The organism is Paenibacillus polymyxa M1, from assembly GCF_000237325.1.
Taxonomy (GTDB): domain Bacteria; phylum Bacillota; class Bacilli; order Paenibacillales; family Paenibacillaceae; genus Paenibacillus; species Paenibacillus polymyxa_C.
Window position 1 is genome coordinate 4,653,014 of record NC_017542.1, and the last position, 115,343, is coordinate 4,768,356.

The window sequence follows — 115,343 nt, forward strand, 5'->3', positions numbered from 1 at the left end:
GTCGGGTGCCGAGAAATGGCTACTTTTTTTAGCTAAAACCCTTAGCGAGCAATATGAGGTTGTGCTGGTTGTTCCCTGTTGCGGCATGCTGTCAATAGAAGCAGAAACTAAGGGGATACGTATAGCCATTCAAGATTCTCCACTGCTATGGTCTTTGTATGAATCATCGCCAGCTATGCATCAGGAATTTGCAAAACAAGAATCTTCTAATTACTACCAATCCCTATTAACACTTCTGCACGTTCACAGGCCGGATTGGGTGATGGTTAATACATCGGTTAATGCATTGCCTGCGGCTGCGGCAAAAAAAGCAGGCATTCCCGTTGTTTGGATAATAGACGAAATCTTGTATCCAGGTGTGCATCAGATTGATGCAGTACGGATGGTAAATCATTATGCAGATTGGATTATCGGTATATCGGAAGCAGTACTTGCACCTTTTAAGAGTTCAATAGTTAATAATAAAAATAGGCTTATATATCCTTCTTGGAATGATGCTGAATTGCACCCTGAAAGGTGGGAGGAAAATCGTCGTTGTCTGAGGGGAGCCCATAATATCGGCGACCACGAAACGCTAATAGGGCTCATAAGCGGAATGATCTCCGTCCATAAAGGAATTGATCAATTTATCTATATGGCCGGTATGCTAATGTCACACTTTCCTCAAGTAAAATTTCTTATTGCCGGAAGTCCAGAAATAACAGAATACTTCAATAAATGCAAAGCATTGGCGTATTCAACATTAGATCCATCTCGCATTATATTTCATTCGTTCGAAAGCCACATTGAACAATTATACCCTGCGCTTGATATCGTAGTCGTACCTAGCATGATTGATGAAGGATTTGGAATGACTGCTCTTGAGGGGATGATATTCGGCAAACCAGTAGTTGCTTATGACTCAGCAGGACTTGGTGAGCTACTCAAAAATACGGGGAATGAGAAGTTTTTAGTGCCTAAAGGTGATGTGGGCGGACTTTGGCAAATAGTTGTTGACCTCCTTCAAAATAAAGAGCGCATGTTGGAAATAGGAACTAAAAATCGCAAGGCATCCATAGAATCTTTCGGCATAGATATATTCCAAAACCGGTTTAATAACTTGCTTCAGGAAATTGACGCTGCCGTTTATGGTTTGAACCAGCAATAAAAAGTTCAATCCAGGTATTCCGAACGTTCTCTTTTAGGATTTTCACCAATTAGATCATAACGTACATCTGAGCACTCTAATCTAAAAAAGGGGCAGTTACATTAATGAGATGTAAATTGCCTCTTTTTCCTTTAAATAAACTCCCCAAAATGAAGTACCACGGGCAATCGTCCACAATTATGAATTCGTTTTAACATACCGTATGGTGGGGAGAAAGCACATGAAGATTGCGGGGTGAGGAAACGTGGAATCGTTGCCGAAAGTGAGTGTCATCATTCCCTTTTTCAACTGTCCGTACGTAGATCAGGCTGTAGCCAGCGTCTTAAATCAAACTTATCCGAATATCGAAATTATTGTTGTAGATGATGGGTCAACTATGCACCAGGAACGTTTGATCCCTTATATGGATCGCATTTATTATCTAGGAAAGATGAACGGCGGCACGGCAACTGCGCTCAATTATGGTATACAAATGTCCACCGGAAAGTATACTGTTTGGCTTAGTTCAGACGATATGTTTTATTCGACCAAAATTGAACGTCAAGTGAATTTTATGGAGCAACATCAAGCGGAGGTCAGTTTCACTGATTATCATGTCATTAACAAAGCAAACGAGGTAATATGTCGCAATGCAACTGCCAAATTTACGACAGTACGTTCCTTTATTGAGGCATTTTCTTCCTACTGCCCGTTAAATGGCTGTACGGTGATGATGAAAAAGGATTATGTTCGTAACATTGGATACTTCAATGAGAAGCTGTTATACACTCATGATTATGATTTTTGGATTCGTGTAGTATTGAACCATACAGAATTTCACTATTTAGATGAGCCTCTCACTGCCTACCGTCGTCATGAACAAATGGGTACGGTCCAGCATTACCAAGCTATTGTACAGGAATTAGAAACCATCAGACAGACATATCAGAACCAATTACAAGTGGTTCTGAATACTCTTTAAGGAGAGAATTTTATGCTGGTCAGTATCGTTATCCTTACGTTAAACAACTGGAAACTAACAGAACGGTGTCTGGATAGCATCGTGCGCTACACTACCATTCCTTACGAATTGATCTGTATTGACAATGGATCGACAGACGGTACTCAACATCAACTACGTCGTCGGGAGAATGTACGTTTAATTGAGAATGAAACTAACCGTGGATTTGCAGCAGCTTGTAATCAAGGTATTAAGGCATCTATAGGGGATACTATTCTCCTGCTCAATAATGACACGATGGTATCTCACCATTGGCTGGAAAATTTAATTCATGCACTTTTTAGCTCAGCGGATATTGGCATTGTCGGTCCTGTGTCCAACATGGTGATGCCAATGCAACGCCTTCCCATGTCCTATTCAACCACAGAGACATATCATGAATTCAGCAAAAATTTTAATGTCACTAATCCCTCACTTTGGCGGGATACGACGGCTTTAAGCGGATTTTGTATGTTGTTCCGTCGTCAATTGATAAGTCAGATCGGGTATTTAGACGAAGCATTCCCGGGAGGTGGCTATGAAGATATTGATTTCGGGTATCGGACACTAAAAAAGGGATTAAGGCTCCTTATCGCAGGAGACAGTCATGTCCATCATGAGGGTAACGCAAGTTTTACACATAATTCAATCGATATAGTTGAATGGGGACAGAGAAATCGCCGAATATTTCTAAGAAAATGGAATTTTAACCCTGAACGCCTCATTTATACATTAGATGAATACTTTTTCCCCGGACAGTTTGCTGCGGGGCATCCGCACCATCGACCTAAGGATTCTTCCTTACCTAATGGAATACTCATTCGAGATTCCAAAGGAAATATTTATCAAATCGAGAAAGGACTGAAGCGGCCTGTCGAGTCGCTCGATACTTTTCATGCTCTTCATTTTCGTCTTGATCGGGTAATCCAGCTGTCGGATAGCACGGTGACCAGCATCCCCGACGGCAAGCCGTTACTGCATAATGGCCAACTTCGAGAGCATTTCCCAGCGGTTTACATCGCCAGAGATCCCATGAACGGTATGCACCTGATCAGCCATGGTCTGCGCTATCCCTTCCGCGATTTCGAATCGTTCCGTTTGCTGGGCTATGAGGTCAACGAATCGATTCCTCTTTCATTCGCGCAGCTGGAGACTTTCCCTATTGGTCCACCTATTGATACCAATGTTTTCGAAGAGCATGAGCTGATCGATTACCGGTTGTATATGGGCCCGGATCACGGACTATATTATGCAGAGGGCGGATGGTTGCGACCCATTCCCAGTAAAAGAGAGGTCCATGTGTTCAGATGGCATACACAGCCTCCTATTCCCCTTCCGACGGATGTATTTAACCGAAGCCCACAAGGTCCAACGATCGTGGCTTTATGATGATTAAACTACAGGCTGGTTCTTTATAGAACCAGCCTGTAGTTTAATCATCTTTTCACGACATACAGCGGTAATAAAAGCCGATGGGCAATGTTAATTGCGGGTACTGGACAAGCCGGGATTCCTTAATTTGTACTAAACACCTCTATATATTAACACACTCTATTACTACTCTTTCTTCATATATTGGTATTACAAGGAGGTGAAAAATATGGCCGTTTTTTCGTTAGGAGCCGTTGAAAACCTTAATCCAGATGGTAGTTTCCATTCGAGTTCTGTTACACTACGTATCACTAATACAACAGCTCTTCCACTCACTCCCATCGTTGTTACTGCTTATAGCGCACCTGGTAGTGCACCAACAGGTACAGTGGCAGTACCGTATTTTACAACCACATTTGCCTTGGGTGCACCAAGGGCAGTAGTCACACTTACGATTCCTACTGTAGTGCCAGCATATCAGATCAACGTTTCATCTCCAGCCGTAGCCGCCGCAATTATCAGTGATATTTCGATTGCGGCGCAAGGAAGAGACGCTGCTGGCAATTTCGTACCAGAGCATGCCTTCCCGTTCGGCGATTGGGCAGTAATTGCTACTGTATAACGGGTTGAATCATGATAAAGGTATTGTTTTCCTAACTAACATGGTCTCTCTCCCTATCATCATTAGTCATTTGTAATTGGCCTGTGAATCTGCGTGCTCTACACAGGCACTGCAGGTCACAGGCTGAAAATTTTTCAATATTCTGATTTGTACTACATAGCTGCAAATCTGTTCAGCAGCTCAGTTAAGCTGGTTCTGTAGCGTGCCTGGGTAATTAAGTATTCCTGTTCAATGACGTGTCGATGCTTGTTCGTTCCCATCTCATCATGCCAGCGGTAGTTTACCAGCAGTTCGTTTAAAAAAGGAAACTCGTATCCTGCCAGTATAACTCTGTACCACATATCCAAATCGTGGGTATACGTCAACAGCTCATTGAACAACCCTATCTGCGTAAACAGTTCTTTTTTGAACATAACCGTGCATCCGTTTACCGGGTTACCTTTCAGAAAAAAACGGTAAAATTCCTGTATCGACGGAAGTACCGGTCCCGCCTGGTATCTTGTGATTTGGCTGTATTCATTGATTGTGTTGAAGTTGGTGTGAGAAATATGTGCACCTTGCTCCAGCATAAAGGAAACCTGATTGTTAATTTTATCCTTGTGGAAGGTATCATCCGAGCTGAGCCACGCAATGTATTCACCGTTGGCATGTCGGATGCCGTGATTAAGTGCACTGGCCGTCCCACCGTTTAATTTACCTAAATAATAGATATATTTACGGTAAGGATGAAGCATTTCAGTATGTGTGGTTGAACCATCATCGACGACAATGATTTCAAGCGGGCCGTAGGTTTGCTCCAGTGCGCTTTGCACTGCCTGATCGACGTACCTGCAGTTATAAAACGGAATTACGATCGTTACACTCGGTCTCATCTCGTTTCTTCCTTTCTGGCTCGACTGTAGCCAATCATATCCTTCAGTGATTGCCCTAACGGAATGGTTGGCATCCAGCCCAGTTCCTCTAGTTCCTTTGGCTGATATACATCCGTGGACGCCTCTTCTGTCACATCTCCCCATTGTATGGCAACAGGGGTGTCTGCCAACGCAATCATACGTTCTACGATATCCCCCAACTGCATCATCTTGCCTGAGCAAACAGGGTATACACGCCCCGGAACACCTCGCTCCAGTAGCACGCTATACGCTCGGACAGCATCGCGCACGTCCAGAAAATCTCGCAGCGCATGCCGTGAAGAAACCTGAAACGGAGTCGGTGCAGAAACGGAAGCAAGGGCAGGGGGCTCTACATTCTGCACGTCTCGCACGCTCTGCTCGGTCCGTGCGATATAGCCTGCCAACAGTGCACAGAAACCGGTGGAGGGACCCGGGCCGATCAGATTGCAAGGCTCCGCCAGCATGACGGATTGATCGAACAGCGCACCCCACGAAAGCGCGACTGCCTCTTGAAGGCTTTTGCTGAGGCTGTACGGGTGCGGAGGATAATACGGTGCCTGCAAAGCCGTCTTTAGGCGAGAACCCGCCACTACAATTCGGACTTTTGGGAAAGGGCGCAGTACATCCAGCAGATACAATGTGGACAGTACATTGGATTCCATGTACAGCAGTGGACTTTGCCATGATTCAGGCACCGAATTTTTACCGCCCAGATGAAGCACATAATCCGGTGCAATTTGGCGGATTACTTCGCCAAGACGTTTCTTATCAAGCAAATCACATACATAAGGCGTGATACAGACGTGAGTGCCGACATCCGGACTAGGATACTCATCATCTCCAGCCAGTGAGGTCAGCTTTGATGCGGAAGCGGCAGTGCGAGTCAGCGCCGCCACCTCCCAGCCGAGCTGTGCAAAATAGAGGCAGGCGTGCATCCCGGTATAGCCTGCCGCTCCGGTAATGACTATGACAGGCCGACGTTGTTCCGCTGTGCTTCTGTCCATTCCAGCAGCTCCTTCAGCATGATGCTGTAGTGAGGAACATCGTAGAGCAGATCGGCCCGGGTAGAACGAAGCGTCCGATCTTGCACCGGCTCATCTTTCGGCACGATCCGAATATCCTCCCTCTTCCAGATGTCTTTGAACAGCAGTAGCAAATCATGTTTACTGATCGGTTCGGGGTGAACCAGATGAATGAGTCCGTCTAGCGGCTCATTCATAAGCACCTGTATCGCTTTAGCCAATTCCAGTGTCGTGACCCCGTTCCAAAAGACGCGGCGATATCCGTCAACATCTCCGCTCTGCTGTAAAAACCAGTGCAGCAGACCAATGCCTTCCCTCCGAATTTCCGGACCGATAATAGAGGTACGAATAGTCAGATGCCCTGCCGCCTTTACTTCTCCGAGTATTTTCGTCACAGCATAGGCGCTTGTCCCGTCAGGCTGATCCGTCTCCTTGTACAAACCAGGAGCACGCTTTCCCTCGAATACACAATCCGTGCTGATATGAATGAGTCGGGCACCGATGCTGTCCGCCGTCCGCCGGAGAAGATGCGGCAACAGTCCATTGATTTGGTATGCTGTAATCTGATCCTCCCCGGCATACTGATTCAGCACACCCACCGCGTTGATGATGACGTCTGGCCGCACACTGCGAACCAACTGCTCCACCATAAAGCTGTCTCTTACATCCAGCAGCAGACCGCCTTTATTTTCGGGATCACGGGTGGTATAGAAGACGTTATGCCTGCCCTGATTTTGAAAATAATCGACCAGGACATGGCCCGCCATGCCGTTACCACCCAAAATAAGCAGCTTCATTTAATGAACCCCCCGCTCCGGAGGATAGTTCGAATTTCCTCTTTTGACATCAGATTAAACTCCGAGCTAAAGCTGCTGAATGATACCGGAGGACACTGACTATAACGATCTCTTAATTGGGGGATGTTCAGCGTTGGGAGAATGACCAAATATTGCTCGTCATACACAACCGTTGTCAGGCTTTCAAAGTTACTCATCAAAATCTCATGAATTTTTTCGCCGGGACGGACACCTTGCTCTACAATTTCTACGTTTTCCACGCCCGAATCTTCAATGAGCACCTCAGCCAAATCCAAAATGCGACAGGTTGGCATGGTCATGATAAAAATTTCCCCGCCGACACTTTCCACCGAAGCTTTGAACAGGAGACTGATCGCATCACGCAGGGTCAGGAAAAAACGGGTCATTTTCATATCCGTAATAGAAACCTTCCCCTTTTGGCGAATCTGGTTTTGAAACAGATGCACTACGCTTCCGTTTGTGCCCAATACATTACCGCCTCGTACCGTCACGAACCGTGTATCACTATTCAGCAGATTGGCGTAGACAATCAATTTTTCTCCAATCGCCTTGGTCATACCGTAAAAATTGGACGGATTCGCGGCTTTGTCAGTCGATATATATATAACTTTCTTTACCTGATTGGCGACAGCGGCCTCAATCACGTTTTGGGTGCCTACGACATTGGTTTTGAGTGCTTCATAGGGCTGATCCTCACAGACAGGTACGTGCTTGAGAGCCGCCAAATGAAACACATAGTCCACACCCTGACAAGCGGTAACCAGCGCGTCCTTATCCCGGATATCTCCAATACAGAAGCTGAGCCGTTCATCCTCAAACTGCCTGTTCATGGCAACCTGGCTCGATTCTCCACGTGAATAGATAATGACCTCTTTGGGGTTACGCGGCAGTAACTGGGTAACCAGCTCATGCCCCCAAGAGCCGGTACCGCCGGTAACCAAGATACGTTGGTTTTCAAACATGCCGTTTCCCTCCAAGCAAAAATTTGACTACCTTATCCGATACATCTTCCGCCAGATAGCCTGCGGGACACTGCCACTTATGGTTCATCCCGGTCATTATAGCTACCGCGGTTGCTATAACCTCGCCATCAAGACCGGACACGATATTGCTGCCGCAATCTACCGTTTCCGGCCGTTCGGTCGTACGACGCATCGTGACGGTCGGCACCCCCATGACACAGCATTCTTCCTGTACGGTGCCGCTGTCCGTCAAAGCGCAGCGGGCATGCCGCTCCAGCAGAACGAAGTCAAAAAAGCCGAACGGCTCGTGAAATTCTACCAGCGGATCAAGCTGGATCGGCGGGTGGCTTGCGATCCGAGCGGCGGTGCGGGGATGGATACTGCAAATGACCCGCTGCTCGAACTGCCGGGCTACCCGGTTAAGACCATCCAAAATAGCCAGCAAATGTGGCGGATGGTCGACATTTTCAGCTCTGTGGGCAGTGACCAAGAAATATTTCCCCGGCGACAATCCTAACTTTTTCAAAATTTCGCTTCCAGATATCTCTTTCTCATAGTGCTGCATGACTTCATAGATCGGATTTCCAGTCAGTATAATTCGTTGGCTTGGAAAGCCTTCACGTAGTAGGTGCTGCTTGCTTTGCTCTGTATAAGGCATATTAATGGTAGAAATCGCGTCGATGACGCGCCGGTTCTTCTCCTCCGGCACATCCAGATCATAACAGCGGTTCCCAGCCTCCATATGCACAACTGGGTAACCCATACGTTCCGCTAGCAGGGCACATAAGGCGCTGTTCGTATCACCGAGCAATAGTACATGATCTGGGCGTTCCTTGTTTAAAATGTCCTCCATCTGCGAGTACATGGCAGACAGTTGTTTGCCCAGCGTTCCCGCTTTCTCCTGAAGCACATAATCCGGGGCGCGCAAACCCAGCTCGCGGAAGAATTGTCCGCTCAGGCTTTCCGTATAATTTTGGCCCGTATGCACAAGCACATGTTCATCTGCATAGTGGTCCAGCTTCGGAATAATCAGGCTGAGCCGTATAATCTCCGGTCTTGTGCCGAGCACGGTCAATATTTTCATGGTTTTGGAACCCACCTTTGCTGTCGTTGTTTCATTGAATTGTGGAGTTCAATGAATAATAGCCATCCAGCAGACTGGCTGTGCTCCGACTTATCGTTCATCTCAAGCGGTCCGGCGTATTTCACCCGGACCGTTGTTTGGAATGCTGTCTGGCCTTGAGTGTGACTCGCTTCTGCTTGTGCGCTTTGGATCGCCGTGACTGGAGCTTGAATTTCCGCTTGAGCTTCTGTCTGGACTTGGATTTTCGATATAATGGGGACCCGTGAATTTTCTTGAGACGGCTTCTGCCAGCGCTTCTCTTATACCTGCGACTCCGCAGTCTGGTATGCTTGTGGCCCTTTGGGCATCTTGCCCGAATACTACGCTTGCGGCGAGGCAACTCAGATGGTGGCTCAGGCAAAGAGGGGACTGGTTGTGGCAAACCCTGAATGGCTGCATATTCGATTGGCGGCAGACCCAGCACTGGCAGTTGATTAACGACCGATTCGGGAAATTCTCGAACGGTGTTGAGATAAGCCTCCGGTATTGCAGTGACCTGACGCAGGCCTTCGCCTTCCCTCGTCCATACCGGACCACCCGGCTGCTGAATCAACGGGAACCAATGCGGATGATGACATACCCATTGACTGACCATGACGTGCAGACTGCTTCGGTAGGAATCAGGTCCGTAGACACGCGTAGCCGCACTGTTGTTACGCACACCAATTCGTTCCGCTTCCTCGGAATGATCGAGCAGATAGCCTACTTTTTGCGCCAGCATATCGCTGTTGCCTGGCTCTACCAAAAAATCTGCATTTCCGGTCGCCTCCATTAATTCCACAAGTCCGCCCTGCGCAAAGGCTACGACGGGCTTGCCGTACACCAGACCCTCCAGAGCCGTCATACCAAAGCCTTCCTCCACCATACTAGGGATCACCACAATATCCATTGCGCTATAGGCTGTTGAAACGGATTCCTCGAATGAACTGAATTGGAAGCGGCGGCTATAACGAGACTGGCGAATCAAAGAGATACATTTTACGTAATACTCGGAATCCACTGAGCTACCGATGATCCAGAAACGGCACCGCGAATTGGTTTCACACAGCTTTAGAGCCATGTGGACAAAAGGCAATAGCCCTTTGGCTTCGTAGATAAAGGAAGAAATATAACCAATGCAGATATGAAAATCTCGCAGTCCCAGCTTTTCACGTTTCCTTCTCCGTTCCAGCACATACTCTTTGGGAGACGGCATATTCATATCCCGGCAAGGAGGCAACATCGTATGCGGACGTGTCAATCCCCCGCCATGCAAAGGGCGCATAACAGCCTGCGAAATGCCAATGACCCACTGGCTATAACGCTCGATAATCGAAACAGAAATCGGCGTATGCGCATTCTGGTTAATGACCTCGGTTATTTTCCAGATAACCGGGATATTAAGCTCTTGGGCAACCATTGCGGGCATGACGTTCACACAGGTATTGACCAGCACCACATCAGGTCGAGCATGCCGAAGCATCTGGTGCAATGGTGCATACGCCACATGGTTCCGCAAATTCTCCGCATCCTGCGCCAATCCCTCATAGGGGGTATACATGCCATGCAGCATGAACAAATTCTGAGTCTGTACAGCTATCCCGCGCTTGCGGGCCATTGAGGTCAGCCGCCCTTCACCAGGCGTTACGAGAATGCAATCGAAATACGTACGCATGTCTAGACAAAAATGCAGTAGCAGCTTTTCCGCCCCTGTAATGCTGCGGACGTTGCTGACATGGCTGAATAGCATCATTTTCGGCTTGATCGGAGTTCACCTCCTTTAAAATAGCAACCATCGTCATGTGTATCTTATGGGAAGATGATCGATAGCATTTGGTCAATCCGGTGACCATACGTGTGCTCCCGCAGGGTTCGTTCCAGAGCACGCAGAGCAATCTCACGGCGCTCCTTTTCATGCGTCAAATAAAACTCAACCTTCTCCAGCAGTTCCTGCTGAGAACTGTAAGTTTCAATCTCTTCCCCTGGCTTGTAAAAACGAGCCAGATCGTCTCTTGTATCCGTCAGTTGCAACGTTCCGCTGGCGGAAATTTCAAACGTGCGGGGATTTGGCGAAATCCCCGGAATTTTCAGTGAGTTGTTGTTCACCGAATCATCCTGATGGGAACGATGAAGATTAATTACGATTTTGCTGCCGTTATACGTATCATTGGTCTCGCCCGGAGACATCCAGCGGCCCAGCTCAATTTTGTCACCATACGACTGATAATCCGGAAGACGATCCCACCAGATTCCATTGATTTTAATGTTGCGGGCCATGAGCTGCGGCATAATCGGATTGAAGAAATAGATGCGATTCCAGTAGGCTGAGCCTGTAAATCCAATCTCACGTCGCACTGAAGCAGGCGAGCTGAGTGGAAAATAGTGAGTCAAAAATGCCCCGAATGGCAAGTAGTGCACCGACGTGCAGCCCAATTGACGATACAGTTCTATACAGTTCATTTCTAAGGTGAACACATAATCATAATTCGTCACCATTTTGGTCGTCGTATCGGTGTAATAGGGATCGTCCGTCAGCCAGATGGCAGTGGGAATGCCCAACTGGCGTACTGCAGCAACCTGCTCTAACGGTAGATCCATCCCATCCAGTGCCAGCATCAGATTCGGACGAAGCTGAGCAGCAATATCTCCTACCGGCTGGCGCGGGTCTGTTACGGTAACCTGAGCCGTCATGCTCTGCAATGTGGTAATGACCGCCTCATCCAGCGGAGAATACGGAAGGCCTTTGCCCGAGACGACATACAGTACATGGATCTGTCGAAAAGGGAACGTTGCTTTTGTTCGCGAGACAATCGCGTTAGCGCGTCCGCGCAGGTATCCCTCGTCGTATCCGTCATGGATCCCCGCAGCTCTCCCCTTCTCCCAGGAGGCCGCCGCCGTCTGGTGAACAGCTGGGTCATACGGTCCTGTCGTAGATATCGTCATCACTTTCACTCCTCACTGTTTATGGTGTTTACTTTAGGCCATCGCCTTGTCCAGCAATTCTTCCATACGATTCGAGTACCTATGCTTTTGCATGGTGGTGTGCAGTGCGCGCCAAGCTATGCGTTCGCGTTCCCAGTCATGCTTGAGATAATAGTCCAGCTTCACTTTCAGTTCCTCTGCTCCCGAGAAGGTCTCAATGTCATAGCCTGGTTGGTAATAACGGCTCAGATCCTTCCGCACATCCGTCATTTGAAGCGTCCCGCAAGCAGAAATTTCGTATGTCCGAGGATTGATGGACTCCGCTGACAACTGATGTGTATTCCGATTATCCAGTCCGGGGTCTGTCGGGCGGTGCATATTGATGACAATTTTGGAACCGTTATAATATCGAGCGGTCTCTTCCGGCTCCATAAAACCCGGACGGATAAAGCGTTCCAGCACATCCCGCCGGGTCAGCCGATCCCAGTGCCCACCTACGATCAGCACTCTTTTATCCGCCAAGAAGGGAGCAAGGTAGTCAAACAGCTTCACACGGTTCCAGAAGGCATTTCCAATGAAGCAAATATCATGCTGATGTTCACGTTCTACCCGCCGGGGATAAAAGATACGGGCTGACACAGCAAGCGGCATATAGTGGACCCTCGTTACTCCCTGATCACGATAAAACGGCAGACAAGAATTTTCATGCGTAAAAACGACATCGTAGGATTGACAGATCAACGCCGTATCCTCCGTAAAGTAGGGATCATCTACAAACCATATGGCCGTCCGAATGCCCATGGCTCGTATTTGTTGTACCTGCTCCAGATGATCGTCCGGAAACACATGCAGCCCATTCATGACCAGTACGAGATCTGGACGGTGAGCCTTAGCGTCAGCCAGCATCGTGGCAGGAGTACCGATGGCGCACGAGCTGCATATTTGGCTTAATGCCTCTTGCACACCTGTGTCTATAGCTACGAAACCTTGCGGAATATACAACACTTTCAACTGGCGAACAGCAGGTTGTATTGCCACGACCTGTGACAGAGCAGCCGTGCAACCGCCCATTCTGCGTCCTTCCCGATAGCCGCATCGGTATGCTTCGCGTTCATTTCCGCTTCGTTGATCATTCACATCCTTCACCCTGTCCTGTTGTAGGATAAACTTCTGTCACTCCTAAACTATATGCACAGGGGTCAAACGCATCATGGACGACTGCCACTGCCCGGACAAAATTGGCGTTTGCCCGTCCAACTGCCCAAACGCAAATAACCCCGAAGCTGCTAGGCTTCGGGGGGTTAACCGTAATAGATGATTTTCATAGTTTACTGTGCCTTGTAAGCGACCTGGTGGCCATCTTCATAACCTTTGGCAAAGCCTGAATTGAAACCCTCATTGTAAGCAGCATCATATCCCTGCTGGAATGCCTGCGGGTCATGCTCTAATGCAACAGGAATGGGCTGTGGGTTCTCCGCAGAAGGAGCTGCGGCCGGGTTAGCTTGAGGTTTTTTCCGTCGCCGCAGAAGAGAACGTCTTCTACGTACTGAATTAAGCCCCCTTTTACGGCGTCTAAGAGCAAGCAGACGTCTTCTTCTCCGTTTTAATCTACGAATGCTAGAACGCCGGGCATCTTTACGTCTTTTGCGGGCTTTGTCTCGAGCTGTGCGTTCCCACCTTGTACTCATTTTCATTCCTCCTTTGTTTTCTCGTCTTGGTTTCATTTTTTTGAACAGGCACATGGAGCCATGGCTTCGTTGGTTTCCCATATACCTGTCTTCTTAAAGGAATACCCGCCAACATTTTCGTGATTTCTCCCTGGTAGTTGCTGAGTATACGGATGGTCTCTTCCAGACGGGGAGCCGACATATCCGCATGGGGCGTCAAGTCCGCAAGACTGGTCAGCATCCGGGCAACGGCGTGCTGGCTGGCAGCAATAGACTCCATCATATCCAGCTTAATCTCACGTTCACGCCTCATGCTCATTAGTTCATATCCCCCGAGCCCATGCCTCCCATCATCCCTTCCATTCCGCCACCCTGCTGCTCATCCTGGTCCAGCAATGCTTTGAGATTACTGCATAGTCCAGTCTGAAGCCGGGTTAATCCCTCCAGCATTTCCACCATCTGCTCGTGAATTTCCAAAGGCCGTCCCAACTGCTCTTCATCGGTGTCAAATGCGTGAGGCGCCAGATGGTTCAGCGTCCAATTGCGCATTTTTTCTGCTTCGACCGCCTTGGCCTCCAGAATCATAGACACATTCCGCTGCATCTTGGAGGCTGCGTCCAGCATGTGAATCATTGCTTTTTCCCTACTCATGTGTTCACTCCCTCCCCTCGATTGTTACACTACTCCTCTTCCGGGTATGCCGTCTCCTTCACGACACGAACGAGCATTTCAGCCATTGCTTCCTGAAGGTCGGCAATACCGTTCAAATAGGCAACAATGCTTTTGTTTACTTGTCCCGAGCTATCAATAATGCCCGGAATTCCATCAAAACGCGGCTCCTCATCCGGCAGTTCATGTATGATCTGTGCCATGCGCACGACCACCTGCCGTTCCGCATCCAGCAGCCTCGACATCTGCTGCTGCGAGTGCGAAATATGGATCAGCAAATCATCTAACTCGTTATGCATAAGCCCCTCCTTTATGTGTTCCGCCGTGCGGAACGCACGAAATACCTACGGGCTTTCCGCTACTACAGCGTATGCCGCAGCGAGTAGTCGGTTCCGCCTAAAAAAGCCTATTCGATCATCACAAATGTCCTTGTAGCACTGGTGGAGCAATAATAGGTTGCTTCTCCGTCAATGCCGACAATTCTTCGGAGGACAAAAACTGAATTGGATAGTCCTCAGCCCGCCAGCTCATCACAGCGTAGAGGGTCAGAAACGGTCTTTTCCAACCGTTGCCGATTTGGTACAGTTGCCCACCTTCAGCATACAGTAACTCGATCCATCGCTTGCGTTGAGCCGGGATATGAAGTGTGGGCAACATGGACATGTTTCCCAGCTCAGGAGCCGCCAGCACAGGCAAGGGTTCCTCATGCGCCACAGCTACAGGGGGGGCATCAGCGGCGCCGGACACCATCGCCTCCGGCTCATCTGCTAAGGGAAGCGCCAATAAATCAAGCTGAGACACTCTAACGGGATGCACGTATTTACCTCCCGCAGCACTGGCTTCATGCAGCAGCCGCCTACTTCCCGGCTCTATCCGAAATACTGCGCCGGACGGTCCCTGAACAAGCGCTCCGACGGGATAAAAGCTTGCTGCTGATAAGTGTGCTTCCTTACTTGATAATCCTTGGCCGTCTGGCTCTGCTGTTCCAAATTCCGGGTGGTGGAACAGCTTATCCGCGTCCCCCCACTTTTGGACAAAAAAGGATCGGTTCCGGCTTCCTTCCTCCGTTGAACCGATTCTTTCGGTCGTTTGAGGAAAACCATAAACCGTATCCCGATCACTTTCTACAAAATGGATAAACGCATCTCCGGCAATTGTCATACGTATCCCCAACAAGCGTACGCGCAGCAACCAATCTGCATGGGCTTCCTCAATACTGTGGCACCCTTCATCCCAGTATCCCGTCTTTACCAAAGTTTCTCTACGTAGTAGTAGACAAAATGCGGCCAGGCTTTCAGTCTCTCGCCATGCATCCGGGTTGGGAATATTATGGGCCATGGCAAATGGACGCACTTCATTTTTATTCATATCAGGAACCTCAACCTGCTGTTCTCCGAATGGACCATTCGTTACAGGACCGACAACTCCCATACGCGAATCGCTGTATAAACAGCTCATCAACCGGTCCAGCCAGCCAGGAGTCACCATCGAGTTTGGGTCCAGTACGACAATAGTTGTACCTTTTGCCATCATCAGTCCCTGATTCAAACTGCCGATCATCTGAACATCCTTTGTTAACAGCGCATAGCGTACAGCGATGCTTTTACGGAGCAAATAGGTAGGTGTCCCGTCCGTCGAGCCGCAGTCTACCACAATAATTTCGTGAGGATGGCTCGTATTCTCCTCAATATGGTGAATGCAAGCACGGAGCTGTTGAAGCTGATTACAGGACGGAATGATAATACTTACGCCTTCAAAAATCTTGCCGAACGAAGCCTGCCCCAACTTCCTGCCTTGTTCCTGGCCCCTGTTATATCCTGACCAATAGCCCTTCTTTCCGAGCCGTTTGCTGTGTTTCCTTTGCGTACTCAGGCGTTTCATGCCGTTCACTCCTCCGGGTGGCATTATGCCTATACTATATGCCTGGCCCGGCTGAATGGTGTTTCAGTGAAATCAAGGTAGAAGTCCCTTCATTTTCACTCCAGCTTCCTGAAGGGAATCGAAGGTTCCTGCGTCGCTCCAGTAGCGCCGTAAAATATCGTATTCCAGCTTGCCTTCAGCAGCATAACAGTTGTTAACATCGGTGATCTCAAGCTCACCACGTGCCGAAGGCGCTATTTCCCGGATCTTATCAAATACGGCAGTATCGTACATATAGATACCCGTAACGCAATATTTGGACTGGGGATGCTGCGGCTTTTCTTCAATCCGCGTAATACTCTCCGGGCGCTCGGGATCAAACACGGGCACCCCGTAACGACGGGCATCTGCCACCTTTTTCAGCAAGACCCTGGCGCTCCCCGGTGGCTGTTGTTTGAAGCGTTCGATGACAGGTCCCAAGTCTTCCTTGAACAAATTATCACCTAGCAAAACAGTGAACTTCTCTTCTGACTGCATGTAGCTTCTTGCCAATTCGAGTGCTTCCGCAATGCCGCCCGCTTTTTCTTGAATTCGGTATGTCAATTGGACACCATAATTACTGCCGCTGCCTAAAAAATCAGTGTACAGTCCGGCCGATTGTTTACCAATAATAATGAGCATATCGGTAATCCCCGCTTGCCGTAGCCTTTCGATACCATATACGATCATGGGATACTTGCCGACTGGAAGCAGATGCTTGTTGAGTAATGTAGTCAACGGATGAAGACGCGACCCGGTTCCTCCTGCGAGAATAATCCCTTTCATATCTTCCTTCCTCCTTCGACAGCATGTTCAGTGCATGGGATCGCAGCGTTCCCAGTTTCAATGAACATTCTGGGATCTATGCTCCATTTTTCTATAAATAATCGATAGTTCCGCTCGATCAGCTCTTCGAGCCAAGAAGTTTCCGAGCGCGAGAAACTCGCATTTCCCTGGTGATAGACAAAACAGTCGTTGCACATGAGCAGCTTATAGCCATGTACGCGTGCACGCAGACAATAATCGTCATCCTCATAATGTCCGGGGCTGAATCGTTCATCCAACCATCCAATCCGTTCCAGCAGCTCACGCCGGAACAACAGACAAAACCCGACTAGCCGCTTGACCTCTTGCCATCTGGAGGGATTGCTTACATTATTCTGCTCCGCATATCTCAGACAGCTGGCGAAATCTCCTTCTATTCCATGAATCTGCTGAATACCGCTGATGTAATTCGTCACCGGTCCCACCAGTCCCACTGTGCTTTCACTGTGCAAAGCAGCCAACATATTCGATAGCCATCCCCGTGTAACCGTCACATCATTGTTTAAAATGACGAATTGATCGCCCGAAGCCAGACGGAGCCCCATATTACAAGCTGCCGGAAAGCCCCTGTTTTCAGGAAGACGTATGCTGATTAGCCGCTCGGATGCACAAAAATCATCCGTCCCGTCATTCGAAGCGTTGTCCACAACAATAATTTCATACGGTGCATCTATCGTATGTGTTCGAATCGCCTCGATACACGGCTTTAATAAATGAAGGCCATTATAAGTCGGAATAATGATGCTCGTCAGACTCATCGTGCATTCCTCCCTTTGGCAACGTCTACCCGTGTTGGAACAGGCCCGAGCGGAGAATACCCGGCTACCTGAAACACTGTCGTCAGCGCCTCTGCATGATCGCCGATGATTAACTGCTCCATAGCGTTCCCTTTCCCGACATTGAAGGTCCGCTTGCGATTTGTTTTAATCACATCGACAGCATGTACTGCTGCCACGATCATGCCATGCAGAATCGCCATCGCGTGGGCCTTCGGCGGTACCGCAAGCACAGCTGGCCCAAGTTGATTCAGCACACGTCGTGATAATGCATGCGGTACAGCGGTCAATGAGCTTGCTCCAAGATCCGACCTGCGCAGTACTCGGTTCAGAAACCCTTTGCACCGTGTTACGCTGTCCTGCTGGGTATAAGGAGGCAAATGTCTGCCCAGATCATTAAGCGCCACATCCGTTCCCTGATCGACCGCTTGAAGAAAAGGCAGCAAATCAGACGCTGGGATCGGCAAATCTCCGTCCACGAACAGCACAATATCAGCCTGCGTCAGACGTGCGCCTATCGCACGGCCAACATCATGCCCCAGGCGATCCGGTACGTCAACGAGAGTCGCACCAGGATGACGTTTGGCTACGGCGGAGCGCGTACCATCCGTACAGCCGTTCAATACAACAATGATATCCGCAAGCGGAAGTTTCTCCAGCTCGCCCAGTACCCGGTCAATCGTAGCCTCCTCATTACAGACGCTGACCACGGCTGCTGCAGTCCCCTGCAATACTATATCACTGGGGGCTTCACGTTCCTCGGTCAGATTGACTTCGGGTATTTCTTGCGCCCGAGGGGTGGGTTTTCTCACCCGGCGGCTATGCATCGAAGCCGTCGTTTCTCGTTTTCGCTGTACACGTCTTAGCCCCCAGCCCGGGTCTTCACGCTTTCTTCTGCGATACGCTCTAGTCACGTTTTCACCTCATCTCTGATCCGTTTGCGCTCCAAATCCGTATATCCCGCACGTGCTCCCAGACGTGATGTAAGCCAGGCAATGGCATCCAGGTGATCCTGGACAATTACACCTGCCAGCGGGTCCTTGCCGTTCTGTTTTTTACGTGTTGCGTTCATTCTACCGACAGCTATTCCATGTACAGTCACCACTCGCAACCCGGAGACGATGGACATCACTTGAAATAGCGGAGGTTTTTCCAAGGACTTTAGACCTATTTCCTTTAAAGCCTTTTGACTTATGGCATGTGGAATACCAGTCATAGAGGCTCCCCCTAAATCAGCACGATTCGACAAGATATTCAATACATGCTTTGCCTCAACTACAGGATGTATGGGCGTGCGATTCACAGGTCCATGGTAATCATTCAGCACCACATCCGCTCCTGCACATACGGCCTGTATAAATGGCCGAAGTCTGACGCAGGGAATGACGATATCACCATCCAGAAAAAGCAGGATCTGTCCGGATGCTGCCTCCGCTCCAATACGACGGCCAACATCATGTCCGAGCGGTTCCGGGAAGGAAAGTACACGAGCCCCCGCCGCCGCAGCTACCTTCGCCGTTCTATCGTGTGATCCATTCTCAACAACGATAACCTCTGTTTGTGGATGGACATGGCGCGCTTCGCGAATCACAGCTCCGATTGTTCTTTGCTCATTCATGGCCGGAATAATGACAGATACGAGAACCTTTCCCACTGATGGCGGTTCAGATGGCCGCGCTCCGCCGATCTGTGTCCCTCTCTCCGTATCGAGAACCTCGCTCTTATCAGGGGTTATCGGCTTCTTATCCATGTTCGGCATTCGGAATGGCAGCCACATCTTAGAATGATAGTAAGCCCTGGAATGCCTCCTCCGATTGATCTTGAATCCAGCTCTTCCACGCTTTTTCATGCTCCCGTCTCACCCCCCTTGCTGCTGTATAGATGAACAGCATGATTAGGACAGTTCAACATAACCTATGCGGTCCAAACGCCGTGTGTAACGGCAAGCGTGGAGTCTTTTCGACACAGCAATTTTCGACTTTATTTTACAAAACTTATTATTCCTATTAAATAAATGAGTTTTTAGGGTCTAAAGAATCATTTTGGATAAATTTGTTACATAGATCTTCTCGTCCGTCATTCTCTGTGCTAATATCAGAGCCAGATGATGGGAGTTCGAAAAATCAACTTTTGTTTTTTTTGCATAAGGCAACTTTTTTCCATTATCCGCTTTTATTCCACTATCTTTGTATACGACAGGAAGGGAGGAGTTTGTTACCTTTTTAGGCTACTTGCTTCAAATGCAGTACCCTCTTTTCACGCACGCTTCATGAATAACACTTCGGTATTTCTCTTCATGTTCCATTCTTCTACCCCAGACGACAACACGACCTACATAAATGGCGTAATGCCTTATTCAAAACAGGATAATTCATCCTGACATTAATCGAGGAGAGTGAATTTTAATGAAAAAAGTATGGGTTTCGCTTCTTGGAGGAGCTATGTTATTAGGGTCTGTCGCGTCTGGTGCATCTGCGGAGAGTTCCGTTTCGGGGCCAGCTCAGCTTACACCGACCTTCCACGCCGAGCAATGGAAAGCACCTACCTCGGTATCGGGGGATGACATTGTATGGAGCTATTTAAATCGACAAAAGAAATCGTTGCTGGGTGTGGATAGCTCCAGTGTACGTGAACAATTCCGAATCGTTGATCGCACAAGCGACAAATCCGGTGTAAGCCATTATCGACTGAAGCAGTATGTAAACGGAATTCCCGTGTATGGAGCTGAACAAACTATTCATGTGGGCAAATCTGGTGAGGTCACCTCTTACTTAGGAGCGGTGGTTAATGAGGATCAGCAGGCAGAAGCTACGCAAGGTACAACTCCAAAAATCAGCGCTTCTGAAGCGGTCTACACCGCATATAAAGAAGCAGCTGCACGGATTGAAGCCCTCCCTACCTCCGACGATACTATTTCTAAAGACGCTGAGGAGCCAAGCAGTGTAAGTAAAGATACTTACGCCGAAGCAGCTAACAACGAAAAAACGCTTTCTGTTGATAAGGACGAGCTGAGTCTTGATCAGGCATCTGTCCTGAAAGATAGCAAAATTGAAGCAGTGGAACCAGAAAAAAGTTCCATTGCCAAAATCGCTAATCTGCAGCCTGAAGTAGATCCTAAAGCAGAACTCTACTACTACCCTAAGGGGGATGACCTGCTGCTGGTTTATGTAACAGAAGTTAATGTTTTAGAACCTGCCCCACTGCGTACCCGCTACATTATTGATGCCAATGACGGCAGCATCGTATTCCAGTATGACATCATTAATGAAGCGACAGGCACAGGTAAAGGTGTGCTTGGTGATTCCAAATCGTTCACTACTACCGCTTCCGGCAGTAGCTACCAGTTAAAAGATACAACACGCGGTAACGGAATCGTGACTTACACGGCCTCCAACCGTCAAAGCATCCCAGGTACCATTTTGACAGATGCCGATAATGTATGGAATGATCCAGCTGGTGTGGACGCCCATGCGTATGCTGCTAAAACCTATGATTACTATAAAGCCAAATTTGGACGCAACAGCATTGACGGACGCGGTCTGCAACTTCGTTCGACGGTCCATTACGGTAGTCGCTACAACAATGCCTTCTGGAACGGCTCCCAAATGACTTATGGAGATGGAGATGGTAGCACATTTATCGCCTTCAGCGGGGACCCCGATGTAGTAGGACATGAACTTACGCATGGTGTCACAGAGTATACTTCGAATTTGGAATATTACGGAGAGTCCGGCGCATTGAATGAAGCTTTCTCAGACGTTATCGGGAATGACATTCAGCGCAAAAACTGGCTTGTAGGCGATGATATTTACACGCCAAACATTGCAGGCGATGCCCTTCGCTCAATGTCCAATCCAACCCTGTACGATCAACCAGATCACTATTCCAACCTGTACAGAGGCAGCTCCGATAACGGCGGTGTTCACACCAACAGCGGTATTATCAATAAAGCTTACTACTTGTTAGCACAAGGTGGTAATTTCCATGGCGTAACTGTAAATGGAATTGGCCGTGATGCAGCGGTGCAAATTTACTACAGTGCCTTTACGAACTACCTGACTTCTTCTTCCGACTTCTCCAACGCACGTGCTGCTGTGATCCAAGCCGCAAAAGATCTGTACGGGGCGAACTCAGCAGAAGCAACTGCAGCTGCCAAGTCTTTTGACGCTGTAGGCGTAAACTAAATCATATACACTATCCTCTTCACGATTCTCGTCCATAGACCTTTGCCGTTGTGCAACTGTTACTTGGCCCTGCCCATACCATGGACGGAAAATAGGGGTGCAGTGTACAAGTCTGCACCCCTTCCCCCCTTATTTAGGGCGCCCCCTCAAAGGGGCGCCCTTTTCTCTTACAAAAGTAATCCTGTATCTCTTGCTTTTTGCACGGCTTCTTCTCGATTGTTGACTCCCAGCTTGTCATAGAGAGTGGAGGCGTAATTTCTTACTGTGCCGTTGGATAGGTAAAGTTTCTCAGAAATTGTTTTATAACGGTTTCCTTGAGATAAAAGATTCAAAACCTCTAGCTCACGTTTCGTTAAGCCATACTCTTCTCCATCTGACCTCGGTCCGACTGACTCTTCTTCATCATTTCCGTCCCACATTCTATGGAACAAATCTTGGTTAATTACCGTGCCTCCCCGATAGACGAGGCGAATCGTTTCAGCCAGTTCACGCGACTCTATGGATTTCAGCAAATACCCGTCAGCACCGCTTCGCATGATTTCCTTCGCCCTCTCTGTATCCTGAAACGTTGACAGGATGAGGACACGAATGTCAGGCCACGTTTCCTTGATTATTTTGGTCGCACGAATCCCATCCTGATTGGGCATCTCCAAATCCATTAATATCAAATCTGGATTCAGGCTTCTGCACAATTCCACTGCTTGTTCTCCATCTTCAGCCACACCCACTACCTGTAAGTCCTCCTGTCCGTCCAAGATGGTATGGAGACTGTCTCGGATAAACGAATGATCATCGACGATACACAAGCGGATTCGTTCATCGGACAATTGTATCAGTCTGGGTAATACACATGAGATGAACGTCCCTTCACCCTTTTCGGAGTATACAGTGACTCTCCCTTGTAACTGTGTCGCACGTTCTTTCATTGCAGTTAATCCGAAGCCATCCTTCCACTCCTCCACTCCGTCACCATTATCCTGTACATCCAATCTCGTCTGTTGCGGCTCAAAATGCAGTGACACAATGATTTCGGTGGATTGTCCGTGGCGCACAGCATTAGTCAGCGATTCCTGCAAGCACCGATAAAGCGTCATTTTTGCTTGTTTGGAGACTATGTACTCTTCCCCTATTATTCGAGTGCGTACATTTACTTTTGCATGTTTCTGGAACTCCTCTGCTAATTGTTGCAAAGTAACAGTCAAAGGAAGCGATTCTTGTGGTGAATCTATTTGATGCAAATAGGCTCTCACTTCCTCCATACTGTTACGGGCTAATTGCAATAATGAGTCGATTTTCTGCTCTCCATCTTTTGTTGCTAATTCCGTACGCAATATTTCCAACCCCATAATGATAGAGGTATAGGAATGCCCCATCGTATCATGCAAATCTTTGGAAAGTCTGTCGCGCTCCTCTAACAAAGTAATCTGCTCAATCTGAGATAGGTACTGTTCCAGCACAAGCTTCTGATTGCGTATAATTTCATTTTGGCGGTAATTAGAAACTAGTAAGTGGAAGGAAAATCCTATTGCAAAAGCCAGACCGATTTGTGGGATAATCGCCCATAGATCTGTTCCTGGGGAAAATATTGCAACGAGCAATGGAAACAAAACAACTGTGATTGAACCCGACCAACGGAATGATTTATGAGCACTATTTGCCGCGATCATGAAAGTTGGCATTAAAAATGCAAGATATGCCGCCGGAAATAATAAGGTTAAGTAGAAGCACACTCCGCCAAACAAAACCATCTCAGTAAGCAGATAGTAGCGATAACTGAACATTAAACAAATCCAAGGTATTGAAAATGCGGCAATTTCCCAAAGAACGATGATCCAAAGGGGCACCGTTAAATGGTCTTGGTGTTGGATAGTAGTTATCATCAATGAAAACCAGATGACAAAACGTATACAAAGCAATAACCAGTCATACCAGAGCCATTGTTTCCAGGTTGTAAACAAATTATCACCTCTTAATAGCTTTAAACATGGAATGCGTGTACATTCCGACTATTTGAACTAAGCTGTTTCCAATGCGAGTATTGATCCAGACGAGAATACACCCAGCGAGCATGACACATATAGCTTTTTCCCATGAATCTACAGCGAATCCCCATAAGTATATATCAAGATGTTGAAAAAGTATCGGTGTAACGATAAATACGATCGGAGCTATGTACAATATAACGGCACATATAAGGCTGATCACCCCAATAAAAAATTTCTGCATAAGCCAAAAAACCGCCCTCCAATTGCTACTATTAAGAATGGCTTCTCTCGCTTTCATCCATTTATCCCTTCCACTGTTTGTCCTTGTCAGGATTGGCTCTATCGATATATCCGTATAAACCTTCGTCTGAATGCGTTCATATTGGACAAACGTGTGAGTTGTTCGCAACACACACGCCAACAAGGGAATACCCACGAAGATAACCGCCATCCCCAACGCAAATGTAATGCTGACCAAATAGAAGCAAAAATAAAACAGTCCCGATCCGAAGGTAAACAACAAAAAGTAGAAATCTTGCAACCTTTTGCGAGCTGATTCTTTCGTCATTTGATTCTCTCCTACTCTTTATTTTATTTGCTAATACGTTATGAATTGCCCTTCGAATCTAACTTGTTATCTGTCACATACGGTAGTGTCAAAGTGTCATATTTGTAGGTCATGACTATAAAACAAGCTGTACTAAGCTCTTTTTTATGTCATGCATTAGCTCCTTTACCTTCGCTCGATTTAGCTTTTGGCTATTATGCTCTGCCGATTAAAAAGAAGTAAAAAAACGCCATTCTTTCCTTATAATCATAGGAAAGAATGGCGTTTTTTCATTCCTGTTTCAGTGTCTGAGGTTGTTCTAACATTACCATAAACAAAAGCTGTGTATATTTATTATCTATGATGTCCCCATCGCAATCCAGAGAATCCATCCCTCACATATCTGACCCGGTTGTCTGCGTTCCACTGTAAGCACTGCCGAATGCCTCTGTCGTTGTGTGACGGACACTATCACTCCCGGTACGCTCGCATTGGCGGTGATTGCATATTGCGTGTCTATAAAAGGCTTATCAAACACAACGTTCACTTTGCTTGTAACTTCTTGTGCAGAAAGATAAAAAGAAGTGCTGCCAAATTGAGGTAAAGTCACTTCACTGTCAGTAGTCCCGTCATCGGTCACTGAGCCAACATGAATGGCATTCCGACCTAATTCTTTTTCAGTCTGAGAAACTAGATGGGTATCTTGCTCTGGCAAGCGCATTCGCTGCTTTGAACGCTGTCTTCCTTCCGCAATATGAATACTGGTTATAGAGCAATCCAATAACGAGTCTTGCTCGGTCTGACCTTCCGTCTTCATAGACGCCATGTCGTGATCCGTTCCGTATTCGGTATCTGAGTCAGGCACAGACAGCAGCAGCACAGATGCTCGATTCATCTGCATCGCTTCCTCCAGCGTTTTGGGAAGCTTATGCTTTTTCCATGCTGCTTCCTCTATAGCTTGCACCGGGGTATCCTTCTCTACGGGAACAGGTACCTTTGCCGTTCCACGCTGAGTGGGTCTGGGACTGCCAGCAGGCGAAGCCGTTTTTTCCTTGTTTACACGGGGAGAGGGGACTGTATTGGAAAGGTTACGCCGTGCTATTTTTTTATCCTTAGGGCTATGGTTCGTGCGATGGTTCATGATGACCGCTCCTTTGACACAGGAGTGAACCAGCGGTCGCTCCGCTTCATTCACCCAGGTGGGAATCATGGCCTAATGCCTATGAGATAGCCTATGCACGTAACCGCGACCACGTCACTCAGTTGCGCAGTCTGTTATAAATTGAGCCCAGCGTTGGGCGGAGTGCTGCCATAAAAATCGCCTCCGTACCTCGTCCAGCCCGGCTTCTCCCATTTGTCGCCGTAAGTCGTGCTGCTGGAGCAACCTGGTGATGGCGTCGGCCATTTCCTGCTCGCCGCGTGACGGATAAACAAGCCAGCCTGTCTTGCCGTGTTGTATAACCTCCGGAATACCACCGATTCGTGATGCTACCACAGGTACTCCTGCCGCCATGGCTTCCAGATTGACCAGCCCGAAGGCTTCAGCTTCAATAGAAGGAACAACGGCTACATCGGCTAACTGATATAACGAGGCCAATGCCGGATGCGGCACATAGCCGAGGAAGTGCACATGCCTCGCCAACCTTAGTTTACGGATCTGCCGATGCAATGCTGCGGTGTACGGCGTGAGGCGGTCGTGACCGTAATAGGCACTCCCTGCTATGAGCAGCAGCACGTCTGGACAGGTATGGGCGATACGCCGCAGAGCCTTTAGCAGCCGATGAACTCCCTTTCCTGGCATCAGTCTGCCTGCATATAACACGATTCGGCGGCCTGACCAGCCGAAATCGTCCAATCGTGCCGACCTGATCGCTTCTGCTGCAGGAGTCCACCGTGGCAGGAAATCGCCAGGATGAATACCCAACTTGTTGATGACGATGCGTTCTCTGACCGCATCGGGACTGTCAGAGGCCACGATTGCCCCCAAATACGCACTGTTCACAATAATACGATCCATCGACAACAGCAGCCTACCCATGTCCTTCCGTTTGAGGTGAGGCTCCCGGATGAACGTGGTGGAATGCAAAGTCAGCACAATTTTGCTATCGGGCAAAGCCTCGCGAATGGCATACGCAACTGTGGGGCGATTGTGTACATCTATTACCGCAGGTAACCATCTCTTCAAATCAGCGATTACCTCGGGAATATAACCTGCCCCCCGCGTATAGCGCATACAAGGAATTCCGTCAACATCGCCGTGATCCGGTGTTTCTGCTCCTCTTATGCCATAGATCTGTGCCTGAAGCTTATGGCTAGCCAGCGGTACCATACGAGCAATTACCCGCTCCACTGAACTGCTGCGGGGCGAAGGTATAACAAAAGATCCCGGTGTAATGACTGCTACCTTCAGCCTCTGCATCACCTCACCTACTTTCCTTACCTTATTCCCTCACCCTTCAACACTCATCTTGTATCATATCGTTTCTTGCTCTGAAAGGTGCTTGGCTTATTACTTTGGGCATATCGCAAGGCTAGCGTCCATGCCTGGCCGACCTTTGATACATATGATGGACTAGAATCACAATATGGTCAGTTGGATTGACGATAAGGAGGGCGGACATACTCATGTTGCATGTCGGCGTCATGCTCAACCCGGCAACTTACCGGGGCATTCCCGTCATGAGGACGCGTTATGAATCTATCGCCAATTACGAGGAGGCCGGGTTAAGCTACGAGCTAATCCCCTGCTTTCTTCGTCTAGAAGATATTCATATATCGACCGGAACATGCCGGGCTTTTGTTAAAAACGGCAACGAGTATCGGCAGATGACTCTTCCGTTGCCGCCAGTCATCCACAATCGGACTCTCTATCGGCAAAATGAAAATGCCCGCGATATCAACAGGCTGGTACACAAGGGATTCTATATTTTTAATGAACAAAACCGTTTCGGCAAAGACCATATACATGCAATTCTACAGGAAGATCCTCTGCTACATCCCCACCTTCCCAAAACATTGCAAGGCAACCTGTCTTCCATCCGTACCTTGATGGAGCAAACCGGGGATGTTGTAATTAAACCCAGTAGCAGTAGCATAGGTAGAGGAATTATGCGGTTGAGGCATTCCAGCGGAAGCTGGACATTGCAATGTGCTCATCCAACGATATCTGAACGTTGGTCCACCCTACGGTTGAAGGTCGGGGAACTCCCTTTATTTCTGCACAAGCGACTGATGCATGTTCCTCATATCGTTCAGGAAACCATTCCGCTTGCTTTGTGCGACAGTCGTCCATTTGATATCCGTGTGACCGTTCAGCGCGGGTATGGCGGAATCTGGGGGGTGACAGGCATGTTTGCCAAAATTGCTCCATCCCACACTTTCGTCTCGAATGTAGCCCAAGGCGGTACGGCTTGTTCCCTACCAGAGGTGTTATCACGAACAGAGACAGTTCAAAACTCAAACATAGCCCGGCTGATGAATGAGCTAGAGAGACTCTCATTGCAAATCGTCCACCGATTGGCACAACACCTGCCCCGTCTGGCCGATGTCGGACTGGATCTGGGAATTACCCATGAAGGCAAGATTGTTTTTATCGAATGCAATGGTCGTGATCAGCGCTATGGCTTTAGCCAGGCAGGCATGAGTAATGTCTGGAAAGAAACGTACGCTCAGCCAATGGCTTACGCACGTTGGCTTCTCGAACGAATGTCTTCGTCAGGCACTGAACGTTCACCAGGCCGTCCCCTGTATTGATTTACGTCACATTCTGTGTCAATATAGTTCAGAGCGGCCGGACAGGTTCCGGCCAAGACGGCTCGGAAATGAACAAGGGGGATCTGTAATGGCAAAACAGTGGCTGCGGCTTATGACGGAGCTATCATCGCGCAAGTGGGTGTGCCGGATTGTGGGCTCCTTCGCGCAAAGCGGTGCAAGCCGACTTTTTATCCCCACCTTTATACGTACGTACCAGATCCAGACGCATGAGGCGGAACAGGATTGGAAAGAATATCGCTCCCTGAACGCCTATTTTACACGCAAATTAAAAGCGGGCATGCGCCCGATTGATACGAACGCCGAGGTGATGACCAGTCCGGTGGATGCACGGATTACTTTTACCGGCCCAATTACGTCTGGTACTCTTTTGAACGTCAAGGGGCAAGACTATACGCTGGAAGAGCTTCTAAACCGCTCTCCGCGTCTTGAGAAATACACACACGGCTATGCTTTTGTGCTGTATCTTAGCCCGACAGATTACCATCGCATTCATGCACCGGTATCCGGTACACTGGTAGAAAAGGAACATCTGCGCGGCAAAGTATACCCAGTGAATGACTTCGGCTTGCAGCATATGAGGGGAGTTCTTAGTCGCAATGAACGACAGATTACGTACATGGCCCACGAATATGGTGAGGTGGCGGTCGTCAAGGTTGGCGCAATGAATGTGAGCAGCATCAAATATACGGATGAAAAAGCGGTCTCATGGACAAAAGGTGACGATCTCGCCTATTTCGAATTTGGCTCAACCGTCGTTTTGCTGACTGAAAACGGCACATTTGAGCCAGACCCCGCATTGAAGCTGGGGGATGTGGTGAAAATGGGACAACGTCTTGGTAGCTTTCGACACGATTCTAAAGCATAAATGAAGGATTGTAACAAAAAAATAGCTGCACATTTGAGCATTGGGATCGAATGATTCAAATGGCTCATATCAAAAAGGACCCGGCGTAACTGCTCCGGTCCTTTTTGATTTATCCTTTATATTCGTCATGCGTTAATAGCCTTATCGAATCTCAGACGGACTTTTTCCTGTATACTGCTTGAATTGGCGGCTGAAGAAAAAGATGTCGCGGTATCCCAAAGCCTCCGCCACCTCAGTCACATTCATTCCGGCATGTAGCAGTAGGTGCTGCGCGCGCTCAATCCGCATGCTGATAATATGAGATTGCACAGAAACACCTAGCAGCTCCTTGAATTTTATCGAAAAATAACGCGGTGACAGCCCTGCACGTGCTGCCAAATCCTCGACTCGATGAGGAAGTCCCGGATGCTGCCGCACGTAGTTAGCCGTTTCTCGAATGACCTCGGTGAGCTGGTTACTGGCCTGTTGCTCCTGCGGTTCCTTCCGGTCTGCACGCAGCAGATGAATCATCAGTTGCTTCAGGATCAGCCTGCCCTCCTCATCAGCCCCATAGGCACGCTCCAGACGCAGACGGACATATCTGGCAAGCATATGCTCCACCTCGAACGTTTCCTCCAACATACGGTAGCTGGCTGGTATTTGCTTGGGTTGTTCGGTGAGAGCAAAATGAATATAAGTAAGTATGAGCGGCTTTTGCGGATTATGTGTGGCACGGGTATCGTCTCCCGGTTTGAACAGAAAGCAGCTGCCCTTGCTCACCGGATAGGCTTCCCCATTTAATACAACCGTCCCTTCTCCGCTCCATACATAAAATAAATCATAGTTTGGCATCGGCTTCTCGCGTACCTGCCATTTCCAGCCCGGCTCGCATACAATTTTGGCAAAGGCCGGCAGCAGGATAAACGATGACGCAGATGTATCCAGCAAAATCTGCACCTCCTTTTGTTCATCTCTGGTTGTCCTGTTATCCCGTTATTTTATAATATAAGCGCAGCGCCACGATTAAGCAAAAAATACGCTCTTATGCCCCCTAATGCTTGTGCGTGACGCTTACCGTGTGTAATGCTATAATATGTAATCAAAATGACTTGGAAGGATGAAACGGGAATGAATCCACTGGCAGCGCAGTTAAATCAAAACATTCAGACAGGCAACGAGCATGTATATCAAATGCTTTCTCTTTTAGGTAAAGAGATTTATTTTCCAAAAGAAGGGATATTGAGTCAATCTGCCGAGGCAGGGAAACTTGCTAAAAAATATAATGCTACGATCGGGATTGCTACTGAAGGCAATGGCCCTATGCATTTGGAGGTAATTCAGGAGAAGCTGTCCGCTTATAGTCCTAAGGATTTATATCCTTACGCTCCCCCTGCGGGCAAACCTGAACTTCGTAGCGTATGGCGTGACAAAATGCTGAAAGAAAATCCTTCGCTGGCTGGAAAAGGCTACGGCCTTCCTGTAGTTACGAACGCGCTGACCCACGGTTTGAGCATCGTTGCCGACCTGTTTACGGATGAAGGAGATGCTGTCATTTATCCAGATAAAAACTGGGAGAACTATGAACTGACTTTCGGTATTCGCCGTCATGGACGTTTGGTGAATTTTCCGTTGTTCACAGAGGATCACCGTTTTAATAGTGAGGGTTTACGCGAGGCGCTACTAGCGCAGAAAGAATACGGCAAAGCGATCGTTGTACTGAACTTCCCGAACAACCCGACAGGCTATACACCGGGCATTGAAGAGGGTAAAGCTATTGTCGCTGCCATTCAGGAAGCGGCGGAAGCAGGCATCAATGTCGTAGTTGTGACAGATGACGCTTATTTTGGCCTGTTCTTCGAGGACTCCCTGCATGAATCATTATTCGGTCAGCTAGCCGGACTTCATCCGAGAATTTTACCAGTCAAAATTGACGGAGCTACCAAAGAAGAATTCGTTTGGGGCTTCCGTGTCGGATTTATTACCTTTGCTTCGGAGCATCAGGATGTACTGAATGCGCTGGAACAAAAAACACTAGGGATTATCCGGGCAACGATTTCGAGCGGGCCTCACCCATCTCAAACCTTCGTACTGGATGCCCTCAAATCACCCGATTTTGAGCAACAGAAGAATGAAAAGTTCCAAATTATGAAGGGGCGGGCTAATAAAGTCAAAGCGTTGCTCGATAGCGGAAAATACGGGGATGTATGGAGCTACTATCCTTTCAATTCAGGCTATTTTATGTGTCTCAAGCTGAACGGCTTGTCTGCTGAACGACTGCGCACTCATTTGCTGGAGCAATATGGGGTAGGCACGATTGCATTGGGTGAATACGATCTCCGTATTGCGTTCTCATGTATCGAAGAAGAGTATCTGGAAGACCTATATGACATTGTTTATCGTGGCGCACAAGATTTGTTGAACGCCTAATCTGTCTGTATCAGGTTAAATATATAGCATAACTAGCGGTATGCCAGATATTAGGGCATACCGCTTTTGATTGGCTGACTATTGTCCATCACACGTCCGCACAATTATCCTTCCGCAGCGAGCAGAGATTCCTGTGCCAGTGGTAGGAGGATGACGACCTCCGTTCCGACTCCGGGCTCACTTTCATAGCGTATACTCCCGTTCATGGCTTCAATAATTCGAAAGGAAACGACCGTTCCCAGTCCTGTTCCTACCTCTTTGGTTGAAAAAAACAATGTACCCACTCGTTCGAGATGCTCCTGGCTCATGCCTTTTCCAGTATCCCTAATACTTAGACATGCCTGCTCTTCCTGAACCGTCAGCTTTATGTATACCCTGCCTCCATCTTCCGCAGCTTCAATCGCATTTTTCGTCACATGTATTAACGCCTGTAGCAGCTGGTTACGATCTGTATGTATGTAAATTTCATTCCTTAGCTCTGTATACAGCCTTACGCCTTGCTTGTTCGCCATTGGCTTCAGAAGCAAAACGATCTGTTGAACCATGCCAGACAGATCCATCCGTTCTGTGTTTCCAATCTGCGGTCTGGATAAGTTCAGATAATCGCTAATAATTCTTTCAGCCCGATCCACTTCTGCCAGTGCCAAAGCAACATATCTGCGATTTTTTCCTTCTAATCCTGACTGGACCATTTGCAGGAACCCTTTTACGACAGTTAAAGGATTCCGTACTTCATGGGCCATAGACGCTGCCAGTTCACCCAACGTATTCAGACGCTCGGCATATTTAATTTTTCTTCTCATTTCTTCTCGCTCCAAACTAAACTCCATCCAGAAAGAAGAAGCTCCAATACTTAGGAATTGAATCACACCGAACCAGAGTATTGAACGGATCAGCTCAATCTCATCCTCATCCAGTCTGCCATTGATCCAAGAATGTATTAAAAGAAAAATCAGCATGACCCCAGTAATCCATATACTCATTACCATATTCATGCCCACTCGAAGCAACATGCTTTTGAGCTGCATAAATTTGTTTCTTACCAAGAGAGGTCCCAAATAACACAACATCATGCTCGGAAGCCCCACCACCATAGACTCAGGGCCTACATACATGCGAGCCATTACCATTAGCGTCACATTCATTAGACCTGCCGTAGGACCAAAATATAAAACAGAAAGGATCAAAGGAACATAGCGAAGATCCCAATATAATCCGTACCAAATGTACGAAAACATAAGGCAAAGCACAGAAGAAACACCCAGCACCCCTCCCATAAGCAGCGGGGTATGCTTCCTATGCCGATGATCCGACAAAGCGCTATATACGAGTAACGGTACAAACACAAGAAATATGTTCACGAGCAGCTTATCTACCAGCATCTCGTCTTTCCCACTTTCCAAGTGATAATGATTACATACTTCTTCTATTCTCGATAATACGTACCTTTTCCTCTCTCATCTCCTGCATCTGATGAAAAATATAGGGCGATTCGGCAACACACCAGAACATTGGCCCACGCAATCCAAAAACCCAATTCATAAGATACGATGTATCCTTTATCACAATGACCGAGAGGAGAATGAGCATGGGAGCAGAAGAAACAAGAGGCGGTTATGGTGGTTATGGCGCATTCACAAGCACAGGAACAATTTTGGTACTGTTCATTTTATTAGTTATCATCAGCAAAACGATCTTCGTTTAAGCAGACGGATATCTGCACCCACGACTACCATAGCAGCGAACGTACAAAAAAGGCTAATCCGCAGGCAGCTCAGCTTTTGCTGCTTGCGAATTAGCCTTTACTTTATTCACACAGATATGGGTCACACTTCTTCCTCATCCTGTCCATCCAAACGCCATTTTTTGGCTTGAGTACCACGGAGCAGGAACACAACAAGGACTCCCCCAACCAATATAAGCACTGTAGACAGTAGATCCTCCGTTCCTTTTGCCAGAAAAGGAAGCCACAGCACCACCGCAGCCGGCAACGTCAACCGAACAACAAAGTCAAGAAAAGACGCACGGCGACTATGCGCAGGAATCGGATATAACTGAAGCCACAACGAATCCCTGTGATACTGTCTTAAAGAAGTGATCTGAACACCTATGAGGAATATAAAAAATAAATATACGGCAATACCAATCCAGCTAGCATGGGTGATATATATAATTAACAGACCCAGAATACCTAACCGAATGACAATGCCTGCTGGCTCTGTACGCAAGAACGTCTTAAACAGCAGGTAACGATACGCTCCCCTTCTGTTCCAAGGTATGTTACCACCCAGCCAGGACAGCCAGCGGCGCGGCGTCACTCTCTGCGTAAGGGCAGGCACATCGACAAACCAGCCCAACGTACGCATCACGCGAGCAGCCTGCATGCCCTCTGTGCGGATCAGTTTTTCCCAAGCCACTAGCAGCTTGACCGGTAAACGCAGAACAAGCACGTACACCACGCCAACCAACACGATAAATGGCAAGCTGTGTAGCGGAGGCTGCCATAGCCATGCGGCTACCATCAGCACAGCCAGAACCCACCGCAGGAGACGATAGCCTACGCTCCCGCCAACCGATACCATGCGAAGCTCCTGCCAGCCGCCGTAGCTAAATAGCAGCTTCAGCAGCACGAACAGCAGCAGAGTCAGTAGCAGCGGCTTAGGCGCAGCATCACTGCGGATATACAGCGGCCACAAAATAATGGACAGCAGCAGCAAACCGAATATTTTATATACCACGCCTCGAATCCGGCTGGCCTTGAAATACTGGGGCATCGCGTGCTCCTGGGGACGAAGGAAGACAATATCTGCCTCATTCAAATACGTTCGAAAGCTCGCATGCGCGATTGGAATAGCTACAATAAGCATGATCCAGCGGATGGGCAAATCCGGCGGAATATGCATCAGCAAGGACGTGTACCATGCGGCAAAGGCAATCAGCGCAAAGCCGAAGACCACTGCAAGGCCGCTCTGAATGACATAGCCCAGATAAGGCAGCACCTGTCCCCAGAACGCTAGACGTCTTTCTTTATGCAAACGTTGCAAATCCATGCTCATTCCCTGCCTTGTACCAGCTCATAAAATGCATCTTCCAGCGGCATGCCCGGCTTACCCGCCTGTGCTGTCACTTCGTCCAACGTACCCTGAGCGATGATGGCACCCTGATGAAGCACAATAAAACGATCGCAATAATTTTCAATCGTGGACAAAATATGAGAACTGAGCAAAATAGACGAACCCGAACGCTTCATCTCCAACATAAAGTCAAGCAGGGAACGAATGCCGAGCGGGTCCAAACCCAAAAAAGGCTCATCTATGACATACAACGGCGGTCCCGCTAAAAATGCGCACATAATCATCACTTTCTGACGCATCCCTTTGGAGAGATGCATCGACATACTTCCGCTTTTATCCCGCATACGGAACAAGTCCAGCATTTGATCGCTGCGCGTCCGGAAATCTGCTTCGCTGACTCCGTATGCTCTAGCCGTAAACTCCATATGCTCCATCACTGTCATTTCAGGATACAGCTCTGGAGCTTCGGGTACAAAAGCAATAGCTCCCTGATATGCTTCGGGATTCTCATCCTGCTTATGACCCTGTACGCGAATTTCTCCGGCCTGCGGTGTCATCAGTCCCAAAATATGCTTCATAGTCGTGCTTTTCCCGGCCCCGTTCAGACCGATCAGTCCCACCATTTCTCCCGGCTTCACATCGAGCGAAATCTGATGCAGCACCGGGCGTTTGGCGCTGTATCCACCGGTCAGTCCGTTAATTTGCAACACAGGCTGTTGTTCCATGGCTCCCCCTCTTCTCCCTTACTCGTTCGGTTTTGATCCTTTTTCCTTCAGCCATCTTGGCGCACCCTTGTTTTTACGATCACGCTCGCGCTGTGCCTTTCCTGCTTTGGATAAGGCTGCTCCTTTGCTCTTGCCTGGAGCTGAACCGTTCACGGAATTCCTGCCTGGACGCCCTGCTTCAGTCCGAACAGGTGTCTTGCGGTTTTCCGTCACTGTTCCATTGGAAATGGATCTAGTCTCAGATGGCCTTACAGGGGCACGCTTGGCATCCGCCGGGCGCGGCACTACAACTCGACCTCCGTACAACGCACGCTCTGCAATATCGATTCCCAGCTCACGAGAAAACTTACGCATGATGAACGTTTCGCGCTCGGTCACCACCGACACTACCAGTCCTTTGCGTCCCATACGTCCTGTCCGCCCTGCACGGTGAACATAAGCTTGACTATCCGTAGCCGGGTCAAAATGAATGACCATTTCAAGCCCCTCAATATCCAGACCACGGGCTGCCACATCCGAAGCGACCAGCACTTTGAGCTTGTCCTCGCGGAACCGAGCCAACACGTTGCTGCGCGTGACTTTATCTGCATCTCCATACAAGGATGCCGTAGTTAGGCCCATGTGCTTGAGCTTGGCTTCAATTTCCCCGATGGCATTGGTCGTATTTACGAACACCAGCGCTTTTCTCGGATTAAAATGCCGTACCAGACGGCGCAGCATATCCACCTTATCCCGTTCTTCGGATACAAAGTAGTAATGTTCCAGTCCACTGGCCGTCTTCTGATCAGGATCAATCCCGATTTCTACGTAATCAGGCATCTCCCGTTGTGCCAATGACTGAATTTCATTATTCAGCGTTGCGGACAGGAATACCAATTGACGATCACGTTGAGCAGAGCCCAGTATATGGGTCACATCGCCGGCTCCGCCGAGCTGGAACATCTGATCCACCTCATCAATGACAATTGTTGTGATATTGTGCATCTTCAGCTTTTTCGAAGCGATGAGTTCCCGTACACGTCCTGGTGTGCCTACCACAAGCTGTGGATGATCCTTTAGCTTTTCGATTTGGCGCTTGATTGCCGCCCCACCAATCAAACCTAGTACACGGATTCCACGATGCTCTCCGTAGCGCTGACCCTCACGTACAATTTGCATGGCCAATTCCTGGCTTGGAGCCAGTATCAGCTTTTGTGTAGCCTTTTTCTGTGGGTCAATGGCTTGTAGCAGCGGTAGCAAATAAGCCAGTGTTTTGCCTGTACCGGTTTGCGAGCGCGCCAATACATGCTTTCCCTTCATTATTTCCGGTATAGCCTCTGCCTGAACTGGCGAAGGCTGTGTAATTTCATGCTCGGTCAGTTTGTCTAACAGATCTTGTTCAACGCCGAGCGCTTCAAAATTCAATGTCATGAAAAGGTCCAACCCCTATACGTAAATTCGTTACTCTCCATTATATGCGAAAATAGCCCTGTTACCAAATCACAAAAATAAAAGATGTCCCTCACCACACCTAATGGCTACGGGACATCTATTATTTCTTATTCATCACACCATGCCCCAGCCTGTCGATCAGTCTGGGAGCTAATTGATACAGCTTGAGGAAAGGAGATACCCACTGTGGCAGATTAACCTCCTCCTTGCGGAGTTCCATCGCCCTTACGATATGCTGTGCTACCTTATCAGGTTTTAGCATAAACCAGCCAACATTCCGCACATAACCCCCTGAAGGATCTGCCAGCTCAAAAAACGGTGTATCAATCGGCCCAGGGTTAATCGTCGTTACGGTCACTCCACTTCCGCGCAGTTCTTGCCGGAGCGCATTGCTGAAACCGAGCAACGCATGTTTTGTGGCCGTATAAGAAGCCGATTTGGCTGTCCCGATTTTCCCAGCCATCGATGCTACATTCACAATCTGCCCATCGTTCCGCTCTGTCATTTGCGGCAGAAACGCCTTGATGCAGCGAACAACCCCCATATAGTTCACGTCCATCATTTGTTCAAACTCTGTCAGGTCGGTTTCATTAAAATACTCAAACTTTCCGTAACCTGCATTGTTGAGCAATATATCAACCCGTCCGTATTCTTCCAATACCCGTGCAGCAACAGCCTCTACCTGCTCCTGGCAGGTAACGTCCAATGGGATCAGCTCATGCCTGCCGCTGATTCCCGCAGATACTTGCTTCAATCGCTCCTGCGAGCGTGCTGTTAAAATAGGAATCGCGCCCTTTGCGCTCAACAACTGAGCGCAAAGGGCGCCAATCCCACTGGATGCACCTGTAATCACAATTACCTTATCCTGCAATGTACTCATGGTCATCCCTCCACATTAAAGAAACTTACTCCTTTAATATTAAGAGATCATCACCTGAATATCCAGCTCACCGATTCCTTCCACCGAAAGCGGAATACAAAGGGCACGCTGGGGCACAAAAGTGGTCAAGTTTTCTGATTTCATGACCTGCGGAGGGGTGATATCCACGACAATTCCCTGACTGGACAAAATTGTACTGGCATTGCCACTAATCATATTGCCCAATTCCGAAATTGCGCTTTTGCCCATCTCATCAATTTCAGTCAACACAAATCCGCCCATCATCGCCGATACCATACGTAGCGCCACCTGCTCATTCAGACCGAACACAATATTTCCGCTGAGCTGTCCGGTCATCCCGATCATAATCCAGATATGGTCGTCCACTAACTCGACATTTTTCACACCGAGATTTCCGGGTAAAGGAGATACTTGGATCAATTGTTCAATGACCCGTCTCGCCGACTCCAAAAAAGGATTTATCACTTCTGCCTTCACGATCATTGCGCCCCTTTACGATGGGCTTTTAGACACACAACAAAAGTCCCATATAAATTTGAATTTTTATTTAAATAATGCTGGATAACGACTCAACCTGCAATAAAATACTCTCTCTATCACTTATCGACAGCAGTCCCGCAATTTTTTATAGCTAAAGCACAAAAAATGTGAATAATGTACTATATCTTTACTACAAGCCGAATCTAGACTGGTTATTTTTAAAGTATATCAGGACTTTAGTCTTTATCCCCCAATATACCACACTTTACGGTGTACTGCTTCGATTCATTGCCCTTCCTGCTCGAATAACCTATAATCTAATGAAATAAAGCATAACGATGGTTTTACATATAAACAAGTAGATTGGCTAAACTCAGTTTATACAGCTGCGACAAGCTAAAGAAAAGAGAGGAGGAACTTCATGAACATCAGTCAACTTGAAACACTTATCATGATTTCCAAAACGATGAGCTTCCGTAAAGCCGGAGAACTTCTCAATTTGACGCAGCCGGCGGTGTCCGCCCAAATCAAAAGTCTAGAGGATGAGTTCAAAACCATTCTGATTGACCGCAACCAGCCCGTCACCCTGACCGACCGGGGAGTTGTTTTTTTGGAACACGCCGAGCGCATATTGGAGGTTGTTGAGGAATTAAGACAGAGATTGTATGACTTGAACGAAACACCGCAGGGTCACATTGCGCTGGGTACCACAACATCCATCGCCATTCAAATTTTACCGCGTGTGCTCTCCTACTTTCAGGATCAGTTCCCTCTCATCAAAACCTCCATTCAATCCATGGCCTCCTCGATGATCTATCAGCAGGTGGAGAACGGACTTATTGATGTTGGTATCGGTTATCTGATCGAACGTAATCCCAATCTAAGCACTTCAGTCCTGTATTATGATTCTTTTGAGCTTGTCGTGTCTCCTACACATCCGCTGGCCTCGCAACCACACGCTACTATTGAAGCCCTTCGGGAAATTCCGCTCATTCTGCTCTCTCCCGATACGGTAGGACGGAAATTCGTGGACGATGTTTTTAAAAAGCACCAAATTGTGCCCCATGTCGTGATCGAGTTGTCCAGCAGTGAGGAAGTCAAACGGATGGTCGAAATCAATCTCGGAGCTGCCATAATTTCCAGACTTTCAGTCACTTCTGAACTGCGTACAGGCACATTAAAAATGATCCATATTCCCGAGCTGGAAGTTAGTCATCCGGTAGGGGTGATTTATAAGTCCGGCCGTTATCTAAACTCAGCAATGCAGCAATTTTTGAGCGATCTGAAGGGGATGCCGGAGACGAATTTCACCAATTCTGAATAACGTAATTCGCTATGAACAACATACACAATATAAACCTTGGTTACGAAAGGAAGACAGTCCATGAAATTTGATCTGCACACCCATCATTTCCGCTGCGGTCATGCAGACGGCAACATTCGGGATTACATCGAAGCAGGTATTCAATCAGGCTTACAAGCTATTGGTATTTCCGACCATTCCCCCTTCCTATGTAACGAAAAGGATCAGGCTTTTCCTAAAATTTATATGGCCAAGTCACAGCTTGCTGAATATGTAAAAGAAGTACAGGAGCTTAAGAAGGAATACGAGGGCCGTATTGACGTGCTCCTTGGATTGGAAACGGATTATTTCCCTGATTTTGTTGAATTGTATCGTTCCACTTTGGCTCCTTATCCATTTGATTACCTTATCGGGTCGATTCATAATGTCGAAGGGGACAGCATTTTTAACCGCAATCGTTGGAAAAAATTAAGTGACGCTCGTAAAGTCGAGGTCAAACAAGCCTACTATGCGCTCATTCAGCAATCTGCGCGAAGCGGCATGTTTCAGATTTTAGGTCATATTGACGCAATGAAAGGGAATTTCCCTGCCTTTTCAGACATTCCTGCCGATGAAGCCATTGACGAAACCTTGCGAGTGATTGCGGAATCCAATGTGGCGATTGAGATTAACACTTCAGGTAAAACCAAGCTGAGTGGCGGATGGTACCCGTCTGCTTCTATTTTAGAAAGAGCGCACCATTTTGGTGTGGAGGTCACTTTTGGTTCAGATGCCCATAAGCCTTCGCGGGTAGGCGACGATTGGGAAGACGTAAAAGCGATGCTGAAGGATATCGGCTTCCGGGAATGGGTTTATTTTAAAGAAAAACGTAAAATTCCTGTGGCGCTTTAAAATGTATTAAGGGTGGGAATCGCTGTTGCAATGGGATTCTTGGGAAATCCTTATATAGAGTAACAATCCCATTGCAAAGGCGAACACTAACGCTTCTCCAGATTCAAATCCTCGCTCTGCTACCAAGCGCCTTAAACCGTACAACTCCATTATTTTAAATAAACAACATCTTTGTGTGAGGAGAATTACATATGCAATTGGAAGATCCTATGGACAAGCTCAAAAAGCTAAAGCATGATATCACGCGATTTATGCTCATCTATAAGTTTGCACTCGACGAAATGGAAACCAAGATTGAAATATTAAAGCAGGAATTTCAAGCATTGCACGATTACAGCCCTATTGAGCATACCAAATCACGCCTTAAATCTCCTGAGAGTATCATGAACAAAATGCTTCGTAAAAATAGTGAGTTATCGCTGGATGCTATCAAAGATTCTATCAAGGATATCGCGGGCTTACGTATTACTTGTTCTTTTATTTCTGACATTTATGATGTCAGTAACATGCTTCAGAGACAGAGTGACCTCAAGGTGCTGGAAATCAAGGATTACATCAAGAATCCCAAGCCGAACGGTTATCAGAGTCTGCATTTGCTGGTTCAAGTTCCTGTATTCATGTCGGACTGTGAGGAACTAGTCTGCGTAGAGGTGCAGATTCGAACCATTGCGATGGATTTTTGGGCAAGCCTGGAGCATAAAATCTTTTATAAATACAACCAGTCTGTTCCCGAGAGTCTGACACGTGAATTAAAGAACGCGGCGGATTCCGCTAATGCGCTTGATCTGCAAATGGAACGTCTGCATCGTGAAATCAAGGAGATTAAAGATGCCAGAGGTGAAGAAGACTCTATGGAAGAGCTTCGAAAGATTATGATTAATAATCAGCAAATTACGGTGCCAGCCAATTTTTTGAAGCTTCTAGGGGAATAATTTTAATCAACCAATAGCATGTTTATTCAAAAATTGAAGAATAGAATCATTGATTAAAATGGGCTGTTCTCTAAGCATGTGCGGCCGATGACTACAACCCGGAGCAACTAGATAACGTGAATCTTGGACCCATGAGCATAATTCCTGAAGCTGCTCTTCTGTGGCAAAGTCGTCATGTTCACCAGCAATAAATAATGCAGGGCACGTAATGCGGCTTAACTCATTACGTGTCAATTGCGGATATTGGCGCCAATCCTGAGCGCTCTGACGCATAAATTCCTGCCAATTACCTTTATGCGCTTCCTCATGGCGTTCCATCATTTGATGGATCATTTCATAACATTCGTTTTGGATGAGCCCCTCCGGCTCAAACTCATCTGCCCCCTCAGGACATATGACTCCACTACAGCCAATAACGAGCACATGTCTCCATTCGGTATTACACAATCGTGGTACATGGATACGTCCAAAGCCCAGTCAGAGGGATACTCCTTTCTCTCCCTAAATGAATGGCTTCCAGAGCTGGTAACCAGCCTGAACCGTACCTATGAATTATAAAAAAAAAGGACCCGAAGCTTCGGGTCCCAGCAATTTATATGATTCAAAGGGGGTCATATCTATGTTGTACCCAGTCTATATTAAAGTAGTTTTGCAGTTATATTTCATTTTTGTAACAAAATGAAATACAAATGAGCGCAGCCAAGGCAAGAAGGCCACTCACCGCCACAGAAATAATGAATGCCCTGATATAATCGGACAGATTAGCATCTGAAAGCGTGTGATTGAGCGAGGATAAGAACAAGATACCGATCAAAGCGACACCCAACGAATTAGCCAAGTACATAAAGGTCGTAAACAAGCCTGAACCCGTTCCTGCCTCCTCAGCCGATACAGCACCAAGGACGACATGGGCCAGTGACGTTGTGGTCATCCCGAGACCTAGACCCTATACACCTAGTAGCATGATATTTTGAATATGACATAGCCCTTCTTTCCTGATTGGTTCTAACTATAGGATAACAAAAAAAGAGGACCCGAATGATCGGGTCCCAGCAACATATATTATTCAAAAGGGGGTCATGTCTGTATTGTACCCGTCCTGTGTTAGAGTTGTTTTGCAGTTATATTTCATCTTTGTAACAAAATATTCCAATGTTATTTCTATGCATAATCCCCTTGGGTCAGCGAAAATACCAATACACTCGGCACCTCTCCTGAGGGATCATAGGCACCAATGGTGCGCAGCAGACGCATCTTATTTTTCATAAGCACACGCATAGAAGCCTGGTTATTCTCTTGGCAACGGCTTTCGATCCGCTTGAGCTTCAAAGACTCGAAACCAAATTTCAGCATTTCTCCTACGACTTCTGTAGCCAGTCCCTGTCCCCAAAAAGGCCGATCCAGAATATAGCCCAGTTGTGCCTCACCCGTTCTTTCATTCCATTGCTGAAAAGAAACAATACCGAGCAACGGTGAGGAGGACCGTTCGTTGAATTCATCATGCAGATTGCTCTCTCCTGTATTTCTCCGATGCCATTCCACCGCAAAATGTAGGGAATCCAGTGAGTCAGCTGATATTTTAATTTGCGCAACCAGGCGTCTCATTCTTGCATAGACTGGCTTGCGAATTCGATTCACATATTGGATTACCAATGGATCGGATAAGATCCGCTCCAGCGCAGGATAATCCTCCGCTTTTAGCTGGCGCAATCGGACTCGGCGAGTGTAAAGCTCCGGCAATCCGAGACGAAGCATTTCTCTGGTCAGCACAATGTTCCCTCCTGCGGATGGATTCTGCTTTTAGCAATGCATATTTCCATACTTAATCCAGGTCCTGAATTCCCCGGTAAATTCCGGTACGCAGCTCTCGAATATAATATGCCAAAGAAGGCACATCTGCCTCCTCTGCTTGTTTTACTGCCAATTCTATATCATAGGGTACGCGTGCAAAATGAATGGAAAAAGGCGTGAGCTGCTCCTCTCCCCATCGCCCCTCTAAAATGCAGTAGGAAGCCTGGGTAATATCCAACGGATTCCCGACACTCCCAACGTTAAAAAGTGTTTTTCCCTGAAAATGCTGGATAAAGGCATTATGCACATCCCCATATCCCACAACCTCTGGAGCAAAAGGTACTTTTCCACTTTCTTCAGCTAGCGGATCGAACATGGCAAGCCTTTTGGCTGGCTCATCCCATGGTTGTACGCGGTGATACACACTTTGCGGCGAGGCATGCACCAAGCGGATACGACGTCCGCTCATTCTGAAATCATAATGAAACGGCAACTGTGCCAAATACTGCACTCGGTCTGCACCCAAACGTTCGGCTTGCCAGCTAAAATTGAGATCATCCGTTATGCTAACCAGCTCATCCCAATTGCCCCGAACGACGACTTCACAATGTTGACGGATAGCATCCAGAACCTCGCACGGACTAGGCCCTTTGCCGATCAGATCCCCCAAACAAAACACACGGCTAATGCCTCGGGAAGCAATATCCTCCAGCACCGCCTCACAAGCAGGCCAATTGCCATGAATATCTGAAATGACAGCAATACGATCCATCTGAATCTCACTCCTTTGTCCGAAACGGCTACATTTCTACACTACATTCAAGCCAACATTATGTAGTTCCAACATATATGATGAAGATGAAAAAAGGATCATGACCTATTGGCCAGATTTTAACGTAATAACACTAAGCTCCGGTCTGCACAGCACTCGTATTGGCAAATGTGTCATACCAATGCCTCGGCTGACATACAGTGGCATTCTATCCGTTCCCACATGAAATAATCCCTGAATGTACTTGCGTCCACCTGGGGGCGGCATCGGTGCTCCAATGACAGGCAAACGTACCTGTCCCCCATGCGTATGTCCTGACAATTGAAGATCAAAGGACATTTGTGCCGCCACATCTGCATAGTCCGGCTCATGCATCAGTAGCAGCTTGCACATCTCATCAGGCAGTCCGTGGATTGCACGCTGCGGATTGGGCTTGCCCATGATGTTATCCTCCAAGCCGACAATGGCCACACGTTGTCCCGCGCGCTCTACAACCACATGCTCATTTCTCAGCAGTGTAAATCCGGTTTTTGGATATAGCTCCTGAACGCCGGCGGGTAAGCCTCTATAATCATGATTGCCCAGAATAGCAAACTTACCAAGGGTAGCGTGCATGGAAGCCATAACTGGAACAGCAGCCTTCATCGATACGGAATAATCATCTACAATATCGCCTGTAAAACAGAGCAAATCCGGCTCCAGACCTGCTATTCGGTCCGCAAGCTCGCTCAGATCCTGCTCATCCATGTGAAACCCCAAGTGCACATCGCTGAAATGCACCACCCTAATTCCGTCAAATGCAGACGGAAGACGAGGGAGAGACAAGTTGAAGCGTGTAATCTCCAAATGATTAGGCTCCCATAAGGAGGCATATCCTCCAGCCAATAGTGCAGTTCCTGCTGTGGCTAAAGCCGCCTTTTTCAAAAAACGACGGCGGGAAGGATTGGCTGGCTCATTTGATAAGGAACGCCGCGAAGAACCGGGAGGGATAGCGGCCTCCTGATGTGGGCCATCCTGACTCTCGCGGCGGATTTGCGGCGTCTTTTCCATATGCGTTCCCCCTTGCGATCTATTCCTCTATCTCATTTTCTCAGAATCCCCTACTGTTCAGAAGCTTTAGCGATGAGTGGACAACCACTGCTCTGCATAGTCAACTAAATCCCGTTGCCTTGCGAAAAAACATGAAGCCTCTCCAATGTTCACCCGCATAAAGGATGTGGGACATTCCCGTTCAAAATCAAGTCCCAGTTGCTCAAAATCATCCGAGGTAATATTATAATCCTGAAAAGACACCCACGTTTTGGTCCCATCCACCATCATAGGGGCTTGATGCGTGACAACTTCACGTCCATTGTAGGCTGTTCGATATTCTGCCAAATGTAAGGAGGTGTTGCTGTCATGTCCGCAGCCCAGCAGCAGTACATAGGCATCTGCCTCATACAGCTTCGCCAAGGGCGAATGCTCACCCAGCCCAAAATCAAGCTCATGCGCTTCCAGCAAGCCTATAGCAGCAGGTCCACATGCCGCCAGAGAAACGTGCGGATGTCCGCTGCGCACTGTTCCCGGCAGGCCACGGAACGTTTCTACAATGACGCCCATCCCTCCGGTCAACGTCCAGGCCGGATCATAAGCAGGCATTTCCTCACGTACCAGTTCCCACCATGACTCATCCAGAGGCGGGTTCATCCAGGTGGACGGATCTGTCAAGTCGTGTGACTGTGTTGGCATCACCAGCGTCCCTTCCCGGCCAATCGCTTCGGTTAATGCGGCAAGAATGGTGGAGGCCCCGCCTGGAACAAAGCGCCCAAAGCTGCGCATCGACGAGTGAACAAGCAATGTCATGCCGCTCTGAACTCCCAGCTCCTTTAATCCTTTCATTACATCCGACCTCGTGACAGGTCGATTCGTTATCGGTTGCACAGTCACCTGTCCAGCCTCCTTTTCTCCAAAACGATACACAATATTATAATTATACCATAAGTGCTGTCCCTCGCTCCTTCCTCCATGTTACCCTCCATCATTCCTGAGCGCAAAAAAACAGGCTTTCTCCGGTTGGGAAGAAGCCTGTTTGAGTACAACCTATGGGCTGACTCTGCTACACAGTCAGCCAGCGCTTAAACATATGCTTAGTCGTTTGCTTGTTCATTTCGGCAATAGAAGTTGTCAACGGAATGCCTTTCGGGCAAGAGCGTACGCAGTTTTGCGAATTACCACAGCCTTCTAGCCCGTCGTCCGTCATCAATGCATCCAGGCGCTCTTCCTGATTCATTTCCCCTGTCGGATGGCTGTTAAACAGGCGAACCTGAGATATCGCCGCAGGACCGATGAACGTCGTCTTCTCATTGACGTTCGGGCATGCTTCCAGACAGACACCACAGGTCATGCACTTGGACAGCTCATATGCCCACTGACGCTTTTTCTCTGCCATTCTAGGACCCGGTCCCAGATCGTAGGTACCGTCAATCGGAATCCACGCTTTGACCTTCTTGAGCGCGTTAAACATCCGGCTGCGGTCAATGACCAAATCCCGTACTACCGGGAATGTACTCATGGGCGCAATCGTAATCGGCTGCTCCAGCTTATCGACGAGCGCTGCGCACGCCTGACGTGGCTTGCCGTTAATCACCATAGAACAAGCTCCACATACTTCCTCCAGGCAGTTTGACTCCCAGCACACCGGAGCCGTCTCTTTACCTTGGCTGTCTACCGGGTTACGCTGAATTTCCATCAGCGCGCTGATCACGTTCATTCCCGGTCTGTAGGCCAATTCAAATTCTTCCGTATAGGAACTAGCATTAGGCTCATCCTGACGAGTAACCACGAACTTCACTGTTTTATTCGACTTCACTGCTTGCTCCGACATCTAAATACACTCCCTTCTGTTACTTGCTCTTGGAATAATCTCGAACACGCGGCTTGATCAGTGAAACGTCGACCTCTTCATACGAAATTTGTGGTCCTTCCGGTGTCCAATCTGCAATCGTCGTTTTCAGATAATCTTCATCGTTGCGATCCGGGAAGTCCGGCTTGTAATGGGCCCCGCGGCTTTCGTTGCGCAGTAGCGCCCCTTTGGTCATCGCTTCAGCCAGTTCCATCATATTCCACAACTGCCGTGTAAACGCCGCACCCGCATTATTCCAGCGCGAAGCGTCATTAATGTTAATGTTCGAGTAACGTTCCTTCAGCTCCTTGATCTTGTGAATCGTAGCTTCCAGCTTGTCATTATAACGAACCACGGTCATATTGTTCGTCATCCACTCACCCAGCTCTTTGTGAAGAACATAGGCATTTTCTTTTCCGTCCATATGCAAAATGCGCTCATACTTCTCCGTCTGCTGATTGACTGCGGCATCAAATACCGAAGAAGCTACATCCTGTGCAGACTTTTTCAAGCCCTTGATATATTCCACAGCCTTTGGTCCAGCCACCATCCCGCCATAAATGGCCGACAGCAGTGAGTTTGCACCCAAGCGGTTCGCTCCGTGATACTGGAATTCACATTCACCAGCTGCGAACAGACCCGGTATATTTGTCATTTGGTTGTAATCGACCCACATGCCGCCCATTGAATAGTGAACAGCCGGGAATATTTTCATTGGGATTTTACGCGGATCGTCGCCGACAAATTTTTCATAAATCTCAATAATGCCGCCCAGCTTTACATCCAGCTCTTTCGGGTCCTTGTGAGACAGATCCAGATAGACCATGTTCTCGCCGTTAATACCCAGTCCATCATCAACGCATACGCTGAATATTTCACGTGTCGCAATGTCGCGAGGGACCAGATTTCCATAAGCCGGATATTTTTCTTCAAGGAAATACCATGGCTTTCCGTCTTTATACGTCCAAATGCGACCGCCCTCTCCCCGTGCCGACTCGGACATGAGACGCAGCTTGTCGTCACCAGGTATAGCCGTTGGATGAATCTGTATAAACTCACCGTTCGCATAGCGAACGCCTTGCTGATACACTGCACCGGCAGCCGTGCCGGTATTAATGACGGAATTTGTGGTTTTACCGAAAATAATCCCGGGACCACCAGATGCCAGAATAACGGCATCCGCTGCAAAAGTCTTCACTTCCATCGTACGCAAATCTTGCCCACAAATCCCTCGACAGATGCCTTCATCATCCAGTACAGCCTGTAAAAACTCCCAGTTTTCGTACTTGGTCACCAAACCAGCAGATTCCCAGCGTCGTACCTGCTCATCGAGAGCATACAGGAGCTGCTGTCCTGTCGTCGCACCAGCAAAGGCTGTGCGATGATGCTGGGTACCGCCAAAACGGCGGAAATCCAGCAGTCCTTCTGGTGTCCGATTGAACATAACCCCCATACGATCCATGAGATGGATGATTCCCGGAGCCGCTTCGCACATCGCTTTTACCGGCGGCTGGTTTGCCAGAAAGTCACCGCCATAGACTGAATCGTCAAAGTGAATCCAGGGTGAGTCTCCCTCACCTTTGGTATTTACCGCACCGTTAATGCCACCTTGCGCACAAACGGAGTGGGATCTTTTGACCGGAACCAAAGAAAATAAATGAACGTGGACTCCCGCCTCTGCCGCCTTGATCGTAGCCATTAGACCTGCCAGACCGCCGCCCACGACAATAATATTGGATGCTGCCATTTCTGCTCACTCCTTCTTTTCAGGATTTGTACTAAATCCCCTTTTACCATTCAAAATAGAATCTCAACACGATGTATAATTTAAATAACTCGTTTACAGTATCTGTTTAAAAGCGCTGCAATGCACCAAGGCTGTTGCCGTTTCTTGGAATTCCGCGCTACGGAATGCAAGCAGGGAAGCAACGAAGCCGATCGACACCACCACGAACAGGGTCATACAGATATAGGAAGATACTTTTTGGGCACGTGGTCCCACGGTAATCCCCCAACTGACCATAAATGCCCACAGTCCATTAGCAAAGTGAAATGATGCCGAAACGACACTGATTAAATACAAAATAAAATAGACTGGGTTCGTCACTATGCCATGCATTACGCCGCCTAGCTCCTCATGAGTGACATTACCCAGGGCCACCTGAAAGCGTGTGTCGTATACGTGCCAGATAATAAATACAAACGTAATGACGCCGGAAATACGCTGGAACAAAAAGCGCCAGTTACGCGAATAGCCAAACCTTTTAACATTCGGATCAGCCTGATAAGCGATATACAAGCCATAGATTCCGTGGAACAGTAATGGCAAGTAGATGAATAACGTTTCTAACACAATAACCAGCGGCAAACCATTCAGGAAGGCCACGCTGCGATTAAAACCTTCCTTACCGCCCTCCACCGCTGTGAAGTTCGTCACCAAATGCTCAACAAAAAATAGAGCCAACGGAATGACGCCAAGAAGCGAATGCAGCTTTCTGGAATAAAATCCTCTCATCTAGGTCATGCTCCCTTCTCCCAATAATAGCGTTTTCAATAGTAATATAACATATAAAATGACAGTTCCCGACAGGGAATGTTCAACAAGGTGTCCCTTATAAGGAAAAACAAAAGTGTGAACATCTTGTGTCGCTTTCATGTTACTCCTTTTCGGCTTATAATGGAATTGCAATATACGTATTAATTATTATGTCTTTTTTGCATATAGAGAGGAAGTGGAAGATTTGTTTGAGGATTTGAACGCTTTTGCCGTCGTTGTCGAGCAGTCCAGCCTGAATAAAGCCTCCAAACTGCTGAATTTGTCCCAACCCGCCCTGTCTCGCAAAATTGCCAAGCTGGAGGAAGAGCTGGGTGTCCATCTCTTTGATCGTCGGGGCAAACGGCTCGAAATTACATCGACTGGCCGATTTGTATATACTTTCGCGCTGGAGCAACGGCAACGTCAGCTTCGCTTCTTACAAAAGCTGTCACAGCACAAAAATGAAGCCCAGAGCATGCTTACTCTGGGCGCAAGTCTTACGACACTCCAAACGACGTTGCCTACCCTCGTCGAGGCTTTCATGAGCAAGCATCCTCAGACTGAGCTAAAGCTGCTCACCGGCAAAACGCATGAAATCGTCGCCTTTGTACGCGACAAAAAAGCAGACGCCGGCGTGGTCGGGTCTGCCATTCATGAAGCTGGATTACGCTGCATTCCGTTATTTGACGATCATTTGGAGCTAGTCGTCCCCATCGGACATGAATTAACTGTCAAGGCAGGAACGGCTTCAATGAAGGACCTGCAAGGATTGCCGATGATCATTTTCTCTAAAGGAACCTGGTACCGCAGCCTGACGGATGACTTGTTCCAGCGCAGCGGCATTATGCCGGATATCCGCATGGAAATCGACTCCTTCGAGGCGATTGTACGCCTGCTTCCAACCTGCAAGGCATCCGCTTTGCTGCCCAAATCCTACTTGCGCAGCGAACTGCTGCGAGATAATGGACTTACTGCATTGTACTTGCCTGATTTGAAGGAGACACGCCGAACGACCTCCCTCATATACTCAGAAACGGCCGATCTCGGCCCGACAGCACGACGCTGGATTAGCGAGACACGTGCATCGTTTGCAGGCTACCGTATGGTGTAGAGAATTTAACCCTCTTCATTGACATTAACGACCTCATCCTCAAAGCGGCCGATATTGTCATTGGAGCCGATAATGACCATAATATCGTCTGCTTTCAGCCGATCCATAGCTGTCGGCGCGATCAAGATACCATTCGCCGTATGAAGTGCCACGATGCTGCAACCAAAGCGGGTACGAGCATTTAATTCTGCTAACGTTTTGCCATTCAGACATGCAGGCACATTGAGTTCCACAATGCTGTATTCCTTGGACAGCTCCAAATAATCGAGCAGATTAGGCGTGACCAGCTGATGCGCTACCCGAATACCCATATCTCGTTCCGGATAAATGACTCGGTCCACCCCAAGCTTCTCTAACGCACGCCCATGCAGTACAGATATAGCTTTGGCTACGACTTTTCTCACACCCAGCTCCTTCAGCAAAATGGCGGTCAGGATGCTTACCTGAATATCATCACCAATTGCAACAATGCCGCAATCGAAATTACGGATGCCCAGTGACCGCAACGCATCCTCATCTGTAGCGTCCGCCACGACAGTATGTGTCAGGATCTCACTCATACTGTCTACAACATCCTCATTCCGATCAATGCCAAGCACCTCGCACCCCATATCCACCAATTGCAAAGCCAGGCTTGAGCCAAACCGTCCCAGGCCAATGACTACAAACTGCTGCGTTTTCATATCTACTCGAAAACTCCCTTACCCTATAATTATTTTACCTTCTGGATGACGATACAATTCCTTACCCTTTTTCGGTCCCAGTGCATAAGCTAGCGTGAGTGGACCCAGCCTGCCTGCAAACATCGTCAGAGTAATCACCAGCTTGCCTACAACTGACAAATCAGGTGTAAGCCCCATAGACAGCCCTACTGTACCAAATGCAGACACTGTCTCGAACAAGATCATTAGAAAATGATGATCTTCGGTTGCGGACAGAATCATCGTCACCCCAATCACGAACAGCAGCCCCAGCAAGGTAATGGTCAAAGCCTTATAAATTCGTGCCTGCGCAAGTCGGTACCGAAACAGCACAATATCTTCCCGTCCCCGCAGCATCGAAAACACCGCTCCAATGAGCAGGGCAAATGTAGTGGTCTTAATCCCGCCCCCAGTGGAGCCAGGCGAAGCTCCAATAAACATAAGTATGATGATAAAAAACTGCGTAGCCTGCCGCAAGCCTGCAATGTCCAGCGTGTTGGCACCTGCGGTACGTGGAGTAACGGACTGGAATAAAGAACCCAGCAGTTTACCACCCCAATCAAGCGAGCCAAGCGTCTTTGGATTCGTAAACTCAAATACAAAAATGACGAGCGTCCCGACGACAATCAGAGCAGCTGTCATGCTGAGTACCACCTTGGTATGTAAGGATAGTCTCTTACGCTTACGATAATCTGCCAGGTCTGACATCACTACAAAACCAATACCACCCGAAATAATGAGAAACATGGCTGTAAAATTAACAATCGGATCATATACATAACCTGTCAGGCTGCGAAATTCACCGAATAAATCAAAACCAGCATTATTAAACATGGAAATGGCATGCCAAATTCCAAAATAAATCGCCCTGCCGACAGGCATATCAAATGACCAGCGAATCGAAAAAATAGCTGCACATACGCCCTCAATCATCAGCGAGTACCATAGCACCTTGCGGATCAATCCAACAATTCCTTCGACAGAGGTCTGATTCATCGCTTCTTGCAAAATAAGGCGCTCCCGCAAGGAAATGCGACGTTTGAACACCAGCGCGATCAAGGTAGCCATGGTCATAAAGCCAAGACCACCGATCTGGATCAGCGCAACGATAACGATTTGACCAAAGGTTGTAAAAAAGAGCCCTGTATCCTTAACGACAAGTCCGGTTACACAGGTCGCGGATGCGGCAGTAAACAAAGCGTCTATAAACGCAAGTGGTTTTCCTGTTGTATTAGAGATGGGCAGCATTAACAATAAACTACCTATTAGAATGATAATGGCAAAGCCTGCAACGAATATCTGCGGTGGAGAAAGCCGAAGCCAGCGTGCATTGGGATTCATCTATTCATCACTTCTCTCCTAATCCTTAAAACTATAAAAACAGTGACTTAATACGGTGTAAGCCCGCTACGCGTTCCATTTATCTTCCGATCGTCGTTGCCCCTGATTTTTTTGATTTTCCAAACCTTAAGTAGCTATAATTAGCATTCCCTGAATACAGGAAGAATGCATGTCAAACACTACTCGGCTCCCTGTGCTATTGGCGAGCAGCAGCGAAGGGGGCAGAATTGTTCTGAAGAAGCGAAGCGTTTGCCTTTATCTCCGGATTTTAACCATTAAAGGGTTTATACAATCAAAAAAATCCGGGGATAACTGCAATTGGAAGAATAATCTGAACCCGCAGCGGTCTAACCAATCCAAACACTTTTATACACACAAAAAAAGACACCGGAAAACCGAGTGCCTGACTTGGTTCCTGCCCACAGCCTACGAGGTTAGCTGACGGATTCGGACAGCACAGTATGCCCTATTTACACTTCCGGTCCATCAGGATCGGCTGTAAAATTCACCCCAGTAACATGGTTCCCCCGTTTTCTCATAGAAATTCGGCTTAAATGTATATCATTACCCATATATTTCATAGGCATTGCCTCAAGATTATAATCCTTCTCTATCCAGATCACAAAACCGATTTCGCCGAAAAAACGTGAAATTGGCTTTAATTCGCGAATAGACATCGATTAATCACAGCTTATCTAATTTTATTAAAACTTTAAAGTGCTTTCACTCTATTTTCATGAATATCGCTGGTCTGTTGGCGGGAACCTGTGCAGTATGATATCTTTAATGGATGTTCTTATTTACAGATTAAGGAGGAAACTCATGAATCCTATCGGGAAACCGGTCGTGCTCACGGCCAACTTCAAAAAATTAGGCTTGCTGGGCGGGGTTGGCCTGATTTGCTTTTTTATCTTTCAATTGCTTATTCCCTCAATTAGCAATCCAAGTCCGGAATCATTGATGAATGCAAAGGTCATCAGCAAACAAGAAGCGGTCATACACGCCCTGGACTTTGCCCGTTCCGAGCTGGGCTATACGGAATCACAGCCAGAGAAGCCCGTCGTAACCTATCAGGCTGAAACAGATTTGTACGGTTATTTATCCAGAGAAAAATTGGTTCAAGAGTACGATCGTACATGGAAAAAAAATTATCCTTATGAAACCTTTCGGGTTGATTTGCCTGACTCCTCAGCGAAGGGCAAGCTGCAAATCCATGTGGATTTATCCACTGGGAAGGTCGTTAGCTTTAAACGGATCACCTCCAGCACCAATTACACACAGGCTGATGTTTCTACAGATGAACAAGCACGAAGCAGACTTGTACGTGTAGCTGAGGGTGACATGACGCTCGAAGCCAAGGAACAGGCTGCAGCAATATGGATCAAACGCTTTGGCTTTAAGCCATCTGAATTGAAGCTCGCGACCACTGAGGGGGAAGGTGGATTAAAATATACCGTGGACGAAAAGAAAATCGGCGCCTCGGTACTTACGCTGGCTTTTACTTTTGAAGACGGGGATGTTCGCTCGTTTACCCAAAGCTTTTCGGCCCCTTCGTCCTATACCGACTATGTTAAAAAGCAAACATACTGGGCGAATTGGATGACTTATGCGGGTTATGCCCTATTTAGCTTTGTCCTGGGCGTACTTGCCATTGTGTATGCGTCACTCACTCGACGACATACTTCATTTGTTCGTGGTATTATTCTGTCCATTGTATACTTTATTGCTAGTATAGCTGGGACAATGAACATGCTACCTTTATTGCAAGCTGAAGCAGGCAGTAAGGGCATGCTTTTATTTCTTATGGTATTCCAGGTTGGTGTTACCTTCTTCATGGCTGTAGCTATCTATTTCTCCTTGGTAGGCGGTGACGGGCTTATGCGTCAGGTTGGACTAAATGCATGGCCACGTGCTAAAGAGCCAGGCTACGGACTGTATGTGCTTCGCAGTATGTATGTCGGTTACTTGTGGGCCTTCATTTTACTGGGCGTACAATCCATTTTGTTCTTTGTATTGGAGCGCACATTTAATACGTTCTCCACTACAGACGCCACGCAGTCCCCTTACAATATGGCTTATCCATGGCTATTGCCGATTATGGCTTGGATGGCAGGTATTGGAGAAGAAACTGTTTACCGTCTATTTGGTATTCCGATGGTAAAAAAAATAGTCAAGAATACGTTTGTTGCTTGTCTGATCACTACGCTTATTTGGGCACTGGGACATACGCTTTATCCGATCTATCCGGTGATTTCCAGACCTATTGAGCTGACTTTTCTTGGTTTGCTGTTTAGTTTCGTGTTCTTGCGTTACGGCTTTATCGCTGCTATGTTCAGCCACGTTATTTTTGACAGCATATTAATGGGACTTAGTGTGATAAGTCTGGGAGACACCGTGAATGTGAGCGCCGGCCTATTCTGGATCTTACTTCCGGCTATTGTAGGCTACATCATTTACTGGTTTAGTCCCAAAAAGCCTAATCGAATCATGTTTGAACCCATGAAAAAAGAGGAGCCGTATTCTACGACTCCTCCTCCCGAAGGGCAGCTATAATTTGACGAGCAAGCTTATCCCCAATAGAGAGAGGCCGGAAGTCTTCGACGCTGGCCTCTCTTATTTTTTTGAGCGATCCAAAATGCTTGAGCAGCAACTTACGCCGTTTCTCGCCGATGCCTGGAATGGAGTCCAACTGGGAAGTTACCATAGATTTGCCGCGCTGCTCGCGGTGGAACGTAATGGCAAAACGGTGAACCTCGTCCTGGATCCGTTGCAGCAGATAAAATTCCTCGCTATTGCGTGCAAGTGTCACGGCCTCAAATGTTTCTCCCATCAGTAGTTGGGAAGTTCTGTGTTTGGCATCCTTCACCAAACCACACACAGGTATAAACAAACCCAACTCATTTTCCAATACATCGGTTGCCGCTTTAATTTGTCCACGCCCACCATCGACAATGATCAAGTCGGGACGTTCAAGATTTTCCTTCAGCACACGTTCATATCGACGCCGAATAACCTCACGCATCGTCTCATAATCATCTGGTCCCTGCACAGAACGGATCTTGTATTTTCGATACTCCTTCTTGGCAGGCTTGCCATCAATAAAGACGATCATAGCCGAGACTGGATCAGAACCCTGAATGTTGGAATTATCGAACGCCTCTACCCGATGCAGACTATCCAGCCCAATGGCACGTCCCAGATTGCTTGCAGCTTTGGATGTCCGTTCCTCATCCCGCTCGATCAGCTTAAACTTCTCATCCAGAGCAACACGTGCATTTTCCGTCGCCATACCCGTCATTTGCTTTTTCAGCCCACGCTGTGGCACAAGTACTTTTACATCCAACCATTCAGCCAGAGCGAGAGCTGCCGTAGATGGGTCCTCCAGTCCACCGGATAGTTGAGTTTCTGTTTCTGTTTCTGTTTCCCCGGTTTCTTGGTCACCAACTTGAGCTTGATTCGTTCCTTCTGCATAAGCTGCTCGTGCTTCAGCTACCCGCAGTGGGTCAGCAGAACGGTCTGACTCCGTTTGTACTGCTTCCTCATCTGTAATCCCGGTAGTCTCAGCTGTAGTTGCACTGTAAAGCTCAGTTTCTGTTGCAATCGGTTGATCAACATCAGCCGATTTTGCTTTCATCAGCTTAGGAGAATCCGGCAACAATATCTCCTGCGGTACTGCCGGGTTGTCACTGTAATATTGCGTCACATAGGACATAAAATCACTGTAAGCTTCACCGTAGAAAGGGAAAGTCGACATATGGCGCTCGATCATTTTACCCTTACGGACATATAGAATCTGTACACACATCCAGCCCTTATCTACCGAAAATCCGAATACATCCCGGTCCTTCGCATCAGATGTGGTGATTTTCTGCTTTTCCATCATCGCGTCGATGCTAATAATCTGATCCCGCAGCTCCTTGGCACGCTCAAAGTACAATTCCTCTGCGGCCTCCTGCATTTTACGTTGGAGATCCTTTTTAATTTCCTCATGTCCTCCACTCAAAAAGGAACCAATCTCCTGACTGATCTGGTCATATGTTTCCTTCTCAACCTCTTTCACACAAGGTCCCAAGCACTGATGCATGTGATAATACAGACACACTTCTTTTGGCATCACACCGCACTTGCGCAGCGGATACATACGATCCAGCAGCTTTTTCGTCTGATGTGCCGCGTAGGAATTAGGGTACGGTCCAAAATATTTCGCTTTATCTTTCAGAACGCGACGGGTTACCTCCAGCTTGGGGTGTGCCTCGTTCGTAATTTTCAAGTACGGAAAGGTTTTATCATCCTTCAACAGCACGTTATAACGCGGCTGGTGCTTTTTAATAAGGTTGCACTCCAGAATGAGCGCCTCCATATTACTGCCTGTAACGATATATTCAAAATCACGAATATCGGCAACCAGTCGTTGCGTCTTGCCGTTATGGCTACCTGTAAAATAGGAACGGACCCGGTTTTTCAACACTTTGGCCTTGCCGACATAAATGATGGTGCCTTCACTGTTCTTCATCAGATAACAGCCTGATGCATCCGGCAGTAATGCTAATTTGTGCCGTATATTCTCCAGCGCCTTCTCCTGGTTCTGCAAGTCCTCCGCATAGGATTTCATTCGCCCGGTTCCTCCTTCCATTCTTAATGACTGCTCAACTAATACTTATATTATATAGGAATAATGCACAAAAACGCCCCCGGTATATATAACCGGAGGCATTGACTGTTCATGGCGCTCCACCAAGCCCCCGCAGGAGCATGGGTCACATTCCATGATTATTGGTGTTTAGTAAGCATGCTTTTCAATGCTTCTTTAGAGTTCAAGCCTACCACTTTATCAACAGGCTGTCCGTCTTTGAAGACGATCAGGGTAGGAATACTCATCACGCCGAAACGGGAAGCAGACTCTGGATTTTCATCCACGTTCACCTTCGCGATTTTGACACTATCGCCAACTTCTGTGGACAGATCCTCCAGAATTGGAGCGATCATTTTGCAAGGACCGCACCATGGCGCCCAAAAATCAACCAAAACGGTTCCTGTGCCTTCGACTTCTGCGTTGAAGGATTGATCGGACACGTTAACAATTGCCATTGTATGTTCCTCCTTTATAGAAAAGTCAACATTATTATAACCTGTAATGTCTGTTTCGACACCTTTTAATTATATCACAATAGTCTTTTAATTGTAAGATATCAAAAGAGTAGGCAGATGACCGCTTATCCTCGCTGATTTTTCCCCTTGACGGTAATGACATCTACAAAAGGACGAATCCGGTCCATCAAGCGTTGTCCCTTGTACATTTCCTCTCCGTCTTTGCTTGTAAAGCTAAGATGCTTCTCTAGCCCTTGCAGCGAGTAATTGGAAGTATAAAAGGTCGGTTTGCGGTTCATTCGGTAATTCAAAATAGAGCCCATTACATGGTCCCGTACCCATGGACTCAAATTTTCAGCACCAATATCGTCAAATACAAGTAGATCACAATTTTTAAGCATTTCAGTCGTTTCCTTGAGCTTCTGTCCATCCTGAATCATGGATTTTAAGTCCTCAACAAAATCAGGCATGTACACAATCACACCGTTGAAACCCGACAGAGCCAATTCGTGCAACAGATAGCCCATCAAAAAGGTTTTTCCCGTACCAAACGTACCTTCCAGGTACAGCCCTTTTTTTAATAAACCCTGACTTTTGGTTTCCTCAATATAGCGGAATACCTGATTTACTGCAGGCACGCGTTGCAAATCCTTGCGCGCAATTTCAACGGCATTATAGCCTTCCAACAGCGCGCGCTCATCTACATAAAAGCTTTTAATTCGCTCGCGCACCCGTTGTTCATGCTGAGAAGCAACCAGCTTGGCGCACGGGGTCCGAATGTCCACCATTTCCGCTGTTCCATTTGGGTACTCCACGCCCAGCTTGCAAAAGTGACCCTGAAAATCGTTAGGACACCGTTCCAGTCCCGGACAGTTGTCGCAATTTCGACGATCCCGGGTATACTGAAAGAGCATACTCATATTAAGCCGCAATTGCGTTTCGTCCACATCAGGATGGGCAGCACAAAATTCCTTCACCAGCGGATCATTTAGAACCTGATCGGCTACGCTGCGAGTGCGTTGGCGAAACGAAGGGTTCTGCATCTGCTGTAGCAAATCACCGAGTGATTCCAAGGACACTCCTCCTTTCTAAAATGTGCAGAGTTATGGAGCGGGAGAGACGCTCCGCTGCCGACCGCCATAAAGTCGACACATTATTGAATTGGCTTCCACTACACCTTTTTCTGTTTACCGGATTGCAATCGTTCGGCCAGGCGAAGCAGTTCATCCAGTTCTTCCTCGGATACGGATTCCTCGGAAGGTTGATCTTGTACGATCGGAATAGACGGCTTGGCAGGCCCATTGTTTTTGGCATACGTGCGGGATCTGCCTCCGGAAGAAGAAGCAGTAGACTGTTTTCCTTTTACCTTGGCTTGATCCCTTATATATTGAACGGCTTTTTCGTAAGTGTTTACCTGCTTTAGCAGCATGTTGGAGGCAACGGCCTCGACAAAGTTGCGGTTAATCCGTTGATCGCTCCCCGATACGAGCAGTGACATTAAATAATGGATCAGCACATTGATGACTTCACCAGGCAGCTTATAGCTGATATCTATCTTCTCGAATATATCCAGCAGGTTACCGGGAACCGTGCCAGGGAAAAAAGTTTGCAGCAAACGGCGATAAGGCTCGTTGCGCAGCATCATATTATATTGGTGAATGTCACACTTGGCTGTGAATTGTGGTGGTACCTCTACATAAAACTCCATTTCCACAGCCTGTTCTGCAGGCGGCTCTTCAGGTGTGGAAGTTTCCCTCTGGCGCAAGGCAACCACCTTGGCGGCCTGCACCTGCTGTTCCTCCTGACGCTTCCGTTCCTGCCTGGAGTGCTGGCTAGCCCGAAGCTGAAGCTCGTCGAGCAATAAGTCACCTGCTTCGGTAAAAATGCCGTCCTCATCCAGCAAGCGGCTAATATCCTGTACAGAGAGATCAAATTTACGTACCACGTAATTGACCATACCTAATTGCTCGTGTTCAAATCGAAGACGCTCCACGTGCTTGCGATTGGCGGATTCACGCGGAAAACGAAGAATAATATCGGCATAGTTCAATGCTTCCTCCGATTCGGACGCTAATGCTCCAGTCTGACGGCTCGTGGACACCTCGGACAGCGCCTGTTCCAGCTCATAATCGATAACATGGGTGTTCAGCTCAAACAGCTCATAAAACGGAACCGAAATATTCTCTTTATTATGGGAAGATTGCGACCATTCGCTAGATTCCCTGCTCCACAACGATTCTCTCAGAGAAAGCACTGCAAACTTACCGATTTTGTCTCTCAACAAAAGGGTGAGGTGCTGCGTTCTGAAAAATTCAGCAGGTGCGAGCGGTGGCTGCATCTCATATTCATACATATAATCGTCCGTTTCAGGCGCATACAGCCTGGACGTCTGCAACAGACCGACAGCCTCCAGCTTGGAGGTCTGTTCAATCAAATACTTGCGTCCCTTCTCACTTGGCTCCAGTCCCAGTGTCAGAAAAAGTCGACGTTGCTGTTCCAACGGCGAATAACCGATCTGTCCGACTGGCACATGCTGGAACAACAGTCGATATAGACTGACCGCAAATGCGCCTACCATCGGCTGATAGACACTTCCCAGCATCAATTCATCCAGTGCGCTCAAGCCAAATTCCCGATAAACGCAGTAGCGGTGGTTCTCAGTATAGTGCAGCAGGTTTTTCATCCGCATTCCGACATTCTTCCTTTCCTGACATAACGTTCTCCAAGATGTTTTACTATTCTATCATACTTGCCCTCGGGTGGGACCAACAAAATAAGGGCAATTGTCCTCCTTTTTGGCAGCCGTATTCGTCCGAGTTCTTCTTTTTTCGAGAATACTAACTATTTTATGACTTTTGTGACCTGCATCATGGAAAAAATAATATTCTTCACACTTCTTTCATTGGTGAAAAGCTCCAAATTGAGCTACAATATAATGGTTAAACATCACGTATTGGATACAGGAACGATATACGGAAGTACACATATTTCGGCTAAGCCGATTACATTTACAGATCGTAAAGGAGTGTAGATCGTGAATCAACATCAACCTCAACAAACCCCAGCAACACCCAACGAAGTAACCTCCACACTGGAAGGCTGGTATGCGCTTCACGATTTCCGGTCCATCAACTGGACGGCTTGGAAAACCGCAGACGATGAAGAGCGCGCGGGAGCACTGGACGAGCTTCAAGAGTTTATGAAGGAATGGAGCGTTACCGAGGAAGCAGGCCTGGGCAGCTCGGCTGTCTATACTATAGTCGGACAAAAGGCTGATTTTGTTATGCTGCACCTGCGTGAAACGCTGGAAGACCTCAATAAACTGGAAAATGAGTTCAACAAAACAACCTTCGCCAAATATACGACCAAAACTTATTCTTATGTAAGTGTGGTCGAACTGAGTAATTATTTGAGCAAGGAAGAAGATCCAATGCAAAATCCACAAATTGTCGCACGCCTGAAACCTGTATTAAACAAGGCTCGTTATATTTGTTTCTATCCAATGAACAAGAAACGTGATCTGGATGACAACTGGTACATGCTTTCGATGGACGAACGTCGCACCTTGATGCGCAGCCACGGTTTAATTGGGCGCAGCTATGCTGGCAAAGTAAAGCAAATCATCTCAGGTTCCATCGGCTTCGATGATTGGGAATGGGGCGTAACCCTGTTCTCCGACGACGCACTTCAGTTCAAGAAGCTAATCTACGAAATGCGTTTTGATGAAGTCAGTGCCCGTTACGGTGAATTCGGCTCCTTCTATGTCGGCAGCGTGTTGAATGAAGAGACATTTGAAGACATGTTGAAGCTGTAAAGCCACAACCGTCAGTACCATATCGCAGCATACAATTAAGGATTCCGCGAACTCCCACTTTCGGGACGACGGAATCCTTTTTTTTATAAGACCTAAAGCTATAATAGAAGAGAAAAGGCCCCTCACGGGTGCCTGATTAAATCGTATTCTTTATGAATGCCAGGTCATAGCCAAGGAATGATATCTCCGATTATTGCAGCACAGGCTCGACCCCTACAGCTGCATCCTCGCTTTTTGCTAGCTTTCTTTTCTCCAGAGCAATCAGAATAAAGATCAGAAGCAGCAAACCACTTAGTAAGATCAAAAAGCCTCCCAACTCGGGAATAAAATATTTTAAGCTCCCACCTTTGAAGCCCATACCTCTCAAAAACTTGAAATGCCAGGTCAATGGAAGAATATTACTAATATATTGCAGCGATGTAGGCAGCATAGCTACTGGCAATTGAGCACCGCTCAGCAAGAACGAAGGCAATATAATCAGCAAGAGACGCGGAGAGGCTTTTCCTGGGTTCGCCGCATTCCACCCCAAAGCCATCGCAAACAAGCTCAGACTAATCGTGTACAGTAGAAACGGAATACTGATCTGCCATACATTCGCTTCAAACCGAAGTCCGCCAATCTGCTTGAGCAAACCAATGGACAAGTAAAAGGACACACATCCTACTAACGCATACGGTAGCACCCTTAGAATCAAACCGTACGAATGCTGAAGCTCCTCTTTTAATCTTCCTTGCTCCCGCAATCGCGGGACAATTGTCAGTACAGTAGCACCAATCAGTGAAATCATGACCGTATTAATGAACCCCATAACCGAGGTCATTAAAGTAGCATTGGTGGGATTATACAGCATACGCTGCTGAAGCAGCATATTGGAAGTAAGCCCTGTAACCTGGCTGTCACTCATTCCCATCCCCTTTAATCCACTACCAGCCAGCATCGCATTTTCCGTTGTCATGATCTCTGTGACTGCCGAGCGTAGATTTCCAGTAGCCTGACCTACCGTATTATCTACATAAAAACCGATGTTGCTCTGAACTCCTTTAATCCTATTTTCCTCCAACCCAGCTGGAAGGTAAATCACCGCAAAAAACTTTTCATTATATAAAAGTAAATTCGGATCGGCTTCATTCTCTTGCACATGGCGTACATCAATATACTGCGATGCATCCAATTTATTAATAAGCTGTCGGCTATAACTGCTATGATCTAAATCGACTACAGCTACAGAGGCACCGTTAAGCTGATTATTTTTAAAAACAAATCCAAAGGCTACAGCTACTACGATAGGAACGAGCAGCATGATAAAAACCATCTTGCCGCTGATCATCAGCTTCCATTCTTCTATAAACGCCTTCATTTCGTCACAACCTCTACCGTCATTCCAGGCAATAATTCAGATGTTCGCTGGACATCCACCCGCACTTGGAAGGAGCTTATATCCGACAGACCTTTGTCCCGACTCATTCTCATGTTGGTATACTGAGGGGCAGAAGTAATGTACCTCACCTTGCCTTGGACATCTTTATCTAAAGCTACAACGTGCGAAGTCACATTTCCCCCAGCTTTAAACTGTGATATGGAATCCTCGCCCACATAAATATCGTAGTATAGCTGATTGGTTTCAATAACGGCGCCCGTTGCCCCCGTAGAAACGATCTCTCCCATTTTAGGTACAATACGCGACACCTTACCATCTGTGGATGCCTTCAGCACCATACGTCCACGCTGCAATTCCAAAGTTTTGAGTTGAACACTCAATGCCTGCTTTTGTTGAGCCAGAAGATCCACATTGTATTCGCTATTCTTAACATCTTTTCGTGTTTGCGAGGTTTGAGTCAAGGCTTCCTTGGCCTTTTCTGTTTTGATACGAGCCTGCTGGCGTTCCTCAGCAGTTGCACCCGCCTCCATTTTATCCAAAGCGGTTTGCTGCTGAGCGATCCCATTTTTAGCAATGTCTGATTGTTTGCTAGCCGCTATAATCTGGTTTTTGGCAATTTCAACCTGATCTTTAGCTGTATCTAACGCGATTTGGGCATTATCCAGTTGGTTTTTGGCGTTATCCAGTTCTGCTTTGGTTCCAGCTCCAGCATCATATAACGCTTTGATACGGTTGTAATTCACATTAGCCAAGTCCAGAGCATGTTGTCTGGATGATACTGTTTTTTGCGCGATTTCCGCATTCCTTTTGGCTGTCTCTACTCCTGTCAGAGCTGCGTCCAACGATTGCTGTGCTGCTTCAATAGCCAGCTTTTGTCTTAGGATATCCTCCGCACGTGTTCCTTGATTTAATAAGGACTCTCCTGCTTGCGCGGCTTGAATGTCCAATTGTCCCTGTTTTTCTGAAGTTGAAATTTTCTCCGACTGATTTTGCAGCCCGTCTTTAGCCTGTTTTATTTTCACATCAGCCTGTGCGATATCCGTTTTTAATTTCTCAATTTGCAAATCAAGGTCTACAGGATCGAGGGTCATGAGCACATCCCCTTTTTTCACCTGTTGTTCTTCCTTCACCTCAATCGTGTTTACTTTTCCCCCTACGCCCTGAAAAGCAACATTTACGGTATCTGCCGTAAGCAGTGTGTTTTTTTGTTGGGCTGCCATACTTACAGCATCCTTGCCGCTCATTGCCATCAGCGTACCTCCAGTACCTAATGCAACAACAAGTAGCACGTACACAATGATCTTTTTATTCATTGCAATAAACTCTCCTTCATGTTGATTTAGCCAATGGAGTTAAAAAATAATAGTCAAAAACAAATAAGGAACCTGATAGTACGACATCTAACTATTTAAGCCGGGAAATTTGATTATTCCCGTTTTATCCGTTCAAGTCCTGAAGAAAACTTATTTAATAACGTAGCAAATAGAATATGATCTTCCTTTGTAAATTCATTCATTAAATCCGAAAAAAGCTGGATGAACATCGGAATTTTTTCCGTCATTAACTGTTTTCCTTCATCAGTCAAGGAGATCGCGGTCATACGTCGATCCGTCAGCGTACTTCTTCGGATGATGCCGTCCCGTTCCAGCTTATCAATTACGCTGGTTACTGTTGAACGAGTAACCCCTGAATATTCAGCCAGCTCTGATGGAGTCAATGCACGTTCATGTAAAAACAATGGCATTAAAATTTTCAGGTTGCCTACAGATAGCCCATATTCCGAGAGTCTGGAAGACACTCCATTGTACACTTCATGTGCTGCCTGCACGAAAAGTACCCACGTATTCAACGATTGGGAGTCCACATTTGGAAACTTTTCAGTCAATAAATGTATTCTACTGGGATCGGCATTGATTTTAAAATCAGAATTCAATGTGAAGCTCCCCCTCTGTAATTAGTAATCATACTATACGACGTCAAATAGTTATGAGTCAATATCTTTTTTTGTTCATTGAAATAAAAAAGGTCTCCAAGCTCCTTTTTAGGAGTCATGGAAACCTTTTTGCCTTAGAAAAACCGTCCTTTTTTCAGTACCAGTGGAATGCCGCCAATGATGAACAGATAGCGTAGATCTACGATCTTTTTCAACTGTGCGGCCACCCAGCCTTTGATTTTGCGTTTACCTACTACGGCGACGGCTTCGCCCTTTCCAAGAGATGCAACTGTACCCTTATTGGAGAATACGAACTTGTGCAGCTCCTTTTTGCGGAGCGTAGCGGCCAGATTCTTGGCACAAAGCACTCCTTGCTGCATTGCAATTTGGGCAGTCGGTGGATAAGGGCGGCCTTCGGGATTAAACATCAGAGAACTGTCCCCGATAATGAAAATATCATCGTGACCCGGTGCACGCAGAAAATCGTCGACTTTCACCCTTCCACGCACCACTTCGAATCCGGCTTTCTCGATCAAACCGTTCCCACGGATCCCACCCGTCCAGACGACCGTGCAGGCTTCAATTTTCTCACCCTCACCAACGATTACACCATCCTGCAGGCATTCCTTAATCGGAACTCCAATACGGAAGTTAACCCCTTTACGTTTGAGGACATCCATCGCATACTCCACCAGTTCAGGATCAAACCCTGGTAATGCTGTAGGAGCTGCCTCAACGTTAATGATTTGAATTCGATTAAAATCGATGTCGTAAGCTTTAGCCAGCTGTGGCAGACGATCCGCCAACTCCGCTACAAACTCAATGCCACTAAAACCAGCGCCCCCTACGACGAAATTTAGGCGACCTGGTTTACCATCATTTTTATATAGGGCCAACTGATATTCAATATGCTCTCGAATCAGGCGCACAGAGTTAATACTGCGAATCGTCAGCGCGAATTGATCCATCCCTGGAATACCGAATGTTTCCGGCTCCCCACCTAGTCCGATAACCAAATAATCGTAGGATAGCGAGCCATCCTCCAGCACGATTTTTTTCTCCGTTGGTATGATTTCCTTAACTGTTCCTTTGACTAAATCCACCTTGAACTCATCGATTAGCTGCGCAATCGGAATCCTCGAATGCTCAATCGTATCCGTTCCTGCCGCAGGCATGTGAAGATGAGTCGTAATATAGTGGTAATCATGACGGTTGATTAGCGTGACAGTTGCCTCATTGTGCTTGAGCTCCTTTTGCAATTGCTGAGCCGTCAATATTCCGCCATATCCAGCGCCCACAATGACAATTTTGGGAATACTGCTCATGCTTCTACCCCTTCCGATATACATAATCATTCAATATTCACAACTTTTCTCTCAACACGGTTAATTTATACTCACAGGAAAGTCTTCATCAAATATTAATCGCTTTAACTTTGCAAGAGGAACCCAGCAGTTTATAATGATAAGCAGTGAATCATACGTTCGGCGGCTATCTGAACCTCTATGCGGCTGATTCAATATCTACAATTCATACTATCCCTTTCGGAGGTGTTTTTAGAGTGACAGCTCAATCCACAGGTGCGGAGATCCGCGATCTGATCATAATCGGAGGCGGTCCAGCCGGTATTTTCGCCGCTTTTTACGGAGGAATGCGTCAGGCATCCGTCACCTTAATTGAAAGTATGCCCCAACTGGGCGGCCAGCTTGCAGCCCTTTATCCTGAAAAATATATTTATGACGTTGCTGGCTTTCCTAAAGTGACTGCACAGGAACTGGTCAACAATTTGGTTCAACAAATGAACCATTTTAATCCAGAGGTGCAGCTAGAAGAGAAAGTTGTATCGTTAGAGAAGAAAGAAGAACGCCACTTCATCGTCAAAACAGACAAAGGTGGCGAGTATCATGGTAAAGCGGTTATCATTACCGCTGGCGTGGGTGCTTTCGAGCCGCGCAGACTGGAGCTTCCAGGTGCCGATCGTTTTGAAAAAACGAACCTGCATTACTTTGTCAGCGACCTGAGCAAATTTGCAGGCCGTAAGGTGCTAATCAGTGGCGGCGGTGACTCTGCTGTAGACTGGGCCCTTATGCTGGAACCGATTGCAGAACAGGTTACATTGATTCACCGCCGTGACAAATTCCGCGCGCATGAACACAGTGTCGAAAACCTCCTCGCTTCCAAAGTAAACGTTATTACACCAACGGAAATTGCAGAATTGCATGGGGAAGATACGATTACGAAGGTCACTCTTGCTCATGTAAAAACCAAAGAAACTCAGGAAATCGAAGTGGACGATGTCATTGTTAACTTTGGATTTGTATCCACACTTGGCCCGATTGCTGAATGGGGAATTGAAATCGAAAGTAACTCCATCGTGGTCGATTCTCGTCAGGAGACGAATATTCCTGGCATTTTCGCTGCAGGAGACATCACCACCTATCCAGGCAAGCTCAAGCTGATCGCGGTTGGTTTTGGTGAAGCCCCTACGGCAGTCAACAACGCCAAGGTCTATGTAGATCCAGACGCCAAGTTGTCTCCCGGTCACAGCAGTAACATGAAAATGTAGTTAATTTAGACTATGACAAAAAAGGGTATTTTACTCCAGGTTTGAATCTCTGGAGTGAAATACCCTTTTTTACGGTGTGCCTATTCGTTGCAGTGATTGTCCGTAAAGTCATCCGAACCCTGAATGACTTTACAGTCGCAGTACGAGAGCTTGTCCGGTCTAATGAAGGACTACGGCTGTATTCATCTCTAGATTTCTTTTGTGAATTTCAGCCAGCAACAGTGCAATGAAGTCACATTCAAGTTTAAGCTCGATTGCCATCTGATAGGAATCCAAAAGCATTTCATCCGTCAGCATAGCCATCCTCGACACAACCTTTCCTTTTATTTCAAAATCTATTCTATCAAAATACCAAAAACGGAACAAGCGTTCTGTTATCCACAGTCAATTGTGGAAATCCTGTGTATAAATTGTTGGTAAGTGTCGTTAACCCTTATATGTGACAGGGGATAATGTGGACAATATTTATACACAGAATTTTGGCGATTAAACGCAAAAAAAATTTTTTTTATGTTTATACAAATATATTATATTTAGCATCTTGTTAATAGATTATAATGGTAACTTTTTGAAAAAAACATGAATTTATTGAGGTCTTGTGTTTACCTCTAAAATCCATATCCGTCCATTCCAATCAAGCCCGTAATCAAATCCCAGTTGTCCGATCCCGGGAAATCTCCTTTCGAGTATAGGAATACAGTGCTGTGTAAGTTCAACGATCTCCCGCCGCTTTCGTATAGCTAGCCGTCGCGGATATATCATCCGAAGTGCCTCGGTTCCCTTCAACAAAGTTCCTCCTTTGCACAAATTCGTTATGACCAGTCCGGGGCGAGCATGACGCGCCACCACTGCACGAAACTCCCATTTTCCCCCTTCCTTTACGACTTTGACTCGATAGTCAACAGGTCTACCTTGGATACTTGCTAGTTGAATACCTTGCTGAATGAGATACGGACGTTGGATTCGGAGCTTATCGATTCCGACTACAAGCGCACTAAAATGGCTGAACCGATGTGTTTGTTCCATACGCGTACAGGTATAGCCCCTCCCCTCCTTTGCCACGCGCATGACTCCGCCCCCTCCGCCTCCTTTTACGGGTTTTATAAATACAAAAGCATGCCGCCGCAGCATCATGCGCAATTGTTCTTCACTATATAGACAGGTTTCCGGTATATAAACGGCGGTATGTGGATGATGGAGGAGGGCCTTCGTCTTTAGCCATTTGCTTGCAAGTTGTCTCATCTAATTCTCTCCTTTCGCCGTCAGGTATACTTATACATACTCAATAGGGGTGTGCTATTCTTGGATGTTTGTCAGGATCATGTGTCTATTTCGACAAGATCATGGTGAACGGTAGCATGCACCGGACAACACTGGTACAATGACAATAATCTGAATACCATTTAGAACGGAGCAGTTGAATTTGCTGGCAAATGGTTTCTTTCAACAAGGAGGTCAACTCATGAATAGCAAAATTGGCATCATGGACATTGGCTCAAACTCTATACGTCTCGTGATCTATGAAATGACAGAGACAGGAGCTTATCGAATTGTGCAGGAATGCAAAGAAGCTGCCCGGCTGAGCGAAAAGGTTGGGGCCAACGGTCGTATGGAACGAGAAGCAATACGCAGCATCGCTCCATTGTTACGCCAATTTATGGAAGTGTGCCGTATGCACGGGGTTGTCCGAATGCGTGCAGCAGCAACAGCGGCCATCCGCAATGCGGCGAATTCGGACGAAATCGTTCAATGGATTGCGGAAGAGACAGATCTAACATTGGAAATACTGAGCGGGGAGCAAGAGGGCTATGCCGGTTTTCTGGGCGTAGTGAATACAATGAATGTGAGTGACGGAATTATTATTGACATCGGGGGCGGCAGTACCGAAATTACGCTGTTCCGTGATCGGACACGACTGCATACAGTTTCATTTCCCTTTGGCGCAGTCAATATGAATTGGCGCTTTGGACGTGAGGTCAAGAATGGCGAATGGTCTCCTGGACAGATTGAGGAAATGGAGAGCTTTGTCCGTTCTTCACTGCAAAACCATGATTGGATCTTCTCCAATCCGGGTCTGCCGTTTATCGGGTTGGGTGGAACTCTCCGTACTTTGGCTAAAATCAATCAGAAACGTCGGGATTACTCGCTTCCTGTGACACACCATTACGAAATGACAATAGAAGATGTCGATTATTTCTATAGTAGTCTGCCTCATCTGCCCTATGAAAAACGCAAAAAAACAGCCGGCCTGTCCAAAGACAGAGCCGACATTATCGTACCGGGGCTCATTATATTGAAAACGATCTTTGAAGCTGCTCAAGGCTCCGCGTATTTGGTCAGTGGAGCGGGTCTGCGAGACGGCCTGTTTCATGAGCTAGTCAACGCTGAGCAACCTGTGGTGGCTAACCCGCTCATCGCGTCCATTCGCAATATCCTGTCGTTTGCTGTCCCGGTTAGCGAAGCGCATGTCAAGCGGGTTAACGAGTACGCCGTCCGGCTCTATGACACTTTAGCTGAGGGAACCTCAATCGCTATGGACAAACGCTTGTTACTAACTGCAGCAACTCTTTACAAAACAGGCGCAGCCTTGAATTACTATCATTTCCGCCAGCATTCCGTGTTCTGGATCTTGCACGCAGGCATTGGCGGTTTATCTCACCGGGAAACGGTGCTAGCCGCGCTGATCGCTGATTACCACCCCAAAAATCGGACCCCCCGCTTGCTGCGTACACATGCAGATATTTTGGAGCCTTCCGACGAAGAACGTGTACATCGGCTCGGCTCGCTGCTCCAGCTAGCAATCGGCATGGATCGTAGCGAATCCGGCATCATCACCAGCATCCATCCCACAACAGGAGACGATGCGCTGCATATTCGTCTGGAAAGCAGGAGTGAACCGATTCTGGAACAACGAGATCTGGTGGCTGTCGCAAAAGATTTCCAAAAGGCCTGGAATCTTACGTTGTCGTGGTCCATTCTTCCTTCTTCCAGTTTTTAACCTTCATCGCTTCGAATTGGCTCCTAATGGGAGCCTCTTCGTTGTTTCTTGCTACAAATTGATAGCTACCATTAGTTAAAAGCTGGCGCGCCTTTACATTATCTTTCAAGGATAAACGTAAAATATCCACCAGCATTTCTTTGATTCGGTCGTCATAAATCGGGCACATCAGCTCAATCCGGCGAGTCAGATTGCGAGTCATCCAATCGGCGCTGGATAAGAATAGCTCCGAATGACCTGCATTTTCAAAGTAGAACAGTCTGGAATGCTCCAAGAAACGGTCGACAATGCTGATAACCCGAATGTTCTCGCTAAAGCCCTCCACGCCAGGGCGTAAACAGCAGACCCCTCGAATGATTAAATCAATCTTTACACCTGCTTGAGAAGCCGCATATAGTTCATCAATCATTTCCTGATTGGATAAAGAATTAATTTTGGCAATAATACGGGCTGGCTTGCCTGCAAGTGCGTGCTCCGCTTCCCTGCGGATCAGCTCAAACAGCTTATTTTTCATTCCCGTCGGGGCTACGGTGAAAGCTTGCGGAGTCTTGAGCGCCGAGAAACCCGTGATTTCATTAAACAGCTCAGAGGCATCCTCACCCAGCACCGGATCCGCAGTGAATAACCCGATATCCGTATATACACGAGCTGTGCTTTCATTGTAGTTGCCAGTTCCCACATGCACGTATCGTTTGAGCACATTACGTTCATGGCGTACTATTAGAATAATTTTGGCGTGCGTCTTCAAGCCGACCAACCCGTAGACTACATGACAGCCAGCTTTTTCAAGCGTACGCGCCCAAGCAATATTACGTTCTTCGTCAAAACGTGCCTTCAGCTCGACCACTACCGTCACCTGCTTACCCGATTCGGCTGCACGTGCCAGAGCCGGAATGAGCTTCGATTCTCCATTGACACGATACAGGGTCATCTTAATGGCCATTACATCCGGGTCCTCCGATGCCTCAATGATAAAATCAGTTACCGCATCGAATGATTCATACGGATGGTACACGAGCACGTCCCGTTTGCGAAGTACGTTAAAGATATCCTCTTGCGGAGGCAGTTCTTCCGGATACAATGGTTTGATTGCCGGAAACTTCAGATGCGAATACCCCTCCAAATGATCGGCAAAAGACGATAAAAACGTCAGATCTAACGGCCCGTCGATCTCAAATACATGATCGAACAGCTTGAATTCGCGTTGAAGCTCCATCAGAGCAAACGGGTTAATCCCTTTCTCCACTTCCAGTCTGACCGGTGCTCCCCGCCGTCTTCGACGCAGCTCTTTTTCAATCTCTTCGAGCAAATCTTCGATCTCTTCTTCATTAATGGACAAATCAGAGTTACGCGTAACCCGAAAGGCATGAACCGCCTCGGGGATATATCCGGAAAACAGCGTTTGTATATGATGCTTAATCAGTTCCTCAATTAAAATAAATGATTTCTTCTTGCTATTCGAACGTAACGGTACCGAAACAACACGCGGAATATTGGAAGGCACCTGCACAATGGCAAAAAGCGGCTTATCCTCCTCCGTATCTCCCGGACGTCTCAAGACAACTGCCAAATATACGTATTTATTGTGAACTAGTGGAAAAGGACGGCTCTGATCGACCGCCATCGGTGTGAGCACCGGAAATATAATTTCATGAAAATATGCATCCAGCGACTTGCGCTGTGTCGTATTTAAGTCATTATATTCAAGTAGCAAAAGACCTTTTTTCGTCAATAGGCGAGAAATATCACGATAGGTTCGATATTGCTCGGATACCATCGAGACGGTACGCTTGATCAGCCGCTTGTACAAACCGGAGGGGGTATATCCCGTAAAATCCTTTTGCATAAAACCAGCCTTGATCTTCTCGCGCGTCTCTGCAACACGAACAGCCATAAACTCATCCAAATTGCTGGACACAATTGCTAAGAATTTGGCTCTCTCCAGCAACGGTGTATCTGAATCTTGAGCCTCCTGGAGCACACGGCGATTAAATTCAATCCAGCTTAAATCTCGGTTAAAGTAACGTTCTGACCCGGCTTTATCCTTCTTCTGACTCTCTATCAACATATGGCCTCCATCAATTTCATGCAGTATAGTTACCCTTTATTGTACTATTAGATGAAACGCACTAGCATCACAGAAGTGTAAACGCAATGTAAAATGTGTGTAAACACATAATGGATGTCGAAAAGGTCAAACGGATGCTTTACAAAAATAGCATTAAGCGGTACAGTGTTTACGTCTGTTTCATAGAGTAGAATGACGAACCGTACCTTTTTCAGTTGTTTAAGTTCATTATGATGTCTAATAGCCACTTAGTAGCCACGTTCAATTGCTGATTTTCAAATGGCATGATATAGGGAGGATTTACGTTATGGAACCCAAGAAAACGCCACGTGTACTGCAAAAAAACATCGAATTTTTTACCGCGGCGCTGTCTCAACACCTCGTTTCGGTCTGGCAAGAAGACCCTGCAGGCGTGTACTGTGAGATAGGCTGTGGTTATATCGAATTGTTCAGCAGCGAGATGATTCGGGTGCGCAATCAGGATGGGACCCCAAGCCATTATGACCGCAATATCACAATGTTTCAGCTAATCACGAAGGATCAGCCGTTATAATTATTATATGCTATGTCTGCGCTGTTCTTCCAGATTAGAATGGTTATATGTTTAAACTACCAATTTTCATATCTGTTGAATCTTGCAGGTTTCTCCGAAAAAGCGCCATAGAGCGCTTTTTTTGTCGACTTTTTTTTGAACATCGTTTGGAAAAGCAGTATGATAAGAAAGCATATTACCTAAATTTAAAGGGGAATCAACCGATGGAGCATACAACATCAGATGGGCGCATCCTGGTCATGACCGCGGTTGAAGGCGAACGGGAGGCTGTGCTGCGCGGCCTGAAAGGCGACACTCGCTTTGTGGTCGAACTGGCTGGTGTAGGCGCTCCGTCCGCAGCGGCTTCAACCGCGCTGGCACTAGCTACAGGCGATTACCGTCTGGTCATTAGCGCCGGAATTGGGGGCGGCTTCGTGGAGGCCGCTGCACTGGAGAGCGTCGTCGTCGCTGACGCGATTATTGCCGCCGACCTGGGGGCAGAGACGGCAGAGGGTTTCAGTAGCGTGGACGAGCTGGGTTTTGGCTCCAGCCGCATTGCCGTGAACGCTGCCACCACTCAGCGATTCGTTCAGGGGCTGCGTGACGCTGGCCAGACGGCCGTCGCCGGACCGATCCTGACCGTCTCGACGGCCACCGGCACGGCGGCAACAGCGGAACGCCTAGCCAAACGCATTCCCGGAGCTGCTGCCGAAGCGATGGAAGGTTACGGCGTTGCCGTGGCGGCCAACAGGTTCGAGCTGCCGATGATGGAGATTCGCACGATTTCCAATGCTGTTGGTCCACGTGACCGTGCAGCCTGGCGAATCAAAGAGGCTTTGCAAGCGTTGGAAGCCGCATTTTCTACATTAACGGAGGTTATATAGATGCAAATTGCTTTTTCACCTTGTCCTAACGACACTTTTGTCTTCCATGCCTTGGCTCATGGATTAATTCCGGGCGCACCCGCGCTGGACATTACATTCGCCGATATCGACATCACCAACAATCTGGCGATCACACCAGACGGACTTGATATCATGAAAATTTCGTACGCTGCACTTCCTTGGGTGCTGGATGAGTACGCCCTGCTGCCTTGTGGCGGCGCACTGGGCCGGGGTTGCGGGCCGCTCGTGCTGACCAAGGAAGATTCCACCGTCAAAGGTCCGGAAGCCCTGTCCGGCAAGCGTGTAGCTGTTCCAAGTGAACGTTCCACTGCTTATCTGCTGTTCCGCCTATGGGCGGCCAAGCATGTGCCTGGGGGTGTCGGCGAGATTGTCGTGATGCCGTTCGACCAAATTATGCCTGCTGTCCGTGACGGACATATAGATGCGGGATTGGTGATTCATGAAGCACGCTTCACATATCCGTCCTATGGACTTAGCAAGCAAGTTGATCTGGGGAACTGGTGGGAAGAAGATACAGGACTGCCAATTCCCCTCGGAGCTATTATTGCCCGTCGTACGCTGGATCTGGATGCGATCACCAACTGGATACGCGCCTCTGTCGAATATGCTTGGAAACATCCCGAAGCTTCGCGTGAATATGTATTGTCTCATGCGCAAGAGCTATCACCCGATGTTGCCCAATCGCATATCGACCTGTATGTGAACGATTTTACCGCTAATCTGGGCGATAGCGGTTATGCCGCCATCGAAGCCTTGCTCGGTCGCGCCGCACAGGAAGGGCTGGTGCCTTCGTTTGATTTAGCCAAACTGCGCCTTACGTCCACAACAACACGTTAAAAGGCGCAGACATGCCATGCATGTTATCTCCTGAATAAAGCAGCTTAAACATATAAAACCTCCCGAACGAGCACATTGCCTAGCCATGCGCCCCATTCGGGAGGTTTTATGATTTCAATTCATGATGCAAATCTTCATGAGATCTCGCTTGATCTCTATTCTTAGCTCTGTTCTTGCTCCACGACCTCGGTCTTAAACACGTTATCCAGTTTGGTACCCAATCGTTTGACCAGGGGGACCTTGATATCCCGACTCAGCTCCTTGAAAAAAGCGTCCATGTCACAATTAATCTTATCCAACACGACCTTTACGGTGCCCTCTTCCAAAATCTGCTCATTCAGATCCTCAGGTACCGTAACCGAGATATCATACTTCTTGCATAACGTTTTAATGTAGCGGCTAAAGATTTCGATAAGCTCCTCATTGTTGAACTTCTCAACTGCAACTTGCCCTTTGTTCGTAAATTTCAAATTCACTCTCACGTTAGCATTTCCCCTTTTCCTTTTGACCATTTATTTTGGATAAACGTTGAACCCTTCAGAGGCTCTTCAAAGAAAGGGCCTTACCGGTCGTTTTAGACTCTTGTCCTTTGATATACTAAGTATAACACATTAAGTCCGTTTTCATTTCCCAACTTGTCGTTTTATGATAAAAAATGATACATTTTGCGCATTTTCAGCATAATTTCTTTCTTTTCATGCCAATCATTAGGAATAGTTTATACACAAATACACAAGAAAACGCCTATCTGGCAAAAGAAAGACGTCTCCACGTTGATGCTTAAGCAGTATGCATTTATAGAGGTTTCGTACATTCCCAACCGTGTGAACGATACTCACGCACAGCATCTCGTATATCCTCAATATCATCTGTATGCAGCAAAATGGCAGGTAGAATTACCCAGTACTCATTCTCCGCTAGATCAATAAATACGTCCTCGACATCATAATATTGCATATCGCCAAATGCCGTATCCCTGATTTTCTGTCCAACCAAAGGTGTAAAAGGGGAATCAAATGTTTTGGTCACCTTCGTATATTCCTTCACACCCGTTGCCGAGATTTGCTGTGAAACAATGACGCTCAATGGTGTTACCTCCCTGACCTAATAATGCTCATTATAACCTTCTCTCAGACCTTCTACAAAACCTTGCGCGAAAAAAATCATAAAAATCAACAGGCCAATGCCAATGGCGACGGAGCTGATGACGATAATCAGGATGCCCTGCGTGTTTCTTTGTTCCATCTTTCTAGTCAAAATTCCGAAAACAAGGCCGATAAGCCCAAGTAAGCCTCCAATGACAAAAAAACTAAATACGAACCCCAAACCTGAAAAAATCCAGCCAAATAGAGCGAGCACCCAGCCTTGCGGCTGCGGCTCACTCTGTTTCATCTGCCAGCGTTCCCTCGCTGTAGGTGTGTATCTGTCCATTTCTTAGCTCCCCCGCTCATAAGACAAAGATCTGTAATGCCCAGCATCGGATTAACGTTAGGTCCCTTCCTATTGCTGACCAGTGAGCTTAAAAATGCCGCCTTCCCGCTTACCAAGCGGATAATTTTGAACCGTCATTTCCACCTTCGTATTCTTATCCCATACCGGAAGCTTGTCAGATGTATTGTACTCTTTCATAGCTATGTTGATGACTTCCTCTGCCTTCTTCGTCAATGCAGCAGAAGACATATTATATTTGCCATAACCTTGATAAGCACCGCCAAAACCGAGATTAGGTTGGTTGTTCACATTCAGTAGCACACCCTTCAACTTACCATCCTCTGCCACATTAAAAGTCACTTTTTCCAATACAAAATCATCAGTAACGACAGATGTCTGCTCTAACAGATGCGTTATGGATGACAGGTTGGCTGCTAATTTAACTTTTCCCAGTAGCGCCTCTGTATCATTTTGTTGCTTGGTTAAGGCTTGTGTTGTCTGTTTTAGCGATGCATTCGCCATAGTTAAAGAATTGACCTTCGTATTCAGATTATAGTTCCATACCGCCAAGGCTATACAGCCTAGTACAGCTACTACTGAAATGACCGTTGCTACAACTGCCAGCTTACGAATAGACTTTGGTTGCGGCTCCACAGTCTGAGTATGACCACTTAACTCTCCCATACCAAACTTCCTCTCTATTTATATAGTCATATTTTACCATTCTCCCTTCTGATATTCTAGTATATTTTTCCTAATCCTATATTTCTAAGCATTTGTACAGGAATTCGTTTCATCAGCCTTCGAGCTTTGGTTCGCTCGTTTTCCGGGAGAAGCCGTATTTACCAAATACACACTAACTGCAATCAGCACCAACCCTACTACAAATGTCAAAGTGAGGGATTCTCTGAGCATGACCATACTAAAGACCGTGGACAGTACCGGAATCATAAACGTATATGAGCCGACGGTTCCTGCATCCCCGTTGTCGATTAGCTTAAAATAAATCAGCCAGCCCATCGCAATCACAAATATTGAAATAAATAATAGAATCGCGATAAAGGAGGCTGTCCAGTGAATATCGCTCCATTTCTCGGTCGTAAACCCAATCCCGTTGAGTAGGACCCCTCCCAGAATAAGCTGCATCGTCACCGCCCAAATGGAGTCCAGTTGTTTGCTTTTTTTCTTCATATAAATTGTTCCGAGCGCCCAGCACAGTCCTGAGGCTAGCCCCAACACAATGCCCAGCACAGACAAATGGCCTGCCATTCCACCGGAGCTAATCACGATCACTCCGCCAAAACCCAGTACCAGTCCAATGACTTTCAGGGGAAACATACGCTCTCCTAACCACAACCAGGAGAATAATCCCAACAAGATCGGCTGAAAGAATACTAAAGTGGAGAACAACCCAGCAGGCAGATAACGCAACCCTACCGTCTGCAAGCCATAGTAGCCTGCAATATTAAATATAGCCAGCACAAGATAAGTCCACGCATTTTGTCTAAGTCGTAAGGTTTTCCGGTTACGCATAGCGAACAACAGCAGAATCACACCACCCAGCAGCGTGCGGATTCCCGAAAAAAATATCGGCGGCGTATCTGGCAAAGCCAGCTTGGTCAACGGCCAGTTGATCCCCCATACCATCACTAATATCAAGACAAGCCACAACGTAGCTTTAGGCGTTAATTTTTTCATAGATGTCTCTCTCCTTAAAATTTCATTGCGCATTGCTTACGACTAAAATCTGAATAGCCGTTTGCAAAGTTTTGCTTTACTAGCTTATACTGTGGTCACTAATAAATAAAATGAATGTTTTCAATAAGGGAGATAACTTTTCACTTATGACTATAACTCAGATTATGATCTTTGTTCGCGTAGCTGAAACACTAAACTTTACTCAAACTGCCCATGAGCTGCATATGACGCAACCTGCGGTCAGCCATGCCATCGCTAGTATCGAGAACGAGCTTGATGTCCAGCTATTGCTGCGCGATCGAAAAAGAGGCGTGCTCCTGACAGAAATCGGACAAAAGGTGCTGCTGCAATTCCGCATGGTGCTGCAAAGCATGGAAAAAGTACAGCAGCAGGTGGCCGCTGAAAAAGGCTTGGACGTAGGTACAATCACGATTGGTGCCTTTCCTTCTGCCTCAGCCTATTTTCTGCCCCCCATTATTCATCATATCCGTCAGCACTATCCGAACCTTGTTTTCGATTTACATGAAGGCTCTACCAATGAGGTCAAGGAGTGGGTGCATACCAGAGAAATTGAAGCGGGAATCATCTTGTTGCCAGACCCTGAGGTAGATGTAATTCCTTTATGTCAGGATGACATGATTATTCTCTTGCCTGACGGTCATCCTTTTCAATCGCACGACAAAATCGCCATCCGAGACTTGAATCAACAGGAAATGATCTTTTGTAAAGGTGGACATGAGGTCGCCATTATGGAAGGGTTTGAACGCGAACAAAGTCAGTTGCAAGCACAATTTATTACTCACAATATCAGCACGCTGGTCAGCATGGTCCGACAAGGACTAGGTATGGGCATTGTCTCTTCTCTCGCCTTATCTACGTTCCCCCATGATCTGACCGTCAAGGAAACCACGCCTCTGATCACGCGTCAAATTGGTATCGCTATCCCCTCTCTACACAATGCTTCACTTGCTGTACAGTTATTTGTGCGAACCGCGCAGGAGCTGTTTACGGATTTGAAGCAATAGAGCATTGGTCACGGGATTTCGGTAGGTGTATAATATTTCCTAAATATGACTTGAAACATTATTATAAGAGGTGTCTATTCATATGCAGAATAATCAAATCATCGAATACGAGGAAAAACTGCGTAAGGCGATGCTGGCCAGTGATGTGCAGATCTTGAACGAGCTAATTCATGACGATCTTATATTTGTGAATCACTTTGGACAAGTAATAAACAAAGAAGCAGATCTGGAAGCCCACCGTTCGGGTGTTTTACATTTTACGGATATTCAAGTTCTTAATCAATCAGTAATTCCGCTGGATGATACTGTCGTTACGGTGACCCGCGTTTCTTTACGAGGAACGGTAGGCAATGATCCCATTGAAGATGAAATGTGCTATACACGCGTTTGGCACAATATAGATGGTGCGTTGAAGATCATCTCAGGGCATTGTAGCACGGTAAAATAAGATTAGTCGCGAATCCGCCATGGATGCTAAATCTGACTAAGACAGGTGAGCAGCTACGGCAAGAATCTTCGTAATTAAATCAATGGCACGGTGTAAGCACAAGAGCACTAACCATTTTAGGGATAGCGCTCTTCATTTTTACAGTCTTGTTAAGTCACTTGGTTGTAGCATCATACAAACGCTGTAAAAGGGTAACAGCTTCAGCACGTGTGACCTGTGCCTTTGGGCGAAGGTATCCATTGTCAGCGGTAAGGACGCCCATCTTGGTAAGGGTGTAGAATGCTTCTGCCTTTTGATCCTGGAAATCTCCATCATAGGAGTACTCTTCTCCCGTTGTGTCGATGTACAGTACCGGATAGTAGGCTGAGAATTTGTCATTGTAATTTGCCTGACGAACTTTCATATCGTTGTACTGTGCAGCTGAGGAAATTACTTCGGCAATCTCAGGATGAAGCGTCTGATTGGTATAATCTGTTCGAACAGAAGCAATCATCATCATATCCCAACGGGTCAGCGGTTTGTCAGGATTGACATAGAATTGATAGTTTGGATATTTGCCCCCTACACTTTCAGCAAACGGCCACACATAATCCCCGTTGAATATAGCTGCAAAATCTTGATTCGCCCAGTGCTTGCGTGCATCTACAAACTCTGAAGATTTACCCGCTGAATAATTGACTTCTGGAAAAAGTTTATGAAACATATGTACAAATTCTGCTTTTGTTATGGTTTTGCCTGGCTTGAAGGTCCCATCCGTATAGCCGCTGACAACACCTTTGTCGACCATCGAATGAATGGATTCGGCAGCCCATTCATATTTTGTACCATTCACATCAGGAAACGTATTTGCCGCCAATGCGGATTGACTGAACAACAGTGCCACCGCAACCACAGGGGTAATCAGCCATTTCTTTTTCAACATCTTGTTCCACTTCCTTTAGGTAAATTTACGTAGAAAATAGTTCTCCAGACTCAATGTTATATCGGTATTTCCTATGCAAAAGATGAACCTAAACACAAAAACGACCTTCGCAACGAGTAAAATTCGTTACAAAGGCCGTTATCCGTAACCTAAACGTGTATCTTTAGGAATAATTCAGACCACCATTCGAAAAATTAACAAGGCTCTTCGTTTGGTTTTCCTGCATCTGTAGCTGTACGGAAGCTTGAACCGCAGCCACATGTAGCTACAGCATTTGGATTATGAATCGTGAAACCGCCGGACATACCAGACTCTTCAAAGTCGATTTCCAGACCGTCCAGATAGCGGATACTATCCTTTTCCACGACTACTTTCATATCTTGTACATTCATATATATATCTTGATCCGTCTCGTTGTCGTCAAAGCCCATGGCGTACGAAAATCCGGTACAACCACCTGGCGTAACACCCAGACGTAAAAACATATTCGGCGTTTCCTGCTGCTCCAGCATTTCTTTCAGGCGTTCAGCAGCGGAATCGGTGATGTTAATCATAGCTCCATCCTCCTCTTTTACTTCATGCTCCCCTTCAGTATACTCTCTTATTTGCAGGTGCTCAAGTCATGGAATGTCCTTCCGTTACAGGCTTAAACACCTCTTTTTCTACTCGTTTGTATTGAACACCAGTGGTGTGAGGTTTATAATAGGTAAAGAGTGTGTTAAAGAAACTGTCGGAAATTTGTCATTTCAAAGGCGAAATTAAGAGACATTCGTCATTGTAGCCTGGCATTGTAACATTTTTCACATATCCTATATCCGCGCTGCCGGATTCTTACCGACGGAACGGGACATCCTGTGCGCATCAAGCGCTTGTGCCGCTAATTTGGCGGGCAGCCTCGCACAGAGCAACTTGAAGGAGGAATAGGCATGTCCACATTAGTTACACCTTTTACAGACCGCAGAATGGCGGAAATTGTAGAAAAGGTACAAAACGGGATTCGTTTGAACCTCGAAGATGGTATATATTTGTATGAAACTGACGATATTCTCACATTGGGCCAGTTGGCTAACGAAGCTAATTTACGCAAGAACGGAAAAAAGGTTTATTTTATTGAAAACATGAGCCTGTACTTCACCAATGTATGCGAAGCGCGCTGCGCGTTCTGCAATTTCCGCAAGGATCAGGGGGAGGAAGGCTCTTATACGTTGTCCGGACAGGAAATGATTGATTATGTAGAGCAACATATCCATCCAGGCGTAAGAGAATTCCATATCGTCGGCGGTCATAATAATCATGTACCTTTCCAATACTATGTAGATTCACTGAAAGCGCTGAACGAAAAGTATCCCAACGTTACACTGAAAGCATACACTGCGGCGGAAATTGACTTTTTCACACGCATAAGCGGCTTGAGTATTAAAGAAGTTCTTCAAGAGCTGCAAAAGGCAGGACTTCAATCTCTGACTGGTGGGGGCGCGGAAATCTTATCTGATGAATATCGGAAGAAGATGCGTGTTACCAAAGCCAATGTGGACCGTTATCTTGAAGTACATCGTACGGCCCATAATCTCGGTATGAAAACTCATACGACCATGCTGTACGGTTCAGTCGAAACTTATCAGGATCGTATTGAGCATATGCTGCAAATTCGTGAATTGCAGGACGAAACAAACGGATTTATGGTATTTATCCCACTGTCCATGCAGCCGAAAAGCAAAAACGCCAACATCATGCGTCGCAACTCTGCTTACGAGGATCTCAAAACCATTGCGATCAGCCGCTTGATGCTGGACAATATCGACCATGTTAAAGCTTACTTCATTAATATTGGTCCACAATTGACGCAGGTCGCTCTTACCTTTGGCGCATCAGATGTCCATGGCACGATTGTGCGCGAGCAGATCAGCCATGCTGCAGGTGCGTTAACCCCTTCCGGATTGACACGTAAAGAGCTAATCTGGCTGGTCAAAGGTGCTGGACGCATACCTGTAGAACGTGACACCTTCTATAACGAAATCGAAGTTTTCGAATAAGTGTAACATCGGATTCAGATTTCCCGCGTGCATTTTATCCCCATTACTCACACCATGCAGCCTCAAGTTGCCCCGGAACACACTGGTCTGTCTGCCAAAGGCAGGCCCGCTTTTCCGGGTTTTACAACAACAAAAACTTGTGGCTAGATCGACAAGACACCAGACCATTGCCGGGGACACGGTAACGAAAGGACGGCGGATTTTGATGAAAAATTTCGTTATTCTGGGGGGCGGCTATGGCGGCCTTACCATTGCCAAAGAATTGCTGGATAAACACATTCCCGACAATATTCAAGTTATTTTAGTGGATCGGATGCCCTTTCAGGGCTTGAAAACAGAATACTATGCCCTTGCGGCAGGTACCGTATCTGATTTTGATTTGCGGGTACATTTTCCCGATGAACAACGCCTTATTCGCAAATATGGAGAAGTCACATCGATGGATCTTGAGAATAAAATGGTCCATTTTCAAGACGGTGAGCCTTTGCCCTATGACCAGCTTGTCATTGCACTAGGTTGTACCGACCGCTTTCATAATACACCGGGGGCAGAAGAATACAGCTGTACAATCCAGTCCTTTAATCATACTCGCCAAACGTATCTGCGCTTGAATGAAATCAAGCCTTATGGACATGTCCATATTGTAGGTGGCGGCCTAAGTGGTGTCGAGATTGCTGCGGAGTTACGTGAAAGCCGCGCGGATTTGAATATTACGATTATGGATCGGGGCGAGCGGGTGCTATCAGCATTTCCGCAACGTTTGTCTGCCTATGTACATGCCTGGTTCAAGGAGCATCATGTGAATGCGCTAAATCATGTTGCGGTTTCCCGTATCGAGCCAGGAGCTATTTACAACCGTGACGAGCAAATTATGACCGATGCGGTTGTATGGACAGCTGGGATTCAGCCCGTTAAAATTGTACAGGATTTAGCAGTTCCTAAAGACCCTCAGGGTCGCATCGTGCTAAATGAATATTATCAAATACCGGATCATCCTGAAGTGTACGTCGTCGGAGACTGTGCGAGCCTTCCTTACTCTCCAAGCGCTCAGGCGGCAGAGGTGCAAGGAGAGCAGATTGCCCACATTGTACGCGACCTGTGGAAAGGCCAAACGCCTCACCCGCATCCTTTAAAGCTACGTGGTACATTAGGTGCGCTGGGCAAGAAGGCCGGATTCGGTTATGGCTTTATGGGCAGTACCTCATTGCGTGGACGAGTGCCACGTCTGCTGAAAAGCGGTGTGCTCTGGAAGTCCAAACGCCATTTTGGCTAATTGGATACTCAACAAACAAAGAAGACCTGCTTCCACAGCTGGTCTTCTTTGTTTGTTGCATCTATGAATAATATATATTTTCTTCAAGAGAAGGCTGGCCCTGCGGATGACTTCTATTTTCAATCCAAATCCAGGTTGTCCCATGCTTCGGCTTCTTTAATTTTGTTTAGAATCACTTCGTACAGAAGCTCTGCTGAATCTGCGGATACAATTTCACCGTTAACCATCGCATAAGGCTCAGCGTTACACTGACCGCAATTGCTTAGGCAGCCGTATTCAATCACATCATAATCTGGATTTTGTTCCAGTTTAGCCATAATCTCATCGGTACCAAAATGCATGTTACTGGTGCAAAATTCAATAATAGGTCTTAACATTTTTTTCACCTGCTTTGGATGACGGGCATTTTAATTTGGCCCGCTTTGTAATATAATAAACAAGGTATAGGAAAGGAGTTGAATTCTAATGAGCGAAGCACAAAGCGTTCAGATGTATGATGAAGTAGCAGACGTACTGGATAAGCTCCGTCCGTTCCTGCAACGCGATGGCGGTGACGTTGAGCTGGTTGACGTTGAAGACGGCATCGTTAAGCTGAAGCTGGTAGGTGCTTGCGGCAGTTGCCCAAGTTCTACAATTACGCTGAAAGCAGGGATTGAACGCGCTCTTCTCGAAGAAGTTGAAGGCGTCCAAGAAGTGGTACAAGTATTCTAATGCTAGATGCATAATGATCAGAGAGTCTTGAGTTCGGTAACGAAGCTCAAGACTCTTTTTTGTATTACAGCGTCTAAAGCTCTCTCAAGCTTATATGGTTGGCCGAATGGGGTCCAATCCTCCGGACACATCCATAATATTGCCTGTTATAAAATCTGAATGCTCCTCACACAAATAGGCGATCACTCGCGCAATGTCCTCTCCGCTTCCTGGACGCCCACGCGGTGTCTCTTTATCCTGCATGCCGATGACATCGGCAATCGACTTTTCCTTGTTCGCTCCTCGGATATCCCCTGGACAGATCATATTGACCGTGATGCCATAGGGAGCTTCCTCTACAGCTAGTGACTTCGTAAAAGACACCAGCCCCACCTTGGCAGCTGCGTAGACAGCCCGATGCGGCCAAGCCCTTGCTTCTCCAGCATGACCAAAGCCAAAATGAATAATACGTCCCCATTGCTGGCTACGCATGTGCGGCAATACCAAATGATCCAGCAACATGGTACCGACCAAATTTCCCTGTATCATGGCATGAATCTCAGCTACACTGTAGTCCGCAAAAAGACGGCGTTCCCGGATGAAGGGTCCGGCATTGTTCACCATAATATCAACCCCGCCCAGACGATCCTGCACTTCACCGATCAGCCTGGTGATATCTTCCTGAACAGAGATATCTGCTTGTAAAGATAGACAGCGTACTCCCTTAGATTCAATTACCTGCTTAAGCGCTTCGGCTTCAACCTGGCTATGGACATAATTTAGTGCAATGTCACAACCTTCATCAGCCAAACGCAGAGCGGTCATTTTACCTAAACCTTTGGCACTGCCCGTTATGAGTGCGACTTTGTCTCTCAACAGTTTTCCTCCTCTTCACAGAGAACGGTCACCCCCAAGTATAAAATATTTAAGCAATCCCTACAACTCCAGCCAAGAAGAAACCCCAGTCCTCTTGTTCAAGAGAATCTGGGGTTTACGTTCAGCGGTTTCTTATTTTCTGCTTAAAATGCAGGGATAATTGCGCCTTGATATTTGTCTTCAATGAATTTTTTAGTTTCTGGAGATTGCAAAGCTTTAAACAATTTTTGGATCGCTTCGGAATCTTTATTGTCAGGACGTGCTACCAGTACATTAGCATATGGAGAATCTTTGTCTTCCAGTGCCAATGCATCCTTGGTCGGGTTCAGCTTGGCTTCCAAAGCGTAGTTTGTATTGATTAACGCAATATCTACTTCAGGCAACTGACGTGGCAGCATAGCTGCTTCCAGCTCTTTGAATTTCAGGTTTTTCTTATTTTCAGTAATATCTTTTACGGTAGCTTCAATGTTGCTTGCATCCTTCAGCTTGATCAGACCTTGTTTCTCCAACAGTAGCAATGCACGGCCTCCATTGGTTGCATCGTTCGGAATCGCTACTGTTGCACCGTCTGGAAGTTCATCAAGCTTTTTATATTTTTGGGAGTAGATACCGAATGGCTCCAGATGAACCGCGCCAATAGATACCAGATCCATTTTACGCTCTTTATTCATCACATTCAGGTAAGGTACATGTTGATAAAAGTTAGCATCCAGTTGCTTGTCGAACAATTGCACGTTCGGCTGTACATAGTCGTTAAACTGAACGACTTGAAGGCGAACTCCTTCTTTTTCCAACTGAGGCTTGATCGCTTCCAAAATTTCCGCATGTGGCACAGGAGAAGCTCCAACTTTCAGTTCGACTTCACGTGGTGAACCGCCTGTATTTTCGGCCGCATTGTTTGTATCCGATGTAGTGCTCTTTGTACCGCAAGCAGCCAGTACCGCAATTAATGTCAAGCTCAATACAGCCAATACCCATTTCTTCATGTTGTTACCCCTCCAATAATTTGTAATATTCAGGATCAGACGTCCTGATCAATAAGGATATCTATATGTTTTCCCTATTTCCGAGTATAATGCCGCACAAGGCGATCTCCTGCCATTTGCAGCAATTGTACCAATACGACCATCAGTACGACTGCAACGATCATTACAGCCGTTTCGTAACGATAATAGCCGTAGTTGATTGCCAGCGTACCCAGCCCACCGCCCCCGATCATACCGGACATTGCCGTGTACGATACGAGTGTAACGACGGTAATGGTTAATGCGGCAAGCAGGCCCGGAAGTGCCTCACGCAACAGCACACGCCGGATAATTTGTCCTGTCGAGGCTCCCATCGCTTGTGCAGCCTCAATGACACCTTTGTCCACTTCACGCAGAGACGTTTCGACAAGACGTGCAAAGAAAGGGGCAGCCCCGATAACCAATGGCGGAATGGTTCCCAGCACTCCGGTCGAGGTACCTACCAACGATCGTGTAAAAGGAATAAGTGCAACGATCAAAATGATAAATGGTACGGAACGCAAAATATTAACGATGAAGGATAATACAATGTATATCACTTTCATCAGAGTCAACGAGGAGCGGCTCGCCAGAAACAACAATATACCGAGCGGCAAACCAATAACGAGGGTGAACAATGCAGATGCCCCGAGCATCTGAAGGGTTTCCAGAGTAGAATTCCCTAGCTCTTCCCAACTCACTTGCGAAAAATCAAGTTCGCTCATTGTCAATCACCTCCACATCAAGTCCTTGTCCAGATACTTCGCGCAGCGTATGCTCTATATCTGAATGGTTTCCTTCAAAACGAACGATCAGCTGTCCATACGGTACATTTTTAATCGTAGAGATGGTTCCCTGCAAGATTGCAAAATCAACCCCCGTACTTCGAGCCGTACGCGACAGAATCGCATCATAAGTTTTACTGCCTAAGAAGGAGATACGTACCACCTGTGCCGATTCCCCGCTACCTGCAGCTGCAATCGCTGCTTGTAACTCCTCGGGATGTTCTGCCTCCCGCTGGATAAAGTCCTTAGTTACCTGATGCTGTGGCTTCAAAAACACTTCCGCCACCGGACCTTGCTCCACGATATCGCCCTGATGAATGACGCCAACACGATCACAAATGCTTTGAATGACATGCATCTCATGAGTAATCAATACGATGGTCAAATTAAAACGTTGATTAATATCCAACAGCAATTTCAGGATAGACCCTGTCGTCTGCGGATCAAGCGCAGACGTCGCTTCGTCACACAGCAACACATGCGGATCACTAGCCAGTGCCCGTGCAATTCCTACCCGCTGCTTCTGTCCACCCGAGAGCTGTGACGGATATTTTCCACTGTGTTCTTTCAGCCCCACTAGTTCCAGCAGCTCGCGAACTTTCTTGTCCATCTCCTGCTTAGGGGTATTTACCAGGCGCAATGGAAATGCAATGTTGTCATACACTGTCGCCGAAGACAACAAATTAAAATGTTGAAAAATCATTCCGATTTTTCGACGTTGCTTCTGTAACTGGGATTGACTCACAGTGACAAGATTAACCCCATCTACCCATACTTCGCCTGAAGTAGGGCGCTCCAATAAATTAATACAGCGGATCAACGTACTTTTGCCCGCTCCGGAATGACCAATCACCCCGAATATTTCTCCACGCTTTATAGAAAGATTCAACCCGGACAACGCATTAACGCGTCGGTTGCCTTTACCATAATGCTTGGTTAATTGCTTAAGCTCTATCAACGTGCTGCGACCCCCTTCACTTCTTCCTTACCCTTTTAACCAGTTGTCATCTCTCAGGATTGTATAAAATCGCTATTTATTTATACAAAAAAGAGCCCCTTTCACAGAATGAAAAGGGCCCCACCTTGCGAACCTTTTCTCATCTGCCAAAATCGCTATAACTCTAGCGGTTTTGTAGGAATTAGCACCATATGTTCCCTCCCGGTGCATTACACCGGGAAAGAACGGGTTGCCGGGCTTCATCGGGCCAGTCCCTCCACCTCTCTGGATAAGAAAATATGTTAAACTCCAGCTTTAGCTGTCCGTTTAGTTTATATAAAAAAATAATTCAAGCATTTTTCTGAAACTAGGTTTCAGTATAGATAGTTTACATTGCTTTGTCAAAGGATATTTTCTGTCATAATTATGGGCGCACTGCCCGGTTCTCCCATTGTTTCGCAGTATAAGAAAATGCGTTTGATAGCGACCGGCATACCATTTCCAAGCCCTGCTGCAAATCTTCCAGATGGTGATCGAGGTCCTCCAGTTGGATTTTGCCATATAAAGCACGGTGACGTTGCCAGAGATCATCCTGCATTTCCGTATTCATATAGTGTATCTCCGTATTTCGCCGCTTACGCAGGCGATTGATCGCATCGTTGTATGTGTCCTTGATATCAATTAGATTATCGGTCAATACAGGATGCATTTTGAGATACTTCAGCTGTCGCAACACGGTAAAATAAGAATAGTGCGCCTTATACTGCCCTGTTTTCAAATCATACAGGTCATTCATCCAGTTACCCAACTTATCCAAAATAGAGAATACCCGCACAAACCCATCCTTATAAAAGAATACGTACAAGGCATAATCGGATTTTTCATCCTTGCTCATATCTTCAGCGTATCCGGCTTTTACTTTCATACGAAAAAAGGCGGCAGCATGATGGCTCTGCTCCAGTTCATCCAATGACGACATCAGACCACGTGTCAAAATATCCGCCTTCCGAAAGTCATGAGTCGGATCACCACTGGCCTGGATTTGTCGTTCCAGCAAATGTAACATGTCTGACATGCTATTCATGGCATCCAGCAGGAAACCATTATTTACACGCGAGGGCTCGCCCAACAGCTTGCGTATCATGCTTCACGCCTCCTTCATATCTGTAAAATCCGGCTGTTAAGATGCTTTAATAGGCGTCAAGCGAAATAACTCGTCCATCGTTGATCTACAAGCCTAACAATATCTTCACGTGGCAGTACCTCATCAGGGTAGCCCGGTTTCATACGTGCATCCACCACAATCGGCAGCTTATAGTTCAGGTGATGCAAACGCACTTCGCTGACAGCGTACATATCTGTAGCCGGGTTAAAGCGTGTGAATACCGTCCACAGGAACGAAGCTTGGGAGCGAACAACTTCTTTGGCATCGTCCACGATAAAGACAAGCGGCCACTCTTGCTCACCCGCAGCTAATCGCTCCAATACACGCGCAGCGAGTTCAGGCTCCTGCTCAAAGGACGAGCCAGATACAACGAGGCATCCTCCGCAATAGGGTTCGATGTCACGAATTCCCGGCAGATCGCCCCCTTCATAAACGCGAGGCAATTCACGCACAGGCTCGCCTACTCCCATCAGAATCGCCTTACTGCCATGATTCAGCTTACGGCCCGTGTAATCGAGTGTATCGTGAGACGTATGGTTGAAAATAAACAAATCTCTGGCTGGATTAAATCGTTCCAAAATGGTTTCGAGCAGCAGGTTAAAGTCGGATAAATCGATTACCCGATCCGTCAGCATCAGGAATTTGGTCAACGACAATTGGCCTTGACCCAGAATGGTAAAGCCGGATACCAGCGCTTCACGGGAGTAGCTTTCACGTACGACTGCCGCTGCCAGCGCATGTACACCTGTTTCCGCATATGCCCATAACGACTTGACGGAAGGCATTACAAGCGGATAGGCGGGCGACAACAGACGTTGTAAAAACTCGCCGAGATAGTAGTCTTCCTGCCGCGGCTTACCTACAATGGTTGCCGGATAAATGGCATCTTTACGGTGATGCATATGTTTGACATGAAACACAGGGAAATCATGTTGTAATGAGTAATAGCCAAAATGATCGCCAAACGGTCCTTCCGGGCGGCGTTCATGAGGCGGCACATAGCCGCTGATCGCAAATTCGGCTTCTGCCGGAATCCGGTGACCTCCGAGCGGGTCTTCTGTCATGGGCAGCTTGCCCCCCATAATAAGGGAAGCCAGCAATAACTCAGGCAAATTTTCCGGGGCAGGAGCAATCGCAGACGCAATCAGAGCAGGCGGGCCACCGATGATGATCGTCGTAGGCAACGGCTCATTACGCAGCTCTGCTTCATGATAATGGAAGCCGCCGCCTTTATGGATCTGCCAGTGAATCCCAGTCGTATGATCATCATAAATCTGGATGCGATACATCCCCAAATTATGATCCTTGGACTGACCTGGCTTTTCGGTATACACGAGCGGAAGCGTAATGAACGGTCCTCCATCCTCGTGCCAGCTGGTCACTCTAGGCAGTGGAGCCAGCGGAGCATCAGTACGGCGAACGCCCAATACAGGGGCTTCGTTATGAGATACTGTTTTTAGTCCTACTTTTAGCATGTCCTTAATCAGCCCACGTTCATTCCACAACGCTTTGGGGGTAGGTGGAAGCAACGTTTTGGTCGCACCTACAATTGCATCCATCAGTTGCTCTGGACGAGGGCCAAAAGCCATGTCCACACGGCGATTCGTACCGAACAAATTACTGGCTACAGGAAACGGGGTTCCTTTGACATTTGTGAACAGCAGCGCCGGGCCTTCTTCCTCAATGACTCTTCGGTGGATCTCGGCCAGCTCCAAATAAGGATCGACAGGTGCTTCTATAATTTTAAGATCATTTTCTTTACGCAGCGCTTCAATAAATTGGCGCAAATTCTGGTAGATCAACTGGATGATTCCTCCTAAGCAAATCAAGCCCTCGAGAAACTCGTGGGCCTGGTTTGTTTCTTATGATGTTATTATACGTGTTCCAACGCCTCTTGGGCAAAAATACGCTTCATTATAATCTACAAAATGCTTAGGTACGCTGTGCTTGGGTCGGAACAAGCTTGCGGTCCGGTGACAATTGCCATACACGATAGCTCAGATAAGCCAAAATGGAGAACAACGATGCAATCACCAGCATATGTCCCAGCACGATAAACATGTAAATTTCAGGTCTGTTGACGTACAGCAAGATAATGCCAATCACCACTTGAAGAATAATCAATACGACCGATACGACACCCAGGGTACGAATATCCCGGTGATTCGGGTGATAACGGTATGAGTAGTGACCCACAGCCAAAATAATGACAAACAGCAGACCGGCTGAAATCTGATGAAGCAGCAGTGGAGATATGAAACCCCCGATATTTACAACCTTCTGGATGACCGAATGACTAAGCAACGCTCCTGAATAGACAGCAATATAGGTATAAATCGTTGATAGCCATATAAAGTTACGATAGCCCCGACTGACACGCCCAGGAATCAGACGCGGAGTGTAGCGTGAATCCGCATGCTCCTGCCAGGCCCCCAGCGTCATCATGGTCGCACTGGCAAAAGCAATAAGTGCAAAGCCAAAATGCAGCCCCATGACTGCAGCCGATTGGGAGAAGATGACAGCCAATGCCCCCATCGCACCTTGTATGATAACAAACAATAGCGTGAGTAAGGAGAATAGCTGTAAATCCTTCCGATGCTTCATAAACAGCAAAAAGCCGACAAACGAGGCGATAGAAAGAATTCCGGCCATGGCACTGACGGAGCGATGAGAGAACTCAATAAGGGATGCGATGGTATGCGCCGGAACCAGCTTACCATTACAAAGTGGGAATTCTCTTCCACAGCCGAGACCCGAATCCGTTCGCGTCACGACACCTCCACCGAAGGTGGCCAAAAACATGACAATACATGTTACGAGTGCCAGCCATTTTAATATTCTGATTTTGTTATTCAATGAATTCACCCGTATCCTTCCAAATATAATATTTATTCACTTTATATGTTGTGAAATGATCACTTAAAGTAATTATAACTGATATATCGTTCCTTGACATACGAGCTTTGTTGACAAAATGTGAACGTGTCCGTAAGAAAGCCGCCTCCTTCGGAAGGAAGCGGCTTTCTGAATATCCTGATGATTAAGGTTCCCTGCGGAGCCCTCATACATACTATTATCCGTTATTTTGCCAAGTTAGCATGGACTTCTACAGCCCGGTCCAAAAACTGCTCGATTTCCTCGCGGGATTTACGCAATCTGTTCACCAGACGTACTAGTTCTCGCCCTTCACTGTAAGCGATAAAGCTAGGAATCCCTAGAACATTTTGCTCTTGGCTGACACTTTCGGCCTGTTCTACATCAATCTCAATTAATGTAAGCTTGTCTGCATATTGTTGCTCTACATCAGGCATGAATGGATCAATAAAATGGCAATCCCCGCACCAGTCCGCCTTGAACACAGCTACCGTTACACCTGGAGTGGATATAGCCTTATTAAAGTCTTCATGAGAGACGATTTTTTGCATACATAATTCCTCCTTAAACTTCTTTTGTGCAGGAGATCCTGTACTTTCTATTGTAACGCCAAGTGAAGCTTTTGCACACTCCCCTATTATGCTCACATGCCGATTGGATGCCCTCTCATTGAGACATACTATAGGTATACTTAAGAATCCACATAGGCGACGACATCCCAATAGCATACCCAACATACTTGGTGGAATACGGGGATGCCTGCATTTGAAAGGAGGTTATTTAAACATGTCTCTCACCGAATGGCTCCATGTCGCATCTCGACAGCTTCAGGGGGGGCTCAAGTTGCTGGGTTCCGTTCCGCGTGTTGCGGAGGAGGCATGGGAGGGCAAACGTGCGGCCTGGACCGAATCCCGTAAATTACGCTATCCCTTGCGTGATCTGCCGTGGGATTATCATTCGGCACAAGCCGCCATGAATGAAGCTGAAGCATTAATGCTGGTGAACGGACCCGCTACGCGTCCCTCTTCTCTAAATATGCCCTTATGCGAAACAGACTGTGAGCTGCTGGAGCGGATCAAGAACGATACAGCACAGGAGAATCGCAGCAACATCACGCGCACTGCCGCTTATCTTGAATGCTATCGTGGCTACCCGGAATTACACTGGGCATTACTGGCCCATCTGGTTTCTCGTAATGGCGGCTATAATATGACTGACCTGAAGGGGGAGCTCATTGGCAACCTGTTCGGCGAACAGGAAAAGGAGTGGCTGTATCGGCTACTTGAGCGCTGTAACGCTCTTATTTTTCAAGACGCTTATCCACAGTTGCAGCTTTACATGCACAGCCGTCATTTGGGACGGAGTTGCTTCCATTTGTTGCCTCATTTTCACGTTTCGCCATTCATGAAGCCCTTTTGGGAACGTTTCTGGGCTTGGCGGGATAGTTCTCTTTTGACGGTGGCGCTCATTATTAATGAACAAAACTATATTGAAGGACGGGTCGTGAAAAATCCGTACTTTCAAAAATTTGTGACACACAAGCCAGGCTTTTATTTGCATGACTGGCTTCAGCTCAATCAGGTTATATTTCCGCTTGGGCTAAACGGTGGGCTTGCCGGACTTGTCATGGAGCGTTTCGGCCATCTGGATGAGCGGATCGGTTTTGGTAAAAGTCTTTACGCTATGTTATTTGGCCATCAGCAGGTACTGGATCAGGTATCCGCATTTGCTGCCAGCGTGCCGCATACCGGGTCTCGCAGCGACTATTGGCCCGGACTATTCACACCAAATGTACAAAAAGCGCTGCGCTCTCCAGAAGAGAGTGCAACGCTTTTAGCACATGAATGGCTCCCGCCAAGTCAACGTCTGTACAGCCCGGAGCTGAACGCCGTCTGGTCAGATACAGCCTATGATCCGATTCCCCGTTATGACTGGTTTCAGGACGGTTCTACACTTGGGCATATCAGTGAACCAAGACGGCCTCTGTTATTTGCCATGCGCCATGAGCATCGCCATGGCATTCAAAAAACAGCAATGGCCCATGATGCTCATAACAGCTTAAGGTCCTTTCACTGAACAGATGAGAGGGCTTTTTTAGCCTCGTTGTCCAGTGGACTCACGCTGTAGGCGCATTAACGGACGCAATACCTTCTGCAACACGCGCGGATAGTTACCCAGCTCGTCCCTGCGCAATACGCGCAGTACAACCAGCAATACCAAGTAGCATACCAGTACAACCGCTCCGGCAATGCAGCACGCAATCAAGAAGGCTACACGCGCAGGCATCAGATGTACCAGCAAAATGCAGGCTTCATTTACTCCGTACCCGATAGCTCCCGAGACAACGACTGCGGTTAGGAAGCCTGCCCAGCGACGACCCATGATTGAGAAGGAAACAATCCCTTTCAGTACACGTAAATTCAGCAACGTAATGACGAGAAAACATAATCCGGTTGCGGCAATAATTCCGTAAATCCCTAGCCAACCAGCCAGCAGCCAGCTCGCTGCCAACTTCACGACGATCCCAACCATCACATTGACCATTGAAATACGCGGCTTGCCCATACCAATCAATATCGAATTAGAGGTCATCATCGTAATCTGAAAGATCGTTCCGAGTGTCAGAACAGCGATAATCCCGCTGCCTCCAAGCGAGCTGAACAGCAGACCATTAATAGAATAGGCAGTTACACATAAAGCCAGCACAATCGGCATTCCAGTCAGAATAGAGATGCGCAAGGCCAGCGTCATCTGATTTTGTAAATGCTGTTCATCCTTACGGGCAAAAGCCGCTGAAATGATCGGAATGAGCGATTGACTGAGTGCAATGGCCAAAATCGGAGGGATACCTGCCACACTCTGTGCCCTAGAGCCTAGATAACCCAACTGAGTAGTCGCCTGATCCAATCCCACTTGTCCAGACAGCAGTCTAACTACAATCGACGTATCAATAAAATTAACCGCCGGAACCGTCAGAGACGACAATACGATAGGAATAGAGAGCTTGAAAATATCTTTGTAAATGCGCATCATTGGTAGCGCGGAGCTTTCCTCTTGGAATTGCTCTTGACGATCTTGGCGATCCTGACGACGCAATTTCACCGTGTAGTACAGCATCACCCCCAGAGCGCCAAGACTTCCCATGACACCCCCAAAGGAGGCCCCCGCCGCTACCTCACGATCTCCATAGCCAAGCTTCAAAATAATAAAAGCGAGCAGAATTGCGGTGGCTACCCGTGCGACCTGCTCCACAATCTGTGAAATACCGCCTGCGGTCATATTACCGCGTCCCTGGAAGTATCCGCGCATCATCGCAATGGCAGGAAACAACAGCAAAGCGGGTGCCAAAGCCTGAATAGCCAAAGCAGACTGCGGAACCCCTGCTACATGCTCGGCAAAATAAGGCGCTCCAAAATACAGCAGCGCCGTAATGATAACACCGGCCACGGCCGCGAATATCAAAGCCGCACGATACACACGTCGCGCTTCCGCAGGCCGATCCAGTGCGTAGCGTTCCGAAACCATTTTGCTCAGTGTGCTGGGAATACCGGCCGTAGCGACCGTGAGCAGCATCAAATAAGCGTTGTTCGCAATGGTAAACGAGGCGTTCCCGACGGAGCCGAGCAAATGCTCCAATGGAACGCGCTGTACCAGACCAAGCACTCTGGCCACCAAAGCGGCAGCGGCTAAAATAAGCGTACCTTTAAGGAATGTTTCTTTATTGGACAAAATGCGTTCCCTTCTTTCTTGCTGTTCACATGCATGCAAAAGCCCCGCAACAAACAGTCATGGCCTGAGCCATCACCGGTGCGGAGCCGCATGTCGATTCTGTCTCTGCAAATCATAATAAACGAATCTCTGGTTAAAACACCCAAATCAAGAATACAATAATCATGGCAAGCTGCAAAATTACTTTCATCACGGTGCTAGTAAATAGGCCCAAGACGGAGCCAAAGCCCACTTTTATAGCTCGATCCAGCGGGGCTTTGCCAATCAGCTCACCCAGCACAGCACCGATAAATGGTCCCAAAATCAAACCGAATGCTGGAATAACAAAGGGGCCAATTATGATTCCCACAGTACTAAGGATCGCTGACAAACGCGAGCCGCCAAATCGCTTGACTCCCCACGCATTCACAGCATAATCCGCAATAAAAAGGGCAACGACGATTAGTGTTTGTATAATCCAAAACAAAGCATTGTATGGAGCAAACGAGAAAAACCAGCCGTATACAAAAAATGCAAAATAAATGGCGAGCGCCCCCGGCAATACGGGATACACCGCTCCCGCCATGCCCACAATGAACAGTACAATGACAACAATCCAACCTACAACGTCCATGGGCCTCCTCCTTCTCGTCTATTCATCTTGCTTGTGCACTATTCATTTTATTACACAAGCACATAATCTCGAATCACTTCTACAATGCCGTCCTCATTATTCGAAGCCACAACCACATTAGCGGCTTCTTTTACCGTATCCTGAGCATTCCCCATCGCTACGCCCAGTCCAGCCGCTTGAATCACAGCCAGGTCATTCAAACTGTCGCCAACGGCAACCACCTGCTCCATGGTAATGCCGAGCAGGTCGCACACTTCAGCGATGCCACTGGCTTTGGATATACCGGCCGGATTAATTTCCAGATTCGTCATCGAAGAATTGGAAATTTCAAGTCCTCCCATCTCCTGAAGCTTGAGCAAAATTTGATGGCGAATTTCGTCATTTTCCGTATTAAAACCGAATTTGAGCCATTCCTGTGTGTCCAATGTGTCCGGCCAACGATCTCTGTTGTATAACTCCTCGGTTGAGTAAGCCCAGAACCAAGAGCCTGTTTCTACGGCAATCTGGTGCATCTTGCGAATAAGCTCCTTATCAAGTAAATAGCGGCGCCACAATTCGTGAGGTGATTTCCATACTTCACTGCCGTTTACAGTTACCATTGGCGTCTCCAGGCCGAGTTGCTGACCGTAAGGTAAAGCATGCATCGCTGCACGTCCGGTGGACAAGCATACATGAATCCCTTCCTGAATCGCCTTATTAATCCAGTTAATCGTTTCCAAGCTTATTTCATGATTATCATTCAGTAAAGTTCCATCCATGTCGAGCGCAAGCAGTTTGTATTTATATTGGTTTTCTCCCATGGTCTCTCTTCCTCCTGTTGTCCCTTATGTCCAACGACATTTTACCATGAAAAAGAGAAGCCCACAAAAGTATTCAAGTCCTTATTTCGCTACCAGAGGCTTTTTAGGATTACCATCAAGCCCGTATACTTCGTCATACGCATCAAATATTTTACGCGCAACCGGTCCCGCACTCGTCGCACCAAAGCCCCCTTCAGGAATGATAACCGCTACAGCCAGCTTCGGATTTTGGCGTGGAGCAAAAGCGATGAACACCCCGTTATCTTTAACCGTACGTCCCACCACCTGCTGAGAAGTCCCCGTTTTGCGGGCATAATCATAGGGAAATCCGTTAAAGGCTTTAACATCGGTAGCCATGCCGCGAATCACAGTATTCCAGTACGTATCTGAAAAAGCGACCTCATTCAGCACCTTCGGCTTAAACTCACGTACGAGATTCCCCTGGTCATCCACAATTTTACTGACTAGATGAGGCTGCATTCGCTTGCCCTTGGTTGCCAGCACAGTCGTATACTGGGCCAGCTGCATCGCTGTATATTTCCCTTGCTGACCAAAGGATGCCTGTACCAAACGTGTCAGCGCACTTTCATGCTTGCTCGTATACTCAAGTCTGCCTGCCCACTCGCCTGGCAGATCGACTTCAGTCGGAACGCCTAATCCAAATTCCTTCATATACTTGTCCCATACATCAATTCCCTGATGCATCCCTGCATTACTTCCGTATTTGGCATACAGTGGCTTGCCGATCATATCCACCATAAACGTATTCGACGAGACCTCAATTGCCCTGCTAGGTGTCAAAGAACCATACACATGTCCGCTAGAGTTCCCAACCCGGCTGGAGCGATTTTTGCCGTAATACGCACTTCCCGTATCCTGATAAGTCTGTCCGGGAGAAAACAGGTTTTCCTTCAACCCGATCAGCACGGTTAGCGGCTTAATGGTTGAACCCAGCAGAACCGAGGATTCCGGGTGCGGGCCCACTTTTCCACTAGGTACGGATTTAATTGTTCCATTTCCCATTTTATGCTGAATTTCGTCATATACCGAAGGTGAGGTACTTCCACTTTTCCATACATTAGAGTCATAATCCGGCATACTGGCCATTGCCACGATATTTCCGGTCTCTACCTCCATCGCTACAGCGAAGCCAGTGGTTGCGTCTTGATGAAGCTTCCCCGATACGGCATGAGTATGAAGCCAGCGAAGCTGATCCATAATGGCCTGTTCGGTTTTCTGCTGAATTTCCTTGTTGATGGTGGAGTATAGATGATGTCCTTTTTCCGGAGGAGTAATGGATTCAATACCCTCCGGCATGCTGCGAGGATTGACCTCTACCGTTTTATATCCGTTTTTTCCTCTCAGCTCGTCCTGGTACTGAAGCTCCAAGCCATCATATCCGACCGTTTCACTTTCCGAATAAACTTGTGCCGGTTTTAAAACCTCCGAATTAGCTTCATAGAGCTCTTTATATTTGGGCCGGTTCGTTCGAGCTCCTTTGAACTTGTACATATATCCAATCGTTTGCACTGCCACCCGATCCGGGTCATAATGGCGTACACTTTCTTCTACAACCTCTACACCAGGGAACTCTGTCCGATGTTCCAGAAAATAAGCGATTTCCTCCCGACTCAGGTCGGATTTGACCAAACGTGGGGTAAATCCCCTATATTGATTATAGTCCGGGTCCAGTCTCTTTTTTATTTCCTCTGCATTAAGCTGCTCTCCTTCGGGACGACCCAGTTCGTTTAATTTGGCAGCAAGCTTGGCAGCAAAAGCATTGAGCTCAGGGAGCAGCTTTTCCCCCGGCTTGCGATCTTTCTCCGTACGTTTGCTATAATCCTTAGGCAAAGTTACGTACAGGGACTGCACCGAGGTGGAATATGCCAGTCTAACCTTACCTGTGGAGTCATAAATCGTACCGCGACTCGGGGTTAGCGGGACATTTTTGGTATTTATCGATTGCTGCTGGCCCTTTAGCTCCTCTGATTGTATAAACTGCAATACAGCTAGTCTGGTAATGATCAGGGCAAACAGCACAAAAGTACTAAAAAACAGTAGGTTGGTTCGTAAAACCGTCCGTTTTTTTCGCGACTCTTCATTCTCTTCAACATTTTTCTTTTTAAATGAAAACTTTTTATCCAAACTTCCTCTGTCCATATTAGCTGGTCATTACTCCTTTCAGTTAGGTTTTTATATTCCTGATCCTACCATATCCAAAGCAATAAACGATGAATTCCCAGATGACAATTTTGTAAGAAAACGTAGAAAAAGCATAAAAAGCTTCCCGCAGCCCAAAGGCTAAGAGAAGCTTTCGTGAATTGATATTATATAAAATGATTATGGCTGTTTAGTAGTGTTAGGATCGGTTGCTGTGGCCTCCTTTTTCTTAGGCACCCCGTCCAGACCGTACACTTCGTCGTAAGCATCAAATATTTTACGTGCCACAGGTCCGGCGCTCCAAGCTCCGAAGCCTCCTTCAGGAATGACAACTGCTACTGCAAGTTTAGGATTCTGGCGTGGTGCAAAGGCGATAAATACCCCGTTATCTTTTAGTTCTCTGCCTACACTCTGCTGTGATGTCCCCGTTTTGCGAGCAAAGTCATAAGGGAAACCTTTAAATGCGCTGACATCTGTTGCCATCCCGCGTATGACTTCATTCCAGTAAGCATCCGGAAATTTCACTTCATTCAGCACCTTCGGCTTAAACGTTTGAACCACATTACCGTTGGTATCTTTAATTTGACTGACCAAATGCGGCTCCATCCGTTTGCCCTTTGTTGCAATCATCGTTGTATACTGGGCAAGTTGCATAGGTGTATATTTACCTTGTTGACCAAAGGAAGCATACGCTAGTCTAGAAAGTACCGACTCGGATTTATTCGTATACTCTCGCCAACCCCGGAACTCACCAGGCAAGTCTACTCCAGTGGAAACGCCTAATCCAAACTCCTTCATATAACGGTCCCATACATTTATCCCCTGGTCTTCTGTAGCATTATTTCTGTATTTGTTATATAGGCGCTTGCCAACCATATCGACCATGAAAGCATTAGAGGAATGACGTATAGCGGTAGCCGGGTCCATTGAACCGTACACATGACCAGACGAGTTCCGCACCCGTGCGGAATTATTACGTCCGAAATAAGCAGCCCCTGTGTCTTGATAGTACGTATTTGTCGTAAATAGTCCTTCTTCCAATCCAATAAGAACAGACAGCGGTTTAATAGTTGATCCGAGAAGCACGGTAGAATCTGGGTGCTGTCCAGATTGGCCTGAGCCAACGTTCTTAATTGTAGCGTTTTGATACACATGTTTTATCTCTTCATATTTGTCTTTTGAAATCGTACCCGTTTGCCAATAATTCGCATCATAATCCGGCATACTAGCCATCGCGACTACATTCCCTGTATCCACTTCCATGGCTACAGCAAAGCCTGTTTTCGCATAAGGATGAGTCCTGCCAGATACAGCGTGTGTATGGAGCCATCTCAATTGATCCATAATGGCATTTTCAGTCTTCACCTGAATTTCTTTGTTAATAGTGGAATAGACATTATCCCCTTTTTGCGGAGGAGTAACAGAATCTACACCTTCCGGCATATTGCGTGGATCAATGGGTACTGTTTTATAGCCATTTTTCCCCCGTAATTGTTCCTGATATTGATATTCCAGCCCGTCAAAGCCCACAGATTCGTTATCCATATAAATGAGGCCCGGATCATTTTCAGCTGACATGGATTTTTGAATATTCTTATATTTATCCAACGTTTCACGTGCACTTTTATAACTTTTAATATAACCAACCGTTTGAACAGCTACCGTGTCAGGATCGTAATGGCGTACCGTTTCTTCAACGACATCTACGCCTGGAAACTCACTTTTATGCTCCATAAAATAAGCGACTTCTTCTGGAGTAAGATTGGTTTTAATCAGACGAGGCGTAAAACCGCTAAATCGTTGATAGTTCCGGTCCATGGCGTCCATAATTTGTTCTGGCGTCATTTTAGGCTCATCTTTATTGCCATATTCAGCAAATCGATTCGCCAGCTTCTGTGTCATTTTCTCCAGCTCAGGCAATAGCTTTTTGTCATTATCACGCTTTTCTTCCATACCATCACTGTAGTTCTTGGAGAGCGTGATATACAGCGATTGTACAGGTGTCGAATACGCCAGTCTGTTCTGTCCGGTGGAATCATAGATCGTCCCGCGAATCGGCGTAAGTGGTACATTTTTGGTAACATTACTGGCCTCCTGCTGTTTGAGCTGAGGTCCATCTACAAATTGAAGTATCGCCAATCTTACAATAATGACTGTAAATATAATGAACGAGCTGAAAAAGAACAGATTGATCCGGAAGCTAAATCTTTTTCGGTCGGATGTCTCATTGTCTTTTCCTTGCTCGTTGTCCATCTTTCTCATGTGCCCTTTTCCACTCCTTCTTAAATCACTTTATCCTTGATATGTGTTTGGGCAAAACCTGGCGGGTTAAACCAGTCTCCACTTTGTGCCCAGGTCGGGTCCAGCGGTACCCACTGATCCTGTCCGCTCAAATATACCTCATTCCAGGCATGGGACCCGTATCCTCCCTGTCCGTTGTATCCAAGGCCTGTTACAACCTTGACCTGTAGTCCCTGCGAACGAGCCATCATTGAGTAAAGGCGGGCATAATCAATGCACACTCCTTTACGTGTATCAAACGTATCTCTGGGAGTCTGTTCATGCCAGTCACCACGTTGCTCATAGGCTTCCACCTTACTGTAATCATAGCTAATACGGGTGCCTACCCATTCATACAACGCTCTGGCTTTTTGCTCGTCACCGCTAGCCCCTTCTGTAATCTTGGCCGCTGCCTGGACGATATCGCTTGGAATGTCCCGGTCGATTATTTCATATTTGCGCTGCATGATACCATTCAATTCCTTGGTAACAGCCTGCGTAAATACGGGCAGCTTATCCTTAATCAGAGTCCCGGACAGCGGCTCAATGACCGATTGCGCACCTTGCTTATAAACCGGCGAAGCTTGTACGTAGCTGCTAAACCCGCTGTCTGGATACAGACTTACGCCTATGAACAGCAGGGCTATGATCATCATGGCGCGAGCTCCACCAATAAGAGTACCTATGCCGGCCCCTGCCACCCTGCTGAAAAAGCCCGATTTTTTTGGATGCTCATGGAGGGAGGAATCTGATTTGCCACCTACCATCAACACATAAATGGCACGCAGTATAAACTGGGCAATAGCATAACTGAGCATGAACAATACGGCGAACCGCAGCAGCGGAAAACCCTCTATCCCCGCCACAAGCGTATAATAGAATTGCTCAATCCCACTTAGTTTTCGCTGTGGCAAATGCCCCATATAAGCTGCCAGCCATTGTTGCACCTTCGGTGAAAGCCACATGGCTAACCCGAGCGAGCACAAAATGCCCGCCACAGTGAGTATGCCATCCACAATGAGACTAAACAGCGCACCTACAGATCTGGAGGCCCCTCGCCTCCACCCCTGTATCAACGACAATACTACGATGGCGATCAGAAACACCGTCACGCCATTCCAATGAAGAATAGACTCCAGCCAGGATGGGTTCATTGTGTTCCTCCTGTCTCTACGGCGACTGTGGCTGCTGTACAGCAGCCAAGTCTTTCGCACTTTCGATATATTTCTTGACTGTGTCGCTCATACTCCATTCGCCCAGCGACATTCCCTGAAACCATACCTTGACCTTGTCACCCTCAAACGGGCCTTTTACTTCCAGGTTGGAACTGGTCACTGTAAATGTACCATCTCCGTTGGAGGTGTATTTGGCATTTTGCCCCTCTTTTATCATCATGTTCAAAGCCTCGCTCTGAACCTTGTTAATTGCATCATCCTTTGCCTGAGTCACGACCTTGCCGACCTGTTCAAAGGAAATACCACTGTAGACTAGCAAGCCTGCAATCACAACAATGACGATCAGCCATTTTACGAGAGTTCTTACAATCTTCAATATGACTAACAATAGGACAAGCCCAATCACTATATACAGCCAGTTATCCTGAACGATCTGCCAATTATGTTCCAAAAACTCTGACCAGACGTTCTTATCCATTCGCTACACTCCCGTTTCCAACTACATGATTCAAATTGCAAAATTGTCTCTGTAATTATACATGATTACGCAATGTCCTGTCAGCTTAGGTATTTTACATACCTTGTTATTGAATTCTTGTCCATACAAAGTGGTCTATGTTCGTCCAATCTGGCGTACAACTTAGGAAGGGCCAATACGAAGTAACATGAAAGTTTACATTAAGGAAAGGGGGTCATTCACATGAAAACAGCCCTCTGGCTGTATCTCTTCTTGTTCATTGCCTTTTTTGATCTGCATGCACAATATCCTATTTTGACACCATTCGCCATCTCTTTGGGGGCAGCTCCTACCTTTATCGGTTGGATGATGGGAATTTACTCTCTGACTCACCTGCCTGGCAATTTGATGGCAGGTCCCAAAGTCGACAAACATGGCAGTCGCCGATATATTATGTTCAGCCTGACAGCCGCAGGCCTGATCCTGATCATTCAATCGTACATCCATACACCGTGGGAATTACTTTTTCTGCGTGCGATTAGTGGCTATGTGTTGGCCTTTTTATCTCCAGCCTGTCTGGCCATGCTGGCGCAACTGTCTGATCATCCGGTTACCCAGGGCAAATATATGTCGGGACATGGTGTCGTCCACACGTTGGCCTCTGTTCTATCTCCTGCCGCAGGCGCATTTATCGTTGCCAGCTTTGGCTTTAGCGAGACATTTAGTTCCCTTGGTATCATTCTCGTAATCACGGGGCTTATGGCTTATTTCACCTTACCCAAAAAGGCACCCGCTCCGCAGGCCCAATTATCTGATGGTCATACGACACCTGCTCCACTCTCGGCAGCACAGACGCGGTTACCATTCAATTGGCGTTACCTGCTTCTACCTTTTGTTTTGGCGTGCGCACAAGGCATTTTATTTTACGAGATCCCATTACGAAATAACGGTTCTGCGTCCATGATGTCCACCGGATTGCTCTTTTCCATCATCAGTTTGGGAGCACTCTGTACGCTCAGTTTGCTTTTTCTGAACAAATATTCACCGATGGTAAGGCTACTTTGCGGCATTATTCTGATGTCTTTAAGCTTCTACGCACTCGCCACTACGCCCGAAGCGATAATAGGCATTATCCTGTTTATTTTGGGAACAGCCAAAGGCATCATTTTTCCAGCGCTGGCCTCTCTCTTCATACGGATTGGAGGTGCTCGATTGGGCAAAACCTTTGCCCTGCAATCCATTGCAACGTCTATCGGCTCCTTTGCCGGGCCTGTACTGGCGGGTCAGCTTCCGGATCACATATCTCCTTTTTTTATCGCATTTCTGATTCTGATGACTGGCCTACTATTCGTTCCCATTCAGCGATTATCTCCTACACCACCACTATCTGCCTCGGGTCCTTACCATTCCTAATTACAACTAAGGGGGCATGCTGAGATACTACCTTTAAAGCCCAAAATACGTTCTAGAGGGCATACGCACAGTACCTAATACCCTACTTAACATAGACTAATTTGACTGAACAATTCATTTACAAAGGGAGGTGCAGCCCGTGAGCCACTGTCATCCTGTAAGCCCTTGCCCTGTTTTCGGCACTTCAACTGGTACCATTCTTGTTCTTTATGTTCTGCTCGTCATCATTCTTCGTACTTGCTGGATCTGATGTCTGATATGCCCTAATATGCTGACTATGTACCTATGCCTGCCACTTCTGGCAGGCTGTTTTGTTGTTTTTTGCATGAGAACCCCTTTTAGAGCTAAACTATACACATATTCTTTCATTTCCCGGGGAATTTCGAGCACAGGCATCAAGCAAGGGGTGAGCAAAATGGCGATAACCGTGATCGTCGAAGGAAAAAATGACCGCAGTAAACTCCGCCGATTACTCGATCCGGAGGTCAACATTTTATGCACCTTCGGTACACTAAACTCTATAAAATTGGAATCCCTCCGCCAGCGGACTAAGCATGACGAAATATATTTATTTATGGACAACGACAGCTCAGGAAAAAAAATAAGAGGGGTGCTTGCAGACGCTTTTCCAGATGCACTTCATATGTATACACGCAAAGGCTATGCTGGTGTAGAAGGTACTCCGGATGAATATGTGATTGCCCAGTTGGAAAAAGCAGGGCTTGAGGAATACATTATATACCCTTCTGTTCTTTAGTCCTGTAAATAAAAAAGCTGTCCTCAGGTCAATTTCATGCCTGTTGGACAGCTATATAGTGCACCATCACCAATCCCTCTAAGATTGGTATTAGAACTTATGAACCGTATCAACAATCATCAGCAAGAAGCTGAGTGTCAAATGGTTAATGGAAAAGAAAAATACTTTTTTTGCCCAGGAATCCGTTTCTTCTTCCTTAATCGTAAAGCCTTTGAAGGCATAAAACGCCCAAAGCACGGACAATAACACGGACACGATCATAAAAATCATACCGGCATATCCATAAGCATACATAAGGATGGGTACCGGAATCAGCAGCACAATATAAGGAATCATCTGAATCTTAGTCCGATGGATACCTTTCACGACTGGCAACAATGGAAATCCTGCTGCGCGATATTCCTCGACTCTGCGAATGGCAAGTGCCCAGAAGTGAGGCGGTTGCCATAAGAACAGTAGTGCGAATAAGAGCCAAGCGCCCATATCAATACGGCCCGATGCGGCCACATAACCAATTACCGGAGGCATAGCCCCAGAAATACCGCCGATGGATGTACTCCATGTAGACGAACGTTTCAACCAGAGCGTATAGATGCCAACGTAGACAATCATACCTAATATGCCCAGTAGCCCTGCCTTCACACCAGAGAAGGAGAATAAAACAGCCAATCCGACGATGCCCAAAATAATAGCGTATGACAGCACCGTTGTGGGGGTCAGACGCCCAGTCGGCAGTGAGCGATTACGTGTCCGCTCCATCTTCAAATCCAACTCACGGTCAAAGTAGTTGTTAAAAACACAAGAAGATGCCATAACCAACATTGTACCTAGAAGTGTAAGAATTAACTTTATATAGTCAACGTCCCATTGCGATGCTAACCAAAAACCACCGAAGGCTGCAACCAGATTAGTACGAAGGATGCCTGGCTTGGTAACTGTAATAAAATCTTTCCAAGTGCCCGCCTTGCCGGGTGGTTTAGATTTTACAGAATAGGTAGCCGCATCCGAAGAAGTCTTATAACTAATATTATCCATTGTGAGTAACTCCCCCTTAGAGATGTATGAATTCGGGAGTAAGTTGAACTCCGATATAAATTTTATCATATACCTACCCCAAAAAGTTTGACAGAAAACGCACAAAACGTTCACAATTCAGATGGCAAATCACCCCTGTTGATCGTTTACAGTAAATTTGGGTAGTAATAAGTACAGGAAACAATACAAAAGGAGCGACAGATATGGATACAGCCACACACTTTGTCATGGGAGTCGGGTTGGCCGGGCTGGCCTATACTGATCCTGTCGTCGCCGGAGATCCCAAGCTAGCAGCAGTCATACTGCTCGCTACAGTCGTAGGGTCACAAGCTCCGGATTTCGATACCTTGCTTCGATTGAAAAATAATGCAGCCTATATTCGCAATCACCGTGGACTGTCGCATTCTATCCCCTTCTGGTTGATATGGATCTTGTCCATAACGGGACTGATTTGCCTGATCTTCAGGGATGTGCCCCCGGGTCATGTAGCATTATGGGTAACGATTGCCGTCTGCCTGCATGTATTCACAGATTTATTCAATACGTACGGAACCCAGGCATTTCGGCCGTTCACGAATAAGTGGATATCTTGGAATATCATCCATATTTTTGACCCCTTTATTTTCGGCACTCATGTTGCTGCGATAATGCTATGGGTCACCGGATTGGTTCCGCCCGCTCCCTTATTTATTACGCTGTACGTCATTATTGGCCTCTATTACATTTGGCGAACCTGGAGTCATTTTATTACCAGAAAAGCGGTACGTGATATGGACAACAAGCGTCAGGAAGGCGACACCTATTATATCATTCCCACAGTATCATGGAACCGGTGGCATGTGGTAAAAGCTCATCAGAATGGAAGCTATGACATTGGTGGATTAAATGGTAAGCATTTATTTTGGACGAAACACGCAACTCCATCCACACACCCAGCCGTAGAAGCCTCCACATCCTATCGCGATGTGCAAGCATTTCGCTATTTTTCCTCCTTTGCCGTCGCCGAGGTGGAAGAACTGGAGTGGGGTTATATTGTGCGATGGGGGGACGTCAGGTATCGACACCGGAGGCAGTATCCATTCGTGGCGGTGGTCGCGATGGATAAGCAATTCGGACTGATCAGCAGTTATATCGGATGGCTCAGTGACGAAAAAATGCAAAAACGTCTTTCCCTGCATACGAATTAAAAATATTTACAAGCTAACAATAAGCCGCAGTGAATTACAGACAGCAAGTCTCCCTTAAACGGGAGCTTGCTGTTTTTTTGACCATTCCCGTAAAAAAGCATCTCATGTAAGCGCCCTCTTGACGAAGCAGACTGACGTGATTCACAATGGTCATAAGCATGCGCAAAAAAATCCGGAGCATGATCGCTCCGGATTTCCTTCATCACAGCTGCTCATAATACAGCTTCCAAGATGGGAGTGTTTATGTGTATTACTGCAAGCGGCTGCTGCCCGACAAGGATTGTTCTGCTTGTTGGACCAGCTTTTTCGTGATGTATCCCCCAAGAGAACCTGTTTCGCGGGAAACGACATTACCGAAGTAACCGTCCTGAGGGATAGTGATGCCCAGTTCTTGAGCTGCCTCATATTTTAATTGTTGTAAAGCGGCGTTGGCCTGCGGTACTTGCAGGTTGTTTGAACGACGTCTGCTCATATTTGAATCTCCTTTCAGTTCTTTGTGAGTGAGGTTCATTGCAAGCTTGCAAGATTATTATGGCTCACTTACATCTACTTATTCCTGAAATTCAACATTCGAAGGCTGGAGGTTTTTACCATGAGCAAAGGTCTATCCCTATGGTTCGCCGTTTCATCCATTGTCCTGCTGACAGCAGCCGCTATATCCATCAGCTATTCTGCATGGCTTGCTATATTACTGGGGCTTTTATCTGTCGGCAATATCGGCTGGGGCTTCGTAATCAAGGCCCGACAACGTCGCTCTTAAGTCAATTTGTAGAAAACCCCAACTGCCTTGTCTTCAATGGGCTCTAGCGTACACGTGGCAAAAAGCCCATACGCTCTTTAACCGCAGACAGCGTGACTTCAGCAGCTTCTTGAGCACGCTCTGCGGATTGGGCCAAAATATGTCCAATTTCACCGGATTCCCGGATATCGCGATAGCGCTGCTGAATCGGTTCAAGCATAGCTACAACCGTCTCTGCCAGTTCTTTTTTAAATGTCCCGTACATTTGGCCTTCATAACGATCCTGCACTTCTTGGAGCGACAAACCGGAACACTGGCTGTAAATGCTCATTAGATTACTAATTTCCGGTTTATTGGCCGGATCATATTTAACTTCACTGCCCGAATCGGTAGTGGCGCGGCTGATTTTTTTGCGTATAACTTTCGGATCGTCCAGCAGCGCAATAAAACTGCCTGCATTCGGATTACTCTTGCTCATTTTTTTGGATGCATCATCCAGGGACATAATTCTCGCCCCTACTTCAGGAATATACGGCTCGGGAACAGTAAAATAATCTCCATAACGGTGATTAAAGCGGCCCGCCAAATCCCGTGTCAGCTCCAGATGCTGTTTCTGGTCATCACCTACTGGGACAAGATCCGCATTGTAGAGCAAAATGTCGGCTGCCATTAACGACGGATATACGAACAGCCCTGCTCCTACGGAATCCTTGCCAGCAGACTTGTCCTTAAACTGAGTCATACGTTCGAGCTCGCCCATATTCGTCAGTGTCGTCATCAACCATCCCAGCTCAGCGTGCTGAGGAACATGGGATTGTAAAAAGACGTTGGATTTCTCTGGGTTAATACCCGCTGCGATAAATAATGCCGCCACCGCCTCCGACTGCTCGCGTAATTGAGCTGGTTCCTGCGGTACGGTAATCGCATGAAGATCTGGAACCATAAAGTAACATTGGTGATCCTCTTGCAATTTAACAAAGTTTTTCATTGCGCCGATGTAATTACCCAAAGTAAGTTGTCCACTAGGCTGAATACCTGAAAGTACGATTTTCATATTCTTCCTCCTCCGTTTATTTCAATATTTTAGAACGCAAAAAGGCCCCGCATCCTCAAGGGACGCGAGACCGTGGTACCACCCTTATTCATTGCCGTCAGCCTATTAGTTGTCGGAGCTATCCCCCGTGGCCGCTGCAATCTTAAAGCTCCGTTAACGGGGAGCAATCGGCCGTCATACTGAGGAAAGCAAAATCCTGTTCTGTGCGGCACTCCAAGGTCCATTCAGCAGTGCTGGCTCACCGGTTCTCATCCACCACCGGCTTTCTGAAGAGCTTATGCAAAAGCTTACTTGTCCTCATCATCGTGTTATCCATGTCATTTCTTTCTAAGCTACATTAATGATAATTCCGCTTACTGTTATTGTCAAATGACGATTGTGCCATATGACCAAAAATCTGTTATCATAATGACACGAAGCTTCAACCGATTATAGTGGACAAAGGAGCATGAATATGAAACAAGTGACCAAAGAACACTGGAACGGTTACGACACGTATGTTTTACATAGTGGTGAATTGGAAGTTACAATGATCCCTCGTCTCGGGAATAATATTATTTCCGTGCGTGATCTGAAGCTGAACCGGGATATCGTACGTCGACCTGGCGAGGAAGAATTGGCATTTTATTTACAAAAGCCATATCATTTTGGCTTACCTATTTTGATTCCTCCTGGCCGAATTCGCAAAGGACAATTTGAGTTTGACGGCGTCCCATATCAGTTTGACCGTAATACAGCCAACGACAATCATATACACGGTCTGCATCGCAATCAATCCTGGCGTTGCAGCGATATTGAAGAGGATGAAGATGGTTGCAGCGTAACAACCGAGCTTCTGACAGAAAGTGATCCGCACTGGATGGAACAATACCCCATTCCTTTGCGGCTGGAAATGACGTATCGTTTGCAGGGCACCGTATTAAGTCAAACGCTGCGCGTCACAAATCTAGGTGAAAAAACAGCCCCATTCGGCTTGGGATACCACACTTGGTTTATGGTGGATGGAGAACCTGAGCGCTGGCGCCTGAAGCTACCGGTGAATGGAGTATACGAACAGGATATTGAGCAGCTGCCTACAGGTGTCATTACTTCTTTAGATCATTTGGAACAGCTCTCCTCAGGTCTATCTCTGAAAGGAACAAATTTGGATACTGTGCTGCGAGCAACGGAAGGCCCTGCTGAAGCTGTTTTGACTCGTGATGATGGCTATCAAATCCGCTACACAGCAGATGAGCAATACTTTAAATATTGGGTGCTATATACCAAAGGGGAATGCGATCAGTATCTTTGCATTGAGCCTTATACCTGGCTATCTGATGCTCCCAATTTCCCAGACCCAGTCGGAGATGGTGGGTTGATCCGTCTGGAGCCTCAACAATCCATCGACCTCAAAACTCAGATTCATATCATATATCCGTAATTTCCCTATAGTCACTTTCCTTCCTTCGGCGCATATTTTCATAACTCTGTCGCATACTAACCTCATCACAGCCGAAGGAGGTGACTACACATGTATGAAGCCAATCAAGGCAGAGGACGTCGTAGCAATACTCTAGTCGTTCCTCAAGCCAACAACGCATTGCAACAATTGAAATATGAAGCTGCGCAAGAACTGGGCATCACCATTCCGGCAGACGGTTACTATGGTGATATGCCGTCCCGTGAAGCTGGGTCTCTGGGAGGCTATATCACTAAACGCTTAGTACAGCTGGCCGAACAGCAATTATCCGGTCGTTCAGGTCAATAAGCGTCATTATTCCACATGAGCATTCCGTTATCGTAATTTACCAAAATACGTTATAACGGGTATATAACAAAGGCGGTCTTCATAAGAAGACCGCTCTTTACTTTGCTCTTTTTAATGTCGATGATTATTCAGATTTAGCCGCGCGATATGTAGGCTTGTTATAGCGGATCATGAGATTCGCCATGTTGTAGTTGGATTCTAAGGTTGCATCTACCAAGATTGTTCCTTGTCTGATGGCAAAATCGAAAGCAATCTCACCATGAGTCCAGCTACGCTTGTGATTTAGCGTTTCCAGAGCCATACGCCGAAAATGATCCCGATGCTGTACAGATAAGCCTGGTTCTACTGCTGCAAATGTGCCTCCTTTGCCTGCAATTGGATTATGCCGAATCCCAAATTTACCAACTACATTATTCCGTATTTGTACAAATACGATGCCTGACGATAAACCCGCCAGTTCATTATCCAATTCTTTAAAAACGATATCCATCTGCCTCGCCAACGACAATTGACCTACTTCATCCATTAAAAAAACCCTCCTATATACCTTGTATTAAAATATTTAATAGGTCTTACGACTCAATTATATGCGAAGGTTTTTAAGCTTACAATCAAATTCAACATAATTGGGTATTTATAACTATTTTCTAAGTATATCCATCATTTTAAATTTCGCTAACAGGTAGTGTCAATTACACTTCGACATTTTGCGACTTTATTCATCATCCTCTGCAAAAATCACAAAAAAGGCCCCCCTTACGGGAGACCTTCTAAAATAACTCGGTTATTTTGTCATTTGCAAAAATTGCTCAATATCCTGAACAGTAACTTGTGCGGCGTTACGCCAGAAGTCAGCCTGTGTTAAATCGGTACCCAAGTGCTTGGAGGCCAGTTCTTCTACTGTCATGCGACCTGTATCACGCAGCAAAGCATCATATTGGTCGGCAAAGCCATCCGAATTTTCCTTCGCAAAAGCGTAAATCCCTGCACTGAACATATACCCGAATGTGTATGGGAAGTTGTAGAAAGGAGTTTCCGTAATATAGAAGTGCAACTTGGAAGCCCAAAAATGAGGATGAGCCTCATCCAGAACATCACAAAACGCTTCACGCTGCGCTTCTTCCATCAACTCACTTAATTGCTGTGCTCCTACAACACCTTTTTTCCGCAGTTCGTAAAAACGGGTTTCAAATAGGAAACGGGCATGAATATTCATGAAGAAGGCTACACCACGCTGAATTTTATCCTCCAGCAAAGCTACCTTCTCCTGACCCTCAGCAGCTTCCAGCAAAGCATCTGATACAATCAGTTCTGCCAGCGTCGATGCCGTTTCAGCCACGTTCATAGCATAATTTTGATTCAATGGATGCAATTCATTCATCACATGCTGATGATAACCGTGTCCGAGCTCGTGGGCCAGTGTCGAAACGTTCGATGGTGATCCGGCATAGGTCATAAAAATACGGGTTTCTTTGCTTAGACGCAAAGATGTACAAAACCCGCCTGGACGTTTGCCTGGACGATCCTCTGCTTCGATCCAGCTTTTCTCAAAAGCCATCTGGGCAAAGTCAGCCATTCTCGAACTAAATTTACCAAATTGCTCAACAATCGTTGCGGCTGCATCGTCGTAAGGGATTTTAGTGGTTGATGTTCCCAGCGGAGCTTCAATGTCATGCCAGGACAGTTTTTCTAAGCCTAGAAGCTTGGCTTTCCGCTCCAGGTATTTAACTACAATAGGCTTGGTTTCATTAATCACTTGCCACATCGTGTCCAACGTTTGGGCTGACATACGGCTGATTTTCAGCGGTTCCTTGAGCACGTCTGTCCAGCCTCGGTTTTCATATAGCTTGAGGCGGAAACCTGCCAGATGATTCAGTGTATCGGCGCAATAGTCCTCAACCTGAGTCCATGCCTCTTCCCAACGTGCAAATACGTCTTTACGTACGCTGCGATCTGCTTCATCCAGCTTATTAGCTGCCTGACCCACAGACAAGTTTACAATCTCACCATTTTCAGGCACAGGGATCGTCATATTTTTGACAATGGTATCATAAAAGTCACCCCAGCCATGGTAACCATCCACTGCCAAATCCAATGCAAGGCTCTCCAGCTCAGGAGCCATTTTTTCACGCGCTTCGTTCCGGTATTCAGTCAGGACAAAAGAAATCGGCTTGATCGCTTCGCGCTCCATCCACTTCTGCCAAATGTCTTCACTGGTTTGTGCCAGCAAGTTCTGAAAAGCGACTAAAGCACTTTTCCCTTGGGCATATAATGAATTGACACGCGCCCCCAGTTGAACAGCCAGCTTGTCATGCTGATTTTGAGCAGTTAAACAAGATACAAAAGAACCTGCCTGCGATGCCCCATTAAACAGCTCCTGTATGCTATTCAGAACACTATCCAGACGCTCAGTATCCAACACCGTTTGTGGCACTTTGGCTACTTTAAGCTGGGATTGCAGCTGTTGGACCTTGCTCTCCAGTTCTTCCAAAAATGCATGAAATGAGGCAGAGGAAGAGCCTCCGCTAAAAATAGATTCCAGATCCCAAGTTTGCTTTAACGGTGTTTTCATAATAGTTCCACCTTTCTTTTTTGGCGAATTCATGTGGTTTCATATACAATAAAGCTACATCGTGATGATACAATCACTACAATTAGGAGGAAAACAGGATGAGACCCTTACAAATTTCGCCGGAAACGGCTGTGAAATTATCCGAAAAACTCGGCATTCCGCTGGAACACCTTATGCATACACCCCAGCACATTTTGATGCAAAAGCTGGCCGAACTGGCTAAAGAAGACACCGCTGGCTCGAACGGCGGAGAATCGGACAAATCATGATTCCTTTTGATAAAACCTGGCCTTATGACATTGTCATGGGAGATGTTTATGTACAGTCTTGTCCGTTTTGCAATCATGATAACGTCTTGCTACCCCTGAAGCCCAAAGAGCTTAAGCTCATTCATGAAGGCATGAAAAAGCTGCTTGTGTTTCCATGCTGCCATAACAAGGTTACTTTGGTGGATTGTGACGACGATTATTTGCTGTCAGATACCACGTTGCGCCATCATTAACTTATGAGGCAGTTGCAAGATAAGATAACTCGTTTTACAAACAAGGTGTGAACCATGAGCCTAGATCGCTCATAGTGCACACCTTTATTTCTTCAAGAGGAGCTTGCGTTCTGCATTTCCTCAGGTAGCTGGAAGTTTTTTGCCAGCATTTGTTCACGCAGGACAGACCACTGTTCACGAGAAGCTCTAATCATCGCTGCATCCATAATTTTCTTGTCATTAATGACACGCGAAAACCAGCGCACTGCTTCGTTAAAGTTACCCGTACGTCGATGCAGTTCACCAATCAGATAAAGCAGTTTGGCATTATTCGCACCGACGCCCTCCAGCTCATAGACTCGAACATAGGAATCCAAACTAAATTTGAGAAAGCGAAGCTCCTGCTCCTCATTCCCCTGGTATCTGTACATCCATGCAATATGCTGCAATAGACTGGCTACTACGCGTTCCTTTTCTCCGATGACCTGTGCACAGAGTAAACCCAATTTGTACGTTTCTAATGCCTCTTCCCAGCTACGATGCCCGCCATATTCGCGAGGCTGCCAGCGATTACCGATTTTATCCTTAAATAGCTTGGTTTGCTGATCGCTTAACTGAACGGTAGAGTGCTCTGTCGAAGTAAATCCACAATGAGGACAGACCCGTACGACATAAAAATCCGGATTTTCGTTCTTATAATAAGCGCAAAAATCTGAATCGGTACGAATAGCCTTCTTTAGGCTTGGTCTGACACGGGATGTCTGAAATTCTTGTTCGCACTGCGGGCAGACGATTTTGATCTGATATAACGGTTCAAGTTCCAATGTTTTTACAACCCTCTCCAAAATTCGGCAATCCCCGAAAGCTTACGGGGTATTTACAAAATGATGCGCAGGACCGGACAAACGACTAAGTATGATGGAACGAAGCGGCTCCTCAATTCCCGTATCCGTTAACGCATCTGCCATACAAGACAACCATGCCTCTGCTCGCTCCTCCGTCACGGGGAACTTCATATGTCTGGCACGTAACATCGGATGACCATATGCATCAGAAAAGAGGGACGGCCCTCCAAAAAACTGGCTCAGGAACATAAACTGCTTTTCCTTTACCGGCTCCATGTCTTTAGGAAACAGGGGACTTAACAACGGATCTTTATAAACTCTCGGGTAGAAGGCCTCAATAATAGCACGAATACCTTCTGCACCCCCAAGGTTGTCATAAATGCTCAGGCTAGGATTCACTTTTCCTCCAACTTTCTGTGCTATGGTAATAAATATACACTCGTATTATAACAAAAAACAAAAAATGACGCTAAAAATAAGCGTCATTTTATCAATTTAACATATGAAGAGGTTTGCTTCGCTGCACATAGCTTCGTCATTCCATGATACCACTAATAACTCCGCCAATCCTCTTCACCGGGATGGACGAGAGAGGCACGAATTACATACACAAAAGCACATACAAACAGACCGGCAACGATACTCATCCTGATCACTCCATCCTTAAGGTTATGGAATCGTTGTTTTTTTATTTTAACATACTCTTTACAAAAA

At 46.8% G+C, this 115,343-nt stretch carries 114 protein-coding genes, 2 riboswitches and 1 other annotated feature (1 of these 117 cut by a window edge); of the genes, 34 read left to right on the forward strand and 80 right to left on the reverse strand.

Going from position 1 to position 115,343, the window contains the following annotated elements; all coding sequences use genetic code 11:
• From PPM_RS20940 to PPM_RS20955, 4 genes are all read left to right on the forward strand, one after another.
• On the forward strand, nt 1-1,147 hold the 3' portion of the coding sequence (locus PPM_RS20940) for a glycosyltransferase family 4 protein (protein WP_016324682.1). It extends 56 nt beyond the left edge of the window; 1,147 of the gene's 1,203 nt are visible here — the last part of the coding sequence; its start codon lies beyond the left edge, outside the window; its stop codon occupies nt 1,145-1,147.
• Between the two features lie 244 nt (nt 1,148-1,391).
• Nucleotides 1,392-2,108 (forward strand): glycosyltransferase family 2 protein, encoded by a 717-nt coding sequence (locus PPM_RS20945; protein ID WP_013372818.1) that lies wholly within the window; start codon nt 1,392-1,394, stop codon nt 2,106-2,108.
• Between the two features lie 12 nt (nt 2,109-2,120).
• A complete protein-coding gene (locus PPM_RS20950) occupies nt 2,121-3,515 on the forward strand; it encodes a glycosyltransferase family 2 protein (protein WP_013372819.1) in 1,395 nt (464 codons plus the stop codon).
• A 211-nt stretch (nt 3,516-3,726) separates the two neighbouring features.
• Nucleotides 3,727-4,119: a hypothetical protein gene (locus PPM_RS20955; RefSeq protein WP_043886042.1), complete on the forward strand. Its 393-nt coding sequence runs from the start codon at nt 3,727-3,729 to the stop codon at nt 4,117-4,119.
• A gap of 152 nt (nt 4,120-4,271) precedes the next feature.
• Here the strand turns inward: PPM_RS20955 and PPM_RS20960 are convergent, their stop codons facing one another.
• From PPM_RS20960 to PPM_RS21040, 17 genes are all read right to left on the reverse strand, one after another.
• Complete coding sequence (locus tag PPM_RS20960; protein ID WP_013372822.1) at nt 4,272-4,991, reverse strand: glycosyltransferase; 720 nt, start codon at nt 4,989-4,991, stop codon at nt 4,272-4,274.
• Nucleotides 4,988-6,016: an NAD-dependent epimerase/dehydratase family protein gene (locus PPM_RS20965; protein WP_013372823.1), complete on the reverse strand. Its 1,029-nt coding sequence runs from the start codon at nt 6,014-6,016 to the stop codon at nt 4,988-4,990. The genes PPM_RS20960 and PPM_RS20965 overlap by 4 nt, the downstream gene beginning before the upstream one ends.
• Nucleotides 5,977-6,831 carry a dTDP-4-dehydrorhamnose reductase family protein gene (locus PPM_RS20970; RefSeq protein ID WP_013372824.1) on the reverse strand — a complete coding sequence of 285 codons (855 nt, stop codon included), beginning with the start codon at nt 6,829-6,831 and terminating at the stop codon, nt 5,977-5,979. Before PPM_RS20970 ends, PPM_RS20965 begins: the two co-directional genes overlap by 40 nt.
• Nucleotides 6,828-7,814, reverse strand: a complete 987-nt coding sequence (locus PPM_RS20975) for a polysaccharide biosynthesis protein (RefSeq protein ID WP_013372825.1) — start codon at nt 7,812-7,814, stop codon at nt 6,828-6,830. The genes PPM_RS20970 and PPM_RS20975 overlap by 4 nt, the downstream gene beginning before the upstream one ends.
• The gene (wecB, locus tag PPM_RS20980; RefSeq protein ID WP_013372826.1) at nt 7,807-8,898 is read right to left on the reverse strand and encodes a non-hydrolyzing UDP-N-acetylglucosamine 2-epimerase; all 1,092 of its coding nucleotides are present in this window, start codon (nt 8,896-8,898) and stop codon (nt 7,807-7,809) included. Before wecB ends, PPM_RS20975 begins: the two co-directional genes overlap by 8 nt.
• A gap of 121 nt (nt 8,899-9,019) precedes the next feature.
• Complete coding sequence (locus PPM_RS20985) at nt 9,020-10,669, reverse strand: glycosyltransferase (protein WP_016324683.1); 1,650 nt, start codon at nt 10,667-10,669, stop codon at nt 9,020-9,022.
• Nucleotides 10,670-10,725: 56 nt separating this feature from the next.
• A complete protein-coding gene (locus tag PPM_RS20990; protein ID WP_013372829.1) occupies nt 10,726-11,859 on the reverse strand; it encodes a CgeB family protein in 1,134 nt (377 codons plus the stop codon).
• 33 nt (nt 11,860-11,892) lie between these two features.
• Nucleotides 11,893-12,984, reverse strand: coding sequence for a CgeB family protein (locus PPM_RS20995; protein WP_013372830.1), 1,092 nt, complete (start codon nt 12,982-12,984; stop codon nt 11,893-11,895).
• A 182-nt stretch (nt 12,985-13,166) separates the two neighbouring features.
• Entirely contained in the window at nt 13,167-13,526 is a 360-nt protein-coding gene (locus PPM_RS30260; RefSeq protein ID WP_043886044.1) for a hypothetical protein, read from the reverse strand.
• Nucleotides 13,474-13,824 (reverse strand): hypothetical protein, encoded by a 351-nt coding sequence (locus tag PPM_RS21005; protein ID WP_013372832.1) that lies wholly within the window; start codon nt 13,822-13,824, stop codon nt 13,474-13,476. Before PPM_RS21005 ends, PPM_RS30260 begins: the two co-directional genes overlap by 53 nt.
• Nucleotides 13,824-14,156: a hypothetical protein gene (locus PPM_RS21010; protein WP_013372833.1), complete on the reverse strand. Its 333-nt coding sequence runs from the start codon at nt 14,154-14,156 to the stop codon at nt 13,824-13,826. The genes PPM_RS21005 and PPM_RS21010 overlap by 1 nt, the downstream gene beginning before the upstream one ends.
• A 29-nt stretch (nt 14,157-14,185) precedes the next feature.
• Nucleotides 14,186-14,473 carry a hypothetical protein gene (locus tag PPM_RS21015; protein WP_013372834.1) on the reverse strand — a complete coding sequence of 96 codons (288 nt, stop codon included), beginning with the start codon at nt 14,471-14,473 and terminating at the stop codon, nt 14,186-14,188.
• Nucleotides 14,474-14,591: 118 nt separating this feature from the next.
• Complete coding sequence (locus PPM_RS21020) at nt 14,592-16,055, reverse strand: glycosyltransferase family 2 protein (RefSeq protein WP_013372835.1); 1,464 nt, start codon at nt 16,053-16,055, stop codon at nt 14,592-14,594.
• Nucleotides 16,056-16,127: 72 nt separating this feature from the next.
• Nucleotides 16,128-16,859 carry a sugar phosphate nucleotidyltransferase gene (locus tag PPM_RS21025; RefSeq protein WP_013372836.1) on the reverse strand — a complete coding sequence of 244 codons (732 nt, stop codon included), beginning with the start codon at nt 16,857-16,859 and terminating at the stop codon, nt 16,128-16,130.
• On the reverse strand, nt 16,856-17,656 hold the full coding sequence (locus PPM_RS21030; protein ID WP_013372837.1) for a glycosyltransferase family 2 protein: 801 nt from the start codon (nt 17,654-17,656) through the stop codon (nt 16,856-16,858). The genes PPM_RS21025 and PPM_RS21030 overlap by 4 nt, the downstream gene beginning before the upstream one ends.
• Entirely contained in the window at nt 17,653-18,588 is a 936-nt protein-coding gene (locus PPM_RS21035; RefSeq protein WP_013372838.1) for a glycosyltransferase family 2 protein, read from the reverse strand. The genes PPM_RS21030 and PPM_RS21035 overlap by 4 nt, the downstream gene beginning before the upstream one ends.
• Nucleotides 18,585-19,523 carry a glycosyltransferase family 2 protein gene (locus PPM_RS21040; protein WP_016324685.1) on the reverse strand — a complete coding sequence of 313 codons (939 nt, stop codon included), beginning with the start codon at nt 19,521-19,523 and terminating at the stop codon, nt 18,585-18,587. Before PPM_RS21040 ends, PPM_RS21035 begins: the two co-directional genes overlap by 4 nt.
• Before the next feature lie 556 nt (nt 19,524-20,079).
• On the opposite strand from PPM_RS21040, the gene PPM_RS21045 reads away from it, so the two are divergent.
• The gene (locus tag PPM_RS21045; RefSeq protein ID WP_013372842.1) at nt 20,080-21,858 is read left to right on the forward strand and encodes a M4 family metallopeptidase; all 1,779 of its coding nucleotides are present in this window, start codon (nt 20,080-20,082) and stop codon (nt 21,856-21,858) included.
• 167 nt (nt 21,859-22,025) lie between these two features.
• On the opposite strand, the gene PPM_RS21050 is transcribed toward PPM_RS21045, so the two are convergent.
• The 4 genes from PPM_RS21050 to PPM_RS21065 all read right to left on the reverse strand — a co-directional run bounded on the left by PPM_RS21050 (nt 22,026) and on the right by PPM_RS21065 (nt 26,809).
• Complete coding sequence (locus tag PPM_RS21050) at nt 22,026-23,816, reverse strand: hybrid sensor histidine kinase/response regulator transcription factor (RefSeq protein WP_013372843.1); 1,791 nt, start codon at nt 23,814-23,816, stop codon at nt 22,026-22,028.
• 4 nt (nt 23,817-23,820) lie between these two features.
• Nucleotides 23,821-24,411 (reverse strand): sensor domain-containing protein, encoded by a 591-nt coding sequence (locus PPM_RS21055; RefSeq protein WP_013372844.1) that lies wholly within the window; start codon nt 24,409-24,411, stop codon nt 23,821-23,823.
• A gap of 337 nt (nt 24,412-24,748) precedes the next feature.
• On the reverse strand, nt 24,749-25,531 hold the full coding sequence (locus PPM_RS21060; protein WP_016324686.1) for a WIAG-tail domain: 783 nt from the start codon (nt 25,529-25,531) through the stop codon (nt 24,749-24,751).
• Between the two features lie 114 nt (nt 25,532-25,645).
• Nucleotides 25,646-26,809, reverse strand: a complete 1,164-nt coding sequence (locus PPM_RS21065; protein WP_013372846.1) for a glycosyltransferase family 4 protein — start codon at nt 26,807-26,809, stop codon at nt 25,646-25,648.
• Between the two features lie 206 nt (nt 26,810-27,015).
• Here PPM_RS21065 and PPM_RS21070 point away from each other — a divergent pair, with 206 nt between their 5' ends.
• Together PPM_RS21070 and asd are read left to right on the forward strand one after the other, a co-directional pair.
• A complete protein-coding gene (locus tag PPM_RS21070; protein ID WP_016324687.1) occupies nt 27,016-28,143 on the forward strand; it encodes a YheC/YheD family protein in 1,128 nt (375 codons plus the stop codon).
• A gap of 88 nt (nt 28,144-28,231) precedes the next feature.
• Nucleotides 28,232-29,029: an archaetidylserine decarboxylase gene (gene asd / locus PPM_RS21075; RefSeq protein WP_013372848.1), complete on the forward strand. Its 798-nt coding sequence runs from the start codon at nt 28,232-28,234 to the stop codon at nt 29,027-29,029.
• A gap of 141 nt (nt 29,030-29,170) precedes the next feature.
• Here the strand turns inward: asd and PPM_RS21080 are convergent, their stop codons facing one another.
• Nucleotides 29,171-29,956 (reverse strand): helix-turn-helix domain-containing protein, encoded by a 786-nt coding sequence (locus tag PPM_RS21080; RefSeq protein ID WP_013372849.1) that lies wholly within the window; start codon nt 29,954-29,956, stop codon nt 29,171-29,173.
• 180 nt (nt 29,957-30,136) lie between these two features.
• Here PPM_RS21080 and PPM_RS21085 point away from each other — a divergent pair, with 180 nt between their 5' ends.
• Entirely contained in the window at nt 30,137-31,435 is a 1,299-nt protein-coding gene (locus PPM_RS21085; RefSeq protein WP_013372850.1) for an aminotransferase class I/II-fold pyridoxal phosphate-dependent enzyme, read from the forward strand.
• Nucleotides 31,436-31,539: 104 nt separating this feature from the next.
• Here the strand turns inward: PPM_RS21085 and PPM_RS21090 are convergent, their stop codons facing one another.
• Nucleotides 31,540-32,817, reverse strand: a complete 1,278-nt coding sequence (locus PPM_RS21090; RefSeq protein ID WP_013372851.1) for an ATP-binding protein — start codon at nt 32,815-32,817, stop codon at nt 31,540-31,542.
• 206 nt (nt 32,818-33,023) lie between these two features.
• Between PPM_RS21090 and PPM_RS30265 the strand changes: the two genes are divergently transcribed.
• Nucleotides 33,024-33,140, forward strand: a complete 117-nt coding sequence (locus PPM_RS30265) for a hypothetical protein (protein ID WP_013372853.1) — start codon at nt 33,024-33,026, stop codon at nt 33,138-33,140.
• Between the two features lie 121 nt (nt 33,141-33,261).
• Here the strand turns inward: PPM_RS30265 and PPM_RS21095 are convergent, their stop codons facing one another.
• From PPM_RS21095 to PPM_RS21115, 5 genes are all read right to left on the reverse strand, one after another.
• On the reverse strand, nt 33,262-34,485 hold the full coding sequence (locus PPM_RS21095; protein WP_013372854.1) for an ABC transporter permease: 1,224 nt from the start codon (nt 34,483-34,485) through the stop codon (nt 33,262-33,264).
• A 2-nt stretch (nt 34,486-34,487) separates the two neighbouring features.
• Nucleotides 34,488-35,234: an ABC transporter ATP-binding protein gene (locus PPM_RS21100; protein WP_013372855.1), complete on the reverse strand. Its 747-nt coding sequence runs from the start codon at nt 35,232-35,234 to the stop codon at nt 34,488-34,490.
• 18 nt (nt 35,235-35,252) lie between these two features.
• Complete coding sequence (locus tag PPM_RS21105; protein WP_013372856.1) at nt 35,253-36,644, reverse strand: DEAD/DEAH box helicase; 1,392 nt, start codon at nt 36,642-36,644, stop codon at nt 35,253-35,255.
• A 121-nt stretch (nt 36,645-36,765) separates the two neighbouring features.
• Nucleotides 36,766-37,545, reverse strand: a complete 780-nt coding sequence (locus PPM_RS21110; RefSeq protein ID WP_013372857.1) for an SDR family NAD(P)-dependent oxidoreductase — start codon at nt 37,543-37,545, stop codon at nt 36,766-36,768.
• A gap of 39 nt (nt 37,546-37,584) precedes the next feature.
• Complete coding sequence (locus PPM_RS21115; protein ID WP_025365744.1) at nt 37,585-38,043, reverse strand: chemotaxis protein CheX; 459 nt, start codon at nt 38,041-38,043, stop codon at nt 37,585-37,587.
• Nucleotides 38,044-38,467: 424 nt separating this feature from the next.
• On the opposite strand from PPM_RS21115, the gene PPM_RS21120 reads away from it, so the two are divergent.
• The 3 genes from PPM_RS21120 (at nt 38,468) to PPM_RS21130 (ending at nt 41,172) form a co-directional block, all read left to right on the forward strand.
• A complete protein-coding gene (locus PPM_RS21120) occupies nt 38,468-39,370 on the forward strand; it encodes a LysR family transcriptional regulator (RefSeq protein WP_013372859.1) in 903 nt (300 codons plus the stop codon).
• A gap of 60 nt (nt 39,371-39,430) precedes the next feature.
• Nucleotides 39,431-40,240: a histidinol-phosphatase gene (locus tag PPM_RS21125; RefSeq protein ID WP_013372860.1), complete on the forward strand. Its 810-nt coding sequence runs from the start codon at nt 39,431-39,433 to the stop codon at nt 40,238-40,240.
• A gap of 191 nt (nt 40,241-40,431) precedes the next feature.
• Nucleotides 40,432-41,172: a GTP pyrophosphokinase gene (locus PPM_RS21130; RefSeq protein WP_013372861.1), complete on the forward strand. Its 741-nt coding sequence runs from the start codon at nt 40,432-40,434 to the stop codon at nt 41,170-41,172.
• A gap of 6 nt (nt 41,173-41,178) precedes the next feature.
• Here the strand turns inward: PPM_RS21130 and PPM_RS21135 are convergent, their stop codons facing one another.
• The 9 genes from PPM_RS21135 to PPM_RS21175 all read right to left on the reverse strand — a co-directional run bounded on the left by PPM_RS21135 (nt 41,179) and on the right by PPM_RS21175 (nt 49,131).
• A complete protein-coding gene (locus PPM_RS21135) occupies nt 41,179-41,595 on the reverse strand; it encodes an alpha/beta fold hydrolase (RefSeq protein ID WP_013372862.1) in 417 nt (138 codons plus the stop codon).
• 232 nt (nt 41,596-41,827) lie between these two features.
• Nucleotides 41,828-42,103 (reverse strand): hypothetical protein, encoded by a 276-nt coding sequence (locus PPM_RS21140; protein ID WP_013372864.1) that lies wholly within the window; start codon nt 42,101-42,103, stop codon nt 41,828-41,830.
• Nucleotides 42,104-42,333: 230 nt separating this feature from the next.
• Nucleotides 42,334-42,942 carry a GNAT family N-acetyltransferase gene (locus tag PPM_RS21145; RefSeq protein ID WP_013372865.1) on the reverse strand — a complete coding sequence of 203 codons (609 nt, stop codon included), beginning with the start codon at nt 42,940-42,942 and terminating at the stop codon, nt 42,334-42,336.
• A gap of 52 nt (nt 42,943-42,994) precedes the next feature.
• A complete protein-coding gene (locus tag PPM_RS21150) occupies nt 42,995-43,735 on the reverse strand; it encodes a metallophosphoesterase family protein (RefSeq protein WP_013372866.1) in 741 nt (246 codons plus the stop codon).
• A 105-nt stretch (nt 43,736-43,840) separates the two neighbouring features.
• Entirely contained in the window at nt 43,841-44,785 is a 945-nt protein-coding gene (locus tag PPM_RS21155) for a metallophosphoesterase (protein WP_013372867.1), read from the reverse strand.
• 66 nt (nt 44,786-44,851) lie between these two features.
• Nucleotides 44,852-45,661, reverse strand: a complete 810-nt coding sequence (locus PPM_RS21160) for an aminoglycoside N(3)-acetyltransferase (protein ID WP_013372868.1) — start codon at nt 45,659-45,661, stop codon at nt 44,852-44,854.
• 169 nt (nt 45,662-45,830) lie between these two features.
• Entirely contained in the window at nt 45,831-46,598 is a 768-nt protein-coding gene (sdhB, locus tag PPM_RS21165) for a succinate dehydrogenase iron-sulfur subunit (protein WP_013372870.1), read from the reverse strand.
• A 19-nt stretch (nt 46,599-46,617) separates the two neighbouring features.
• Nucleotides 46,618-48,363 (reverse strand): succinate dehydrogenase flavoprotein subunit, encoded by a 1,746-nt coding sequence (sdhA, locus tag PPM_RS21170; RefSeq protein ID WP_013372871.1) that lies wholly within the window; start codon nt 48,361-48,363, stop codon nt 46,618-46,620.
• A gap of 93 nt (nt 48,364-48,456) precedes the next feature.
• Nucleotides 48,457-49,131, reverse strand: coding sequence for a succinate dehydrogenase cytochrome b558 subunit (locus PPM_RS21175; protein ID WP_013372872.1), 675 nt, complete (start codon nt 49,129-49,131; stop codon nt 48,457-48,459).
• Between the two features lie 226 nt (nt 49,132-49,357).
• Here PPM_RS21175 and PPM_RS21180 point away from each other — a divergent pair, with 226 nt between their 5' ends.
• Nucleotides 49,358-50,263 (forward strand): LysR family transcriptional regulator, encoded by a 906-nt coding sequence (locus tag PPM_RS21180; protein ID WP_013372874.1) that lies wholly within the window; start codon nt 49,358-49,360, stop codon nt 50,261-50,263.
• Nucleotides 50,264-50,268: 5 nt separating this feature from the next.
• Here PPM_RS21180 and PPM_RS21185 read toward each other — a convergent pair whose 3' ends face one another.
• Together PPM_RS21185 and PPM_RS21190 are read right to left on the reverse strand one after the other, a co-directional pair.
• Nucleotides 50,269-50,946: a potassium channel family protein gene (locus tag PPM_RS21185; protein WP_013372875.1), complete on the reverse strand. Its 678-nt coding sequence runs from the start codon at nt 50,944-50,946 to the stop codon at nt 50,269-50,271.
• 18 nt (nt 50,947-50,964) lie between these two features.
• Entirely contained in the window at nt 50,965-52,305 is a 1,341-nt protein-coding gene (locus PPM_RS21190) for a TrkH family potassium uptake protein (protein ID WP_013372876.1), read from the reverse strand.
• 408 nt (nt 52,306-52,713) lie between these two features.
• A riboswitch (cyclic di-AMP (ydaO/yuaA leader) is annotated at nt 52,714-52,866 on the reverse strand.
• Nucleotides 52,867-53,127: 261 nt separating this feature from the next.
• On the opposite strand from PPM_RS21190, the gene PPM_RS21200 reads away from it, so the two are divergent.
• Nucleotides 53,128-54,858 carry a CPBP family intramembrane glutamic endopeptidase gene (locus PPM_RS21200; protein WP_013372878.1) on the forward strand — a complete coding sequence of 577 codons (1,731 nt, stop codon included), beginning with the start codon at nt 53,128-53,130 and terminating at the stop codon, nt 54,856-54,858.
• On the opposite strand, the gene uvrC is transcribed toward PPM_RS21200, so the two are convergent.
• The 4 genes from uvrC to PPM_RS21220 form a co-directional block, all read right to left on the reverse strand.
• Nucleotides 54,827-56,917, reverse strand: coding sequence for an excinuclease ABC subunit UvrC (uvrC, locus tag PPM_RS21205; protein ID WP_013372879.1), 2,091 nt, complete (start codon nt 56,915-56,917; stop codon nt 54,827-54,829). The two genes, PPM_RS21200 and uvrC, sit on opposite strands and share 32 nt — an antisense overlap.
• A gap of 158 nt (nt 56,918-57,075) precedes the next feature.
• Nucleotides 57,076-57,393 carry a thioredoxin gene (trxA, locus tag PPM_RS21210; RefSeq protein WP_010347861.1) on the reverse strand — a complete coding sequence of 106 codons (318 nt, stop codon included), beginning with the start codon at nt 57,391-57,393 and terminating at the stop codon, nt 57,076-57,078.
• Between the two features lie 125 nt (nt 57,394-57,518).
• The gene (dnaI, locus tag PPM_RS21215; protein WP_013372880.1) at nt 57,519-58,466 is read right to left on the reverse strand and encodes a primosomal protein DnaI; all 948 of its coding nucleotides are present in this window, start codon (nt 58,464-58,466) and stop codon (nt 57,519-57,521) included.
• A 98-nt stretch (nt 58,467-58,564) separates the two neighbouring features.
• Complete coding sequence (locus PPM_RS21220; protein WP_013372881.1) at nt 58,565-60,082, reverse strand: DnaD domain protein; 1,518 nt, start codon at nt 60,080-60,082, stop codon at nt 58,565-58,567.
• A 345-nt stretch (nt 60,083-60,427) separates the two neighbouring features.
• Between PPM_RS21220 and hemQ the strand changes: the two genes are divergently transcribed.
• On the forward strand, nt 60,428-61,207 hold the full coding sequence (gene hemQ, locus PPM_RS21225; protein ID WP_013372883.1) for a hydrogen peroxide-dependent heme synthase: 780 nt from the start codon (nt 60,428-60,430) through the stop codon (nt 61,205-61,207).
• Nucleotides 61,208-61,397: 190 nt separating this feature from the next.
• Here hemQ and PPM_RS21230 read toward each other — a convergent pair whose 3' ends face one another.
• From PPM_RS21230 to PPM_RS21245, 4 genes are all read right to left on the reverse strand, one after another.
• Nucleotides 61,398-62,564, reverse strand: a complete 1,167-nt coding sequence (locus PPM_RS21230; RefSeq protein WP_013372884.1) for an ABC transporter permease — start codon at nt 62,562-62,564, stop codon at nt 61,398-61,400.
• On the reverse strand, nt 62,561-63,898 hold the full coding sequence (locus tag PPM_RS21235; RefSeq protein WP_013372885.1) for an HlyD family secretion protein: 1,338 nt from the start codon (nt 63,896-63,898) through the stop codon (nt 62,561-62,563). The genes PPM_RS21230 and PPM_RS21235 overlap by 4 nt, the downstream gene beginning before the upstream one ends.
• Before the next feature lie 113 nt (nt 63,899-64,011).
• Nucleotides 64,012-64,518, reverse strand: a complete 507-nt coding sequence (locus PPM_RS21240) for a MarR family winged helix-turn-helix transcriptional regulator (RefSeq protein ID WP_013372886.1) — start codon at nt 64,516-64,518, stop codon at nt 64,012-64,014.
• Between the two features lie 134 nt (nt 64,519-64,652).
• Nucleotides 64,653-65,843 (reverse strand): NAD(P)/FAD-dependent oxidoreductase, encoded by a 1,191-nt coding sequence (locus PPM_RS21245; protein WP_013372888.1) that lies wholly within the window; start codon nt 65,841-65,843, stop codon nt 64,653-64,655.
• Nucleotides 65,844-66,079: 236 nt separating this feature from the next.
• On the opposite strand from PPM_RS21245, the gene PPM_RS21250 reads away from it, so the two are divergent.
• On the forward strand, nt 66,080-67,084 hold the full coding sequence (locus PPM_RS21250; RefSeq protein ID WP_013372889.1) for an NAD(P)/FAD-dependent oxidoreductase: 1,005 nt from the start codon (nt 66,080-66,082) through the stop codon (nt 67,082-67,084).
• Between the two features lie 159 nt (nt 67,085-67,243).
• On the opposite strand, the gene PPM_RS21255 is transcribed toward PPM_RS21250, so the two are convergent.
• Together PPM_RS21255 and PPM_RS21260 are read right to left on the reverse strand one after the other, a co-directional pair.
• Nucleotides 67,244-67,387 carry a sporulation histidine kinase inhibitor Sda gene (locus PPM_RS21255; protein WP_007431918.1) on the reverse strand — a complete coding sequence of 48 codons (144 nt, stop codon included), beginning with the start codon at nt 67,385-67,387 and terminating at the stop codon, nt 67,244-67,246.
• Between the two features lie 282 nt (nt 67,388-67,669).
• On the reverse strand, nt 67,670-68,326 hold the full coding sequence (locus tag PPM_RS21260) for a YheC/YheD family protein (RefSeq protein ID WP_013372891.1): 657 nt from the start codon (nt 68,324-68,326) through the stop codon (nt 67,670-67,672).
• Nucleotides 68,327-68,546: 220 nt separating this feature from the next.
• Between PPM_RS21260 and PPM_RS21265 the strand changes: the two genes are divergently transcribed.
• A complete protein-coding gene (locus tag PPM_RS21265) occupies nt 68,547-70,082 on the forward strand; it encodes a Ppx/GppA phosphatase family protein (protein WP_013372892.1) in 1,536 nt (511 codons plus the stop codon).
• Here the strand turns inward: PPM_RS21265 and ppk1 are convergent.
• A complete protein-coding gene (ppk1, locus tag PPM_RS21270; RefSeq protein ID WP_013372893.1) occupies nt 70,042-72,150 on the reverse strand; it encodes a polyphosphate kinase 1 in 2,109 nt (702 codons plus the stop codon). The genes PPM_RS21265 and ppk1 overlap by 41 nt on opposite strands.
• Before the next feature lie 307 nt (nt 72,151-72,457).
• Here ppk1 and PPM_RS21275 point away from each other — a divergent pair, with 307 nt between their 5' ends.
• The 3 genes from PPM_RS21275 to PPM_RS21285 all read left to right on the forward strand — a co-directional run bounded on the left by PPM_RS21275 (nt 72,458) and on the right by PPM_RS21285 (nt 74,424).
• Entirely contained in the window at nt 72,458-72,703 is a 246-nt protein-coding gene (locus tag PPM_RS21275; protein WP_013372894.1) for a hypothetical protein, read from the forward strand.
• Between the two features lie 203 nt (nt 72,704-72,906).
• Nucleotides 72,907-73,566 carry a futalosine hydrolase gene (locus tag PPM_RS21280; RefSeq protein WP_013372896.1) on the forward strand — a complete coding sequence of 220 codons (660 nt, stop codon included), beginning with the start codon at nt 72,907-72,909 and terminating at the stop codon, nt 73,564-73,566.
• The gene (locus tag PPM_RS21285) at nt 73,567-74,424 is read left to right on the forward strand and encodes a 1,4-dihydroxy-6-naphthoate synthase (RefSeq protein WP_013372897.1); all 858 of its coding nucleotides are present in this window, start codon (nt 73,567-73,569) and stop codon (nt 74,422-74,424) included.
• A gap of 161 nt (nt 74,425-74,585) precedes the next feature.
• Here the strand turns inward: PPM_RS21285 and PPM_RS21290 are convergent, their stop codons facing one another.
• The 5 genes from PPM_RS21290 to PPM_RS21310 all read right to left on the reverse strand — a co-directional run bounded on the left by PPM_RS21290 (nt 74,586) and on the right by PPM_RS21310 (nt 77,553).
• Complete coding sequence (locus PPM_RS21290) at nt 74,586-74,906, reverse strand: hypothetical protein (RefSeq protein ID WP_013372898.1); 321 nt, start codon at nt 74,904-74,906, stop codon at nt 74,586-74,588.
• A 313-nt stretch (nt 74,907-75,219) separates the two neighbouring features.
• Nucleotides 75,220-75,510, reverse strand: a complete 291-nt coding sequence (locus PPM_RS21295) for a hypothetical protein (protein WP_013372899.1) — start codon at nt 75,508-75,510, stop codon at nt 75,220-75,222.
• 18 nt (nt 75,511-75,528) lie between these two features.
• Complete coding sequence (locus PPM_RS21300; protein WP_013372900.1) at nt 75,529-75,855, reverse strand: hypothetical protein; 327 nt, start codon at nt 75,853-75,855, stop codon at nt 75,529-75,531.
• A gap of 69 nt (nt 75,856-75,924) precedes the next feature.
• Nucleotides 75,925-76,539: a hypothetical protein gene (locus tag PPM_RS21305; protein WP_013372901.1), complete on the reverse strand. Its 615-nt coding sequence runs from the start codon at nt 76,537-76,539 to the stop codon at nt 75,925-75,927.
• Nucleotides 76,540-76,623: 84 nt separating this feature from the next.
• On the reverse strand, nt 76,624-77,553 hold the full coding sequence (locus tag PPM_RS21310) for a DMT family transporter (RefSeq protein ID WP_013372902.1): 930 nt from the start codon (nt 77,551-77,553) through the stop codon (nt 76,624-76,626).
• A 146-nt stretch (nt 77,554-77,699) separates the two neighbouring features.
• Here PPM_RS21310 and PPM_RS21315 point away from each other — a divergent pair, with 146 nt between their 5' ends.
• Entirely contained in the window at nt 77,700-78,578 is an 879-nt protein-coding gene (locus PPM_RS21315; RefSeq protein WP_013372903.1) for a LysR family transcriptional regulator, read from the forward strand.
• Between the two features lie 82 nt (nt 78,579-78,660).
• Complete coding sequence (locus tag PPM_RS21320; protein WP_013372904.1) at nt 78,661-79,026, forward strand: nuclear transport factor 2 family protein; 366 nt, start codon at nt 78,661-78,663, stop codon at nt 79,024-79,026.
• A gap of 154 nt (nt 79,027-79,180) precedes the next feature.
• Here PPM_RS21320 and PPM_RS21325 read toward each other — a convergent pair whose 3' ends face one another.
• Both PPM_RS21325 and PPM_RS21330 read right to left on the reverse strand, forming a co-directional pair.
• Nucleotides 79,181-79,948 carry an S-layer homology domain-containing protein gene (locus PPM_RS21325; RefSeq protein WP_013372905.1) on the reverse strand — a complete coding sequence of 256 codons (768 nt, stop codon included), beginning with the start codon at nt 79,946-79,948 and terminating at the stop codon, nt 79,181-79,183.
• A 194-nt stretch (nt 79,949-80,142) separates the two neighbouring features.
• Nucleotides 80,143-80,502, reverse strand: a complete 360-nt coding sequence (locus PPM_RS21330; RefSeq protein ID WP_013372906.1) for a HesB/IscA family protein — start codon at nt 80,500-80,502, stop codon at nt 80,143-80,145.
• 372 nt (nt 80,503-80,874) lie between these two features.
• Between PPM_RS21330 and mqnE the strand changes: the two genes are divergently transcribed.
• Complete coding sequence (gene mqnE, locus PPM_RS21335) at nt 80,875-81,981, forward strand: aminofutalosine synthase MqnE (RefSeq protein WP_013372907.1); 1,107 nt, start codon at nt 80,875-80,877, stop codon at nt 81,979-81,981.
• A 205-nt stretch (nt 81,982-82,186) separates the two neighbouring features.
• On the forward strand, nt 82,187-83,254 hold the full coding sequence (locus PPM_RS21340; RefSeq protein ID WP_013372908.1) for an NAD(P)/FAD-dependent oxidoreductase: 1,068 nt from the start codon (nt 82,187-82,189) through the stop codon (nt 83,252-83,254).
• A 119-nt stretch (nt 83,255-83,373) separates the two neighbouring features.
• Here the strand turns inward: PPM_RS21340 and PPM_RS21345 are convergent, their stop codons facing one another.
• Entirely contained in the window at nt 83,374-83,631 is a 258-nt protein-coding gene (locus PPM_RS21345; RefSeq protein WP_013372909.1) for a YuzB family protein, read from the reverse strand.
• A gap of 88 nt (nt 83,632-83,719) precedes the next feature.
• On the opposite strand from PPM_RS21345, the gene PPM_RS21350 reads away from it, so the two are divergent.
• Nucleotides 83,720-83,965 carry a NifU family protein gene (locus PPM_RS21350; RefSeq protein WP_013372910.1) on the forward strand — a complete coding sequence of 82 codons (246 nt, stop codon included), beginning with the start codon at nt 83,720-83,722 and terminating at the stop codon, nt 83,963-83,965.
• 90 nt (nt 83,966-84,055) lie between these two features.
• On the opposite strand, the gene PPM_RS21355 is transcribed toward PPM_RS21350, so the two are convergent.
• The 8 genes from PPM_RS21355 to PPM_RS21390 all read right to left on the reverse strand — a co-directional run bounded on the left by PPM_RS21355 (nt 84,056) and on the right by PPM_RS21390 (nt 92,136).
• A complete protein-coding gene (locus PPM_RS21355) occupies nt 84,056-84,820 on the reverse strand; it encodes an SDR family oxidoreductase (protein WP_013372911.1) in 765 nt (254 codons plus the stop codon).
• A 143-nt stretch (nt 84,821-84,963) separates the two neighbouring features.
• Nucleotides 84,964-85,806, reverse strand: coding sequence for a MetQ/NlpA family ABC transporter substrate-binding protein (locus PPM_RS21360; protein WP_013372912.1), 843 nt, complete (start codon nt 85,804-85,806; stop codon nt 84,964-84,966).
• Nucleotides 85,807-85,880: 74 nt separating this feature from the next.
• Complete coding sequence (locus PPM_RS21365) at nt 85,881-86,549, reverse strand: methionine ABC transporter permease (RefSeq protein ID WP_013311839.1); 669 nt, start codon at nt 86,547-86,549, stop codon at nt 85,881-85,883.
• Nucleotides 86,536-87,567, reverse strand: a complete 1,032-nt coding sequence (locus PPM_RS21370) for a methionine ABC transporter ATP-binding protein (protein WP_013372913.1) — start codon at nt 87,565-87,567, stop codon at nt 86,536-86,538. Before PPM_RS21370 ends, PPM_RS21365 begins: the two co-directional genes overlap by 14 nt.
• 136 nt (nt 87,568-87,703) lie before the next feature.
• Nucleotides 87,704-87,842, reverse strand: a riboswitch (SAM riboswitch).
• 128 nt (nt 87,843-87,970) lie between these two features.
• Nucleotides 87,971-88,690 carry a Cthe_2314 family HEPN domain-containing protein gene (locus PPM_RS21375; RefSeq protein WP_013372914.1) on the reverse strand — a complete coding sequence of 240 codons (720 nt, stop codon included), beginning with the start codon at nt 88,688-88,690 and terminating at the stop codon, nt 87,971-87,973.
• Between the two features lie 56 nt (nt 88,691-88,746).
• A complete protein-coding gene (locus PPM_RS21380) occupies nt 88,747-90,513 on the reverse strand; it encodes a UbiD family decarboxylase (RefSeq protein WP_013372915.1) in 1,767 nt (588 codons plus the stop codon).
• A gap of 130 nt (nt 90,514-90,643) precedes the next feature.
• Complete coding sequence (locus tag PPM_RS21385) at nt 90,644-91,576, reverse strand: COX15/CtaA family protein (RefSeq protein ID WP_013372916.1); 933 nt, start codon at nt 91,574-91,576, stop codon at nt 90,644-90,646.
• Between the two features lie 215 nt (nt 91,577-91,791).
• Nucleotides 91,792-92,136, reverse strand: coding sequence for a thioredoxin family protein (locus tag PPM_RS21390; protein ID WP_013372917.1), 345 nt, complete (start codon nt 92,134-92,136; stop codon nt 91,792-91,794).
• 235 nt (nt 92,137-92,371) lie between these two features.
• Between PPM_RS21390 and PPM_RS21395 the strand changes: the two genes are divergently transcribed.
• Nucleotides 92,372-93,661: a DUF2515 family protein gene (locus PPM_RS21395; protein ID WP_013372918.1), complete on the forward strand. Its 1,290-nt coding sequence runs from the start codon at nt 92,372-92,374 to the stop codon at nt 93,659-93,661.
• A gap of 18 nt (nt 93,662-93,679) precedes the next feature.
• Here the strand turns inward: PPM_RS21395 and PPM_RS21400 are convergent, their stop codons facing one another.
• The 7 genes from PPM_RS21400 to PPM_RS21430 form a co-directional block, all read right to left on the reverse strand.
• On the reverse strand, nt 93,680-95,314 hold the full coding sequence (locus PPM_RS21400) for a putative polysaccharide biosynthesis protein (RefSeq protein WP_013372919.1): 1,635 nt from the start codon (nt 95,312-95,314) through the stop codon (nt 93,680-93,682).
• Between the two features lie 133 nt (nt 95,315-95,447).
• A complete protein-coding gene (locus PPM_RS21405) occupies nt 95,448-95,927 on the reverse strand; it encodes a DUF456 domain-containing protein (RefSeq protein WP_013372920.1) in 480 nt (159 codons plus the stop codon).
• A 50-nt stretch (nt 95,928-95,977) separates the two neighbouring features.
• Nucleotides 95,978-96,727 carry a Cof-type HAD-IIB family hydrolase gene (locus PPM_RS21410; RefSeq protein WP_013372921.1) on the reverse strand — a complete coding sequence of 250 codons (750 nt, stop codon included), beginning with the start codon at nt 96,725-96,727 and terminating at the stop codon, nt 95,978-95,980.
• Nucleotides 96,728-96,808: 81 nt separating this feature from the next.
• Complete coding sequence (locus PPM_RS21415) at nt 96,809-98,887, reverse strand: peptidoglycan D,D-transpeptidase FtsI family protein (protein ID WP_013372922.1); 2,079 nt, start codon at nt 98,885-98,887, stop codon at nt 96,809-96,811.
• 180 nt (nt 98,888-99,067) lie between these two features.
• Nucleotides 99,068-101,149, reverse strand: a complete 2,082-nt coding sequence (locus PPM_RS21420) for a peptidoglycan D,D-transpeptidase FtsI family protein (RefSeq protein ID WP_013372923.1) — start codon at nt 101,147-101,149, stop codon at nt 99,068-99,070.
• A gap of 20 nt (nt 101,150-101,169) precedes the next feature.
• Entirely contained in the window at nt 101,170-102,321 is a 1,152-nt protein-coding gene (locus PPM_RS21425; RefSeq protein ID WP_013372924.1) for a transglutaminase domain-containing protein, read from the reverse strand.
• A 16-nt stretch (nt 102,322-102,337) separates the two neighbouring features.
• Nucleotides 102,338-102,820 (reverse strand): hypothetical protein, encoded by a 483-nt coding sequence (locus PPM_RS21430; RefSeq protein ID WP_013372925.1) that lies wholly within the window; start codon nt 102,818-102,820, stop codon nt 102,338-102,340.
• A 222-nt stretch (nt 102,821-103,042) separates the two neighbouring features.
• Between PPM_RS21430 and PPM_RS21435 the strand changes: the two genes are divergently transcribed.
• Together PPM_RS21435 and PPM_RS21440 are read left to right on the forward strand one after the other, a co-directional pair.
• On the forward strand, nt 103,043-104,212 hold the full coding sequence (locus PPM_RS21435) for an MFS transporter (protein WP_013372926.1): 1,170 nt from the start codon (nt 103,043-103,045) through the stop codon (nt 104,210-104,212).
• 415 nt (nt 104,213-104,627) lie between these two features.
• Entirely contained in the window at nt 104,628-104,969 is a 342-nt protein-coding gene (locus tag PPM_RS21440; protein ID WP_013372927.1) for a toprim domain-containing protein, read from the forward strand.
• A 90-nt stretch (nt 104,970-105,059) separates the two neighbouring features.
• Here PPM_RS21440 and cyoE read toward each other — a convergent pair whose 3' ends face one another.
• Nucleotides 105,060-106,004, reverse strand: a complete 945-nt coding sequence (gene cyoE / locus PPM_RS21445) for a heme o synthase (RefSeq protein ID WP_013372928.1) — start codon at nt 106,002-106,004, stop codon at nt 105,060-105,062.
• 203 nt (nt 106,005-106,207) lie between these two features.
• Between cyoE and PPM_RS21450 the strand changes: the two genes are divergently transcribed.
• On the forward strand, nt 106,208-107,191 hold the full coding sequence (locus PPM_RS21450; protein WP_013372929.1) for a metal-dependent hydrolase: 984 nt from the start codon (nt 106,208-106,210) through the stop codon (nt 107,189-107,191).
• A 250-nt stretch (nt 107,192-107,441) separates the two neighbouring features.
• Here the strand turns inward: PPM_RS21450 and PPM_RS21460 are convergent, their stop codons facing one another.
• A complete protein-coding gene (locus PPM_RS21460) occupies nt 107,442-107,663 on the reverse strand; it encodes an alpha/beta-type small acid-soluble spore protein (RefSeq protein ID WP_013311857.1) in 222 nt (73 codons plus the stop codon).
• A gap of 120 nt (nt 107,664-107,783) precedes the next feature.
• On the opposite strand from PPM_RS21460, the gene PPM_RS29705 reads away from it, so the two are divergent.
• Entirely contained in the window at nt 107,784-107,951 is a 168-nt protein-coding gene (locus PPM_RS29705) for a hypothetical protein (protein ID WP_016324694.1), read from the forward strand.
• A gap of 43 nt (nt 107,952-107,994) precedes the next feature.
• Here PPM_RS29705 and trpS read toward each other — a convergent pair whose 3' ends face one another.
• Entirely contained in the window at nt 107,995-108,984 is a 990-nt protein-coding gene (gene trpS, locus PPM_RS21465; protein WP_013372932.1) for a tryptophan--tRNA ligase, read from the reverse strand.
• A 55-nt stretch (nt 108,985-109,039) separates the two neighbouring features.
• Nucleotides 109,040-109,297 (reverse strand) — a binding site (T-box leader).
• 141 nt (nt 109,298-109,438) lie between these two features.
• On the opposite strand from trpS, the gene PPM_RS21470 reads away from it, so the two are divergent.
• Both PPM_RS21470 and PPM_RS21475 read left to right on the forward strand, forming a co-directional pair.
• The gene (locus PPM_RS21470) at nt 109,439-110,404 is read left to right on the forward strand and encodes an aldose 1-epimerase (RefSeq protein ID WP_016324695.1); all 966 of its coding nucleotides are present in this window, start codon (nt 109,439-109,441) and stop codon (nt 110,402-110,404) included.
• A gap of 90 nt (nt 110,405-110,494) precedes the next feature.
• Complete coding sequence (locus PPM_RS21475) at nt 110,495-110,731, forward strand: alpha/beta-type small acid-soluble spore protein (RefSeq protein WP_013372934.1); 237 nt, start codon at nt 110,495-110,497, stop codon at nt 110,729-110,731.
• Nucleotides 110,732-110,855: 124 nt separating this feature from the next.
• On the opposite strand, the gene PPM_RS21480 is transcribed toward PPM_RS21475, so the two are convergent.
• Entirely contained in the window at nt 110,856-111,257 is a 402-nt protein-coding gene (locus PPM_RS21480; protein WP_013372935.1) for a hypothetical protein, read from the reverse strand.
• A gap of 258 nt (nt 111,258-111,515) precedes the next feature.
• Nucleotides 111,516-113,303, reverse strand: coding sequence for a M3 family oligoendopeptidase (locus PPM_RS21485; protein ID WP_013372936.1), 1,788 nt, complete (start codon nt 113,301-113,303; stop codon nt 111,516-111,518).
• Nucleotides 113,304-113,401: 98 nt separating this feature from the next.
• Here PPM_RS21485 and PPM_RS28805 point away from each other — a divergent pair, with 98 nt between their 5' ends.
• Both PPM_RS28805 and PPM_RS21490 read left to right on the forward strand, forming a co-directional pair.
• Complete coding sequence (locus PPM_RS28805; RefSeq protein WP_013372937.1) at nt 113,402-113,572, forward strand: YycC family protein; 171 nt, start codon at nt 113,402-113,404, stop codon at nt 113,570-113,572.
• Nucleotides 113,569-113,805, forward strand: coding sequence for a hypothetical protein (locus PPM_RS21490; RefSeq protein WP_013372938.1), 237 nt, complete (start codon nt 113,569-113,571; stop codon nt 113,803-113,805). The genes PPM_RS28805 and PPM_RS21490 overlap by 4 nt, the downstream gene beginning before the upstream one ends.
• A 92-nt stretch (nt 113,806-113,897) precedes the next feature.
• Here the strand turns inward: PPM_RS21490 and PPM_RS21495 are convergent, their stop codons facing one another.
• Both PPM_RS21495 and PPM_RS21500 read right to left on the reverse strand, forming a co-directional pair.
• Entirely contained in the window at nt 113,898-114,629 is a 732-nt protein-coding gene (locus PPM_RS21495; protein ID WP_013372939.1) for a DUF2225 domain-containing protein, read from the reverse strand.
• Nucleotides 114,630-114,650: 21 nt separating this feature from the next.
• Nucleotides 114,651-115,028 carry a globin gene (locus PPM_RS21500; protein WP_013372940.1) on the reverse strand — a complete coding sequence of 126 codons (378 nt, stop codon included), beginning with the start codon at nt 115,026-115,028 and terminating at the stop codon, nt 114,651-114,653.
• Nucleotides 115,029-115,343 lie beyond the last annotated feature (315 nt).

Bases quoted from the DNA above. Each gene is read 5' to 3' on its own strand.
- PPM_RS20950 (WP_013372819.1), top strand. From the start codon at position 2,121: ATGCTGGTCAGTATCGTTATCCTTACGTTAAACAACTGGAAACTAACA.
- PPM_RS20955 (WP_043886042.1), top strand. From the start codon at position 3,727: ATGGCCGTTTTTTCGTTAGGAGCCGTTGAAAACCTTAATCCAGATGGT.
- PPM_RS20960 (WP_013372822.1), bottom strand. From the start codon at position 4,991: ATGAGACCGAGTGTAACGATCGTAATTCCGTTTTATAACTGCAGGTAC.
- PPM_RS20965 (WP_013372823.1), bottom strand. From the start codon at position 6,016: ATGGACAGAAGCACAGCGGAACAACGTCGGCCTGTCATAGTCATTACC.
- PPM_RS20970 (WP_013372824.1), bottom strand. From the start codon at position 6,831: ATGAAGCTGCTTATTTTGGGTGGTAACGGCATGGCGGGCCATGTCCTG.
- PPM_RS20975 (WP_013372825.1), bottom strand. From the start codon at position 7,814: ATGTTTGAAAACCAACGTATCTTGGTTACCGGCGGTACCGGCTCTTGG.
- wecB (WP_013372826.1), bottom strand. From the start codon at position 8,898: ATGAAAATATTGACCGTGCTCGGCACAAGACCGGAGATTATACGGCTC.
- PPM_RS20985 (WP_016324683.1), bottom strand. From the start codon at position 10,669: ATGATGCTATTCAGCCATGTCAGCAACGTCCGCAGCATTACAGGGGCG.
- PPM_RS20990 (WP_013372829.1), bottom strand. From the start codon at position 11,859: ATGACGATATCTACGACAGGACCGTATGACCCAGCTGTTCACCAGACG.
- PPM_RS30260 (WP_043886044.1), bottom strand. From the start codon at position 13,526: ATGAGTACAAGGTGGGAACGCACAGCTCGAGACAAAGCCCGCAAAAGA.
- PPM_RS21005 (WP_013372832.1), bottom strand. From the start codon at position 13,824: ATGAGCATGAGGCGTGAACGTGAGATTAAGCTGGATATGATGGAGTCT.
- PPM_RS21010 (WP_013372833.1), bottom strand. From the start codon at position 14,156: ATGAGTAGGGAAAAAGCAATGATTCACATGCTGGACGCAGCCTCCAAG.
- PPM_RS21015 (WP_013372834.1), bottom strand. From the start codon at position 14,473: ATGCATAACGAGTTAGATGATTTGCTGATCCATATTTCGCACTCGCAG.
- PPM_RS21020 (WP_013372835.1), bottom strand. From the start codon at position 16,055: ATGAAACGCCTGAGTACGCAAAGGAAACACAGCAAACGGCTCGGAAAG.
- PPM_RS21025 (WP_013372836.1), bottom strand. From the start codon at position 16,859: ATGAAAGGGATTATTCTCGCAGGAGGAACCGGGTCGCGTCTTCATCCG.
- PPM_RS21030 (WP_013372837.1), bottom strand. From the start codon at position 17,656: ATGAGTCTGACGAGCATCATTATTCCGACTTATAATGGCCTTCATTTA.
- PPM_RS21040 (WP_016324685.1), bottom strand. From the start codon at position 19,523: ATGAAAAAGCGTGGAAGAGCTGGATTCAAGATCAATCGGAGGAGGCAT.
- PPM_RS21045 (WP_013372842.1), top strand. From the start codon at position 20,080: ATGAAAAAAGTATGGGTTTCGCTTCTTGGAGGAGCTATGTTATTAGGG.
- PPM_RS21055 (WP_013372844.1), bottom strand. From the start codon at position 24,411: ATGACGAAAGAATCAGCTCGCAAAAGGTTGCAAGATTTCTACTTTTTG.
- PPM_RS21060 (WP_016324686.1), bottom strand. From the start codon at position 25,531: ATGAACCATCGCACGAACCATAGCCCTAAGGATAAAAAAATAGCACGG.
- PPM_RS21065 (WP_013372846.1), bottom strand. From the start codon at position 26,809: ATGCAGAGGCTGAAGGTAGCAGTCATTACACCGGGATCTTTTGTTATA.
- PPM_RS21070 (WP_016324687.1), top strand. From the start codon at position 27,016: ATGTTGCATGTCGGCGTCATGCTCAACCCGGCAACTTACCGGGGCATT.
- asd (WP_013372848.1), top strand. From the start codon at position 28,232: ATGGCAAAACAGTGGCTGCGGCTTATGACGGAGCTATCATCGCGCAAG.
- PPM_RS21085 (WP_013372850.1), top strand. From the start codon at position 30,137: ATGAATCCACTGGCAGCGCAGTTAAATCAAAACATTCAGACAGGCAAC.
- PPM_RS21090 (WP_013372851.1), bottom strand. From the start codon at position 32,817: ATGCTGGTAGATAAGCTGCTCGTGAACATATTTCTTGTGTTTGTACCG.
- PPM_RS30265 (WP_013372853.1), top strand. From the start codon at position 33,024: ATGGGAGCAGAAGAAACAAGAGGCGGTTATGGTGGTTATGGCGCATTC.
- PPM_RS21095 (WP_013372854.1), bottom strand. From the start codon at position 34,485: ATGGATTTGCAACGTTTGCATAAAGAAAGACGTCTAGCGTTCTGGGGA.
- PPM_RS21100 (WP_013372855.1), bottom strand. From the start codon at position 35,234: ATGGAACAACAGCCTGTGTTGCAAATTAACGGACTGACCGGTGGATAC.
- PPM_RS21105 (WP_013372856.1), bottom strand. From the start codon at position 36,644: ATGACATTGAATTTTGAAGCGCTCGGCGTTGAACAAGATCTGTTAGAC.
- PPM_RS21110 (WP_013372857.1), bottom strand. From the start codon at position 37,545: ATGAGTACATTGCAGGATAAGGTAATTGTGATTACAGGTGCATCCAGT.
- PPM_RS21120 (WP_013372859.1), top strand. From the start codon at position 38,468: ATGAACATCAGTCAACTTGAAACACTTATCATGATTTCCAAAACGATG.
- PPM_RS21125 (WP_013372860.1), top strand. From the start codon at position 39,431: ATGAAATTTGATCTGCACACCCATCATTTCCGCTGCGGTCATGCAGAC.
- PPM_RS21130 (WP_013372861.1), top strand. From the start codon at position 40,432: ATGCAATTGGAAGATCCTATGGACAAGCTCAAAAAGCTAAAGCATGAT.
- PPM_RS21140 (WP_013372864.1), bottom strand. From the start codon at position 42,103: ATGACCACAACGTCACTGGCCCATGTCGTCCTTGGTGCTGTATCGGCT.
- PPM_RS21150 (WP_013372866.1), bottom strand. From the start codon at position 43,735: ATGGATCGTATTGCTGTCATTTCAGATATTCATGGCAATTGGCCTGCT.
- PPM_RS21155 (WP_013372867.1), bottom strand. From the start codon at position 44,785: ATGGAAAAGACGCCGCAAATCCGCCGCGAGAGTCAGGATGGCCCACAT.
- sdhB (WP_013372870.1), bottom strand. From the start codon at position 46,598: ATGTCGGAGCAAGCAGTGAAGTCGAATAAAACAGTGAAGTTCGTGGTT.
- sdhA (WP_013372871.1), bottom strand. From the start codon at position 48,363: ATGGCAGCATCCAATATTATTGTCGTGGGCGGCGGTCTGGCAGGTCTA.
- PPM_RS21175 (WP_013372872.1), bottom strand. From the start codon at position 49,131: ATGAGAGGATTTTATTCCAGAAAGCTGCATTCGCTTCTTGGCGTCATT.
- PPM_RS21185 (WP_013372875.1), bottom strand. From the start codon at position 50,946: ATGAAAACGCAGCAGTTTGTAGTCATTGGCCTGGGACGGTTTGGCTCA.
- PPM_RS21190 (WP_013372876.1), bottom strand. From the start codon at position 52,305: ATGAATCCCAATGCACGCTGGCTTCGGCTTTCTCCACCGCAGATATTC.
- PPM_RS21200 (WP_013372878.1), top strand. From the start codon at position 53,128: ATGAATCCTATCGGGAAACCGGTCGTGCTCACGGCCAACTTCAAAAAA.
- uvrC (WP_013372879.1), bottom strand. From the start codon at position 56,917: ATGAAATCCTATGCGGAGGACTTGCAGAACCAGGAGAAGGCGCTGGAG.
- trxA (WP_010347861.1), bottom strand. From the start codon at position 57,393: ATGGCAATTGTTAACGTGTCCGATCAATCCTTCAACGCAGAAGTCGAA.
- PPM_RS21220 (WP_013372881.1), bottom strand. From the start codon at position 60,082: ATGCGGATGAAAAACCTGCTGCACTATACTGAGAACCACCGCTACTGC.
- PPM_RS21230 (WP_013372884.1), bottom strand. From the start codon at position 62,564: ATGAAGGCGTTTATAGAAGAATGGAAGCTGATGATCAGCGGCAAGATG.
- PPM_RS21235 (WP_013372885.1), bottom strand. From the start codon at position 63,898: ATGAATAAAAAGATCATTGTGTACGTGCTACTTGTTGTTGCATTAGGT.
- PPM_RS21245 (WP_013372888.1), bottom strand. From the start codon at position 65,843: ATGAGCAGTATTCCCAAAATTGTCATTGTGGGCGCTGGATATGGCGGA.
- PPM_RS21255 (WP_007431918.1), bottom strand. From the start codon at position 67,387: ATGGCTATGCTGACGGATGAAATGCTTTTGGATTCCTATCAGATGGCA.
- PPM_RS21260 (WP_013372891.1), bottom strand. From the start codon at position 68,326: ATGAGACAACTTGCAAGCAAATGGCTAAAGACGAAGGCCCTCCTCCAT.
- PPM_RS21265 (WP_013372892.1), top strand. From the start codon at position 68,547: ATGAATAGCAAAATTGGCATCATGGACATTGGCTCAAACTCTATACGT.
- ppk1 (WP_013372893.1), bottom strand. From the start codon at position 72,150: ATGTTGATAGAGAGTCAGAAGAAGGATAAAGCCGGGTCAGAACGTTAC.
- PPM_RS21275 (WP_013372894.1), top strand. From the start codon at position 72,458: ATGGAACCCAAGAAAACGCCACGTGTACTGCAAAAAAACATCGAATTT.
- PPM_RS21280 (WP_013372896.1), top strand. From the start codon at position 72,907: ATGGAGCATACAACATCAGATGGGCGCATCCTGGTCATGACCGCGGTT.
- PPM_RS21285 (WP_013372897.1), top strand. From the start codon at position 73,567: ATGCAAATTGCTTTTTCACCTTGTCCTAACGACACTTTTGTCTTCCAT.
- PPM_RS21300 (WP_013372900.1), bottom strand. From the start codon at position 75,855: ATGGACAGATACACACCTACAGCGAGGGAACGCTGGCAGATGAAACAG.
- PPM_RS21305 (WP_013372901.1), bottom strand. From the start codon at position 76,539: ATGGGAGAGTTAAGTGGTCATACTCAGACTGTGGAGCCGCAACCAAAG.
- PPM_RS21310 (WP_013372902.1), bottom strand. From the start codon at position 77,553: ATGAAAAAATTAACGCCTAAAGCTACGTTGTGGCTTGTCTTGATATTA.
- PPM_RS21315 (WP_013372903.1), top strand. From the start codon at position 77,700: ATGACTATAACTCAGATTATGATCTTTGTTCGCGTAGCTGAAACACTA.
- PPM_RS21320 (WP_013372904.1), top strand. From the start codon at position 78,661: ATGCAGAATAATCAAATCATCGAATACGAGGAAAAACTGCGTAAGGCG.
- PPM_RS21325 (WP_013372905.1), bottom strand. From the start codon at position 79,948: ATGTTGAAAAAGAAATGGCTGATTACCCCTGTGGTTGCGGTGGCACTG.
- PPM_RS21330 (WP_013372906.1), bottom strand. From the start codon at position 80,502: ATGATTAACATCACCGATTCCGCTGCTGAACGCCTGAAAGAAATGCTG.
- mqnE (WP_013372907.1), top strand. From the start codon at position 80,875: ATGTCCACATTAGTTACACCTTTTACAGACCGCAGAATGGCGGAAATT.
- PPM_RS21340 (WP_013372908.1), top strand. From the start codon at position 82,187: ATGAAAAATTTCGTTATTCTGGGGGGCGGCTATGGCGGCCTTACCATT.
- PPM_RS21345 (WP_013372909.1), bottom strand. From the start codon at position 83,631: ATGTTAAGACCTATTATTGAATTTTGCACCAGTAACATGCATTTTGGT.
- PPM_RS21350 (WP_013372910.1), top strand. From the start codon at position 83,720: ATGAGCGAAGCACAAAGCGTTCAGATGTATGATGAAGTAGCAGACGTA.
- PPM_RS21360 (WP_013372912.1), bottom strand. From the start codon at position 85,806: ATGAAGAAATGGGTATTGGCTGTATTGAGCTTGACATTAATTGCGGTA.
- PPM_RS21365 (WP_013311839.1), bottom strand. From the start codon at position 86,549: ATGAGCGAACTTGATTTTTCGCAAGTGAGTTGGGAAGAGCTAGGGAAT.
- PPM_RS21375 (WP_013372914.1), bottom strand. From the start codon at position 88,690: ATGATACGCAAGCTGTTGGGCGAGCCCTCGCGTGTAAATAATGGTTTC.
- PPM_RS21390 (WP_013372917.1), bottom strand. From the start codon at position 92,136: ATGCAAAAAATCGTCTCTCATGAAGACTTTAATAAGGCTATATCCACT.
- PPM_RS21395 (WP_013372918.1), top strand. From the start codon at position 92,372: ATGTCTCTCACCGAATGGCTCCATGTCGCATCTCGACAGCTTCAGGGG.
- PPM_RS21405 (WP_013372920.1), bottom strand. From the start codon at position 95,927: ATGGACGTTGTAGGTTGGATTGTTGTCATTGTACTGTTCATTGTGGGC.
- PPM_RS21410 (WP_013372921.1), bottom strand. From the start codon at position 96,727: ATGGGAGAAAACCAATATAAATACAAACTGCTTGCGCTCGACATGGAT.
- PPM_RS21415 (WP_013372922.1), bottom strand. From the start codon at position 98,887: ATGGACAGAGGAAGTTTGGATAAAAAGTTTTCATTTAAAAAGAAAAAT.
- PPM_RS21420 (WP_013372923.1), bottom strand. From the start codon at position 101,149: ATGAGAAAGATGGACAACGAGCAAGGAAAAGACAATGAGACATCCGAC.
- PPM_RS21425 (WP_013372924.1), bottom strand. From the start codon at position 102,321: ATGAACCCATCCTGGCTGGAGTCTATTCTTCATTGGAATGGCGTGACG.
- PPM_RS21430 (WP_013372925.1), bottom strand. From the start codon at position 102,820: ATGGATAAGAACGTCTGGTCAGAGTTTTTGGAACATAATTGGCAGATC.
- PPM_RS21435 (WP_013372926.1), top strand. From the start codon at position 103,043: ATGAAAACAGCCCTCTGGCTGTATCTCTTCTTGTTCATTGCCTTTTTT.
- PPM_RS21440 (WP_013372927.1), top strand. From the start codon at position 104,628: ATGGCGATAACCGTGATCGTCGAAGGAAAAAATGACCGCAGTAAACTC.
- cyoE (WP_013372928.1), bottom strand. From the start codon at position 106,004: ATGGATAATATTAGTTATAAGACTTCTTCGGATGCGGCTACCTATTCT.
- PPM_RS21450 (WP_013372929.1), top strand. From the start codon at position 106,208: ATGGATACAGCCACACACTTTGTCATGGGAGTCGGGTTGGCCGGGCTG.
- PPM_RS21460 (WP_013311857.1), bottom strand. From the start codon at position 107,663: ATGAGCAGACGTCGTTCAAACAACCTGCAAGTACCGCAGGCCAACGCC.
- PPM_RS29705 (WP_016324694.1), top strand. From the start codon at position 107,784: ATGAGCAAAGGTCTATCCCTATGGTTCGCCGTTTCATCCATTGTCCTG.
- trpS (WP_013372932.1), bottom strand. From the start codon at position 108,984: ATGAAAATCGTACTTTCAGGTATTCAGCCTAGTGGACAACTTACTTTG.
- PPM_RS21470 (WP_016324695.1), top strand. From the start codon at position 109,439: ATGAAACAAGTGACCAAAGAACACTGGAACGGTTACGACACGTATGTT.
- PPM_RS21475 (WP_013372934.1), top strand. From the start codon at position 110,495: ATGTATGAAGCCAATCAAGGCAGAGGACGTCGTAGCAATACTCTAGTC.
- PPM_RS21480 (WP_013372935.1), bottom strand. From the start codon at position 111,257: ATGGATGAAGTAGGTCAATTGTCGTTGGCGAGGCAGATGGATATCGTT.
- PPM_RS21485 (WP_013372936.1), bottom strand. From the start codon at position 113,303: ATGAAAACACCGTTAAAGCAAACTTGGGATCTGGAATCTATTTTTAGC.
- PPM_RS28805 (WP_013372937.1), top strand. From the start codon at position 113,402: ATGAGACCCTTACAAATTTCGCCGGAAACGGCTGTGAAATTATCCGAA.
- PPM_RS21490 (WP_013372938.1), top strand. From the start codon at position 113,569: ATGATTCCTTTTGATAAAACCTGGCCTTATGACATTGTCATGGGAGAT.